Raw genomic sequence first — 115,343 nt, 5'->3', positions numbered from 1 at the left:
TGAGTCGTGCACTTCTCAGGAGACTCATACGTCCCTCCCGCGCAGCCGCAGCACGGCCAGACCGAAGGCGAGCGCAGCGTATCCGCACAGCACGGCGAGGCCGGCCCATGGCGCCAGCGGGTAGTAGCCGGTCGACGGCTCGTACACGCTGAGCACCTGCGCGTACTGCGGCAGGGTCTGCTGGATGGCGAAGCCCGCAGCCGGGGTCACCCGCAGCAGCCACTCCGAGACGCGCGGGGGCAGTACGCCGGAGGTGGCGAGCAGGAAGGGCAGCACGATCGACGCGATGACCAGGGCGACCGCTGTGCCGCTGCGCTGCAGCAGGGCACCGACGCCGAGAGCGAGCACGGCGGCGGCTGCGCAGAGCAGGCCGGTGCCGACCACGACGCGCACTTCGGTCGCCGACGTGACGGGGAAGACACGGAAGCCCCTGCCGCGCGCGCTGCTTTCCCCGATGGGAATGGTGATCGCGGCGGCCACCAGGCCGATGGCGAACGCGAAGCCCCCGGCCACCAGCGCCTTGGCACCAAGCACCCGGCCCCGCAGGGGAGTTGCCGCCATGGTCGTACGCAGCAGACCGCGCCGGTACTCGCCGGTGATGAACACCGTGCCCACGGCGATCACCACGATCAGCCCGGCGAAGGTGCCGACGAGGAAGTTCTCGACGGAGAAGCCGACGCCCATGACGGGCCCGCCGACGACCGGTGCGATGTCACCGGCCCCGGTCACGGTGAACCCGCCGCCGTCGGTCTGGGTGAAGCCGCCCTTGGTGGTGTTCGTGTAGCTGCCGGAGGTGCCCGCGTCACCGCCCATCTGTGTGCCGCTCCACGCGCTCTGGGACCAGCCACCGGTGAGGACGGGGCGGCCGAAGGTGCCCGTGGCCACGGCGGGGCTGAAGCCCGTGCCCGCCGCGGTGTCCTGCTTCCCCTGCGGTGACGTGGCGAAGAGCCCGGCCTGCACGGTGCGCGCAAGCCTCGGCAGCTTCGCATGGCCGACCTCGCTCCAGTGGGAGCCGTCGGTGGAGGAGGAACCGGTGAGGATGTCGCCGAAGCGGACCAGGCGCAGCCACCGCGGGGACTCCTGGGTGACCTTGCCGGAAGGGCCCGCCGTGTCGTGCGTGTAGTCGTACTGCATGCGCACACCGTGGCCGCCGGTGGCCATGACCGCCGCGTACGGGGCTCCCTGGGTGAGGCTTTCCTTCACGATGATCCCAGCCTTCGCCCAGGACTGGGCGCCCTGGGCCGTCTGGCCGGTCCCGGTGTCGGCCACACCAGTCAGCGACCGCAGGGGAACGGTGAGGGTGCCGTCGCCGGTGAGCGTCTTGTGGACGAAGTAGAAACTGTCGTTGACGGCCTCGCCGCCGGGGCCCTTCGGGTACGAGGCGGCGTCGGCGCCGTGACCGCCGGGGGCGGGGGCGGCCGTGCCGAGCAGGCCGACCACGATCGTCACCAGGAGCGCCCCCGCCATGGCGAGGACCCAGCCACGTACCGTACGGAACTTCGTCCACTCGGCGTGCAGCGTCCTGAGGAACCCACTCTGCTCAGCGCGTCTCGTGGCCGAGGGGCGAGGGGTGACGGTGGCCGTCATCGCGTAGCCTCCCCCGCCGGGATGCCCCGGTACTCCACCGCGTCCCGGGTGAGCTCCATGTACGCCTCTTCGAGCGTCGCCCGGTGCGCGGACACCTGGGAGAACGGCACCCCGTTCCGGGCGAGCAGGGCCACGATCTCCTCGTCGGGCAGGCCCGTGACGCCGAGGGTGTCGGGGCCGGTGGCGAGAACGGTGGCGCCCGCACCGTGCAGGACCTGGGCGGCGCGCGGAGGCGCGGAGGTACGGAGGGTGACCCGGCCGCCGGCCGCCTCGGCGAGCAGCTCGGACACGCTGGTGTCCGCGACGACCCGGCCGCGGCCGATCACCACAAGATGGTCCGCGGTGTCTTCGAGTTCGCTCATCAGGTGACTGGAGACCAGGACGGCGCGGCCCTGCCGGGCCAGCGACGACAGGAAGCCGCGCATCCACACGATGCCGTCAGGGTCCAGGCCGTTGAACGGCTCGTCCAGCATGACCACCGGCGGGTCCCCCAGCAGCGCCGCCGCGATCCCCAGGCGCTGGCGCATGCCCAGCGAGAAGCCGCCGGTCTTGCGCCGGGCCGCCGTGCCCAGGCCGGCCTGTTCTATGACCTCGTCCACCCGCCGGGCCGACAAGCCCTGTGAGTGGGCCAGCCACAGCAGGTGGTTACGGGCGGTGCGGCTCGGCTGCAGCGCGGAGGCGTCGAGCAGCGCCCCTAGATGCCGAAGCGGGCAATGCAGAGTGCGGTACGGCACCCCGTCGACCAGGGCCTTTCCCTCCTCCGCCGCGTCAAGGCCCAGGATCACGCGCATGGTGGTGGACTTGCCCGCGCCGTTCGGGCCGACGAAGCCGGTCACCCGTCCGGGCCGCACGGTGAACGTCATACCGTCCAGGGCCAGCTGCGGCCCGAAGCGTTTACGCAGACCAATGACCTCGATCGTCGCCTTCGTACTCTCATCGCTCATGGCCCCCACCCTGTGACGGAGCGAGTTACAGGGGTCGAACGGTCACTGTCATCTCGCTGTTAGGCGCCTCGGCTTAGCCTGGCCTGGTACGTGTCCTGATGCGGTGGCGAGAGGGGAGCATGCGGATGAAATGGGGTCCGCCCCGACGGCTCGCGGGCCTGACTGCCCGGCTCGGCCTGCGCCGTGGCACTGCCCGCACCCGCTTCACCGCCTTGTACGTGACTCTGTTCCTGCTGTCGGGAACGGCGCTGCTCGCCATCGCGGCCGTGGTGGCATCCGGCGGATCGCGCTCCAGCCAGACCGCCCCCGATGGCGGCACCGATCAGCCCGCCACGGCGGCACAGGCCCAGGGCCGCATCGACGAGCTGGAGCAGCAGCTGACCCAGGCGCACGACACCCAGTCCCGGCAGATCCTGATCGGCTCCGCCATCGCCCTCGGCGTCATGGCGGTGATCTCGGTCGGCCTCGGCTGGTTCGTCGCCGGCCGGGTGCTGCGCCCGCTGCGCGTGATGGCAGCGGCCACCCGCCGGATCACCGCCGACAGCCTGCACGAACGCCTGGCCATCGGCGGCCCCGGCGACGAGGTGAAGGACCTCGCCGACACCATCGACGACCTCCTCGGCCGTCTGGAGGGCTCCTTCGACGCCCAGCGACTCTTCGTCGCCAACGCCTCCCACGAGCTGCGCACCCCGCTCACCACGATGCGGGCCTCCCTTGACGTGGCCCTCGCCAAGCCGGGGCCGGTACCCGAGACCACGGCCACGCTGGCCGCCCGGATGCGCGCCGAACTCGACCAGGTGGACCGGCTGCTGGAGAGTTTCCTCGTCCTGGCTCGCACCCAGCACGGCGAGTTCACCGACTCGGTGCGCCTCGCCCTCGGCCAACTCGCGCTGACCGCCCTGACCGGACGGGCAAAGGACATCACGGCCAAGGGCCTGACCGTGCGCGAAAACCGGATCGACGACTCCGCGTGGGTGTGGGGCAGCCAGACGCTGCTGCGCCGCGTGGCCGACAACGTGGTCGACAACGCGATCGCGCACAACGGCCCGGGGGGCTGGATCAGTGTCGCGGTACGGGCCGAAAGAGACGACGCGGGCGCAGTGTCCCTCGTCGTCGAGTCCAGCGGGCCGGTCCTTGACCAGTGGCGAGTGGCGGACCTCGCGCAACCCTTCCGCCGCCTTGGCGCCGACCGGACCGGCACCGGCCAGGGCAGCGGCCTCGGCCTCTCCATCGTCGCGGCCATCACCCAGGCCCACCACGGCACCCTGGACCTGCGCGCCCGCCCCGAGGGCGGCCTGCGCGTGACCATCACCCTCCCCCGTGCGGACGGCAGGGTGACGGCGGAAGCCCCCAACTCAGAGACGGGCGTGGCGCGTTGAGAGTCCTGGTGGTCGAGGACGCCCGCCCTCTCGCCGAAGTCATCGCCGAGGGACTGCGCGACCAGGGCATGGCCGTAGACGTGGCCCACGACGGGCTCGACGCCGCGGCCAAGCTGGACGTCAACGCGTACGGCGTCGTCGTGCTCGACCGCGACCTGCCAGGCATCCACGGCGACACTCTCTGCCAGATGATCACGGAGCGGGACGACCGCGTGATGGTCCTGATGCTGACCGCCGCCGACTCACCCGGCGACCGCGTCAGCGGCCTGACCCTGGGTGCTGACGACTACCTCGCCAAGCCCTTCCACTTTCCCGAACTCGTCCTGCGCATCCGCGCCCTGGACCGCCGTCGCCCCGCCGCCCGGTCCCGCACCCTGAGCGCGGCGGGCATCGAACTCGACCCGATGCGCCGCACCGCCAGCCGCGACGGCCGCCAACTCGACCTCTCTGTCAAGGAATTCGCGGTACTCGAAGCCCTCCTGAACGCGAGCCCCGCCTTCCTCAGCGCGGAAGGCCTCCTCGAACAGGTCTGGGACGAGCACGCCGACCCGTTCACCAACACGGTCACGGTGACCATCAGCCGCCTGCGCCGCAAACTCGGCGACCCTCCGGTCATCGCCACCAAACCCGGCGTGGGATATCGGGTCATCGACCGAGCCGCCCCACCTGACTGAGCAGCCGACAGGGGCCGGCGGCCCACGATCGGAGGCGGTGCTCAGTGCACCTGACTCCAGTCATCTGCGCAGCCGACTTCGGAGACTGACACACGCGGTTACTCTCACAAACGGTCCTTTGCGCGAGCAAGATCAAGAGCGGGCCGCCAAACCTCCGCCGATCCCGGACTCGTTCGCAGAACCCGGTCTCACAGCGCCTAGTGCCGCATCAGGCATAGTTCGCCCGCTGTTCGTCCTCTCATGCCGGGGTGGCTGAGGTCAGTCGGTTGGTGATCTCTTCTGCGCTCAGCACGAGGGCGAAACCCTTGCGCAGGACTGCGAGTTCAGGTTCTTGCCGGGACTCGTCGTCGGTTGCCGTGACATCGGAGCCGAAGACGACCTTGTAGCCACGTTCGTATGCCTGCCGGGCCGTGGTGCCGCAGCAGTAGTTGGTGAGCGTTCCCGTGACGATGACCGTGTCGCGGCCAAGGTTACGCAGCATCGTATCGAGCGGGGTGTCGTAGAACGCCCCGTAGGAGGGCTTGCGGATGACGGCCTCGTCGGGGCGGCGGCCCATCGGGGCCCACACCTCGGCAGGGCCCGGTCGGCGCCAGTCGGTGTCGGCATGCGGGAGGAACCGCAAGGCGTGCGGCCGGTCCAGTCCGAGATGGGTGTCGTCGAAGATGGTCCAGATCACCGGGACGGAGGTCGCCCGGCATTCTTCGACCAGTCGGTGCAACCGGGGCGCCATCCGGGTGGCTGCGGGCACCCAGTAGGGACTCCAGCCGGGCCGGACGAATTCGTCTTGCATGTCGATCACCAGCAGTGCCGCCCGTTCAGGCCGTATGTCGAACGATGCCCGGCCACGCTCGTATGCGTTGCGCGCCCGTGTGATCACCCATTCCTCGGTGTATGTCATCCGGACTCCTGCCTCGATTCGAGGTACCTCGTTTCGATGTGCGAGAGTAGCAGCATGCTCGAACTCGCGATCCTGGGATTCCTGGCCGAGGGATCGCTTCACGGCTATCAACTGCGCCACCGGATAGAGCACTTGTCTGGCCATGCCCGACCGGTCAGCGACGGCAGCCTCTACCCGGCGATCAACCGGCTGGTCAGCGCCGGATTGCTCGACCGGCGGACCGAACCGGGCTCCTCGGCCGCTCAGCGGCACACCCTGAGCCTGACCAATGCCGGCCACTGCGAGCTGCTGCGCCGACTGCGGGATGCCAACGGCCTGGACGTCAGTGACAGCACCCGATACTTCACGGTCCTGGCTTTCCTGTCTCACCTGCCCGACACCGCTGACCAGCACGCGGTACTGCGTCGGCGACTTGATTTCCTGGAACAGCCCGCGAGCTTCTTTCACGACGGTGACCGCCTACTGGGCGCCGACGACACCGACGACCCCTACCGGCGCGGCATGCTCACCATCGCCCGCGCCACCAGCCACGCCGAAAGGGCCTGGCTCCGGGAGATGTTGGCCTGACACCGCACCCGCAGGCACCTCGCCCGTTCTGCACCCGGACGCCTCCTCCTCCCGAAAGACTGTGCCGGTGGCAGAGCCAGTGCGGATCCGCGAGATCGACCGCGATGAGGGACAGCGCCTGCTGCAGATCATCCGCCGGGGCACCGGCTCGGCGCGATGGCCGACGCAATCCTTCCCTTCGCCCTCAACCCCGCCGCATAGGCCGAGGCCGGGCGCTGCGGCGCGACCAACTGCCGGGCATGACCCCGGCCAAGCATCTGACTGAAGCAACTCGCCGGGCGACGGGTTTCGTACACCCGTCGCCGACGCGTCTCGGTCTCAGTCGTGGACGTTTACCTGCGGTCGCCGAGGGCCCTGACAAGAGCTGAATGTGGTGACATCACTGGCACTGGCGGCCGGTGTTGATGCACTGGACCATCTCGTTCATCAGCTGCTCGTCAAAGACGTTGACGAAGTCACCGTGGTCCGTGATCGGTTTGTGCATCTGCTCCGGGAAGCCGTCCACCGCGTAGAACGGGCTGGACTGGCCGTTGTCGTTCAGGCTGGGTGCGTCCACGTCGTAGACCAGACGCTGTACGAGCTGCGGAATGGCCTTGAAGCCACTCGGACAGGCGCCCGTGTTCGGATCGGCGAAGGCGACGTGGGCGCGGTGGTTGGCGCTGTCGACGTTCTGGCCGTCCCAGCAGCTCTGGAACTTGGACGTCCGGACCAAGCTGCTGCCCTGGGGACAGACCGGGTACTTGTCCGTCAGCTGGCGGTCCTCGAAGCCGGTGCAGCTCCACGCCGCGTTGGCGTTCGCGGTGCCATTGGTGAACGCCTTGGCATCACCGGTGATGATCCGCAGGAACTTGGGCATGGCCACGACCTTGCCGCTCGCGTTGCCCACGTACTCCAGGGTCACCTCGGATGCGGTGAGGATCTTGCCGGCATTGCCCTCGGCGCCGCCGCCCTGTTGCTCGGCGTCGAATTCCTCGGTGCCGTCCTGCAGCCGGAGGACCGGCCAGTAGTAGGACGACCTGTCACCCCGGTTCTGGCATGTCGTCTCGCCGCCCGCGAAGTCGTCGTTGTCGGCGAACGCGTCGTTCGCCTGGTTGCCGACGTAGTCATGCGTGTGATGAGCACCGTTGTCCACACCGGGCGCGACGATGACGTTGTCGCTGTTGTACAGCTGGTTCTCGTTCACCCCGCACTGGGTCGTGAAGGTCCCCCGCGAGGCCTCCTGCGACGCTCGGGATGCTGTCACGTTGGGTTGGACCGCGGTGATGTCGACGAAGTCGGCGGCGACAGGCCCGTTGCCTGCCTGTCCGCCACCGGCGGACTGCCCCTGACCGTTGCCCTGTCCTTCTCCCTGACCGTTCTCCTGGCCCTGCCCCTGGCTGCCGTCCTGGTTGTTGCCGACGTCGCTCTGGTTGCCGGAAGCGCGCAGCGTACAGGCGGCCATTGACTCAAGGCCCTGCGGCCTGTTCCCCACCCTGCCGATGGCAATAGAGATTCGGTCGATCGTCGCGACCCGTTTGTCCTTCAGGGGCCCCATGATCGCGTTGTTGGCGAAGTTGCTGTCCTGCTGTATGGCCCGGGTCGAACTCTGCAGCCTCTGATAGGCCTCCGAAATCTGGCTGTCCAGCAAAGCAAGTTGCTTGTCGACCTCCCCCCTGGCCTGGTCCGGCACCTGCTGCAGCCGGCCACCGACGTCGGGGCATTCAATGGTGAACGCCTCCGAGGCCGCGGCTTGGCCGGTCCCACCCTGAGACGACCGTTTGACGGTGTTGCCGCCTGACGTCTCGTGGGCCGAGGCGTACACGTTCACGATCACCAGCCCGCCTGCTCCGAGTGTGACAGCCGTGACGGCGGCAAGGACCTTACCGCCCGTGGTCTTCGATCGTTTGCGCGTGTTGCGCCGCATGGTTTTCCTCCGAACTCTTCTGGGTGGAACACCACTTCACGAGGCGAGTCGCGCCAGAAGGAAGCGATGTCCTGCCTGTCGGCCCCGCCGTGGGGCCTGTTGTCGACGAAGGGCCAGTCGGTCGTCGTGCAAGGCCGGGCGTCCGCGACTCGGGGTGCTCCGCACGCCTCGGCACGGACCGTCGAGGGTGCTTGGTCCCTTCGCTTGCGGCCCCTGCTGCTCTCGACGCATCCGTCGATCCCTTTGTCCAGGAACCAGAGTTGCCCGTGGGACTGCCGCGACGGAGGATTTGTGTCGCCACGTCAGCTTCTCGTAAGAACTCACCGCACCGACCGATGACTTCGGGGGTGCTGTTTGACGGCCCCCCCGGAGCGAGACAGCACCTCACGACGGCGAGCGGCTGCGACAGGGTTCGATCTCACTACGACGCTCACGCCAGGAGGCTCTCGCAGCGACGAACACGGCCAGGACTCAGCCAGGTGCACGACATCCTTGCCGTCGCGGGCGGCCCTGACGCAACCACGGTCACCGGAGAATTCCCGTCTTCCTCTGATCGGACAAGACCAACGGCCCTTTACCCCCGGTCCAGTGCGCGGTGCACACCTGCACGTTCGGCTGGACGTAGCTGAGGCGGGAAGGTCCGGCCCAATTCTTACGAGAGGTTGACACGATGACCATCCAGCTTCACTCGGCCTGTTGAACCGGCGAGCCTGGCCTCTCACCACCAGCCCGGCGTGGCGGTCGCAGGATACGAGGAGTCGGACATGAGTAGGCCCAGCCAACGCGACAACCGCAAGCCCGCGGCACCGAGTCCCCTGAGCATCATCGGCAGCGGGTTCCTGGCGACCACCGGCCTCGGAGCCACGGTGACCGTTGCCCCCGCCGATCAGCCTGACCGTTCCGCCGCCGAGACGGGACACACCGTCTCCGCCCAGGGGGACCACGGCTGACACCGGTCGAGGTTGCAGACGTTCAGCACACGCCGCGTGGCCAGAGGATGTGGCTGTCGACCGAAGGACCAGCCGGCCGCGAGGAACACTGCCGTGCCGGGAAGGTGTCTGGTGCCGCACTTCGGGAGAAGCGTGACCGCCGTGGCCGCGACGGCGCCGATGAGGGCGGAGGCACCGGCCTGCCCTGGCGCCTCACCCGTGTCGTAGTGAGGGCGCTTGATTGGCCCGAGGCTCGCTGTCTCGTCGGCGTGCTCGACCGCGGTTCCGGCCGCGATGTCGGCGACTGCGTCGAGACCGGTGCAGAAGGCCGTGTGCACGAAAGTACCCGCCCGGGCCATCACGGTGGCGAAGTTCGCGAGGCCGAGTCGGGGCCCATGGGCGCAGGAGACCAACCGTGAGCAGCGGAAAGACCGGCAATAGCGGGACGTACAGCTGTGCCCAGTCCACGGCCGTCGATCTGGACAGCCCGTGCGCAATGCCCGCCGCAGCCGGCACGAGTGGGGTGGCGGTGACCAGGGGCGATGCTTCGGATGATCAACACGCCTGCGAGCGCAGAGCGTAAGTGCAAGAGACCGTGTCTGGTGAGGGCCACCGTCCGGGTTGCGAGCAGGGCTGCGCCCTGAGTCGTGGCGGCTCGGACCGATCGGGAGACGACCCCGACAGGATCGAAACATGTCTGCCGCTTCCAGAAGTCACGAGGACCTGATCCGCGTGCTGATCGTCGATGACGAGCCCGGGCTCGTCGAGACGCTGTCTGTGGCCGTCAGCGAGGCGGGCTGGCGGCCCTACTCGGCGGCCGACGGGGAGAGCGCCTGCGCACCGCACGCGCCTGCGCACCGCACGCCGTCGTCCTGGACGGAATGCTGCCCGGCCTGGAGGGCGTGCAGGTGCTCCGGCGTCTGCGCTACGAGAATCCCCACCTGCCCGTTCTCATGCTCACCGCCCGGGACGCACTGGAGCACCGAATCGACGGCCTCTGCGCGGGAGCGGACGACTACGTGACGAAGCCGTTCTCGTTGGAAGAGGTCGTGCTGCGGCTACGCGGCCTACTGCGCCGGGCCGGCGTCGAGGACGCGAAGACCGACAAGTCCGTCCTGACCGTCGGGGATCTGGGCCTGGTAGAGAAAACGCGAGAAGCACACTCCGACGGGACGCCCATCGAACTGACCGCCAAGGAGTTCGACCTGCTGTGGCTGCTGATGAGCCACCCGCGCCAAGTGCTCAGCAGGGCCCAGATCCTCGACCTCGTCTGGAGCAGTTCCTTCGATGCCAGTGGAAACCTCGTGGAGGCGTACATCTCCAACCTGCGCAGGAAGATCGACAAGGGCCGACCTCCGATGATCCGCACGCTGCGCAGGATGGGCTACACCATCAGGCCCGGCCGGCAACGACTACGGAAAGGAGCTCCTACGACAGCACTACCTGACGTCACCGCACCACCAGTGACGTAGCAACCGCATTCCCGTCATCGCGAGGGCCGCACCCACTCCGGGTGCGGCCCTCGCGCTTCGCGCAGAACACCGAGCCTGCGCCGCTCGCCGAGCCTCGTCGCTCCGATCTTGTCGTCCACGAACATCCAGCCACCGTCCAACAGCGTCCAGCTCGCCGACAAATCGTCCGGGAACCACTCCTGTCCACACCCCCGTGTCGTCGGCCCTGGAGTAGTCACTCGGGACCGTGCCCCCGGGAGCCGCATGCGTCGAGATCGGCAGTCTGGTGCCAGGTCATGCGGAATTCCCATGCACCGTGCCACCTGGACTGCCCCCGGTCCGGATGACCAGGATCCGGGGACCATACCCGGGCCAACAGTCCACGACAGGTGCCGACGATCTCCGTTTACACAGCTCAGATGGCGTGCAACCCGTGTGCCACCAGCAGACCAAGAACCTGCTGGGACACCCACGCCCCGCACCCAGTCCCGGCCCCCTGCTCACCCGCCCGGAGACCGAGTCGCATCGACTGGCTTGGCCTTCGTTCGGGCCGCCTGCCGCAGCGCAGCTCTGGGCCCGATCTGACCCTGATGCCCGAGTTCTACGGAGCGTAGTCAGCACCAAGTCAGCACGGGAGAGACGAACACGGGTGATGACGTGGGAATTTAGTCAGCACCAAACCAGCACGGGAGTCAGCACGCCACCGTCAAATCACGCCCAACTACGCTTCCCGGACAGCACTATCTCGCCCCTCTCCAAGCCGCTCAGCTGCCGCGCCGCGAGCGGGCATGGTGGCCCCACGCATAACCACAGCCCGAACTATGTCGCCCCACCACATGTGCGCCTGACCTGCACGTTTCTACGGTGTGCCAACACGTACCCGTCCCCACCGCACACAAGGAAGTGGCGCACATGGCCTCCGGAACCACCGCTCCCCCACCACCCGCGAACCTCCGTCGCATCGTCGCCGCCAGCCTCATAGGCACGACCATCGAGTGGTACGACAACTCATTCAATCGGGGCTAGGACGTGCGGTTTTCTATGATTTCGGCCCTCGAAGCCAGCACGGAACCAGCACGGGTTGGTGGCGTGCTGACTCGGTGCTGGCCGACCTGCTTTGGGACGCGCTCTCCTGAGCCCGATTGCGTCTAGGCACGATTACGCAGTGTCGCCAAAGTCTTCGCTGACGCGACGGTGAACTTCGCGTGGGCCACGGCGTCAGGTGCGTTTACAGATGCGATCCAGAGCTTGGCCGTGGCCCACTGGATGCGGGAGTCGACGTGGGCCGGGCGCTCGATGGCCGGGGAGCAGGCGAAGGTACCGGAGGCGAACACCCAGGCGCCCGAAGGGCCGCGGTAGAGCGAGGTCTCCTGATGACGCGCGACGCCCTCAGGACCGGTGTACGGGGAGTGCGCGAGCAGGACGCGCAACTGATGCTGGGGAAGCCCGGTGCGTGGGAAGAAGCGGTCGACCTCGTCAGCGACGAGCCCTTCGATCTCGTCGCCCTCGTGGGCACCGGTCGCCTCCCACAGCCAGTGATCGGCGTTGCACACGATCAGCGAGTGCGGCTCGGGGACGTAGCCCGCGTACTGGATGCCGATCACCTCCTGCTCGGGGCGGTCGATCTCCCGCCAGAGCACGGGGCGGTCGGGCCCTTGCGTTTGCGGCAGGTGAGCAGGCGGTCGGGGACGCCGTACGGGGACGGCCCTCCACCTGCCACTGCATGGAGTTGGCCGAGAGGTAGGTCCGGCCGCCCGTCACCCCACCGACGGCACATGCGCAGGAGGTCGTGCGCGCTCGCCGACCGCGGGAGACGCCGCCGCGTCATGGACCAATCCGATGTACGTCCGTTCCGGCACCATGCGGAACCAGAGGTTCGTCTTACTTTCGGGTGGCATCAACCGCGTGACGAACGGCACGACTCCCCTGCCGCGGGCGCCCCGCGAGGGGTCCGGCGGATGACAGCAGTAGTGACCAGCATTCCGCAGGGCTTCCGTTCATGACAGCGGCGGCTGTGTGGCCGCTTGCACGGTGAGTCGGCGCCGCTCCAGATACTCGTGGAAGAGCCGGCCGACCAGAGCCCCTCCATACACCACGAAACCCACGCCGACCAGCCAGGACTGCAGAACCAGAACGGTCCCGAACGGGCCGTAGGTCACCGTGTTCGACGCGATCAACGGCGAGAAGATGTGCTGGGAGAAGACCCGCAGCCCGAGGAGCCCCAGGGCCGTCGCGGCAGCCCCGGGCGCGAGCGCCCGCCAACGAATGCGGCCGCAGAGCAGCAGCCGTTGCGACCACCAGAAGAAGACGAACGCACCGACCACATCGACCCCGGCGACCAGCACCGTCTTCAGGGCGGACGACTCATCGGGGGTGGGTGCGGCGAAGAACAGCAGCAGGGAGCCGGTCAGTACGGCCAGCCAGACGACATGGCGCCACATCGTGTGCCAGCGCGCCGTCGGCAGGTCCCACACTCGCTCGTACCCGGTCTGTACGGCCGAGCCGAAGGTCACACCGAACGCGGCCAGCGCGGCGAGGCCGAGCGCCGTGGTGCGCTGCAGCGCCTGCCCCGGCCGGCCGAACATCCGCTCGACCTCCTCCTGCGACACCGCCGACACACCTAGGCCCTGGACCAGCCACCTGGCGAAGCCCTGACCTCTCGCGAGGTCGGCCGCCGCGACGACGACCAACAACGGCAGCAGCGTGAGGAAGCTCAGCGCCGCGAACCCCATGGCACGGTGCATCAGCTCCATCTCGCGCCCCCGGTTCCAGGCGAGCCCGATCCACGAGGTGAGCACCCGCCGATGGAGCCGAGCGAACCAGTGGCCGTGATGCGCGGCGTGGCCGTCAGCCGACGCACCGAATCTAAGGGGCATGTGCCGTCGACTACCCGTCCGCCGGGCGGGACCCCACGTGCTTGCCCCCGAACGGGTGTCCCCCGGCCCCGTCGATGGAGGAAAATACCGAGGTGCCCGCCATCGACCCCCTGTCAGGGCCGCTTCCGTGTCCCGTACGACCATCTTGCACGCCCTCAACGGGCTGGGGAAGGTCGATCTGCGCACCCGGGAGCGGGTGAAGCGGATCGCGGCCGAGCTGGGCTACCGGCCCGACCTCCGCGCGCAGCGGCTGCGCAGGGGGCAGGCCAGGGCGATCGCGCTCGCGTCGTCGATTCCGTTCGCCGTCGCGGGCGGTCCGTCCCAGCTCGACTTCTCCATGGAGGTGGCCGCGACGGTCGTCGAGCGGGCACTCGTGCACGGCTTCGCGCTGGTGCGGGCCCCTCCGGTGAAGTCCGATAAGCGTCGCGAGCGTCGGTCTTGGCCTCACCTCGGTACGCGCCGGCCATGCGGTTGACCGTACGGCCGGACGAGCGCACCGACGTCGGCCCCATGATCACCCAGCAGGCCGCGGCCGCCACCCGGGCCAAAGTCGACACCGCGGTGGCCGACGGCGCGGTACTGCTGTGCGGCAACCACGCCACCGGTTCCCTGTACACGCCGACCGTCCTGGAAGACGTCCCGGCCGCCTGCTCGATCTGGCAGGAAGAGGTGTTCGCCCCCGTCGTCATGCTGCAGCCGTTCACGTCCTTCGAGGACGCCATCGAGCAGGCCAACGCCATCGACTACAGCCTCCACGCCGGCATCTTCACCTCCCGCCTGGACCGCGCCCTGACCGCGGCCCGGCTGCTGGAAGCAGGCGGCGTCATGATCAACGACTCCTCCGACTACCGCTTCGACGCCATGCCGTTCGGCGGATTCAAGTACGGCAGCATGGGCCGCGAGGGCGTGCGCTTCGCCTTCGAGGAGATGACCCAGCCCAAGGTCGTCTGCGTCAACCACATCACTGACGTGGTCCAATGACCGCCTTCCGCACCGAGCGCGAACCCCTGGCACTGAACGGCTAACCGGCGAGTACCTGCCGATGCGCTGCTCACCCCGGCTCCCGTACACCGGGTATCTGGGCGATGTCCTCCCAGATACCCCGTACGCGTTCCAGAGAGGCCGCCTCCAGGCGCACCACGATGTCGAAGTCACCGCTGAGGATCTCGCAAATGACGACCTCGGGGATGCGTGCATGGCCACGGCCGTCAGCAGCGCGGCCCCGGCGGCGAGGCGGCCGAGGCCCGCGCGCCACCGGGACGGACGGGCCTCCGTACCGGCCGACATGACGCTCATCGGCCGCTACTTCAGGTGGGTGTCGACGTCGATCAGGGAGGGCTCGCGCGGGTCCTGTCAAACCTGATGCCGGACCAGCTTTCACTCCTTGGCCACCCCCAGTGACAGATCGACTCGTACTCCCTGGAGCCCGCTGGTCTTCCTCGGCAGTTGTCAGAACGGCGCCCTTTCACCCGACGTCGGGCCGCCGACGCCTGCAGCCCTGGGGGTGTGCACGGACCGGGCGGCCAGGGTCGGCACAGGCAGAGTCGTCACCACGAACAGCCACCCCAGCGCAGCGGGGGAACCTCGTTTCAACATGAAGCGTGGGTTGGTTTGGTGGCCGAGTCAGAAGGCTGGTGCCGATCGCTCTGTAGGTTGGCTCTGGCGACGCGCCCCGAGCACAGCGTCTCGTAGCCGGCCCTGAGCCATGGTCAGGCACGCGTACACCGCTCCTTCTGCCGTCGACAGGCCGATCACCTGCGTCACCGCCTTGATCTCTGGGACCGCCGGAAGGCTCTGGTCCAGTCGCCTGCGCACCTCCGGAAGCACTTCTTCGACAAGCGGGCGCAATCGACCCACGAAATAGACCGATTCAGGGTCCAGCATCACGGCGACGACGCTGACAGCAGCCGCGATTGCCGTGGTGAACGCTTCCAACACCTCGGCGTGCGCCATCTCCTCGTGCGTTTCCAGCCAGAGGTCTTCGATGCGTTCCAGGTCGAGTCCGCGCCCACGAGCAAAGCGAAGAAGACCTCTTGTGCTCAGCAGCTCATCGAGGATCTCATCGTCAACCCCGGAGGAGAGCACACCAATGTCCCCGAAGGTAGGCGTCCGCCCGCGGGCGAGCTCGTGATCTGTGCAGCTGGCGAAGTTCAGGTTGGTGCTGAGGCTGAAGAGCGCGGCGTTCCTGACGGTGGCGTCGTTGGTGAGGATCCCGAGCAAGGACGCATTGGCGTCACTGTCGAGGAGCACGGGAGCATTGATCAGGTCTTCAATGGCTCGCTGAAGATCAGAGCCAGTGAAGATTTTCATCGACTCCGCCGGGCCGAAGATCTCCTTGCCGTTCCGGACCCGGCCTGGCACCGCGGCGACGACCTGGCGCAGTGGTCCCTGTGCGGATTCGCCGGCCTTCGCAATCAAGCCGACCAGCCACTCGGCGCCGGCCCTGACCTCGTCGTGGTCCTCGGTGGGAACCGTCACGTGGTGGACCTCGCGGCCCCTCAGATCGGTCACGAGGACGCAGGTGGTCTGCGCGCCGAAGCTGATACCCACGACGTGCCCGGTCGTGCCGGGCACGTCCAGATAGGTGGACCGGCGGCCGCGGCCGACAACCTCATCCACTCCGCCGTCGATGACGAAGCCATCCGCCCGAAGCTCCTCTACGGCTCGGGACACCGTGGCCTTGCTCAAGCCCGTGAGCTTGATGAGCTCGTTCCGCGTCAAGGGCGCCCGGGTCAGGACTACATCAAGGACCGAGGCCTTGTTGTAGTCGCGCGATGTGGGGTTGCTGGTCACCTCATGACCATAGCGAGCCCGATACACCGAGCGAGCCGGGCCCGGTTTGGACGCGACGATCAACGGTCATGCACACCTAAGGGGGGTCACCAGGGCCTCCAGGACGGAGCCACCGCCTGGGGGCTCAGGCCTGAAGCTGAGGGTCGACGACCAACTGACCATGAGCAGCGAACATCGATCGGACGGTGCACCCCCTTTACGGTCAGCCGCTTGTGGACGACCCCGACGACCTTGACAGCGTTGGACCCACTACGCTCACAGAGCGACTTGACCGCATGTCGCCGAGCTGACGCTCACGGTCAGCGCCTTGACGCCGGCAAGTCGGACCGCCTGAGCCGCAGGAACTCGGGGTGCTTTGCCACGGGCAGGCGCGATGATGTCGCGCCCGTCGTCGAAGCTTCCAGGGGCCGCGGCCAGCGAAGAGACAGGAACGTCTCTCGCCGGTCGTCCTACCCCTGGCCGGTAACCAGGGACCCAGCGTCGCGCCGGTCGGCCGATGGATCAAGGTCTTGGATTGAGGCCCTATAGATCGAATTTCCTGACGAACGCGGCAATGATCCGGTCGAAGGGCGGGACCGGGCGCCGACGAAAAGCCCAACGAACCAGGGGACCGGCGGCACCGTATACGCCGACGAACGATGCCGGCGGCGCACGAGCCTACGGAGCCCGGCCTTACGGGGTTCGAGTGAGGCCATGGGTCGACGTGACCGCGAGGAGACCTCAGGGAGCGCCGCACCGGCTCGCGGAGCACCGTGCAGCTCCCGTCAGTTTCTTGTTTCAGGTTGGAACTGGAACTAAAAATGGGTAGGGTCTCAGCCACAGCAGCGAGCAACTCCGACGGAACCAGGCCGAAAGGTGTGCCCACGATGACTTCGACGCTGAGTCGAGCCCTCGCCCACTACCCCAACCGGTTCGACCCGGGCGGCCTGAGCGAACTCCCCGAGCACCTCCAGGAGACCATCCGACGCCGCAACAAGGTGCTCGGTCCTGGTTACACGCTCATCTACAAGGAGCCGGTCGAGTTCGTCTCCGGTCACGGGGCCCACCTGATCGACCGCGACGGCTACGACTACCTCGACGCGTACAACAACGTTCCGTGCGTCGGGCACGCCCACCCGCACGTGGCCGCGGCCGTCTCCCGCCAGATGACTGCAGTCAACACCAACACCCGCTACGTCCAGGAGTCGCTGGTCGACTATGCGGAGCGGCTCCTCGCGACCTTTCCCGAGGAGTTGTCGAAGCTGAGTCTCGCGTGCAGCGGGTCGGAGGCCAACGACCTCGCGGTGCGGGTGGCGAGGTTCCACACCGGCGGTGAGGGCATCATCGTGACCCGCTGGGCCTACCACGGCCTCACTCGTGAGGTGGCGAGCTTCTCGCCGACTCTGGGCACAGGATCACCACTGGGACCGAACGTCCGGCTCATCGATCCTCCTGACCCGCGCCTCGTCGCGCCCGGATCCACGCTCGCCGAGCACATGCGCAACCAGGTGCGCGGCGCGATCGACGACCTTGAGCGCCACGGTTACCGGCTCGCGGCGCTGATCACCGACTGCGCCTACTCCAGCGATGGAATCTTCACGGACCCGGTCGGTTACATGAGGGCCGTCGTGGAGGAGGTGCACGCGGCCGGCGGTGTCTACATCGCGGACGAGGTGCAGTCGGGATTCGCCCGGCTCGGGGATACGATGTGGGGCTTCACCCGCCACGCTGTGCTGCCGGACATCGTCACCATGGGTAAGCCGATGGGCAACGGATTGCCGATCTCCGGTGTGGTTTTCCGACCCGAGGTCTGCGAGGGGTTCGGACAGAACGTTCGCTACTTCAACACCTTTGCCGGCAGCTCGATCCCTGTGGCCGCCGGCGCCGCAGTCCTGGATGTCTTCGAGAACGAGAACGTGCAGCAGCGCGCTCTCGAGAACGGTACGGCTCTGCGCGCAGGGCTCCAGGAGATCACGAAGGATTCCCCTTACGTAGCTGAGGTGCGCGGCAGCGGTCTCTACGTCGGTGTGGAGCTCGTCAAGGACCGGGAGACGCTCGAGCCCGACCGCTCACGCACCGAAGACGTCATCAACGACATGCGCGACCGTCGGATCCTCATCAGCGGCACGGGCAAAGCGGCGAACGTTCTGAAGATCCGTCCCCCGCTGGCCTTCACCTCCGCCGATGTGACCCGATTCCTGGAGACTTTCTCCGAGATCGCGAAGGACCGTCTGTAGCAGGCTGGCCAAGGAACTGACCATGAACAACTCACCGGCAATGAGAATCGCTCAACGGCTCTTCGAGGAGAGCGGCCTGGCATCGTCTCACGAGCCCATCGACGTCATGCTGGTGAGCGCCCTCCTTGAGAGGCGTTACCACGTCGGCGGACGCCTCGATCGACTGGCGACGGAGAAGGACGACACGTTCAGGCTCAGGACCGACTCGAACGACTACCTCGTGAAGGTTTCACCCCCTGACGAGGCAGAAATGGTTGTCGCTCTACAGACCGCCGTGATGCGTTTCCTCCAAGGCGCCGCTCCGGATTTGCCGGTCCAGCGGGTGAAGCTGACCGTCGGCGGAGACGACCGCGTGGCCATCAAAACGAACGACGGCACGACTCGAGTCCTGCGGGTGTTCGACTTCGTCGAAGGTCCGGTCCTGGCACGAACGAATCCAACCGCGGAACAGCTCGCCCAGGTGGGCGGGATGCTGGGACGAGTCGACGTGGCGCTGAAAGCATTTGAGCACCCTGCGGACCGACGAGGGCTGGTATGGGACATTCGGCATTTCCACCAGCTGACCGGACTTGTCGAGCACACACCGAATACCGAGCACCGTCAGTTGGCTCAGGAGGTCTTCCGGCTTTTCGACAGAGCCATCGTCCCGAGGCTGAATGATCTCGAAACGCAAGTGATCCACGGCGACTACAGCCCTTACAACGTTGTGGTGGATCCGCAAAGCGACGACTTCGTCACCGGCGTCATCGACTTCGGTGACACCGTGCGCAGTGCCGTGATCTTCGACCCTGCTGTCTCCCTGGCGAACCTGCTCGGCCGGGCGCCGGATCATCCCTGGCGGGATGCCTGCGCCTTCGTCGCCGGCTACGAACGGGCACGCCCCATCGCGGACTGGGAACTTCCGCTGCTGCCGATTGCCGCGCTGGCACGACTCACGCTGCGCGCGCTGATCACGAACTGGCGCGCGGAGCGCGTACCAGAACGGCGCGACTACCTCCTCGGCCACGCCAAGGACGACTGGATCAACGTCGGGCGGGCCATGGCCGTACCCCTGGGCGACGTCATTGCGCAACTCCGGGAAGGCCGTCATGACCTCGCCTGAACGAGGAGCGACCCCCGGTCGTGCGCAAGCGACGAGGTGCTGCGCTCCAGCATGGAGTTCCCGAGGCGCTGCGCCACCTCAAGAACCGCTACGAGATCGCCATCTTCTCCAACACCCAGGACCGCCTGATCGGGACGCCGAGAAGTCCCGCGCGTACAGCCCTCCCGGAAACCTTCGAGTACGCGTCCAAGGAGATCGATGCCGCCCCGGCACAGGTCATCCATGTCGCCCAGGGCTGGGAGAACGACGTCATCCCAGGCCACGACTTGGGCCTGAAGCGCCTGATATGGATCAACCGACGGGGCCTGCCGGGGTCCCCCGCCCACGAAGTGAAATCCGGCACCCGTCCTCAGCATGACCGGCGACCGGCCGAAGGGCTGCCGAGCCGCTCCGCACCCCGCGCGCGGCGTCGAGACGGGCCCGGCGCCGTGTACCTACGTTCCGCGGCGCCGCACGCACCCTCGGCGGGAGCCGCTCTCCATCTGCGAGGAGCGGGTCTGGCTGGTCCGCGACGGCGTGGAGGTGGAGGGTTGACCTCACCGGAGCATCAGGGCCGGCGGCGTCGTCGCGGTCTACGAACACCACCGCAATCCCGTCGACGGCACCGCCGAGTCCGGCGATGCCCTCCCGGTGTACGCACAGTCCGGCAGCGAGGTGTATGCGGGCACCCTCATCTCCAACGGCTCCGTGACCATGCGGGCCACCTCCGTCGGCCAGGACACCGTCGTCGGGCGGATCATCACCCGGGCCGAGGAGGCACAGGCCGACCGGGCCCCGATCCAGACCGTCGCCACTGCCTTCACCCGTCGCTTCGTCCCCGTCTCCTTCGCCCTCGCGGGGATCACGTACGTCCTCACTCGAAGACGCCCGACGAGCGATCACCATGCTGCTCATCGCCTGCCCCTGCACCGCGGGCCTGGCCACCCCGACCGCGATCACCGCTGCCATCGGCAACGGCGCCCGCTCAGGCACAGCGGTCGAACGTGGCCTTGGACTTCCCGGTGGGCTTCGTGATCTCGAAGGGACCGGTGCCGGTGCCGACCGGGCTGACGGTGCCGTCCTTGCCGTACGCCTTGGCTGAGGGGATGCCCTGCACGGGGCTGGCCAGGCGCAGCGGGAGCACCGGATCGGCTGCCTTGGTGCTGATGGTGACCGTGTCGGCGTCCTCGGCCTTCGCGGTGAGGGTGACGTCGCTGAGGACGCGGGGCTTGGTCTCGGCGGCGCCCGCCTGGTCGAGCGCGTTGACGACGGACTCGGCGGTGACCGGCGTGCCGTCAGCTTGCTCAGCACGGTGGCATCGTTGCTGTGCGGCGACAGGGCCTGCACCGGCGGCACGGCGAGCGACACCCGCAGTCGGCCCAAGGCGAGCCTTACTTGACCTACCTCGACTGGTGAAACCTCAATCAATGGACGGCTCGTGAAGGGCCGTTCGGCATACCTGCGGCCAGGACCAGCCATCGCCTCGATGTATCCGCCGACGTCCTGTCGCCGCGGTGTAGTGCCAGGTCATGGCGTCCGTGACCGCATGGTCCTACTATGGCGTGACCCGGCTCACCGTCGCCCCGGCTGACCCATGGTCCGGCGTCCGCCCAGGCGACGAGCGTCGGCGGCGTCCTGCGAACAGCCCGCGCCGACGGGCCTCGCACCCGGCTTCGCAGGAGGCATACGGTGATGGACGTCAGGATCGAGCGCAGAGCGTTCCTACGCGGGATCGGCTCCGTCGCGGCAGGCGCCGCCGCCACTGCGTTCACCGCATGTGGAGGCCGTGCCGACCGGAAGACCAACGACGCCGGGAGCAGCAAGACGCTAGTCGTCCGTGACATCGGGGGCGCCTACGGTGAAGCGAACCGCAAGGCGGTCTACGAGCCGTTCAGCAAAGAGACCGGCATCCAGGTCAGCGTGGTCAACATCCCCTTCTACGCGCAGATCCTTGCGCAGATCAAGGAAGGTCGCCCGCAGTTCGACGTCATCGACATCGACATGAGCGCGCTGGCACGCTTCGAGGGGGCCGGAGCCACGCAGGAGCTCGACTACGACCGGCTGAAGGGCACGAGGAACGCCGGCATCGCCGAGTCGCTGCTCACCTCGTACGGCGTCGGCAAGAACTACTGGGCCAGCGTCATGGCGTTCCGCACCGACGCCTTCGGCGGGAAGACGCCCCAGTCCTGGGCGGACTTCTGGGACACCGGTGCGTTCCCGGGCAGCCGTGCCCTGCAGAGCCCGGAGGCGGGCCCACCGGAGCTGGAGTTCGCCCTCCTCGCTGACGGTGTGGCCCGGGACAAGCTCTATCCCCTCGACGTCGACCGCGCCTTCAGAGTCCTCGACGAGATCAAGAGCGCCGTGCGCGAATTCTGGGCCGACGGCGCTACGCCGGGACTGCTACTGCAACGCCGACAGGTCTCGGCCTCCAGTGTCTGGCACGGCCGCCCCAACCAGCTCATCAAGCGGGGCGCACCGCTCGCCTATCAGTGGAACGGCGCCCGTCGGCAGAGCAGCGGCTTCGGCATCCCCATCGGCGCCCGGAATGTCGACGCCGCCTACAGGCTCATCGACTTCGCCCTGCGGCCCGAGGTGCAGGCCGGCTTCGCCGAGGTCTACCCCATGGGCCCGGTCGTGCCCGCTGCCTACAAGTACCTTTCCAGGGCCGCCGCGGACCTGGCCAGCTCCCCGGAGCACCTTTACACCGGCTTCGACCTGGACGTCGACTGGTGGGTGGAGAACAAGGACGCCGTCACCAAGCGCTGGCGGGAATGGGCGCGGTCCTGAGACGACGCGGAAGGGGCCGGGCCTGTCCGGTCCTGTCTCTCCGCCACCGATTCCTGCCGGGCGACGGGAGGGACATCCCGTGAACATGACCAGCATCTTCGGTCGGCACGAGCGGCCCCACGGGCCCCCTGCCCAGCCGCCCGGAACCCGTGTGCGATCCATGCTGAACGTGCGCAGCGTCGCAGGTCAGGTGTTCCTTTGGCAGCTGGTTCTGGTGGTTCTCTTCGCCGCTGCCGCGGGGGTGGCGCTCGTCCTGCAAGCCCGGCACTCGAGCACGCAGGAGGCCCGCCAGCTTTCGTTGGGAGTCGCCCAGACCTTCGCGCGCGCCCCGGGCACGGTGGACGCCATGAAGTCCGCCGATCCGACCGCCGTCCTGCAACCCCGCGCGGAGGAGACGCGCAAGCTGACGGGCGTCGACTTCGTCGTGGCGATCGACCCACGGGGCTACCGCTGGACCCACCCGGACCCGAAGCTGATCGGGGAGCACGTCTTCGCGCTCCGCAAGGAGGCGGCCGCCGGCCGGCCCTTCACCCAGGACTTCGAAGGCAGCCTGGGCCTCGCCGTGGAATCGACGGTCCCCGTCTTCGACTCCGGGGGACAGAAGATCGTCGGCCTGGTGTCGGTCGGGGTCACGGTCAAGAACGTGAACAGCGTGGTGCAGCGCCAGATGCCGCTCCTGCTCGGTTCCGTCGGCGGCGCGTTGGCGCTGGTCATGGGTGGTACGGCACTGGTGTCGGGGCGGTTGCGACGGCAGACCCACGGTCTGGGCCCGGCCGAGATGACCCGGATGTACGAGCACCATGACGCCGTGCTGCACGCGGTGCGGGAGGGGGTACTGATCATCGGCGGTGACGGACGGCTGCTGCTGGCCAACGACGAGGCACGGCGACTGCTGAATCTGCCCGCGGACGCCGAGCAGCGCCACGTCACCGATCTGGGTCTGGAAACGGGCACCGCCGAGCTGCTGCTCTCGGGCCGGACCGCCACCGACGAGGTCCACCTGGCCGACGACCACCTGCTGGCGGTCAACCTCCGGCCCGTCGACCAGCACGGGGGAAAGGGGGGCAGTGTGGCCACGCTGCGCGACACCACGGAGTTGCAGGCATTGACGGGCCGGGCGGCCGTGGCCAGAGAGCGGCTGCGCCTGCTGTACGAGGCGGGTGTGCGGATCGGCACCACGCTGGATGTGGTGCGCACCGCCGAGGAACTGGCCGAGGTGGCTGTCCCCCGATTCGCCGACGTCGCCACGGTCGACCTGCAGGATCCGGTCCTGGAGGGTGACGAGCCGGTCGGGCAAAGCGCCGAACTGCGCCGCGCGGCGGTTCACGGCGTGGGCGGGGCCTGGCCCTTCTTCCCTGTGGGGGAACTCATCCGCTTCGTTCCGAGCAGCCCCGTGGCCGTCGGCGTCGAGCACGGCCACGCCGTCCTCGAGGCCGACCTGACCGCTTCCCACGGCTGGCGGGCCCAGGACCCGGAACGCGCCCGGCGCATCCTGGAGCGCGGCCTCCATTCCCTGATCACCGTGCCGCTCCAGGCTCGCGGCGCCGTACTGGGTGTGGTCAACTTCTGGCGTGCGGAGCAGGACGCCTTCGAGGAAGAGGACCTGGCCTTCGCCGAGGAGCTGGCCGCCCGGGCAGCGGTGGCCATCGACAACGCCCGGCGTTACACCCGCGAGCATGCCCTGGCCGTGACCCTGCAGCGCAGCCTGTTGCCTCGTTCCCTGCCCGACCAGTCCGCCGTCGAGGTCGCCCACCGCTACCTGCCCGCCCGGGCCGGGGTCGGCGGCGACTGGTTCGATGTCATCCCGCTGCCCGGGGCCCGGGTCGCCCTGGTGGTGGGCGACGTGGTCGGCCACGGCCTGCACGCCGCGGCCACCATGGGCCGGCTGCGCACCGCGGTGCGCACCTTGTCGTCCCTCGATCTGTCCCCGGACGAGCTGATCAGGAACCTGGACGAGTTGGTCACGCGGGTCGACAGCGAGGGGGACGACAGCGAGGGAATCACAGGGGCGACGTGCTTGTACGCCATCTACGACCCGGTGGCCGGCCTGTGCTCGCTGGCCAGATCCGGGCATCCAGGGCCGGCCTTGGTGCACCCGGACGGCACGGTTCAGCAGTTGGAGGGGCCCGTCTCGCCGCCGCTGGGGCTGGGCGGCGGGCTGCCCTTCGAGACCGCCGAGTTCACGCTGTCCGAGGGCTCCCGGTTGGTCCTGTACACCGATGGACTGATCGAGGACCGGAACCGGGACATCGACACGGGCCTCAAGATGCTGCACGACGCCCTGACAGGCCCCGGCCGGACCCCGGAAGAAACCTGCCAGGCCGTCCTCGACGCCCTGCTGCCGGCCCGCCCGAGCGACGACATCGCCGTGCTCGTCGCTCGGTCCCGGCTGCTCGATCCCTCCCAGGTCGCCAACTGGGAGGTGCCCGGCGATCCCGTCGCCGTCGCCGGAATCCGCGCCGATGTCGCCCGCCACCTGGAGGAGTGGGGGCTGGAGGAGCTCGCCTTCTCCACCGAGCTGGTGATCAGCGAGTTGGTCACCAATGCCATCCGCTACGGCACCGGCCCGAGACGGCTGCGGATACTGCGCGACGGCACCAGCCTGATCTGTGAGGTCGCCGACGGCAGCAGCACCTCACCGCACCTGCGCCGCGCGGCCGACACCGACGAGGGCGGGCGGGGATTGTTCCTCGTCGCCCAGTTCACGCAACGGTGGGGTACCCGCTACATGCCTCGCGGCAAAGTGATCTGGACCGAGCAGTCGCTCCAGAGCACGACGGCCGAGCCTGACGCAGGCATGACCGAAGCGCTGCTGGACCAATGGAGCGACGCGGACTGGTGAGGGCGGTGCCGCGCTTCGGGTCTGTGCTGGACCGGCGCCCATACCGTGGGGTTCAGAACGCCGTGTAGCCTCCGTCCACGGGAAGCACGGCACCGGTGATGTATGACGACTCCGGGCAGGCGAGGAAGAGAACCGCGTCGGCGACCTCCTCGGGTGTGGCGAGCCGGCGCAGCGGTATGGAGTCCTCTCTCATCCGCCGGTAGGCGTCGGGGTCGGGGCGCCGCTGGAACGAGGCCTCGATGATCGGGGTCGCGGTCAGACCGGGCGCGACCACGTTGACGCGGATGTTGCGGGACGCCCATTCGATGGCAGCACCCCGGGCCAGCGCGATGAGGCCGCCCTTGGCGGCGGAGTACAGGGTCTGGTTCGGCATGCCGACCAAGCCGAGGCGAGAGCTGACGCACACCATCGACGCTCCTGACTCGGGAGCCAGCGGCATCAGGTGCTTCATGACCAGGAAGGCGCTCAGCAGGTTGCTGTGGAGCAGGTCGCGGGCGTCGGCGGCAGTCGTCTCCGCGAGCGGGCTGGACCGCTGGAGTCCGTGGCAGAGGACGACCGCTCCCACGTCCCCCAGGTGATCTGCTGCTCGGGCGGCGAGCTCGGCGACGAAGGTCTCGTCGTTGAGGTCCCCCGCGAGGTACAGATCGTCCGGGTGGCTCTCGGTCAGCTCAGGTCGCCGTCCGGTCAGCAGGAGGTTGGCGCCTTCGCGACGGAAGTGGGCGGCGACCGCCTGACCGATCCCGCTCGATGCTCCGGTGATCACGGCGTTGACGTCCTGCAGTCTCATGTGCGTTCCTCGTCGGTCGTCGGGCCGGGGCTTCCCTGCGAAAAGGGCGGGCGCGTCAGGCCAGTACCTGACCACTGCCGGCCACGACCTCCGGGCGAAGCAGGCTGGTGAGGGTCTCGGCGGGCAACAGGCCCTTCTCCAGGACGAGTTCGGCCACGCCCCGGCCGGTGACGAGGGCCTCCTTGGCGATGTCGGTGGCCGCCGTGTACCCGATGTGCGGGTTGAGGGCGGTGACCAGACCGATGGAGTTCTCCACGGTCCGGCGCAACGCCTCGGTGTTCGCGGTGATGCCGTCGACGCAGCGCTCGGCGAGGGTCAGACAGGCAGCCCGCAGGTGGGTGATCGACTCCGACAGGGAGTGCAGGATGATCGGCTCGAAAGCGTTGAGCTGAAGCTGTCCGGCCTCGGCGGCCATGGTGATGGCCTGTCCGGCCTCGGCGGCCATGGTGATGGCGACGTCGTTGCCGATCACCTCGAAGGCGACCTGGTTGACGACCTCGGGGATCACCGGGTTGACCTTGCCCGGCATGATCGACGAACCCGCCTGCACCGGCGGCAGGTTGATCTCACCCAGCCCTGCACGCGGCCCCGACGACAGCAGACGCAGGTCGTTGCAGCTCTTCGAGAGCTTCACGGCGATGCGCTTGAGCACGCCGGACATCTGCACGAACGCGCCGCAGTCCTGGGTCGCTTCGACCAGGTTGGCGGCCGTGACCAGCGGCAGCCCGGTGATGACGGCCAGGTGGCGGCGGGCCGACTCGGCGTACCCGGCGGGGGCGTTGAGGCCCGTACCGATCGCCGTGGCGCCCAGGTTGATCTCATGGATCAACTCGACGGCCTCGGCAAGACGGGACCGGTCCTCCTCGATCATCACGGCGTACGCGGAGAACTCCTGCCCCAGTGTCATCGGCACGGCGTCCTGCAGCTGGGTCCGGCCCATCTTCAGCACGTCACGGAACTGCACGGCCTTGCCTGCGAAGGCGTCCTGCAGGACGGCCATCGCCTTGAGCAACCCGCGCACCGCGAACACCGTCGCGATCTTCACGGCCGTCGGGTACACGTCATTGGTCGACTGACCCAGGTTGACGTCCTCATTCGGGTGCAGGTACCGGTACTCGCCCTTGGCATGGCCCAGCAGCTCCAACGCCCGGTTCGCGATCACCTCGTTGGCGTTCATGTTCGTCGAGGTGCCCGCGCCGCCCTGGATGACGTCGACGACGAACTGGTCATGCAGCTTGCCGGACCGGATCTCCCGGCACGCGGCGACGATCGCGGCCGCCTTCCTCGCCTCCAGCAGCCCCAGCTCCTCGTTCGCGAGGGCGGCGGCCTCCTTCACGGCGGCCAGGGCGTCGATCAGGTGCGGGTAGGCGGAGATGGGAGTGCCGGTGATCGGGAAGTTCTCGGTGGCACGCAGGGTGTGAACACCCCAATACGCCTCGGCGGGAACCTCCCGGTCGCCGAGAAGATCGTGCTCGCTACGGGTGACGGCGGTCATGGGTGTACGGGCCTTCTCTCTGGGGGCATCGCGGGGGCCTCCCGCACGGCTGCGCGAAAGGCCCCCGCTGTGTCACCGGTGTCGGTACCTGCTCAGAGCAGGCGGTCCTTCGCCTTGTAGTAGGCGCCACCGAACGGCAGGAACCACGGCGTGCCGTTGTAGAAGGGGACGGGGACCTTCGGGAAGCCGAAACCGCGCAGCGGGTTGGCCTCCGGCTTGCCGTCCATCATCTCGGCGACGGCACGGCCCATGTACGTGGCCATCTGGACGCCGTGCCCGCAGTAACCCATGGAGTAGTACAGGCCGTTGACCTCGCCCGCGTGCGGAATGCGGTCCCAGGAGAAACCGACCATGCCGCCCCACACGTAGTCGATGCGCACCCCCGCCAGCTGCGGGAAGATCTCGGTCATCTCCCGCTTGAGGATGTCACCGCTCTTGACGTCGGAGGCCGGGTTGGAGGGGGCGAACCGGGCCCGGCCGCCGAAGGCGAGGCGGTTGTCCGGGGTGAGCCGGACGTAGTGACCGACGTTCTTGTGGGCGACCAGCAGGCGGCCGTTCGGAATGAGCTCCTTGGCGCGCGCCTCCCCCAGCGGCTCGGTGACGATGATGAAGCTGCCGACGTTGATCAGCCGCTTGCGGAACCACGGCATCGACTTGTCGGTGTAGGCGTCCGTCGCCGCCATGACCTGCTTGGCACGGATGGTGCCGTTCATGGTCTCCACCACGAAGCCGCCGCCGGGAAGGCGGGTGAGGCCGGTGGCGGCATTGCGCTCGTGGATCTCGGCGCCGGCCCGCTCGGCGGCGTCCGCCAGACCGCCGACGAACTTGCCCACGTGCAGGCCCGCGCTGAGCGGGTCGAGCAGGGCGCCGTGGTAGTAGTCCGTACCGAGCTCGGCCCGCAACTCGCTCTTGCTCAACACGACCGTCTCGTGGCCGAAGTTGTCGGCCAGGTCGCGCTGCTTGGCGCGCAGCCCATCGAAGTGCCCGGGCTTGCAGACCAGGCCGAGGCGCCCGGAGCGGTTGAAGTCGCAGTCGATCTGTTCTGTCCGCGTGAGGTCCTCGACGACGTCGACGGCCTCGCGGAAGGCGTTGTACAGCTCCAGTGCGCGCTCCTGGCCGTAGCGCTTGCGCGCCTCGGCGGGGCTGATGGTGATGCCCTGCGTGCACATGCTGCCGTTGCGCCCGGAGGCGCCCGAGCCGACCTTGTCCTTCTCGACGAGGACGACCCGGGCACCCTTACGGGCGGTGTGGTAGGCGGTGGACAGGCCGGTGAGGCCGCCGCCGATCACCACCACGTCCGCCTCGTCGGGCAGGTCCTTTCCGGAACGGTCGGGCAGGGCGGGAGCTGTGTCCAGCCAGTAGGGGATCTGCTTCATGGCGTGCGTCCTCTGTGTTTCTCGGTCCTGTGTCGCCGGTGCGCCGTAGGTCAGCAGCCGAGCAGCTTCGGCAGGCCCGACAGGTCGGGCAGCTCGTCGTAGGGCTGGTAGTCGGCGCTGCCCTTGCGGCCGTAGCGGTTGATCCAAACCCGGCGCTTCAGGCCCAGGTCGCGGGTCGGGATGTGGTCGTACTCCCAGCCCTGGGCGACATGGATGACCTGCGACGATTCGACACCCATGGTCCGGAAGGCGTGCTTGAAGGTCTGGCGGTCCGGCTTGTAGGCACCGGCCTGCTGGGCGGTGATGACGTAGTCGAACTCGACGCCGATGTTCTTGACGTTCCGCGCGATCAGGTTGTCGTCGGAGTTGGAGATGATGGCGATCTCGTACTTGGTCTTCAGCTTCCGCAGGGCCTCCGGGACCTCCGGGAAGGGGCCGAAAGTGGGGACGGCGTCCACGAGGGCCTCGCCGTCGGTCTCGCGGTACTCCAGGCCGTGCAGGCGCATGGCGTTGCGCAGGCTGGAGTGCAGGACCTCGTGGTAGGGGCGGTAGGCCTCCAGGACGGCCTGGAAGCGCATGACGCGGAAGTCGTCGAGGAACTCGTCGACATCCAGGTTGTCCAGGTCCAGCCGGTCCTCCAGGACCTTCAGGGTCGTGGGGCCGAGCTCGAAGTTGATCAGGGTTGCATAGGCGTCGAAGGTGACGATCTCTCGCATGGTGTCCAGCCTCAGTTTCGCGGGTTTCCAGAGGGGGTGGGGTTTCAGACGACGCGTTCGCCGGGGGCGACGATCGCGTCGAGCACGGCCAGGTCGGCCGGGCTTGGTATCCAGCCGGCCGCCGCCGCGTTGGCGGTGACCTGGTGGGGTGTCATGGCGCCGCAGATGACGGAGCCGACGGCGGGCAGGGCCGCCAGTGCGCCGACCGCGACCTGGAGGAGGGTCAGGCCGCGTTCGGCGCCGTACTCGGTGAGCGCCTCGGCCTTGTCGAGGGCCGCGTCGGTGAGCCAGCCCTGCCGCCAGGACAGGCGGCTGCCGGGCGGGGGCTGCTCGCCGCGCCGGTACTTTCCGCTGAGCAGGCCGTTGGCCAGCGGGTAGTACGGCAGCAGGCCGAGGCCGTGTTGCCGGCAGGCCGGGATCAGGTCCCGTTCCGCACCGCGGTCGAGCAGGTGGTAGCAGGCCTGGGTGGAGACGAAGGCGTCAGTGAGGTGCTCGGCCGGGAGGTTGGAGCAGCCGATGTACCTGATCTTGCCGTCGTCGACCAGCTCCTGGAGGGCGGCGACCGTTTCCTCCAGCGGCGTGACGCCGTCCGGCTCGTGGTACTGGTACAGGTCGATCCGGTCGGTGCCGAGCCGGGTCAGCGATGCCTCCACCGCGTACCGGATATAGGCGCGGGATCCGCGCGGACCGTACAGGTCGGCGTCCCGGCCCATCTCCATGCCGAACTTGGTGGCCAGCACCACGTGGTCACGGCGGCCTTTGAGCGCGGCCCCGAGGAGCCGTTCGCCGTCGCCGCGCGAGCCACCCCGCTCACCGGACCCGCCGTACATGTCGGCGGTGTCGAACAGGGTGATCCCCGCGTCGAGGGCGGCGTGGACGACGGCCTTCGTGCCGTCCTCGTCGAGACGGCTGCCGAAGTTGTTGCCGCCCACGCCTACCACCGAGACGGTCGGGCCGCGTGCTCCGAGCGAGCGGTATCTCATGACCGGTTCCCGAATCCGATGCAGACGTTCTTGGTCTGCAGGTAGCTGGCCAGGCCTTCGAGGCCCTTCTCGCGGCCCCAGCCGCTGTGCTTGTAGCCGCCGAAGGGCAGTTCGACGCCGGTGCCGACGCCGGTGGCGTTGACATAGACCTGGCCGGCCCGGATGCCCTCGGCCATCCGCATCGCCTTGTCGATGTCGCGGGTCCACACGTACGAGGCGAGGCCGTACGGACTGTCGTTGGCGATCTCCAGCGCCTCGGCCGCGTCCTCGAACTCGATGACCGTGACGACGGGGCCGAAGATCTCCTCGCGGGCGCACCGGGCCTGGTTGTCCAGTCCGGTGAGGACGGTCGGCTGGACGTAGTAGCCGTCGGCCAGTTCGGGGTCGGCCGGGGCGCCTCCGCCGGCCCGTGCCACGGCGCCTTCCTCCCGGGCAAGTTCCAGGTAGCCGAGAACCCGGTCCCGCTGCCGTGCGGCAACGAGGGGGCCGACGTCCGGGTCGCTGAGACCGGGGCCGATGCTGAGGGAGGCGGCGTGCGCGACGAGCTTGTCCAGGAACTCCTCGGCGCCGCGCTGGAGCAGCAGCCGGGTGCCGGCGGAGCAGGTCTGCCCGGCGTTGCCGAACACGGAGGCGGCGACTGCGCCGAGCGCGAGGTCGAAGTCGGCGTCGGCGAAGACGACGACCGGGGACTTGCCGCCCAGTTCCGTGACCGAGGGGACCACGTTGGCGGCGGCGGCCTGGGCGACCTTGATGCCGGTCGGCACCGAGCCGGTGAAGGTGACCTGGTCAATGTCCGGGTGGCCGGCGAGGGCCGCGCCGGTCTCGCCGTCACCGGGGACGACGTTCAGGACGCCCGGCGGAAGACCGCACTCCAGGGCGATCCTGCCGATCTCCAGCGGGGTGAGCGGCGCCTCGGGTGAGGGCTTGAGGACCACCGTGCAGCCCGCGGCCAGCGCCGGGGCGGAGCCCCTCGCGGTGTTCTGGAGGGGGTAGTTGAACGGGATGATGTGGCCGGAGACGCCGATCGGCTCACGGACGGTGTAGTCGAGCAGGCCGGGGCCGAGCGGGATCGTCGAGCCGCCGAGCTTGTCGGCGACGCCTGCGTAGAACTCGAAGTAGCGGGCCGCGGCCTCGACATCGGCCTTCGCCTGGCGCAGCGGCTTGCCGACGTCCTGGCTCTCCAGGCGGGCCAGCCGTTCGCCCTGGTAGCGGATGGCCTCCGCGATCCGGAACAGGATCCGGCCCCGGTCGGCGGCACGCATCCGGGCCCACTCGGGAGCGGTGAAGGCCGTGCGCGCGGCGGCCACCGCCTGGTCCACGTCCGCCTTGCCGGCCAGCGCCACGTGGGCGATGGCCGTGTCGTTCGACGGGTCGAGGACGGTGAAGAAGCGCCCGTCGGCGGCGGGGACGTGCTTGCCGTCGATCAGCAGCTCGGTCAGCTGCAGTTCGTCGCTCATGGCTGGATCTCCCCCAGCACCTCGCCGAAGATGACGACCTCGTCGCCCGGGCGGACCGTGCGGATCCGGCGGACCCAGAGCACGATGCCGTCCTGCGGCGCGGTGACCTCTTCCAGCGTGTTGCCGTAGTGGTCGGTGATGGTGGCGATCAGGTCGCCTTCCTTGCAGGTCTCCCCCGGCTCGGCGCGGGCGACGAAGAAGCCGCCGGCGGCGGAGCGGGCGAACGTGCCGGAGACGGTGGTGTAGGTGTCCCGCAGCTCCGCCTCGCCGTCGATCAAGCCGAGGCTGCGCAGGATGTTGCGGATCGAGTTCATGTGATGCTCGACGTTGGTCTCGCGGTACGTGGCGCCGCCGCACTCGATGGTGATGGCGGGCTTTCCGGCTTCGAGGACGGGGTGGCGGACTGTGCCGCCCCACTTGCCGCCCTTCCAGACCAGCTCGTGCCCGGCGGCGAGGGCCAGGTCCGTCGCAAGGTCCTCGTAGCCGCCCTGGAGAATCACGAGCGGGGCGATCTCGCCGTAGGCGCCGCCGGTGTGCAGGTCGACCACGGCGTCGACGGCGGGGACGACCTTCTCGACGAAGGTGGCGGCCAGGCGCTGCGAGTAGGAGCCCTCCGCGTCGCCCGGGAAGATGCGGTTGAGGTTGAGGTGGTCGATGCCGCTCGCACGGGCCGCCGCCTCGAAGGCCGGGGTGTTCAGGCAGGGGATGCCGACGACGGTGCCGCGCAGGGTGGCCGGGTCGAGGTCGGCGAGGACGCGCCGGATGGCCTCCTGGCCGTCGTACTCGTCGCCGTGTACACCCGCGTCCACACACAGGACCGGGCCGTCCTGGGCGCCGTTGACGACGATCAGCGGGATGCCGAGCTCCACGCCGTAGCTGCTGGTGCCGACCGGGATGAGGCCCTGGGCGCGCTCGCCTGGGGCGACGGTCAGCGGACCGATGGAGTACATGTGGTTCCTTCCCAAAACGTTGATCAGATGCGGATCAAATGCGGGCGGACGCCTCGGCGAGGGTGCCCGCGATGATCGCGGCGATACGGTCGAGGACGGCGCGGTCGCTGATCAGCGGGGGCGCGATCTGGACCAGCGGCGCGGAGCGGTTGTAGACGCGGGCCAGCAGGCCGGCCTCGCGCAGCCGACGCGGGATCAGGTCGACGATCAGCTCGGTTCGGGCCTTGGCACTGAAAGCCCCGTCGTCGAGGTCGCCGACGAGTTCGCAGGAGTAGAAGAACCCGGTGCCGCGGACGTCACCGACGATCGGCAGGTCCCTGAGGGCAACCATGCGCCTGGCCAGGTCGCCCTGGAGACCGCGGACGTTGTCCAGGATGCGGTCCCGCTCCATGATCTCCAGGTTGCGCAGCGCGATGGCCGTGCTCAGCGGGTGCCCGGCGAAGGTGTAGCCGTGGTTGAGGACCTCACCGGGCCGGTTGATGACATCGGTGATCTTGGTGCCGACCAGGGTCGCGCCCAGGGGCGCGTATCCGGCGGTGATGCCCTTGGCGACGGTGACCATGTCCGGGCGGGCTCCGTAGCGGTCCCCGCCGAACCACTCCCCGACCCGGCCGAAGGCCGTGATGACCTCGTCGGCGACGAGCAGGAAGCCGTACCGGTCGGCCAGGGCCCGCAACCCCTGCCAGTAACCCTGGGGCGGGGTGATGCAGCCGCCCCGGTTCTGCACCGGCTCGGCGATGAGCATCGCGACGGTCTCCGGGCCCTCGGTCAGGATCGCGGCCTCCAACTCCGCGAGCAGCCACGCCGTGTACACCTCGTCGTCCGCGAACTCCGGGGCCAGACCGTGGCGGTTGGTGTTCGACACGAACCGGGTGTCGATCGCCGGCGGACCGTAGGGTTCCGTCAGGCCGGGGTCGTCGTTGAACGACAGGGTGCCGATGGTCAGGCCGTGGTAGGCGCCGCGCCGGGCGATCGCCTTGGTGCGGCCCGGTTCGCCGCGCAGGGTGTGGTAGCGGCGGGCTATCTTCCAGGCGGTCTCGACGGCTTCGGCGCCACCGCTCGAGAAGAAGGTGTGCTCGATGTCGACGGGGGCGATCCGGGACAGCCGCTCGGCGAGTTCGATGGCCGAGGGGTGCGCGGAGCCGGTCCACAGCGGGCTATAGCACAGCTCGCGCAGTTGCCGCTCGGCTGCCTCGGCGAACTCGGCGCCGTAGGAGTAGCCGAGCTGGCAGCAGTACAGCCCCGACAGGCCGTCGATGTAGCGTCTGCCGTCCGCGTCGTCGACGTACGGGCCCTCTCCTCGCTGGATGACGAGGAGGTCTTCGCCCTCGTCGCCGAGCGATCCGTTGGCGGTCATGTGCAGGAGCAGGTGCCGCTGAGCGGTGGCCGCAGTCAGCTGAGCGGCGGCGGCGGTGGTCATACGGCCTCGCCTCCGGGGTTGGCGACGCCGACCGTGTTCTCGACCGAGAGCAGGGATTGCTGTCGTCCGGAGCCGATCCAGCGGACCAGGGCCACCAGGCCGAGGGCGAGGATGGCGAAGGCGATGAGGATGGCGCTGACGGCGGTGACGCTGGGGTCGATCTCGAAGGTGAGGGAGTTGTAGACCTGGACGGGGAGGGTGACGGTGTCGACGGAGGAGAGGAACTGGGAGATGTAGAACTCGTCGAAGCTGGTGATGAAGGAGAAGATCGCCGCCGCGATCATGCCGGGGGCGGCGAGCGGGAAGGTGATCTTCCGGGCGATCGTGAGGCGGCCGGCGCCCATGCTGGCTGCGGCGTCCTCCAGGCGTTCGTCGATGCCGCGCAGGGTCGCGATCAGGATCAGTACCGCGATCGGTGAGGCCAGCACGGTGTGCCCGAGGGCGATGGCGATCGGGCTGCCCAGCATCGCGGCCGGTTCGAAGAGCAGGAACAACCCGAGCGCGGTGACGATCTGCGGGATGACCAGCGGCCCGAGGACCAGGGCGAACACCGCGGAGCGCAGCGGGAGTTCACTGCGGACCAGGGCGGTCGCCGCGGTCACCCCGATGATGAGGGAGAAGACGGTACTCAGGGCGGCGACCAGGGCGCTCAGAGAGAGCGCGGCCGGCCACTTGCTGCCGTCGGCGAACAGGGCCTTGTACCAGTTCAGCGTCCACGCCTCGGGCGGGAAGGAGGCGAAGGCGTTGTTGCTGAACGAGGTGACGAGGATGACCACGATCGGCAGCGCCAGGAAGAGGAGGATCACGGTGGCGACTGCCGTCAGGGCGATCCGTCCGGCGAGGCTCTTGCGCAGCTCCATCATGTGGCGCTCCTCTTCTTGCGGCTGGCGCCGAGCGAGGTCACGGCCTTGACCAGGAGCAGTCCGGCCAGGGTGAGGACCAGCAGGATGACGCCCTGGGCTGCGGCGCCGTTCCACTGGTTTTCCTTGGTGACCTGCTGGTTGATGAGGGTGGCGATCATCGTCTGGTTCGGTCCGCCCATCAGGGCCGGGGTGATGTAGTAGCCCAGCGACAGGATGAAGCTGAGCAGTCCGGCACTGGCCAGGCCCGGGGCGACCAGCGGCAGGTAGATGCGGCGGAAGATGGTCACCTTGCCTGCGCCCATGCTGGACGCGGCCGCGAGCAGGCGGCGGTCCACACCGCGCATCACCCCGTACAGCAGCAGCACCGTGTACGGGAGCATCATCGAGGTGGTGCCGATGACCACACCGAGCTCGTTGTAGAGCAGCTGGTAGGGGGCGCCCGGTGCCCAGGCCAGGGTCTCGTTCACCAGGCCCTTGTCACCGAGCATGATGATCCAGCCGTAGGTGCGTACCAGGGCGGAGACGAAGTGCGGCACGACCACGACCAGCATCGCAAGTCCCGCCCACAGGGGCTTGAGCCGGGAGATCGCCTGGGCCAGGACGAACCCGAACACCAGGCTCAGCGCGGCCGTTTCGGCGGAGATCCGCAGTGTGGTGAACAGCACCGACCGGTTCACGCCGGTGAGTGCGTCGGCGTACCAGTGCAGGGTGAAGGAGCCGTCGGCGTCCTTCAGGCTCAGCAGCAGCGTGGAGAAGATCGGGTAGACGAACAACACCAGCAGATAGACCACAACTGGCAGCGCGTACAGGATCCCGACCCGGGTTTTGCGGGAGGCCAGGAGCTTGCGCGGACGGGCGGGGGTGGTGGCGGTGAGGGCGGCCATGGCTCACTCGCCCTGTTCGGTCGGGAAGAGGTTGACGTCGTCCGCATCGACGGTGATCCCGACCCGCTCGCCCGCCACGGGGCCTCGGCCGGCCGGTACCTCCAGACGCAGCAGCGGCGCCTGACCACCATCGATCCGCACCCCCGCGCGGACCAGGGTGCCCACGTACGTGGCGGTCTCCACCGTGCCGGTACAGAACCCGTCGTCGGTGGCGCAGGCCCGCAACCGGCCTGGCTGGACAGCAACTTCACCTGGGCGCCGGAGGGCAGCTGGTGACGGCGGGCCTTGAGCAGGCCGCCACTGGCTTCGAGGCGGACCAGGGTGTGCTCGCCGTCGTGCTGCTCGATGCGGCCGGGCAGGAAGTTGGCCGCGCCGAGAAAGTCCGCCACGAACGGCGTCTTCGGCCGCTCGAACAGCTCCCTCGGAGTGTCGAACTGCTCGATCAGGCCGTTGCGCATCACCGCGATGCGATCCGACATGACCAGCGCCTCTTCCTGATCATGCGTCACATAGATGACCGTCAGGCCCAGTTCCTGCTGGATGCTCTTGATCTCAACCTGGAGCTGATCACGCAGCTTCTTGTCCAGCGCACCCAGCGGCTCGTCCATGAGAATCACCGGCGGCCGGTAGACCAGCGCCCGGCACAACGCCACACGCTGCTGCTGACCACCGGACAGCTCACCCGGCTTACGGCCCCCGAACCCGGACAAACCGGCGATCTCCAGCGTCTCCCCCACCCGGCGGCGGATCTCGTCCTTGCCCACGCCGCGCAGCGTGAGCGGGAAGGCGACGTTCTCGCTCACGGTCATGTGCGGGAAGAGCAGGTACTGCTGGAAGACGAACCCCAGGCCACGCTTCTGCGGGGCGAGGCGGGTGACGTCCCGGTCCCCGACGGTGATGGTGCCGGAGTCGGGTTCGCAGAACCCGGCGATCATCATCAGGGTCGTGGTCTTGCCCGACCCGGAGGCGCCGAGGAAGGTGACGAACTCCCCCGCCGCGATCTCCATCGACGCCTCGTCGACAGCGACGACATCGCCGTAGGTCTTGCGCAGGGCCACCACCGACAGCGCTTTGCCGGTCGCGGTGGCCGGCTTGCCGCCGGCCACCTTCACGGACGGTGCGGCGATACCGAATTCAGCCACGAGCCCACTCCAACCAGCGCTTGGTGACGGCCGATTCGTTCTTCAGCCACCAGTCGACATCGGCGTCGAAACCCTTGTCGTAGTACTTGGGCGCACCCGCGGACGCGTTGCGCTCGTCGTCCGTGAGCTTGGCATAGGCCAGCGGGGACGACGGGTTCGACGGGAAGAACTTGACCAGGTTGGCCTGGCTCTCCGCACGGAGCGAGAAGTCCATCAGCTTGTAGGCGTTGTCCGCGTTGGCGGCGCCCTTGGCGATGGCGTAGCCCTGGAACTGACGGCGCATGCCGTTGAGCTGCCGCTCCACCGGGACGCCCTGCTTCTGCAGGTCGGCGAGCCGGCCGTCCCAGACGGTGGACATCGTGACCTCCTGCCGGCTGAGGAGCACGCCGGGGAGCGGGCCGCTGTCCCAGAACTTCTTGATGTCACCCCGAAGCCGGGTCAGCACCTTGAAAGCACGGTCCACATCCAGCGGATACAGCTTGTCCATCGGCACGCCGTCGGCCAGCAGCGCGAACTCCAACTCCGGCAGGTCACCGTCCGGACTGACCATCGAACGGCCGCCCTGGAACGCCTTGGTGTCCCAGAAATCCGCCCACGACTCCGGCTTCTTACCCCCGAAAGCATCCGTGCGGTACCCAATGCACTGGCCGTAGAAGGCGTGGCCGACGGCAGACTCAGTGATCTGGGCCTCGGGGATCTTCGCGCTCTTGACGCTCTTGATCCGGTCGAGGTCCAGCGCCTCCAGCGCGTCCTGGGCCACGTACTTGGTGTGCGACATCATCGAGTTGTTGATGAGGTCGCACTGCGGCCGACCCTGCTTGATCTGCGCCAGCAGCGGAGCGTCGTCCAGGTTCAGCACCTTCACCTCGATGCCCGTCTCCTGCGTGAACGGCGTGTAGATCGCCTTCTGCAGGGCAGCGCCGTAGGAACCGCCGCTGTCGCGGACGACCACCGTCTTGCCGCCGCCCTTGCTCCCACCGGACGACACACGGCTGGTGCCGGTGCCGCAGGCGGCGAGGGAGGGAAGAGCGGCGAGGGCGGCGAGGCCGCCTGCTCCACGCAGGAGCGCTCTACGGCCGATCTGGGGATCACTCATGGCAATTCTCCTCATATGGGGATGCATGGGACCAGCTGTGCGGGGCTTTACCTCGCAGGTGCGGCGGGGATGGTGCAGGGCGACGAACGCGGACGGAAGCATGACCCGCTTGCGTTGTCGGCCGCCGCTTTGGGCGCGTGTTCGCCGTGGATCGAAGTCCCCGACGACCTGTGTCGGGGCGACGCCGGCTAGAAGACCGGGTGAGTGGCGGTGGGGAAGCCGGAGCCGTCGCAGGCGGTGACCGGCAGGGTGGCGGCGGTTTTCACCAGAGCCGCAGTATGAAGGCCTTCGTGAGGGTGAGGCAGAGCGGGGCCTGCGGTTGAGGGACGTGCCGGGCGGTCCATCTGCCCCGGGTAACGCTGCTCAGCAGGTAGCTTCGCGAGAGATCCCAAACACGATCGGGTCGCGCGGCATCGGCGTCACATCACGGTCACGTAGATCTTGCGCACGGTTTCGATGGTCTTCCAGACGCCGACGTAGCCCGGCTTCATGACGAAGCTGTCGCCGGCCTTGTAGATCACCGGCTCGCCACCTTCGGATGTGAGTTCGACGATGCCGGAGAGGATGTGGCAGAACTCGAAGGTCTCGCCCTTGATCGAGCGCACCTCGCCGGGCGTCGCTTCCCAGACGCCCGTATGGATCGACTCCCCACGGGCGACGTCCTGGGCCCAGGTCTTGAACTCGGGGTTGCCGGAAATCAGGCGTCCCGGGAGCGGGCCGGACTCTCGCGGCGCGAAGGAGGGATGGGTGTCGATGGCCTTCAGGAGCGACATGTCTTTCCTTCTTGAGCTGGAGAGGTTGGTAGCCGCGGCCACGGTCAATGAGCCGTCGCCGAGCGGCGTCTGGCACGCACTCGTGGGCGTGGCCCGTTCGCGGCGTGCGGAGGCCGGCGACGCGTCGCGGCTGGTGCCGGGGTGGCCGGGGGCTCGGATGCTGTTGTCGGCACGGGCGCCTTGTGGGTGGCACCGTTCGAGTGCGGCGAATGGGGGACGCGCTCGACGCGTGCTCGACCGTTCATGCCGCAATCGGCGATCGCCCGAGGCAGAAGGCGAGACGGAGAGCAGGTCGGTCAGCCCATTGCTGGAGATGATGCCCAGCAGGGTGGTCAGAAAGCGGTGTACCCGCCGTCGACGGTCAGGACCGATCCGGTCACGTACGACGACTCCGACGATGCGAAGAAGAGCACCGCGTCGGCGACCTCTTCGGGGGTGGCGAGGCGCTGGAGCGGGATCTGGCTCTCGCGCTCGCGGCGGTAGGCCTCGGGGTCGGGGCTTCGTTGGATCACCGCTTCGATGATCGGGGTGGCGGTCAGACCGGGAGCAACGACGTTGACGCGGATGTTGCGCGCAGCCCATTCGATCGCCGCGCCCTTGGCGAGCATGATGAGGCCTCCCTTGGCGGCGGAGTACAGAACCTCCCCGGGCTTGCCGACCATGCCGAGCCGTGAACCGACGCAGACGAACGAGCCGCCGCCCTCAGGCATCAGCGGCGCGAAGTGCTTCATCACCAGGAACGCGCTGAGCAGGTTGCTCTCGAGCACGTGCTTCGCGTCGTCGTAGGCCATCTCGGTCAGCGGACTGCTGGCCTGCAGGCCGTGGTTGAGGACGACGACATCGACGGTGCCGAAGGACTCGGCGGCCTGCTTGGCCAGGTGCTCGACGAACGCCTCGTCATTGAGGTCTCCAGGGACATACAGGTCGTCGGGCTGAGCGCTGTCGAGCCGCTCCCTGCGGCCGGTGAGCAGCAGCCGCGCGCCCTCGCGCCGGAAGTGGGAACTCACCGCCTCCCCGATGCCACTGCTGGCGCCGGTCACCAGGGCCGCGACGTTGTTGAGTCTCATGTAAGGCGCTCCTTTACGGGGGAGGTAGGTCGGGTTGCGGGCTCGGCCACGAAAATCTCGTCCCGTGCCGGTCAGTTGAGGAATCCGCGGGCGTCGACCGGCCAGCGCTGCAGCGACGTGCCCGTGCTGTCGGTGACGATCAGTTCCTCGAAACCGAGGACGACGGGGCATACGTGGTTGGGCACCACCGGTACGACGGTGCCGACGCTGGGGCGGAACTCGCCGTCCGGCAGCGGAAGGAACCCGTGGTACTCGTTGAGCTTCGCCAGGACCGCCTTCGTGCCGGCGATGCCGCCGTAGCCGATCTCGGGACTGCCTTCGCGGCTGAGGGCTTTGGTGCCCACATCAAGGATGACCTGGTCGGGGACCCAGTCGCTGACCACGGTGCCGACGACGAACAACGCGATCTGGTCGTCCGTACAGGAGCCCAGCCGGGCGTTGTTCAGATCGCCGAAGACGTACTCGCCGGGACGGATCTCGGTGATCACGCTGCTGCTGGTGGAGTACTCGACGGTGGGCGTGGAGCCGGCGCTGACCACCTCTGCGGTGACCCCGACGTCGGCGAGGCTGCGTACCGCGGTGATGAGCGCGGCTTCCTGGTCCTGCGCCGCGCGCCTGCGAGCATCCCGACCGGTGCTGCCGTGACCTGGATAGGTGAAGACGCCCACCGGCACCAGACCGCGCTTGCGGGCGGCGAGCGCGAGATCGCCCGCAGCCTCGGGCGGCGCCCCGGACCGACGGGCGCCACAGTCGACCTCGATCACGACCTGCAGCCGGTCCGGTTCGTCTCCCATCGCGTCGGCGAGGGCCTCGATCGCCGCGACGTTGTCGACGCCGACCCGCAGCCGGACGGACTCGGCGAGCCGGCGGATCCGGGCTCGCTTCGTTCCCGCGGCCCAGATCGGGTAGGCGAGAAAGATGTCGTCGAATCCGGCCGCGGCGAAGACCTCGGCCTCACCGACGTTTCCCGCGGTGATCCCGACCGCGCCGGCCTCGATCTGGCGTCGCCCGATCTCCACGCACTTGTGCGTCTTGACGTGCGGCCTGACCTTGAGGTCGCGCTGGTCGGCGAAGCCTTGTATGCGGTCGATGTTGCCCTGCATGACGTCGACCAGCACGATCGGCGCGGGGGTGTCGATCCGCTCGACCAGAGCGTCGAGTGCTCGTTGCAGCCGGTTCACGCTGCCCTCCTTGTGGTTCTGCCTGGAATGACCGAGGGGCACGGGTGCTGACTCCCCTGGATGCCGAACGTGCGCGGCCCGCGATGTCGCGCGCACTTGCGTACACCGCCGTCGGGCCCGCCCTACACAGCGGTGCAGACCATCTGGATCTCGACCGGACTGTTGAGCGGCAGCCCGGCGACACCGATCGCGGTGCGGGCGTGTCGCCCGTTCTCGCCCAGCACCTCGATGAGCAGGTCACTGGCCGCGCTGGCGACGTTCGACTGCTCACCGAAGTCCGGCGTACTGGCCACGAAGACCAGCATCTGCACGATCCGGACCCGGTCCAGATCGCCCACCGCCTGCACAGCGGCGGCGAGGCAGTTGAGCGCGGCATGGCGCGCGAGCTCCTTGGCCGTCTCCAGCTCGACGTCCCTGCCGACAGTGCCCTGCCCCAGCAGCCAGCCGTCCTGGTAAGGCAGTTGGCCCGAGATATAGATGCTGGAATCCACACTCCGGTGGTGCACGTAGTACGGGTTGTCACGGAGCTCGGGAAGGGCCAGACCCAACGCCTGAAGCCGATCGGAAGCCGAGTCGGTGTTCGCTGCCGAAGTCACGGACTGGCTCATCGAGCCCCCTCCGCGAACAGAGCAGGGCACAAACCCGCACAGTTCCCCATAAGAACCTGCATCATATGAATCTTGATCATCTGTACTCGGCCCTCCTCTCGAGTAACAGTGGCGACAAAGCACCATATGGTGACTTAAAACTGCCACCGTATTGTCGTTTGTCGACCATATGGGTGCCCGTCGGGCACTGTCAATACGGACTTCAGCCCCGAGTGCGACCTCGGAACGCCACGTGCAGCTCCGCCCGGCGCCGCCGTAAGCGGCGGTCGACGTCGCGACCCGGCCCACCGATCTCATCAGGTTCGGCGTGGACGATCATGTCGAGCGGTTGACACGGATGGTCGAGCCGATCCGGATCGGGCAGGCAGGCAGGCAGATCCGACAGGAAGACGACCGTGACGCTGATGCAACTCTCCGACGAACAGCGGAGGTTGACCGCACCGTTCTGGCCGACGGGCGAGTACGGCCCTACCCTGAGCGACTGCCGAATCAGCTCGACGGCGCGATGCGGCGGTTCAGGGCAAGCACGCAGCGGCGTGAGATGGCAGGCGAGTTCGGGACTGGCCGACCGCCTACGAGCGCTGGCAGGCCGGGAGGAACGCCGGTCTCTTCACCGCGCTGCCGGAAGGCCTGATCGCCGAAGTCACCCGCCAGAGCAGGCGGACTTGTGCCTGGTCAGCGTGGACTCCACGACCGCCCCTGCCCCCAGACACGCCGGAATGACCGTCGGTGGGGACATCGTGGAGGCTCTTGGGTGCAACTGCCGACGCGTCCGCCGCCGACGCACTCCGACTGACGCCCCTGCCTCTCAAGGTCCCGCGGTCGGACCGATCACGACAGCACAGGCGCCGGCATTCGGCGGTCCGAGTTGCAGCATGCGACAGCTCGGACCGCCCGGCGGTCAGGGGGTGTCCGCCCGGCAGTCCGGGCACAGATCCTTATCGGGTGGTCGCGGCCTCGTCGATCACGCAGCCCTGGAAGCCCTCCGATCCAAGGGGCGCGCCCGGCCCTCGCTGCAGTTGACGTCCTGGCCACCCGGCGATTGATCCGTCCTCGTTCTGCTCCTGCGACCTCTTGTCGTCCGCGGTTGCGCCTCCAGCGTGACGCAATGACCATGGCCACGACTGAGGCCCGGACGCCGCGCCAGTGATCCGGGACGGCGTCCGGGCAGGCCAAGAACGGGCGCACGGACGGACAGCGCGCATTCGACGACCGATGATGCGGTGCGATAAGCGCACCATGTGGGTCAGTGGGCCGTCTCGGCCATGTCGCAGGTGTGGCATACGACCCTGCGTGCAGGGATGCGGCCGTACGCAGCACCCATGCCGACCTGGCGGGTGATCTGTACCTGACGTACGCGGGCGTGATTCTCGCAGGTGGCCAAGCCGCAACGCGAGCACACTCCGATGCCGGTGGTGTCGCTGCGGGCCTCCTGGAGGCAGTCGTAGCACCTCATGTCCAACTCCGATTTCAGCAGGGGCCAGGTGTGGCGGCCAACCAACGTGAACAAACCCACCCAGGCCACGCACGCCCACTCAAGGAGCTTGAAAAGTATGGTCTAGTTTAGACTTTGTCAAGACTGAGACTCGATCGCGATCGTATGGTCAGTGGGTGATGCAGTGAAGCAGCTTGACCTGACTATCAGTCAGCGTTCGCTGTTCAGAGGTACGGCGGCCCGGTCAGTGTCCCCGCGCCTCGCGACCCGCGCTCCAGGCGGCGTCGCCCGTTGAACGTCGGCACGGTGCGGACGGCGCTGCCGGGGTGCGACTCCAAGGCCCTTCACCCTGCGCCCACCATTGCCTCGCGCCACTTAATGGACCAACGCGTCCCACCACCGGCGATAGTCTGCGGACCCATCCCAGAGAGGCGGGTCCAGTGAGCTTCGACGCAGAACGATCAGCGCGCATCGCAGCCATGCAGGAAACCGCCCGGCCCGTCTGGGAGTCGACCGGCGACACGGACGCACTCCAGCAGTTCCTCAAAGACAACGGCTGCCACGGCGTGGAAGCCACAGTCGTGACCATGGAGCTCTTGAACTGCGATCTTGCCGAAGCTCAGCGAGCATTCTTCAACGCCCCATGCCGCGATGCCGAACGCCGGTTCCACAACCACGCCCTGGCACTGCTCGAAGAGGCCGCCGACACCGACGCCTGACAGCACCGGCGACAGACACACTCCTTTGACACGGCCATTAAGACTCCAGCGGCTTCATCGAGCCTCACCGACGCGTCGCCCGCGGCTTCAGGAGCCGTGCCGACCACCCGTGCAGTGGTCCATGCCGCGCTCGGCGCGGTTCGTCAGCGAGCAGAAGCTCGCCAGCCGTCTGCCGACAGCCCTGCCGGCGCGCATGCCGCTGCCGGCGGACCGGAGCTGTTCCGGATCTCCACCGTGACTCGCAGCCACGGCGACGGGCGTCGACCTGCTGTGGCAGGTCAAGATCGCCGTGGTGCTGCCGGTGCGCTCGGTCCTGGAATACGCCCCTACCTCGCCCGGGCAAGGGCCGCGCCAGGTATCGCCGTGGTGACCCGCAGGCAGGTGACGTCCGAGCGGGTGGCGGAACCGGTGATGACGGTGACCTGGCTGGACGGCACCAGCGCACCGAGCCGTACTGTTTCGCGTCCACCCCGCTGAATGAGGTTGCCTTTGGACACTTCAAGCAGACTGCATGGCCTCATGCATGCCGGTGCGCGTGTCCCCCTTGGTCTCCCGGCTGGGCTCGCAGTCCCATGGGGAAATGGGCGGCCAGTTCCTGACGGAACGCGTCGGTGTCGCCTTCCAGGGCAACGGTGGCCAACCTCTCGTGCTCGACGACCAATTGATGCGGGTTGTCGCTGTAAGTGCGGTGATCGACACTGAGGTAGAGGCGCAGCTTGGTCTCCCAGCCGTTCCAGAGACTCTGCAGGATGCCGTGCCCCGAGAGATCGTAGAAGAGCCTGTGGAAGCGAAGGTGTGCGTCGATACTGGCCGGGATGTCATCCTTCTCCATTGCCCGGCGGAGATCCTCGACGGTTTGCAGCAGCTGAGGCCGCTCAGGACCGCGCAGCGCTTCGGCCGAGAGTTCGGCGGCGTAGGGCTCGACACGTAGCCGGACCGAGTCGATCTCGGCGACCTCGCGAGCGCTCACCTCTACGACGAACGCCCCGCGGTAGGGGATCTTTACAACGAGCCCTTCCTCCTCCAGCTTGGTCAGCGCCTCGCGCAGCGGGGACCGGCTGATCCCGAGATCCGTGGCGATGTGCGCCTCGCGCAGTTGGCCACCGGGAGGTACGGTCCCATCGAGGATGGCGGCACGCAGTGTGCGGTAGACGCCGTCCGGCGTCGTCATCCGCTGCTCCTGCCACTCGAACTTGTGGTCCACCCCGTTGCCCTCCGTCGGCGCCTGTCGACCATTTGGTCGTTTGTCGACTATACCTCCGCTTGGTTTTTGACATCCACGCTCAAGTTGGTCCTCGGGCACGGAGCTTCCTGAATCACAGCCGTGCCGTGCCCCTCCCAGCTCACGGGTCGCGGTGACACGTCGGTGCCTCGATGGTGCCGTTCGGTTGTCAGACCGGTGCCGGTTCCGGCAACGCGGGTGCTTGCGGATCTGCGGCAGGGCGACCTGGGGCAGCCGCCAGGACGCCTGCAGCCGACCGAGGGAGCGCGGCGGTCCGTAGCTCGGCGGTGCACAGGATGTGCGACGCAGCACCTTCGTGCTTCCGGACGCCGAGAGGACAGTGTCGTGGCTCGCCGGCCTCCGGCCCTGGCGCCGCAGCCACGAGCGCAGGGCAAGGCAGCCGCACACCTCCTGACCTACGGACGGCATCACCGCGGCCCTGCTCAGCCACCGCCGAGTCACCAACTGACGCCGACGTCTGGTTACCAGACAAGAAAAAGGAGTCTCATGGCCATGGCGGAGAGGGGCACCGAGGAACAGGGGCGGGACAGCGGTTCGAGGGAGCGCTGACTGGCCATGAGGTCGTCGTTGACATTCGAAACCACCTGGTCGACAATCGACTAATAGATGGTCGACAATCGACCAGAGCTAGTGTCAGGCTGCTCCGCTGAAGTACTAGGAGGACCCAGTGGGATTCGACATCAAGCCCAAGTTCGCGACGTTCGACATGAACGGCACACTGATCAAGTTCAGCATCAACGACACGATGCGCGAGGTCCTGGGCGACCGGCTGCCGGCCGAGCTCGCCGATGACTTCCTGCGGATCTGCAAGGCGTACCGGATCGACGAGTGCACGGGCGCCTACCAGCCGTTCCACCAGGTCGTCGCGCGTTCCATGGAACGCGCTCTGCACAAGGTCGGTCTCGAGTACCGCGAGGACGAAGCGCGTGCGGTGTACGACCGCATCCCCACCTGGGGCCCGTACCCGGGTGTCACCGAGGCGCTGAACCGCCTGGCCGAGGAAGTCCCGCTGGTCATCATCACGAACAGCGACACCGCGCACGCCGTGCGCCTCGCGGAGAACCTCAAGGCCCCGTTCGAAGTCGTCATCAGCGCCGAGGAGATGGGCGTCTACAAGCCGCGACTCGGCGCGTTCGACTACATGCTCGACAAGCTCGGCGTGACACCCGACGAGCTCGTGCACGTCTCCGCGAGCCCGATGTACGACCTGCGCTCCGCGGCCATCATGGGCATCGAGAACAAGGTGTACATGGACCGCGGCTGGGAGCACGACGAGCACTGGCTCGGCTACGAGCGGATCACCGACATCGCCGACCTCCCCGTTCTCTTCGGCCTCCCGCGTCCCTGACACCTGAGCGGAAAACTGAGGACTGGAGCCACCCGTCATCGCCCGCAACACGTACTTCGTGCAGCACCGGGTTGCGGGCTCAGTCATCGATATCTAGGGCCGACTGCCTTCCGGGACAGTGAGCCGTTGAGTGAGGGCGTTGTCGGCCGGGACGTGATCTGGACCGGTCCGGATCGTACAGATGCTGGTCCTGGTGGCCGGCACGCCGGACTTCGGCGAGCAGTCGAACGTCGCCAACGCGGCCAGTGAACTGCTCATCGAGGTGCTGGGCGAGACGGAGGGCACGCTCGCACCGCGATCGGCGTCGCCGAGCTCCACCTCCGCAATCCTGTCGAGACCCAGATGAGCTGCACCGCGGTGTAGCGGCGAACCAAACCTGAGGAATGCATCTGGAAACCGGATCCAACAGGCACCCGACACCCTCGTCGAGCGAATGACACCCCGGCGCCGATCGTGCCGGCCGACGTGACGCAGGACAACATCGACCGTATGCAGGGCTTCGCCGCATCGTCCTCTTCCTCGCATCGTCGGAGTCCCCGTCCATCACCGGGACAACCCTCCTCCGCCGACGGCCGCTACACCGCCTTCCAGTACCGGCCCACGCGGTTCCCAGACACAGAAGAAGGACGCACATGAACGCCCTGGCGGCACCACCCCGAAACGGAGAGCTCGGCTTCTGGGTGGCCCAACTCGCCGACAAGAAGCCCTCGTTCCCCCGTTTCACCGGCCAGGTCACCGTCGACGTGGCCATTGTCGGCGGCGGATACACCGGCCTGTGGGCGGCGTACTTCGCCAAGAAGCTCGAACCGTCTCTCTCGGTCGCGGTCTTCGAGGCCGAGCAGGTGGGCTACGGCGCATCAGGACGCAACGGTGGCTGGCTCTCGGCAATGCCCCCGGGAAACCGTGCCACCTTCGCCCGCGCCGGAGGCGGGTTGGAAGCCAGCCGGGCGCTGCAGCAGGAATTCGTCGCCGGTGTCGACGCCGTCCTGGACATCCTCCAGGCCGAGGGCATCGATGCCGATCAGCACAAGAGTGGCGCGCTCGTCGCCGCCCACACTCGGGCGGGGCTGGGCCGGCTTGTCGCCAGGCGTGATGCCGACCTGAAGTACGGGCTGACCGACGACGAAGTCCACATGCTCGACCGGGACGAGTTCCGCAGCCGTATCAACATCTCCACCGTCCACGGCGGGCTCTTCTACAAGCACTGCGCGCGGCTCCACCCCGCGAAACTCGTCTACGGCCTCGCCGACACCCTGACATCCATGGGGGTCCAGATCTACGAGGGCAGCCGAGTGGACAGTGCCGAGGGCAAGACCCTCGGCCTGGCCAACGGACGCGTCACCGCGGCCAAGACGTTCATCTGCACCGAAGGCTATTCGGGACAGCTGCTGGGCAGCCGGACCCTGATCCCTGTCAATTCCTCGATGATCGTGACCAAGCCCCTGCCGGAGGAGGCATGGCAGGAGATCGGCTGGGACGGGCCCCAGTGCCTCAACGACTCCGCGCACACCTTCATCTACGCCCAGCGGACGGCGGACGGCCGTATCGCCATGGGGGGCCGCGGTGTCCCCTACCGGTTCGGGTCCGGCACGGGAGGAGCCGGTGCGACCGCCCAGTCCACCATTGACCTGATCTCGCAGAAGCTCAGCTCCTTCTTCCCGGGCATTCCCTTCGAGGTGGACCACGCCTGGTCGGGCGTCCTGGGCGTCACGCGTGACTGGAACGGCGGCGTGCACTGGGACCCGGCGTCCGGGATCGGCTCGTCCACCGGCTACGCGGGACACGGTGTCACGTCGGCCTACGTCGGCGGCAGGACTCTCGTGGAACTCGCCTTCGAGAGGGAAACCGAGCGGACCACCCTTCCCTGGGTCGGCTACCGAGCACCGAAGTGGGAACCGGAACCCATCCGCTGGTTGGGCGTGCACGCCATGTACCGGCTCTTCGGCATTGCCGACCGGTGGGAAGAGCGCAGGGGTTCCAGCACCACCTCACTGCTGGCCAGATTCGGCAGCCGACTCGCCGGACTTCACGAGTAGACGAAAAGGAAACTGCTCTCATGGACGCAAAGCTCGCAGTCATCGGCTTGGGCAGCATCGGAAGCATGGCCCTGTGGCAGGCCTCCCGGCTGTCCGACTCGGTAGTGGGCTTCGAGGCCGCCACCCCGGCCCACGGCCGCAGTGCCGTGGGCGGGGACACCCGCCTGTTCCGCATGGTCTACCTCGGGAAGCCCGACTACTACCCCATCATCGAGCGCTCCCGCGGCCTGTGGGCCGACCTCGAAGCGGAAACCGGGCAGGAAATCCTCACGGTTACCGGGGGCCTGTCCATCGGGACGGCGAACGGCAGCTTCATCACCAGCCTCCTCGAAGCAACGCGCATCACCGGAGCCGAGCACTGCGTCCTCAGCCGGGAGGAGATGGCGGACCGCTACCCCCAGCACAACCTCCGCCCCGACGACTGCGCCGTCTATGACCCCCGCGCCGGCGTCCTGCGCACCGACCGTGCCGTCAGTGCCGCCGTCGCGGCGGCCCGGGCGAACGGCGCCACCGTCCTTCAGAACACACCCGTGGACAGCATCACCGAAACCGACCACGGCGTGGTCGTCACCTCGGGCGACAGAACCTGGACGTTCGAAAAGGTCATCGTCGCCTCGGGCGGCTGGTCCCGAAGGCTCATGCCCGACCACCTCAAGGCCGTCACGGAAACCCATCGGATCGTCCTGACCTGGTTCATCGCCCAAGACGGCATGCAGTTCACGCCAGAGAAATTCCCCGTCTTCAGCCGGCTGTACGACGACCGCTCCCTGTACGGCGCACCCGCCGTCGATGGTGTGACGGTCAAGGCATCGGTGGACGGACCGCTGGACGGACGCGGAAGGGAAACCCCCGACCCGGACTCCGTGCCCAGGGAACTCACCCGGGAAGAAGTCGAGAAGGTCACCGATATCGTCACCGAATTCCTTCCCGGTCTGACCCCCACCATCGTGCGCTCCGACGCCTTCCCCGACCTTTTCACCGAGGACAGGCATCCCCTCCTCGGCTGGATTGACGAGAACAGCAGGGTCTACTGTGCCACCGGATTCTCCGGAAAGGGCTTCAAAATGGCTACCGGCTACGGCCACATCGCCGCACACGAGGCGCTCGGCAAACAGACCATCGATGGCCTGGACTTCGTGCGTCCGGACCGCTTCAAGACCAAGTAGCCCACCCACTTCCGGCGCCTCGGCGCAGTAGCCGCGGTATCGCCATCGGGCTGACGGTCGTTGCGAGACTCATCTCTTGATGTCCCGCAACGACCGTCTGTCGTCTGCTGAACTGTCCACCCATAAAGAGACTCAGCTTTACGCTGATACGGAGGACCGGAAACGGGAGTTGAACATCGTGTCAGTTGCCCTTGCGGGCGATGCGATGGCGGATGCCCGCCTGCGGAGCCATCGGCCCATGTTGGCGCCGGAGATGCCCAGCGACAGAGGCAGTCCATTCCGGTCCGTTATACAAGTGGATCTTCGACCCGTTCTTGCCGCGGTCGGTCGCATTCGGTCCGGTCAGAGGCTCCCTCTTGCAGCCCTGAGGCTGACGGAGTCGATGGCGCACCGCGACCGGTCCCGCTCACCGCGAGCGCTGAGCTCGTCCAGGAGGATGCGGTGCAGCCGGGACCCGGTCCTGGTTCCTCCGAGCGCAACGTCGGTAGACCGTCGGCCAATCCGGGGCGTCGTCCATGCCCCGGTATCCTGGGTGAGGGGTGCGGCCAGGACTACGTAGTCCGCTTCCGTCAGGGCGGAGCGCAGGGTCGTCGCACCGTGGACCGTGCCGAAGTCGGGTCGTCCGTGCTCGACGGGGCCGCGACCACTGACGCGATCCTGGACTCACCTGGGTGACGACAGGCGGCCCGTAACGCCTTTCGGGTGCGTCCGAGGCTACCCAGGCCGCTGTCCGCCGCCTTGCGACTACTCCTCGCTCCAGCCAGTCACCGATGTCCCCTGTCCGTCTCTCGGTCAGACAGGGCGGACAACGCACGGTGCCGAATTCCGTCTGGGGTGCTACGACTCCATGATCAGCACTCCGCCGGTGCGGAGTGCGCCGGCCGTCTGCCGAAGGCCCGGAGCACCTGGTCGGGGTCGGCGAGGAGTTCGGGGCCGCCCTCGGCCACGACCGTGCAGTTCATCAGCACCACCCGGTGGCAGGTGCGGGCGGCGCCCGCCAGGTCGTGTGGTTGGTCATCAGCAGTGCCCTGTTTTCCGCGGTCAGTCGGCCGAACAGCTCGAGCCGGCGGCCTGCGCGCGGGCCACCAGGACCGCTGCCGCCGGCCGCCGGAGAGCTCGCCGACGGGGCGTCACCGCAGCGCGCTGAGCCCGGTCAGCTCCAGTGCCTCGTCCACCGCCGCTCGGTCCGTCACGCCCGGCGGCGCAGCCGGCCCATCTGCCGGGTACGGCCGGTGAGGACCGCGCCCGCGATGTCGACGGGGGACCTCAGGCGAACTCGTGCTGTTGGTGCACGTACCCGATGCGCTGACCGGCCCGCCGCCCGGTCCGCCCTCGACGGTCACCTCTCCCCCGGCCAGCCGCACAAGGCGAGGCCGTGGCGCGCCGGCATGGCCGTCGTAGACCCGCGGCCCGGGCCGGGCGGGACGGCCTCGCCGGGGTCGGGTCGGAGGATCAGTGGCCGGCGACGACGCCGGACAGTTCGTTGGTGCTCTTCGGCAGGGTCACGGACGTGATCTTCTTGCCCGATTCGATGTCGATGGCGTGCAGTTGGCGCTTGCCCGGCTCGGAGACGTACGCGGTGTTGTCGCGGACGAAGAGGGTGGGCCGGGGCTGCTGCCAGTCCAGCGGCTCCTGCCAGTCGTCCACGACGGGGATCTTCTTGTCGACCTTGCCGGTCTCCGGGTCGATGACGTGGAGGGTGCCGTTGGTGCCGAGGAGGAGGGCCTCGCCGTGGGGTCCGCGGCCGAGCGAGCGGAAGGAGTAGCTGGTGCCCAGGTCGACCAGGCGCAGTTTCCCGGTCTCGGTGTCGATGAGGGAGATGCGGGTCGGCCGCTCCAGTTCGGCCTCCGGGTCGGTCTTGTAGTCGCCCAGGAGGACGGTGGACGCGTCGCTGCCGCGCTGGTTGCCGATGCGGCCGTAGTCGTCGGGGGCGTCGACCTTGGTGAACTTGCCGTCCTTGTAGATCAGGAGGCCGTCCTCGCAGCCGATGCCGATGACCTCGCCCTTGGCCGCGGCCTCGCCGTGGACGCCGGGGCAGTTCTCGTTGCGCTTGATCTCCTTGTTGTTCTTGTCCAGGACGAGGGCGCCGGTGCGCTTCTCCTCGGTGCCGAGGGTGGTGAGGAGTTCGCCGTTGGTCAGTTCGATGGCGACGCCGTGGTGCGGTTCGGCGGAGGTGTAGTTGCGGCCTTCCGGCTTCTTGCCGCCCTTGAGGTCGGCGGGGTCGAAGACGTTGACCTCGCCGGTGCCGTCGGTGAACAGGACCGTCTTACCGGCGTGCTGAACGACGTGGCCGGGCTTGGCGCCCTTGTACTCGACGCCGGTGAAGGTCTGCTTGGCGGCGCTGAAGACGCGGAATCCGGAGTCGGTGGAGACGATGACGTGGGAGTCGTCGCCGGCGGGGTTGAGGCGGTTGAAGCCGGGCAGCTCGATCGTGTTGGCCAGCTTCAGGCTTTCGCCGTCCAGGACGTACAGGCCGCCGTCGAACGTGGCGACCAGCGGGTCCTTGACCGCCACGGCCTTGGTGCCCGGCGCGTTCTTGGCCTGCGCGTCGGACGAGGAGCTGTCCTCCCCTCCGCAGGCGGTCAGGACCGCGGAGGCTGCCAGGGCGAGGGCCGTGCCCGTGAAGGCTCTGTTGCGTATCGGCTTGTTCACCGGGGTGTTCCTTTCTGTGCCGCGCGGGCGCGGCAGTGGGTGCGGGTGCGCTTGAGCGGCCGGTCGACCGGTGTGCACGTCAGAGGCTCTGGTTCAGGCGCCGGTCAGGCCGTCGGTCATGGCGGTGGTGTTGGCGCGCATCATCTGCAGGTAGGTGCCGGCGCCCTTGCCCTTCTCGGTCAGGGACTCGGAGTAGAGCTCGACGACGCGCACCTGACCGTCCAGTTCGGTGCGCAGGACCTCGGCCAGCCGCTTGGGCTGGGAGGAGTCCGCGAACACGGTGTGTACGCCGGCCTTCCGCATCGCCTGGGTGAGCGAGCGCAGGTCGGAGGAGCTGGGCGAGGCCAGCGTCGTACCGCTCGGAATCACCGCGCCGACCACCCGGAAACCGAAACGTTCGGCGAGGTAGCCGAAGACGTGGTGGTTGGTCACCAACGCCCGCCGCTGTTCGGGTATGCGGTCGAAGGACTTCTCCATCCAGGCGGCCAGGTCGGCGAGTCGGCCGTCGTAGCGGTCGGCATTGGCACGAACCGCCTTCTCGTCCACCCCGTCCACGTGCTCGATCACCTGGTCGGCGATCAGCCCCGCGGCCTTGCGAACGCGGTCGGGGTCGGTCCAGAAGTGCGGATCGGGCTGCCCGGCCTCCTCCTCGGGGCCGCCGTCGTCATGCGTCTGGAAGGTGAGGGGGTCCACCGCCTTGCCGGCCTCGAAGGTGGCCACCCCTGCCTCGCGGGCGGCGTCCACGTGCCGCAGTACGTTCTCCTCCAGACCCAGCCCGTTGAAGACCACCAGGTCGGCGCGCTCCAACTCGGCGGCCTGCACGGCCGACAGACCGAAGGAGTGCGGGTCGGCGTTCGGCTTCATCAGCACGGTCACGTCGGCTTCGTCCCCTACGATCTCCTGGGTGATGTCGCCCAGGATGTTGGTCGTCACCACCACCCGAGTCCGGTCGTCGCGGCTCGTACAGCCAGTGCCGGCACCGGCCAGGGCGAGGGTGAGCAGGACCAGCAGGAGGATCCGCATCCGCCGCGACCCTCGCGTCCGTGTGGTCATCGTCCGGTCTCCACCATCAGGGCCGGCTTGATGTCCAGGTCGAAGGTGCGCGCGATGCGCAGGTTGTCGTTGTAGTCGATCTCGTACACGCGTTTGCCCTTGGAGTCGTTGAGGTAGGCGCGGCTGCGGTCGACCTCGATGACCGGTCCCGCGTCCCCGTCGCTACCGGTCTCGGGGGTGCCCGTCAGAAGCGGCTTCGTCCTGGAGACCTGCTTGCCGGTAGTGATGTCGTAGCCGTGGACTGCTCCGTCGGTCTCCAGGACCATCAGGACGGAGCCCTCACCGGCCGTGTTGGCGGAGACGACGGAACCGGTCCTCACCCGCGTCCACGCGCGCTCGGTGACGTCCAGGACCCACACGGCCCGATCCCCGGCCGGCGCCGTGAGCGTGTCGCTGCCGGGCCGATGCCGGAAAGCCGTGGCCCGCTCCGTTTCGCGTACGTCGCTGCCGTACGCGATTTTCTCGGCCGTGAACCTGCCATCGTCCTCACGGACGAGCAGAGCACCATCGGCGCACCCGAGGACGACTCCACGCCGGGTGACGGCGTCGCCCCGCACCTCCTCGCACTGGGCGTCCGGCGACGCGGCCCGCCGGCCCTCGCGGTCGTACACCGCGACCTTCCCGTCGTCCGTGACGCCGAGCAGGTGCTCCGCGTACGGCACGACAACTCCCGCGTGCGTCCCGGGAAGCGGGCGGGCGGAGCCGACCTTGCCCTTCTCCAGACCGGCCCGGCGGTAGATCCTGGCGCGGCCGTCCTCGTCGGTCACCGCCGTGACGGCGGCATCGCTGCGGACACGGGTGCCCGGGCCTCCGGGCACCCGGCCCACGTCACGTATCGCCGCGCTGTAGTAGTGGACGTGGTCGCCGTGGTCCACCATCCATGCGCCGCTGTCCAGCACGCGCGTGCTGCCCGCGGTGTGGAAGTAGCCGAAGCGGCCGTCGGTGGTGAGTTCGATGGTGCCCGAAGTCCGGGACACCTTGTGCGTCTTCCCGGTGATCAGATCGAGTACCCGTGTGTCGCCGGTGGCCGGGTCGTTCAGCAGCAGCCGCGACTGCTGCTCGGCCTTCTCCTGAGCACCCTCGACGTAACCGTGCGGAGCGGAGGCCGAAGCGGTGGCCTGCGGGGCGGACGCGCTGTCGTCGTGACTCGCGCAACTCGTGGTGAGCAGGGAGATCGCCACGAGTGCGGCGGGCGCCCAAGGTATGACGTTACTTCGGACGAGCAAAGGGATCGCCTCAGGTTCTTTCAGTCGGTCGCTGTGACGTGAGCGCCGAGGAGGCGCGCACGGCGGCGGTGACGAAGAGCGGATGCCAGATGGGAGAGGAAGAACAGGCTCACCGCGAGGGCCGAGACGGTCGCGCCGGCCGCGGTGCTCAGGTGCCAGGACAGCAGCAGGCCACCGAAGGTGGCGGTGACGCCGAGGAGCGCCGCGAGGGCCATGACACCCCGCACACTGCGCGCCCAGGGCAGCGCTGCGGCCGGCGGGGCGATGAGCAGGCCCAGGACCAGCAGCGTTCCCACGATGTGGAAGGAGGCGACGATGGCCAGCGCAAGCAGGCCGAGCAGCACGGCGTGAGCCAGGCGGGGGCGCAACCCGAGCGTCCGGGCCTTGCGCGGATCGAACGCCAGGGCCAGGAAGGCCCGGTGACCGAGGACCGAGACGACCAGCGCGAGCAGCAACGCCACGCCCAGCAGCACCAGGTCCTGCTCACGGACGGCGAGGACGTCACCGAAGAGGAACCCGGTCAGGTCGACCGCGAAGGACTGCGACCGCGACACGATGATGACACCGAGCGACAGCATCCCCACGAACAGCAGGCCGATACCCGTGTCCTGAGACAGCCTCGGAGTGCGGCCGAGGGCTGTGACGCCGGCCGTCATGACGGCCGCGCTCAGCACCGCCCCCAGCAGCAGGTTGCCGCCGAACAGCGCGGCGAGCGCGACTCCCGGCAGCAGCCCGTGCGACATGGCGTCACCGAGAAAGGCCATCCCTCTGAGCACCACCCAGGTGCCGGCCAGGGCACAGATCGCCGACACCAACATCCCGCCCCACAGCGCCCTCTGCACGAAGGTCACCTCGAAGGGACCCGTCAACCACTCCATGTAAGCAGACTATAATGAAAACCATGTTCAAAACGCAGGGGCCCCCTCCCGCCCTCACCGAGGCCAGGACGCTCCGGGTCCGCTTCACGGAGCTCTCCGCCGGATACCCCGGCCGCCCCGTCCTGCATCAACTCGACGCGGAAATACCGGCGTTGGCGGTCACCGCACTCGTCGGCCCCAACGGAAGCGGGAAGTCGACCCTGCTCGGCGTAATTGCCGGAGTGATCCAACCCACATCAGGCCGACTCCACCACGTCGGCAACCGGCCGTCGGCGTTCGTCCCGCAGCGCAGCGCCGTCGCTGACGTACTGCCGCTGACAGTCAGGCAGACGGTGGAGATGGGGCGCTGGGGCGACCGCGGACCGTGGCGCCGACTGACCCGACAGGATCGCGCCACCGTGGACCAGTCCATGGAGAGGCTCGGCATCACCGACCTCGCCACCCGTCAACTCGGAGAACTGTCCGGCGGACAGCGGCAGCGCGCCCTGATCGCCCAAGGACTCGCCCAGGAGTCAGATCTGCTCCTCCTGGACGAACCGACCACGGGACTCGACCTCGATGCGAAAGATCGAATCACCGCGTTGCTGACGGAGCTGGTCGCCGATGGGGTGACCGTCGTCCACGCCACCCATGACCTCGAAGCCGCACGCTCGGCGGACGCCTGCCTCCTGCTCCGCGACGGCCACCTGGCAGGACAGGGGCACCCCGAACAACTCCTCACCGCCTCGGCACTCGCTCAGATCTGGCAACCGGCCTGACACGACTGCCCCGTCATGTCTCGTGGCGACGGTGCCTCACGTGCCGCCGTTGCATGTAACCGCGCGGTGCCGGTGGAAGCCCGAGCTGTCGCAGCGCCTGCGTCACCGCACCGTCGGGCTTTCTCGGCGTCAGCAGCGATGCTCGACAACTTCACAGCCGCCGACGTGGAGAACGGCTGACATAGGTCCGACCCGGATCACGTCTCGGCGTCGCTCGAATCCTGGCTCTGGATCACTTTCAGTGCCAGGGCCCGGAGGGTCACCGAAACCGCGATCATGAACGGCCGTGGGTGATGTGCTCCTCCAGGACCTGTGGTTCCACCGGGTCGAGGGTGTAGAGGTCGAAAACGCCGTGTGATGGCGAGTTGGTGACTGTGCGGGCTCGGACGGGTGCTGAGCAGGCTGCGTGTCCGGCGTGCGGGACACTGTCGTCCCGGGTTCACAGCCGGTACGTACGTCGGCTCGCCGACAGCGCGGTCGGCGGTCGTCCGGTGTTGATTATGTTACAGGTGCTCGGTTCCGCTGCCGTGAACGCGCTTGTCGCCAGGCGATCTTCGCCGAGCAGGTCGACGGGCTCGCCTTCCGGCACGGGCGGCGAAGTACCGGTCTGCAGACAGTCCTCGAACGCCTGGCGGTGATGCTGGCCGGTCGGGCTGGCGCCCGCTTGTCGCAAACCCTGACGGCTGGGGTGAGCAGGTCGACGCTGCTGCGGCTGATTCGCCGCCTGCCGGAGCCCGACGACGACGCCGCGTGTCCTTGGGGTGGACGAGTTCGCGCTGCGCAAGGTGCACAACTACGGCACGATCCTGATCGACATTGAGACCCGTCGACCCGTCGACCTGCCGCCGGACCGCACGATATCGACGGTGGCCCGGTGGCTCGCCGATCACCCTGGAGTCGAAGTGATCTGCCGAGACCGCTCCGCCGCCCATGCCGAGGCCGCGCGAATCGGTGCCCCGGAGGCAGTCCATGTCGCGGATCGGTGGCACATCTGGTCGAACCTCGCCGAGGCCGTCGAGAAGACCGTCGTCCAGCATCGCGCCCTGCTCCGCGAACCGCACGACTCCGCCGCGGTCCAGGTCTCTGCGGCCATGGAGACGCTGGAGTTCGAACCGATCTCCGCAGCGGGACCGCGGACAGCCGGTAGGCTTTCCGACCGGATCCGAGAACAGCACTCCGCCGTCCATGCCCTTCTCGACAAGGGAGTTGGGTTGAGAGCGATCGGCCGTGAGCTGGGGCTGGCCCGCAACACCGTCAGGTCCGTCTTGAGGCGTCTGGCGCCGAAATTCGAGGGGTCACCGTGCAGCGGGCCCGCATCACAAGCGCCACGAGTACACGCCCGCTCGGGTGATGGCAGATCCGAGCGCGCCGGGAGGCGCCGGTCCCTACAAAAGGCTTCATGAGCCGGAAGTAGTCGAAGCGTCCCCCCGGCACCCACGGATCCACCGCACCCGAGCGAGGGCAGCAGCCACAGATCACCGAGAGGTGCCCGTCCATGCTTGGGCTTCGCTGAGCCGGAAGGATACAAAGCATCCACCGAAGTCCCGCAGCCACTGCGCTCGATCGAACAGCCGGCCTTCCGCGAAGACCCCTTCAGAGCCTCCGGTTCGGGCTGACACCCCGTATTGGAAGGATACGGAACCAACAGAGCCCCTCGGCCGCCGGTGTGATGAGTGAGATCACCACGCCAACGACGAGGGGCTCTGCCACGTCACCACCCCTGTTGACCAGCCCATTTCACCCCTGCAGCACAGGATGAAAGAGGCTCACTGATCGCCGTCGTCCAGAGAAAAACGCCTCCGCAGCCAAGTCGCCACCCCTCAACCTGACACAACAACATCTACGCCGGGCACATGAGCAAACAAAGAGAGCCGTTCGATCGCTGGCACAAGACATATCCGAAACCAGAACGCGGTGACGCGCCGTGCAAATGCGGCACGCCGCAGCAGCCTCGGTATCCGTCTGCGGACCACGGTCGAGGCCATCGCTGGCAGGCCCGGTACGCCGACTGCTCGGGGAAAGAGAAACGACCGGCCTTTCCCACCTGGCAGGAAGCCCGCGATTGCCTGGACAGGGTACTCACGGAAATCGACAGGCAGACGGCGCGAAACAACACTCCGGGCAGCCTGCAGCCAGCACCGCCGACGGGGCCACCGCCAACGGCACCAAGGTGCAGCTCTGGACCTGCCACGGCGGTGCCAACCAGGTCTGGCAGCCCTACAACGGCGGATACCGCAACCCCACCTCCGGCCGCTGCCTCGATGCTCCGGGCTCCTCCACGGCCGACGGCACACAGCTCGTGCTGTGGGACTGCAACGGCGGCTCCAACCAGAAGTGGACCACTCTGACCACCGGATGAACCCCGAGCCCGGGATCTGAGCCCTCTCCGGGCTCAGATCCCGGGAGAACATCGCGGACAGGTCAGGCCCAGGGGCTGACCACCGTGAAGGAGCTGTCGGCGCGGAACGTGTCGGTGTTCTGGTAGGGGTCCACGCGCAGGGAGTAGTTGTAGTGGCGGATGTAGCGGCCGGGGTAGTTGTAAGACTCCAGGCGGACGGAGCCGGAGGCGCTGCCCGGGCGGGCGCAGTAGGTGGCGTCCTTCTTGAAGGTGTCGGTGCCATTACTGCTGTCGAAGCGGACCCGGAAGTCCCAGTGGCGGAGATAGCGGCCGGAGGAGTCGCGGAAGGAGTAACAGTTGGCGTCGGCGAGGCCGGGTACGACGGTGAAGGTGGCGCTCTGCTTGACGGCGGCGCTGCTGGAGGTGCTCACCGGGTCGATGTAGCCGAGGCTGTCGGAGCGTGCCACGGCGTACCGGTCGGGGTAGTTGACCGACCGCAGCGACCTGGTGGCGTTGGTGGGCAGGGTGACACCGCCGGGGACTGTCTCCTTCAGCACGGTGGCGTGGCGGATGAAGCCGGACAGCCCGGGCACCTCGGTGGGCGCGGACCAGGTGGCGAAGTTGTCGTAGCTGTCGCTGTACCAGTACTTCCCGGCGCGGTAGCCGTCGTAGTGGATGCGCCAGCCGCCGTTGTCGAGCTGGACCAGGGCCGGACCCTCGACCCAGTCGCCGAAGCCGGCCCAGTCGCCCGTCTTACGCAGGGTGTAGGGGCCGGTGAGGCTGGAGGCGGTGGCGTACTCGATGTACTTCGTCGTCTCGTTCTTGGTGAACGCGTGGTAGGTGGAGCCGACCTTGACGATGAAGGTGTCGATGTAGTTCGGGCCGATACCGGACAGCTGGGTGGGCGCGGACCAGGTGGTCAGCGCTGCGTTGGTCGCCGTGATCTTGTAGGCGGTGAAGTGGGTGGCGGTGCTCGCCGCCGTCAGGGACACGATGACGTTGACGCTGCCGTCGGTGTCGATGAACCACTCAGGCGCCCAGGTGCGGGTCAGCCCGCTGATCGGGATCGTGTAGTTGTACAGGAACGTCCAGTTCACCCGGTCGGTGCTCCGGGCGAAACCGATCGTGTTCCCCGTCCAGTTGGTGGTGTAAGTGAGGTAGTAGTAGCCGTCGGTGTGCTTGAAGATGCTGGGGTCCCGGATCAGCCCGGACGGCGGGGTGTAGGCGGGGCCTTTCTGCAGGGCGAATCCGGTGGCGTCCGGCGAGTCGTACACATACAGGTTCGACTCACTGCTGTTGGTGAACGCGGTCATCGTGTACCGCGTGGCCTGCCCGGCCGGCGGGGCGGCGGCGGAGGCGGTGCCCTCAAAGACGGCGCCGCCCAGCAGGACCAGCAGCAGCGGGCCCAGCAGGGCGAGCAGCTTTCTTACGGTTCTGTTCAACTCTTCCTCCGGGCTCGGCCAGTCCGCTGGGCCGATCGCCGTGACGAGGGATGCGATTGTTCGAAATAACGACCAGCGTGCGGAACTTCGAGCAGAAGATAGGTTTGGGCCGCGGTTCCGTCAATGTTTCCGACGAGTACCGTTCGGTGCATTTCGCGCCGCCCGGATATCGAAGAAGCCGCACTGTCACACACGTTGACTTCCGTACGGGACACCCTTTACGTTCGGCGCCGGCCCCGTCCGGCAATTCGACCCACGTTCGGAATATCGGTCATTCGCGGTGCGAGAGCGGTCCCGCCTCCGGAAGGAACCCACCCCCCATGCCCCGAACCGCGCGCTTTCCAGGCGCGAGCCCTTCCCCAACCCCACCGCCTGGACACCGGACTTCGACGCCCTCGAGGTCCAGGCGGCGTTTCGCGTGGGAAAACCGCCCGTCCACGCGATGACTTCTGACAAAGGACGGTTCTTGGACATCACCAGACGACAGCTCGGCCGGCTCGCCGCGGTCGGCGCCGGGGCGCTCGTGCTGCCGGGCCTGCTACCCCCGAGCAGGGCGGCGGCGGCCGTACCTCCGGCCGGCACGTGGGGCGACCAGGGCGACGGCACCTACGTCAATCCCATCCTCCCGGGCGACTTCAGCGACTGGGACTGCATCCGGGTCGGCTCCGACTACTACGGCATCACCAGCACGTTCGGGTACTCGCCCGGCATGGCCGTCCTGCACTCGAAGGACCTGGTCAACTGGCGCACGCTCGGCGGCGCGGTCGACGATGTCACCCGGATCGGACCGGAGTTGAACTGGGACCGGATGAACCGCTACGGCCGTGGCGTGTGGGCCGGCGCCCTCCGCTTCCACGCGGGGCGGTACTGGCTGTACTTCAACACGCCCGACGAGGGCTTCTTCATGACGTCGGCCTCGTCGCCGGCCGGGCCGTGGGAGCCGTTGCACTCACTGTGGCGGATCTCCGGCTGGAACGACGTGTGCCCGTTCTGGGACGACGACGGTCAGGGCTACCTGGTCACCACGCACTACGCGGACAGCTACAAGGTGCACCTGTTCAAGCTGTCCGAGGACGGCAAGTCGCTGGTCGGCCCGTCCACGGTCATCCACCAGTCGCGGGGCAGCGAGGCCAACAAGCTGTACAAGATCAGCGGTGTCTACTACCACCTGTTCAGCGAGGTGGAGTCCGAGGGCCGGGTGGTCATGATGAACCGCGGCTCCAGTCTCTACGGCCCGTTCGAGACCCGGCAGTTGCAGCACGTCTCCCCCTCGGTGGACCGCGAGCCCAACCAGGGCGGGCTGGTGCAGGCTCCGGACGGCGCCTGGTACTGGATCACCCATCACGGCACCGGACGCTGGGAGGGGCGCGTGCTCTCCCTGCTGCCGGTGACCTGGGTGGACGGCTGGCCGATCCTGGGCGAGGTGGGCGCGGACGGCATCGGCACCATGGTGTGGACCGGCCGGGTGCCCGTCGGCGGCACGCCCGGTATACCGGTCGACGCGCTGCCCCCCCGTGGTGACCAGCGACCTGTTCACCGACACCCGTCTGGGGCCGCAGTGGGAGTGGAACTACCAGCCGCGCGCGGACCGGTGGTCGTTGACCGAACGCCTCGGCTACCTTCGCTTGAAGGCGTTCGCCCCGCTGGTGGCCGACAACCTGACCAAGGTGGGGAACACCCTCACCCAGCGGGTGCTGCGCACGGCGGGCGGCGCGACGGTGACCGTCCGCCTGGAACTGGCCGGGCTCGCCGACGGCCAGCACGCCGGGCTGTGCCACTACGCCGCCACCTACGCCGGGTTGGGCGTCCGGCGCTCCGGGACCACCACCACGATCGCGCACAACGCCGACGGCACTCTGACCTACGGTCCGGCGATCACGCAGAACGCCGTGTGGCTGCGCACCACCTGGGACGTCAACGGAGTCAGCCGGTTCTCCTACAGCCTCGACGGAAACGTCTTTTCCTCGTTCAGCGGCACCTACCAGCTCACCTGGGGCGGATACCGCGGTGACCGGGTCGGCCTCTACACCTACAACCCGAACAGCACCGGCTACGTCGACGTCGACTCGGTGCAGTACACCATCGCGCCCACCAAGGTCTACACGTGCGTCAGCGTGCGCAGCGGCAAGGTCGCCGAACTCTACCGTGCGTCGAACGCGGACGGCGCCGCCGTCATCCAGTGGCCCGACACCGGCGCGTCGAACCAGCAGTGGGCCTTCCAGTCCTCGGGGGACGGCTACCACACCATCGCCTGTGTCCGCAGCGGCAAGGTGCTCGACGTGGCGGGGTCCTCGACGACGGACGGCGCGGCGGTCGTGCAGATGACCGCCGACGGCCGGACGAGCCAGCAGTGGCAGCTGCGCCCGCAGACCGGGGGCGAGTTCGTCCTGGTCAACCGCAACAGCGGCAAGGTGCTCGACGTCAAGGGAGGCAGTACGGCCGACGGTGTCGCGCTGATCCAATACCGCGACGTCGGCAGTTCCAACCAGCGATGGACCTTCCATCGCGTCACCGGCTAGGGACCCTGAGGAGTGGAGGCGGAAGTCTCGCCGGGTGTCAACGACCAAGCAATCGCTCTCTCGTCATCGAAAGGAGCAAGATGTCTTCCTTCGTCAGCAGACGGCGTCTGCTGCAAGTAGCCGGGGCCACGGTCGCCGCATCTGCCACGGGATCCTTCATGGGCGCATCTCCCGCCCACGCGGCGGCCGTTCCTCCCGCAAGGGCCGACATCGGGGTCTTGGCGCACCCCTTCGAACTCGGCCAGGTCCGGCTCACCGCAAGTCGGTGGCTGGACAACCAGAACCGCACACAGAACTACCTGCGATTCGTCGATGTCGACCGGCTGCTGTACAACTTCCGCGCCAACCACCGTCTGTCCACCAACGGCGCGGCTGCCAACGGCGGCTGGGACGCGCCGACGTTCCCCTTCCGCACCCACGTCCAAGGGCACTTCCTCACGGCATGGGCACAGCTGTACACCGTGACCGGGGACACCACCTGCCGGGACAAGGCAACCCACATGGTCGCGGAGCTGGCCAAATGCCAGGCCAACAACAGCGCCGCCGGTTTCAACGCCGGGTACCTCTCCGGCTACCCCGAGTCCGACTTCACCGCTCTCGAGCAGCGGAACCTGACCAACGGCAACGTGCCGTACTACACCATCCACAAGACACTCGTCGGCCTGCTGGACGTATGGCGCCACATCGGCAGCACACAAGCCCGTGACGTGCTGCTTGCCCTGGCCGGATGGGTCGACTTGCGCACCGGCCGGCTGAGCGGTCAGCAGATGCAGGCCATGCTGCAGACCGAATTCGGCGGCATGAACACCGTGCTGACCGACCTCTACCAGCAGACAGGCGACGCGCGGTGGCTCACCGTTGCCCGGCGGTTCGACCACGCCGCGGTGTTCGACCCGCTGGCGTCCAACCAGGACCAGCTCAACGGACTGCACGCCAACACCCAGGTACCCAAGTGGATCGGGGCCGCCCGGGAGTACAAGGCCACCGGCACGACCCACTACCGGGACATCGCCACCAACGCCTGGAACATCACCGTCAACTCGCACACCTATGCCATCGGCGGCAACAGCCAGGCGGAGCATTTCCGCGCCCCGAACGCCATCGCCGGCTTCCTGAACCAGGACACGTGCGAAAGCTGCAACACCTTCAACATGCTCACCCTCACCCGGGAACTGTTCGCCCTGGACCCGAACCGGGTGGCGCTGTTCGACTACTACGAGCGGGCATGGCTGAACCAGATGATCGGGCAGCAGAACCCTGCCGACGACCACGGCCACGTCACCTATTTCACCCCGCTCAACCCAGGAGGCCGACGCGGTGTGGGCCCGGCGTGGGGCGGCGGCACCTGGAGCACCGACTACGGCACCTTCTGGTGCTGCCAGGGCACGGGCCTGGAGATGCACACCAGGCTGATGGACTCCATCTACTTCCGCAGTGACAACACCCTGATCGTGAACATGTTCGTGCCCTCGGTGCTCAACTGGTCGGAGCGCGGAATCACGGTCACCCAGACCACGTCGTACCCGAACAGCGACACCACGACCCTGCAGGTCACCGGCAACGTCAGCGGAACCTGGGCGATGCGCATCCGCATCCCGAGCTGGACCACCGGGGCCACCATCAGCGTCAACGGCACGGCGCAGAACATCACCACCACGCCCGGCAGTTACGCCACCCTGAGCCGCTCCTGGACCTCCGGCGACACGGTGACTGTCCGCCTGCCCATGCGGGTCGTCATGCGAGCGGCCAACGACAACGCGAACGTCGCCGCGATCACCTACGGCCCGGTGGTCCTGTCCGGCAACTACGGTGACTCCTCGCTCAGTTCCCTGCCGTCGCTGAACACGTCCTCGATCACACGGACCAGCAGCAGTTCGCTCGCCTTCACCGCCACCGCCAACGGCTCCACCGTCAACCTGGGCCCGTTCCACAACGCGCACGGCCACAACTACACCGTCTACTGGAACACCACCGGCAGCGTCCGTCTCGTCAACGCGGGCAGCGGCCTCCTCCTGGGCATCCAGAACATGTCCACGGCAGACGGTGGCCGCGCGCTGCAGTGGTCCGACAACGGCACCGCCGACCACGACTGGTACATGATCACCGACGGAAACGGATTCCGCTTCCGCAATGTCCACAGCGGCAAGGTGCTCGGCGTCCAGGACATGTCCACGGCAGACGACGCGACCGTCCTGCAGTGGTCGGACAACGGCACCGCCGACCACCGATGGACGCTACTCGACCAGGGAGACGGGACTTACAAGATCCGCAACGCGAACAGCGGCAAGCTGCTCGCCATCGCGAACAACTCCACCGCTGTCGGCGCGTTCGCAGTCCAGGACTCGGACGACGGCACTGCCGACAACCGGTGGCGCATCGTGAGGAACTAGGCCGCCGCGGAAGCACATCCTGGTCGGTCTCCATCCTCCACCACGCTCGACCTTTCGACCTTCGTTCGATATCGAGAACAAAAGAGGTTGAGGCGCAGCACATCGACAGTCCGGACAGCCTCTGACGGGGCCGAACCGGAAACGCTCACTCAACGAATGAGGCCCGCATTGCGCAGACTACGTTTCAGCCGCAGACATCTGTCCCTGGTGCTCGCGGCCCTGGTCGCGTCGGCGGCGACGCTCGTCGCCAACCCTGCTCAGGCGGCCACCACCGGCGCCGTGCGCGGTGTCGGTTCCAACCGGTGTCTTGACGTACCGGGTGCCGCACAGACTGACGGCACGAACCTGCAGATCTGGGACTGCCACGGCGGGACCAACCAGCAGTGGACGCTGACGGACAACAACCAGCTGACCGTGTACGGCAACAAGTGCCTGGATGTACCGGGCCACGCCACCACGGCCGGGACCCGGCCGGTGATCTGGGCCTGCAACGGCGGTACGAACCAGCAGTGGCGGGTGAACTCCGACGGCACGATCGTCGCCGTGGAGTCCGGGCTGTGCCTGGACGTCAGCGGCGGCGCTACGGCCAACGGCACAGAGGTGCAGCTCTGGAACTGCAACGGCAGCAGCAACCAGAGGTGGACCGGCCTGTCCGGGACGTCCAACTCGTGCTCTCTTCCGTCGACGTACCGGTGGAGCTCGACCGGTCCGCTGGCGCAGCCGGGGAACGGGTGGCTCTCGCTGAAGGACTTCACCACCGCGACGATCAACGGCAAGCACCTGGTCTACGCGACGTACTCCGACGGCAATTGGCACTCGATGGGCTTCAGCCCCTTCACGAACTGGTCGGACATGGCGACAGCCACCCAGACCGGTATGAGCCAGTCGGCGGTGGCGCCCAAACTGTTCTACTTCGCGCCCAAGAACATCTGGGTGCTGGCCTCAAATGGGTGGGGTACCCAATGGCCCTTCGTCTACCGCACGTCGAGCGACCCCACCAACCCCAACGGCTGGTCCGCGCCGCAGCCGCTGTTCACCGGCAGCCTCCCCACCGGCGGCCCGATCGACCCGACCCTGATCGGTGACGGCCAGAACATGTACCTGTTCTTCGCCAATGACAAGGGCGGCATCTTCAGGTCGACCATGCCGATCGGGAGCTTCCCGAGCAGCTTCGGCTCGTCGTACACGACGGTCATGACCGACACGGAGAAGAACCTGTTCGAGGCGCCGGAGGTCTACAAGGTCCAGGGCCAGAACCAGTACCTCATGATCGTCGAGGCTCGCGGTGTGAATGAGGACCGCTTCTTCCGCTCGTTCACGGCCTCCAGCCTGAACGGTCCGTGGACCCCGCAGGCCGCCACCGAGAGCAACCCCTTCGCGGGCAAGGCCAACAGCGGTGCCACCTGGACCAACAGCATCAGCCACGGTGACCTGGTCCGCAACAACCCCGACCAGACCATGACCATCGACCCCTGCAACCTGCAGTTCCTCTACCAGGGCCTGTCCCCCAACACACCGTCGAACACCCCCTACGTGCAACTGCCGTACCGGCCGGGCCTGCTCACCCTGCAGCGCTGACCCGCGGGCACACGACCAGAAGCTTGTGACCGTGCCTGTCAGGCACGGTCACAAACTGCTTCCGCCTTGTCTCCCAGGAAGGAACCCCCCATGGTCCCCATACACAGACGACTGCTGCGTCTCCTCACAGCCACCGCACTGACGCTCACCGCCACCGTCACCGCCTCCGTCGGCGCGACCGCCGAGGCCGCACCGGGCAGCCCCGCGCTCACCCCTCCGCTGGGCTGGAACAGCTGGAACAGCTTCGGGTGCGGGATCACCGAGGCGCAGGTCCGCGGGGCCGCCGACGCGATGGTGTCCTCGGGTATGCGGGACGCCGGATACCGGTACGTGGTGGTCGACGACTGCTGGTTCGACCCGCAGCGTGACGCGGCCGGCAACCTGCGGGCCAACCCCACCAAGTTCCCCAGCGGCATGAAGGCGCTCGGGGACTACATCCACAGCAAGGGCCTGAAGTTCGGCATCTACCAGGCCCCCAACGAGAAAACGTGCGCCCAGGGCGTGGGCACCTACCCCGGCTCCACGGGCAGCAAGGGCCACGAGGCCCAGGACGCCACCACGTTCGCCTCCTGGGGCGTGGACTACCTCAAGTACGACTGGTGCTCCGGCAGCGGCACCCTCAGCGAGCAGATCGCACAGTTCACCATCATGCGGGACGCCCTGCGCGCCACCGGCCGTCCGATCGTCTACAGCATCAACCCCAACAGCTTCCACTCCCCCACCGGCGACAAGTACAACTGGGGCGAGGTCGCCGACCTGTGGCGGACGACCGAGGACCTGCTCGACATCTGGCAGAACAACAACACCAACAGCTACCCGATGGGCGTCGGCAACGTCCTCGACGTCACCGCCCCGCTCGCCGCGCAGTCGGGTCCCGGACACTGGAACGACCCCGACATGCTGGTCGTCGGCCGCCCCGGCCTGTCCCTGACCGAGTCCCGCTCCCACTTCGCCCTGTGGGCACTCATGAGTGCCCCGCTCATGGCCGGCAACGACATCCGCACCATGTCCGCCGACGTGAGCGCCATCCTGCGCAACCCGCGCCTGCTCGCGGTCAACCAGGACTCGCTGGGCGCGGGCGGACGCCGAGTCCGCGACGACGGCGACACCGAGGTGTTCGCCAAGCCCCTGTCCGACGGCTCCGTCGCGGTCGGCCTGTTCAACCGAGGCAGCAACACCGCGACCGTCACCACCACGGCCGCACAAGTCGGCCTGTCCGGCGGCTCGTTCACTCTCACCGACCTGTGGACCGGCGGCACGTCGACTACCTCCGGGCAGATCTCGGCCAGCGTCCCCGCGCACGGTGTCGCCGTGTTCAAGGTGACCGGCGGCAGCCCCCTGGCCTCCACCACCGCACGCCTGCGCGGTACCGGGTCCGGCCGCTGCCTGGACGTGGACGGTGCCGCCACGGCGGCCGGGACCAAGACGCTGATCTGGGACTGCCACACGGCCGCCAACCAGCTGTGGACCACCTGGGCCGGCGGCGAGATCCGCGTCTACGGCGACAAGTGCCTGGACGCCTCCAACCAGGGCACCACCAACGGCACGCCGGTCATCATCTGGTCCTGCAACGGCCAGAACAACCAGAAGTGGACCGTCGGTTCCGACGGGTCGATCCGCAACGTCCATGCCGGGCTGTGCCTCGACGTCAACGGGGCCGGGACCGCCAACGGGACCCCGGGCATCCTGTGGACCTGCAACGGCCAGAACAACCAGAAGTGGACCACGCTCCCGTAACAGGCAGACGTCCGGTCGGAAGAGGGCAGTCCCACGACAGCGGACCAAGCTGCGGGGACTGCCCCTCCTGCACCGGGACCGGGACTTCGAGCGCGAACGGCAGACCGTGGAGGCAGCGGGCATCTCCACGGTCTGTACTGCGACCTCCAGCAGCTTGCCGCTGCCCACACCCTTGATCTTGTAGTAGCCATCGCCGGTGTTGGTGACGGTCGGTAGACGGTGCCGTCGCCGGGCAGCGTGGTGGAGACCAGGGCCGGCTTGGCCGTCCGGCCGCCGATCCTGACGCCGCCCATGTTGGCGTACCCGCCGGTGGCCGCGTTGGCCCGGATCCGTACGAACCCCACGCTACGGGCGGGCCATTCGGCCACCCTGGTGGCGCCGTCACCACCGGGTGGGCGGCCGGCCGACGTGAACTTCATCGAGCGGGGCTTCGGTGGCCGGGGCACGCTGGGCGTCAGCCAGGCCTGCTCCGATGGAACGCCATGCTGACCGACTGCGACACCTTTTCAGGTCCCACGGGCTACTGCTGCCGGAGGTATTGACGCATCCCGCTCCTCGCACTTAGCGTCTGCCCGACTTTACGAACGCCGTTCGATTTATCGGACAACTCACCTCGGCGGACAGGGAGTCGGATACGGAGGCTCCACCTCCCCGGCAGTGGAGACCGAGACCCCGCTCGCATCGACAACCGCTCGGTCGGCCCCCGCACCCGACCGCCCCACTCGGGTGACAAGCGTGCCGTCACCACGGCGAAGCACACCGCACACGGGAGACATGCGGCACCCGGAATCAGTCGGCCCCTTCCGCGCGCCCGGTGGTGGCCTTTGCAGAACGACAGGAGACATACATGTCCGCGCTTCGCGCCCGGCTGTCGGCGATACTGCTCGCCGCGTGCCTGCTCTTCACAGGCCAAGCCTTGATCACACCGGACCGGGCGGCCGCCGCCGACCCGGGCTACCTGATGACGCACTTCATCGGGGAGGGGGCGAACGGTCAGCAGATCTACTTCTCGTACAGCACGGACGGCCTGAACTGGACCGATCCCAACGGCGGCGGAATTGCCCTTCGCTCCACGGTCGGCACGAAGGGGGTGCGCGACCCCGCACTGGTGAGATCCCCGGACGGTGACAAGTACTGGATCATCGCGACCGACCTGTGCATCAGCTGCGGGCAGAACTGGGAGGCCGCCGTGTACAACGGCAGCCGCAACCTCGTGGTGTGGGAGTCGACGGACCTGATCAACTGGTCGGAGCCGTGGCTGCTCAACGTCGCCGGCGCGATCCCCGACGGACGCAACGCCTGGGCGCCGGAAGCGATCTGGGACCCGGCCTCCAACGACTACGTCCTGTACTGGGCGACGAACAAGCCGGTCGACGGCGTAAAGAAGCACCGCATCTACTACGCCCACACCAGCGACTTCCGCACCATCACCACCCCGCAGCTCTACATCGACCGCCCCGGCATGCAGGAGATCATCGACACCCAGATCGTCGAGATGCCGGCCGGCGTCGGCAACCACCGCTATGTGCGGGCCTCCGGCGACGGGCAGATCACCCTCGAAGGCAGCAACTCGATCCTCGGAACCTGGACCAATCTCGGCAACCTCTCCGGCATCGGCCTCACCGGCTCCCAGGTCGAGGGCCCGATGTGGATGAAGTTCCGCGACCGCAACGAGTGGGCGCTCTACCTCGACCAGTACTCCTCCGGACGCGGGTACATGCCGGTCACGACGACCAACCCCTCCGCCCCCGGCACCTACCGGATTCCGGCGTCGGGAACCTACTCCATGGGCGTCACGAAGAAGCGCCACGGCTCGATCCTGAACCTCACGACCGCCGAGGAGTCCCGCGTGCTCGCACGCTGGAGCGACATCCCCGCCCAGCGCCTCCAGTCGTACAACTTCCAGGACCGGTACGTGCGGCACGCCAACCTCGACGTGCGCATCGACCAGAACATCACCGGCCCGGACGCCCAGTTCCGGCTGCGGCCCGGCCTGGCGGGCTCCGGCACCGTCTCCTTCGAATCGGTGAACTACCGCGGGTACTTCCTGCGACACTCCGGATACGACTTCCAGCTGGTCCGCAACGACGGCACCGCCCAGTTCGCCGCGGACGCCACCTTCCGGCAGGTCGCGGGGCTCGCCGACGCGAGCTGGTCGTCCTTCCAGTCGTACAACCACCCCGACCGATACATCCGCCACTACGCCTACCAACTCCGCCTCGACCCGATCACCACCGCGACAGGACGCAGCGACGCCACCTTCCGCGTGACGAACTGACCCGGGGTGTGTCAACTTAACGGCTGATCTTGGTTGTTAAGTGGTCAGTTGTTGCTCGGGGTGAGGCGTCCCTCGAAGGCGATCTGGAAGGCGTTGAGTGGAGCCTTCCAGCGCATGGTCCACCGTTTGCGACCCTTCCCGGTCGGGTCCAGGCTCATCAGGGCCATGTAGACGCACTTCAACGCGGCGGCCTCATTGGGGAAATGTCCGCGGGCGCGGACGGCCTTGCGGATGCGAGGTCACCGAGCCTGGTCCAGGTGCCGAGGATCGAGTTGCTGCCTTCGAGGGTGATCTGCCCGTCGCCGGAGGCCCGCACGTAGCGGTAGTTGCCGACGCCGGAGGGCATCTCGATGATCTGGGTGTCGATGATCTCCTGGGTGCCGGGGCGGTCGATGTAGAGCTGCGGGGTGGTGATGGTGCGGAAGTCGCTGGTGCGGGCGTAGAAGGTGCGGTGCTTCGTCGCGCCGTTGAAGGGCACGTTCGTCGCCCAGTACAGGACGTAGTCGTTGGTCTCGGGGTCCCAGATCGCCTCGGGCGCCCATGCGTTGCGTCCGTCGGGGATCGCGCCGGCGACGTTGAGCAGCCACGGCTCCCACCAGGTGACCAGGTCTGTCGACTCCCACACCACGATGCTGCGGCTGCCGTTGTTGATGGAGCCGTCCACGGTCGACCCGCAGCCCCAGCACGGGTCGGTGGCGATGATCCAGTACTTGCTGCCGTCGGAGATCTCACGAATGCGGGGTCGCGCACCCCCTTCGTACCGACCGTGGAGCGCAGGACCATGCCGCCGCCATTGAGGTCGTTCCAGTGCAGACCGTCCGTGCTGTGGGACAGGTACATCTGCTGGTTGGTCGCCCCCTCCCCGGTGAAGTGCACCATCAGGTAGCCGGGATCGGCGGCGGCCGCCCGGTCCGGTGTGGTCAGGACTTGGCCTGTGAAGAGCAGGCTGGCGGCGACCAGTATCGCCGCCAGCCGGGAGAGAAGCGTGCGCATGTACATCTCCTGTCGTTCTGCAGATGCCACACCGGGCGAAAGACGGTCCCGTACGTGATATCGAACAGCGTTCGCAGAAGTGGGCAGACACTAAGGGGGCAAACAGGTCGCGTCAACACATCCGACCCGGAGCAGCGCGAGCCTCACTTCTCGACGGCGGGAAGACGCTCCGGATACTTGCGTGACGAGTGTTGACGGAGAGAGGTGCAGAACTTATCTTCCGGCCGAGCTTACGAACGGTGTTCGATATATCGGCCATGTGTGAAGAGGCGTCCGCCGCACCACCAGCACCAGTACCAGCACCAGAGGGAGTACTCCGTGAGACCTGCACTCACCCGTCGAACGGTCCTCGGCATGATCGCCGGCTCGGCCGCCGCCACCGTCACCGGTGTCTCGGCCGGTACCGCCCACGCCGCCGTGCCCGCCTCCCCCGGTGTGACGTACACGAACACCATCGCCGAGCAGCGGGCCGACCCGCACATCTTCAAGCACACGGACGGTCTCTACTACTTCACCGCCACGGTCCCGGCGTACGACCGGATCGTGCTGCGCCGGGCCACCACGATCCAGGGGCTCATGTCTGCCGCCGAGACGACCATCTGGACGAAGCACTCCACCGGTGAGATGGGCGCCCATATCTGGGCTCCGGAGATCCACTTCATCGACGGCAAGTGGTACATCTACTTCGCCGCCGGCGCCGCCAACGACATCTGGCGGATCCGGCCGTACGTCCTGGAGTGCACGGCCGCGAACCCGATCACCGGCACTTGGACGGAGAAGGGCCGTATCGCCCTGCCGCTGGACACTTTCTCCCTGGACGCGACGACCTTCGCCGTCAACGGCACCCGCTACCTCTCCTGGGCGCAGAACGACCCGGCCGTCGGCCGCGGCACCAACATCTACGTGGCGCGGATGTCCAGCCCGTGGACCATCACCGGCACACCGGTCATGATCAGCCGGCCGACCGCCTCGTGGGAGACCGCCGGAGGGGAGACGGTCAACGAGGGCCCGGCCGTGATCCAGCGGGGCGGCAAGGTCTTCATAACCTTCTCGGCCAGTGCCACCGACGCCAACTACTGCATGGGCATGCTGACCGCATCCGCCTCGGCCGACCTGCTGAGCGCCTCGTCGTGGGCCAAGAGCACCGGCCCGGTCTTCGCCAGCTTCGCCGCCACCAGCCAGTACGGCCCCGGGCACAACCAGTTCACGGTCTCCGAGGACGGCAAGTCGGACATCCTCGTCTACCACGACCGCAGCTACAAGGACATCAGCGGTTCCCCGCTCAACGACCCCAACCGCCGCACCCGCGTGCAGAAGATCTACTGGAAGGCCGACGGCACGCCCGACTTCGGCATCCCGGTCGCCGACGGCCTCACCCCGGTCCGGCTCTCCTCGTACAACTTCCCCGACCGGTTCATCCGGCACTGGGAGTACCGCGCCAAGATCGAGCCGAACGTCTCCCCGCTCGCCGACTCGCAGTTCCGCGTCGTCGCCGGTCTCGCCGACACGGGCACCGTCTCCCTGGAGTCGGCGAACTTCCCCGGCTACTTCCTGCGCCACAAGAACAACGAGGTGTGGGTAGAGAAGAACGACGGGACGTCGCTGTTCGCCGCTGACGCCTCCTTCACGGCCCGGGCCGGCCTCTCCGACTCCGCCGGGGTCTCGTACGAGTCGTACAACTTCCCGGGCCGCTACATCCGCCACTACAACTACCTGCTGTACGTCCAGGCTCTCAATACGACGACCGACCGGGCGGACGCCACCTTCTACACCCAGTGAGCCGGCGCCGCCCGCCCGTCACTTCCGCTCTGTCGTCCGGACGGGGAAGGACTCGGCCGAGCGCAGGTGTTCCCTCAGCCACTGCTCGGTGTTGCTCACGTGCAGCAGTGCGGCGGCCTGGCTGAGGGCGGCATCCCGGGTGGACAGCGCGTTGAAGATCGCCTCGTGCTCGGCCAGGGTGCGGCCGGCGGCCTTGTCGTCGACCAGACCGCGCCAGATGCGGGCGCGCAGAGTGCGGCCGGAGATCCCTTCCAGGAGAGTGAGGAGGGTCTCGTTGCCCGTGGCCGAGACGACGGCGCGGTGGAAGGCGGCGTCATGGGCGTTGAGCTGCTCCACGTCGTCGTGGGCCTCACGCATGGCGTCCAGGTGCCGTTTCACTTCGGCCAGCTGGGCGTCGGAGATCCGGGTGGCGGCAAGGGCCGCAGCCATCGGTTCGAGGAGCCGCCGTACTTCCATGAGGTCCTGCAGGGCGACCGAGTCACCTTGGAGCAGCTCCACCGCACCCCCGAGTCCCTCCAGGAGCAGGCTCGGCTGCAGGCTGGTCACATAGGTGCCGTCGCCCCGCCGGACATCCAGGACCCGCGCGACGGCCAACGCCTTGACCGCTTCCCGGGCGAGGTTGCGGGACAGTCCCAGCTGGGCGGCCAGGTCCGGCTCCGGCGGGAGCCTCGAGCCGGGCGGCAGCGCACCGGTCCGGATCAGCTCACGGATCTGCTCGATGGCCTTGTCCGTCAGAGACACCGCGCATCCCTCCCCCCACCGTGCCCCGCGAGCACGTCCGACCGGATCAACCCCTGAGCGCGAAGATCGTCCCAGAGGCCGTGAGGGACGCGCTGATCATGGAGTTGCACGTTTCGTCCGACCTGTTCCGCAGTCCGCATGCCGAGGGTGACGTTGATGATACTGGGGTGCGTGTACGGGAAGGCGATCGCGGCGGCGGGCAGGGTGGTCCCGTGCGCCTCGCAGACCTCGGCGATCGCCCGAGCGCGGTCGACCAGGGCTGGCGGTGCGTCGCGGTAGTCGTACTTCATGCCCTCGGCGGGCCGGTCCCGGGAGAGCAGTCCCGAGTTGAAGACCCCCACCGCCACCACGCTCTTGCCCAGTTCTCGTGCGGCGGGCAGGACGTCGTCCAGCGCCGACTGGTCCAGGAGTGTGCAGCGCCGGCCGGCATCGCCACGTCGGCGGCCGTCTCGCGCAGGAAGCGGGCGAGCATCGCCGACTGGTTCATGCCGGCTCCGATCGCGCCGATCACACCCTGGTCCGACAGCTCGGCGAGGTGGGCATGGCCTCCTCGGCGGCCTGCCGGCCAGTGGTCGTCCGGATCGTGCAGGTAGACGACGTCGAGGCGGTCCAGGCCGGTGCGCTCCAGCGTGTCCTCGATGGAGCGGAGCACGCCGTCCCGGCTGAAGTCCCACTGCCGGCGCAGGTCGTCCCGTACGACGAAGCCCTCGGTGTCGACGCCGCGCGGCTCCTCGTTGGGCACGAGCAGCCTGCCCACCTGGGAGGAGATCACGTACTCGTCGCGCGGGCGGCCTCGCAGGGCGGCACCCAGACGGCGTTCGGAGAGGCCGAGGCCGCAGTGCGGTGCGGTGTCGAAGTACCGCAGGCCGGCTTCCCAGGCCGCGTCCACGGCGGCTGCTGCGTCGTCGACCGGGGTGACGCGGTAGAGGTTGCCGATCCGGCCTTGCGGACGGCGGCGTGGCCGAGGATGTCGTCGGGTGAGGTGGGCTCCAGCCCACAGCCAGTCCGGGACCAATACCGAACACCGCGAAGGCGCGAGATTCATCCCATCAATCATCGCCGATGGACGGTCCCAATCGGCCACGAGACCTCGACAGACATGCCATGTTTCGATGGTCTCAATTCCACCAGAAAATGTGCAAGTGGAGTCAATTACCAGGCCACAGAAGGCTTTTCATCCCTGTACGCCAGTTGACATCCCACGGAGACATGGCGGACCTTCATGCGTAACAAGCGGCGCCCTGCATTCCCCTGTCCCCTCCTGCATCAGGGATGTCTCCATGTCGAGTTCGATCAACAGACGCCACTTCCTGGCCGGCGCAACCTGCGTTGCCGCGGCCGCCGTTGCCGGAGGTCTCTTCGGCGCGAACGTCGCCCAGGCGGCGCCCAGCACGTACACACCGGACTGGGACTCGGTCGACCAGCACCCGCCGGCCCCGGAGTGGTTCCAGGACGCGAAGTTCGGCATCTACTTCCACTGGGGCGTCTTCAGCGTTCCCGCCTTCGGCAACGAGTGGTACCCGCGCAACATGTACCGGGCCGGAGACGGCGCCAACCAGCACCACATCGCGACCTACGGCCAGCCGTCGGCGTGGCCGTACCACAGCTTCATCAACGGTGCTCAGGACCTGGCGGGTAACTTCGTGATGTTCGCGCCGAAGCTGAAGTCGGCCGGCGGGAAGTTCGACCCCGACGAGTGGGTGCAGCTGTTCGTCGACGCCGGCGCCAGGTTCGCCGGCCCGGTCGCCGAGCACCACGACGGCTTCTCGATGTGGGACAGCCAGGTCAACGAGTGGAACTCGGTGAAGAAGGGCCCGGGGCTGGACCTGCTGAAGCTCTTCTCCACGGCCATCCGTGCGAAGGGCCTCAAGCTGCTGGTGGCCATGCATCACGCGTACAACTTCACCGGCTTCTACGAGTACGTCCCCGCCCAGACGGACCCGAGCCTCAAGAAGCTCTACGGGCAGCTGGGTTCGACCGCGGAGAACCAGCTCTGGTTCGACAAGCTCAAGGAGGTCGTCGACCGCGCCCAGCCGGACATCCTGTGGCAGGACTTCAACCTGAGCGCCGTCGACGAGCAACAGCGCCTCAACTTCCTGGCGTACTACTACAACCAGGCGAACAGCTGGGGCCGCGAGGTCGTCACCACGTACAAGGACGGCATGCACGGCAAGGGCGAGGTCTTCGACTTCGAGCGGGGCGGGCCGGCCGACATCACCACCCCGTACTGGCTGACCGACGACAGCATCTCCAGCAGCAGTTGGTGCTACACCCAGGGCATCGGCTACTACACGATCCAGCAGATGCTGCACTCGTTCATCGACCGGGTCAGCAAGAACGGCAACGTGCTGCTGAACATCGCGCCGATGGCCGACGGCACCATCCCGCAGGCGCAGAAGGACATCCTGCTGGGCATCGGGGACCACCTGAAGCGCTTCGGCGAGTCGTTGTACGCGACCCGCGCCTGGACGGCGTACGGCGAGGGCCCGACGAAGATGGGCGGCGGCTCCTTCACCACCCCGCATGCCGGCACGGCACAGGACATCCGCTTCACCCGCAACAAGGCCGACAATGTCCTGTACGCCACCATCCTGGGCTGGCCGGGCAGCTCACTGACGATCAAGACCCTCGGCTCGGACCGGATCAACCTCTCGTCGCTGACCTCGATCAAGCTCCTCGGCTCCACCGCCGGCACCTACATCGATCTGCCCGCGCCGGCCCAGAACTCCTCCGGCCTCACGGTCACCCTGCCGTCCTCGGCGCCCTACAGCGCGAACGCCTACGTCCTGAAGCTCTCGTTCTCCGGCACGATCCCGGGCCTGCGGCCGCTCGCCGGCGCCATCGGCTTCAAGGACGTCAACTACACCGGCGACTACGCCCTGCTCCCCCTCGGCGACCACACCGCGGCCGACCTGACCGCGCTCGGACTGGGCGCGGCCACCCTCTCCTCCCTCCGGCCGGCCCCCGGCTGCCAGGTGATCGGCTGCTCCGGAGACAACTTCACCGGAACCGCGTGGACCTTCACCGCCGACAACCCCGACCTCAGGGTCACCGGCAACAACGACCGGATCACCTCGCTGAGGGTCCAGTTCAACCCGGCGACGTACTTCCGGATCAGCAACGTCACCAACGGCCTCGCCCTGGACAGCGGCGGCAACGTCGCCTCCGGGTCCAACCTCAAGCAGTGGACCTGGGACGGCAGCAACAACCTGCAGTGGCACGTGGAGCCGGTCTCAGGCGGCTACTACCGGCTGGTCAACCGCACGAACGGCATGGTCGCCGACGGCTGGGGCGCCACCGACAACGGCTCTCCGGCCCGACAGGCCGCCTGGAACGGCGGCACCAACCAGCAGTGGAAGATCACCCACCGCGGCGGCGACAGCTACTCGATCGCCAACCGCACCACCGACCTGGTCCTCGACGGCGGCGGCAACGTCTCCTCGGGCTCCATCACCAAGCAGTGGGCCGACGGCAGCAGCACCAACCTGATGTGGACCTTCACGGCCCTCTGATCCTCGGGACATGCGAGCGCTGCGGCCGCGTGATCTCCTACGCCTCCGCAGCACCGCCCCGCCCATCGGCGGTGCGCAGCGCCAAGTCGTGATCACGTGTCAGCTGGGGCCGCAGCGACAGCCCGCCGCCGGGGCCCACGCTCCGGACGACGGGGAACACCCTCACGTCCTGACGGTCGGCGAGGTCCCCGGTCACCATCGCCAGGCGGATCTCCGGCCCGCCGTACGCGCTCAGGCGCAGGTCCCACAGCTCCTCCGGGGTGGAGGTCCGCCACCACGTCGACCGGCAGAGTGACGTGGAAATCGCCGTACGGATCGACAGGGCAAGGGGCGTCGATGAGGTGCCCGCCGTCCGCCCGGAGGCGGGCCACGAAGCGATAGCGGTGCGCCCATGCCCTCCTTCCATGGAGCGAGCCCCTCAACCGGATCGCCTCGTCGCCGACTTCGACGGACGTGACCTCCGCATGCGCGGGCCGGAGCCAGGCGCGCGCAGCGAGACGCCCGTCCTCGGTGGCGTACGGGATCCATGTCCGCGCTCCCTCGTCCGCCGGCCGGAGGGCTGCGGGATCCAGGAGGCGCGCGGTCTCGATGAGCCCTGCCCGGACCGGTCGTCACCGGCTGCCGCCGGCGCGTTGGAGGAGTACGTCGAAGTCGCCCTCGGCGAGTTCCCGGTGACGTGTGTCGAGGACGGCACGCACGCGGCCGTCGCCGCCCGTGTCGGGTTGTTCAAGCGGCAGTTGGGGAGTCGCGGCGAAGGTATCGGTACGGGGGTGCAGGACCAGCTTCCAGCCGGCGGGCGCCGGTCGCCCCTCGGGCAGCTGGAAGGCGAGCGAGCCTCCCGGAAGCACCCTGCAGCCGACCGTGACCGGCTGACCGACTCGGGCAACTGTCAGGCCCAGCAGCCGACTTCGCAGCCGTGGACCGGCCGTGGGCTTCGACGTCGACCGGCTGCCGCGCCCGGGCCGAAGGGCGGGTGAACAGGGCCTCGTACTGCGCGGCGATGTGCTCAGGCCGGAAGCGCTCGGCGCTCCGCCGGGCCGCCGCGGCCATCCGCCTGCGCTCGGCGTCGTTCTCGATCAGACGGCACAGCGCGTCGGCGAGCGCGTCCTCGACCGGGCCGTCGTCCGGGACCATGAGACCGTCCTGGCCATGCGTGATGATCTCGCGGGGCGCGTGGTCGCAGTCGGCGCTCACGACCGGGAGCCCGCAGCTCATGGCCCCCACGACGGACATGCCGGATGGTTCACTGCTGCTGGACACCACGGCGAGGGCGCCCTTGGCCCACTCGGGGTGCATGGGAGTGCGAACGCCCATGAGGAAGACGTTGTTGTACAGGCCGAGTTCCTCGATGCCGTGACGCAGCCGGTGCCGCTCCCGGCCGCGTCCGTAGATCCGCCGACTCCAGTCCGGGTGGACGGCCGCCACCTTGGCGAATGGGACAGCCGGCGGCCGTCCGGCGTCCTGGTCTTGCAACGCCGGTGCGTGTCACCGAGGTTGGGCAGGAAGATCGCACCTCGCCCGCTGTTCCACGCCGCCTTGCCCGCGACATCGGAATCCCCGGTGACGTCGACCGCCCCGTCCCGGTTCACATCGGCGCGGATGTCCGCCCGTACGCCCCGGGTGTCGGCGGCCACGGCGGCAGGCACCGTGCCGGAGACTACTGCCAGGGCTCTCGCCAACGCAGGTCCCGTCTTGGGCCCGACTGTACTCATTCTCCCGCTCCTCTCGGCCTTGACCTGCACATCCATCCCATCGCGGCGCCCGAAGCCGCTCACTCCCCCGACCAGCGGGACTACCCCCGCCGACAGGCCGGACTCCGACCATCCGAAAGTGGGACGCGTTGCACCGACGGCGGCACCGTTGCCCGGAAAACTGCACCAAATGCTCCGTCAGAGAGGCAGGCCGCTCGCATCAGTCAGCACACCCGGCGTCGTGAGTGATCTCGACGCCGACCATCCGCGCTCCGCCGCGCCCTATGCGCCGGCGAAGGAGCCGCTCCTTGCGGCGTGACCGCCGATCGCGGCTCCGACCAGCCGGCTCTCGAAGGACCGCAGTATCTGTTCGAGATCCCTCGCGTCGAACGACGTCGCATCCGTCCCGAGACTGATTCCGGCCGTCTCGGACATGCCCCACACATCGAAGGAGAGGTTTCCGGAGTACGCGTCGACGGGTTTGGGGAATCGTCGGTAACGGCTGGATGCCATGGCTCGGTCGAGGTCCTGCGGTGCCCTGTCCGCGCGAGCCCGGATCAGCGTGCGGGGCGCTATGGGGCGGATGTTGACCACGTACGGGTTGTGTGCGGAGCGGCCCAGTTCGGCGGAGACCTCGTCCAGGGATCTGGCGTAGCGGTCGGGCTCTCGCAGGCTGACGGAGGAGGATCTGACGAGTGCCGCGTCGACGGCTCGGCACAGCGCCGGGAACCGGTCGCTGCCCAGGGACGTGTCGACCGGGACGAGGGCCCTGCCGGCGATATGGGCCACCGCCTCGCGGGCGAAGGTGGTTTGCCGGTTGGGCATCACGGTGTTGAACACGCAGGTGCCGATGCCGAGTTGCTCGGCGAGCGTGCACGCGTATGCGGCTTGCAGGACGGCGGCCGCGGATGTCCGGTACTGCTTCGCAAGACCGGCTGCCGCGAGGGCGACCGCCGCGGAGTCGAGGCATACGAAGTTGTAGACGGCGGCCCTGTGGCCCGGGGGCGCCTGGAGTTCGGGCATGGCGGACCGACGGAGCATGGCCCGGTCATGGGTGTCGACACGATGGGCGTGCCGCCGCCCCGAGGGACTGGCTTCGAAGCTCGCGATCTGCCGCGGCTGCCACCCCGAGCCGAGGTCGGCGCCCGGATCGGCGGCCAGTCGGGCTATGTGTTCGGCCGCGATCCGGGCGCTCGTCGTGTCCGCCGAGAAGTGGTGCAAGGACAGCGCGATGTGGAGGGGTCTGCCGTCCACGGTGATGACGGCGGCCCGCAACGGCAGGTCGTCCGGGGCGAATCCGGGCTCGGCCAGGCGGAGCGTGAAGGCGCTCAGCTCGTCGTAGGTCGGCGGGGCGTCGGAGGCGTACTCGTCGATCTGGAGCACGCCGGAAGCCACGACGACCGCGCGCGGGTGCCCGTCCGCGTCACGTGGATAGAGCGTGCGCAGCGCCTCGAAGTGAGCCATGACCGCGGCGAAGGCATGCAGCACCGCGGACATGTCGGGCCGGCCGTCCAGTGCCCGCCCCATCCGTACGTTCCTGTTGCGGGGTCCGTGGAGATGGGGGTGACATCCTTCGCGTTCATGGGCCTGCTGCGACCAGGTCAGTTCATGCTCTCCGGCGGTGCCGGCGACGAAGACGACGTCATGGCGTGCGGTCTGTCGCATACCCGCCCCGGCCCTCCTCCGGTACGGAACCCGATCCTCCACACCGTCCGGCGGTACGACGCCGCGGCCGGAGCCCGGGTGCCCCCTGTTCAGGCAGAGGATAGATCCGCGCGGGCCGCGTGCGTCAATGGTCGGAGAGTGTGGAAAGCGGCGGCGGACCGTCTTCTTGCCGCGTCCCACGGCTCCTTACCGCGTCCCGCCGTTCCTCATCACGTCCCGCCGACGATCGCGGCCAGATGGACACCGCCCCGCAGAACGAGACGCAGATCGTGCACCCCGGTCACCTCCGCCGGCATCGGTGCGCTGACCGTGCGCCAGTCGTACCGGCCGTCGGTGCCGGCGGGGACATGGAGGGCGGCGAGCAAGGTGCCGGCACCGGGGGCGCCGTCGGCGTAGATCTCGACGGTCGCGTCCTCCTCCGTCGCGCACGTCACCTCGGCCGTGATGACCCGCGGCCCGTCTGCCGGGCTGCCCAGGTCGACTGAGCGGTAGTGCAGTGCGCAGTGGATGTCACCGGTCGCCGGGGTGACCGCCTCCCCCTTCTCCCGGCTGGCGTCGACGAGCGTGCCGCCCTCGCACTCGTCGAAGTCGACGGCCTCCAGCCGGCCGCCGAGGAGAGTGCGGGCAGGGAGCGCCGGCCCCGTCACGGTGAGGGGCGCTGTCAGGGCGATGGCTTCGGCCGAGTGCCCGATCAGGATCTCGTACGGCCCCGGGTCCACGGCGAAGGCGCCGGTCGAGACGGACCAGTAAGCCAGGGCCGCGACCGGCAGGTCGAACTCCAGCCGCCGCCGTTCACCGGGGGTGAGGGAGACCTTGCGGAAGTCCGTCAGTCTGCGCCTGGGCGCGCGGTGGCGGGCGGCGAGCGCGCGGGTGTAGAGCTGCACGGTCTCGGTGCCCGTGCGCGTCCCGGTGTTGGTGAGCTCGACACTCACGACCAGGGTGTCGTCCTGCGCCGCTTCCCGGGCGGACAGCCGCAGGCCGGAGTAGGCGAAGCTGGTGTAGGACAGGCCGTGCCCGAAGGGGTACAGCGGTGCGGCCTCGTGGTACTGGTACGTCCAGCCGGCGCTGATGATGTCGTAGTCGAGGCGGCCGGGCAGCGGGTCGTCGCCGCGGTACCAGGTCTGCGGGAGCCGTCCGGAGGGTTCGGCCTCGCCGAGCAGGATCGCGGCGAGTGCCCGGCCCGTCTCCTGCCCACCGTGGGAGGTCCACACCACGGCGGGCAGGTGCTCGTCCGCCCAGTCGACGGCGTACGGGTAGCTGCTCATCATGACCAGTACCGACTCGGGACGCTCGGTGGCGACGGCGCACAGCAGGGCCTCCTGCGCGGGCGGCAGTGAGATGCCCGCACGGTCCTCGGTCTCGCGGCCGTTGATGTGTGGGTCGTTTCCGAGGACGACCACGGCGACGTCCGCCGAGGCGGCGGCCGCGACGGCTTCGGCGATTCCGTCCCTGACGACGGTTCGGGTCCAGCGTTCCGCCTGCTCGGGGGCTTGGGCAGAGAGGGTGACGCGGCCGGTGGCGGGGTCCACGGCGGCGTAGCGGCCGTTGCTGATGTTGCGCAGCAGTTCCGTGCCGTCCGGCTGGGGTTCCAGCCGGAAGGTCTCGTGGACGAACCAGCCGTTCGGCTGCGTCTGGTCGGCGGCGAGAGTGAGGTCGCCGTCCTTGAGGGTGACGTAGCGTTCCGTGCAGGCGTTGCGGAGGGTCAGCGCACCTTCACCCCAGTCGAACAGGTCGTGGCAGGCGCTGTCGCCCGCTTCCTGCTCGTCCGGGTGAGCACCGGCCACCATGGGCCCGCCGGGGTCGAGCGCCGGCACGCGCAGGAGGCCTCCGGTGGAGGCGGCGCGCAGCGTGATCCGGTCGACCCCCTCCGCGCGGACCGCTTCGACGCCGCGCTCCTTGAGGGCCGCCTCCAGGCCGGTGGCAATGGTGATCCGGTACGGCATGGTGCCGCTGTACCAGTCCTCGAAGAGGGCGTCCGCCAACGGACCGACGAGCGCGACGCGCCTGCCGGGGGCCGGTGACAGCGGCAGTGCGCCGTCGTTCTTCAGCAGCACCACCGACTCCGTGGCGGCGCGCAAGGCGAGCGCCCGGTGGGCGGGGCTGTCCACGACGTCGTCGCGGATGCCGGCGTAGGGGTCGAGGTCCGGATCGAACTCGCCGAGGCGGAAGCGTATCGACAGGTGGCGTCGCGCGGCGCGGTCGATGTCGTCCTCGGTGAGCAGCCCGCGGTCGACCGCCGTGCGGAGCCGGTCGAGGGTGACGCTGCCGTCCTCGTCCAGTTCGGTGATGCTGTCGACGCCGGCGCGTACCGCCGCCGCGTGGGAGGTGGGGTGGTCGTCGAAGTAGTGCTCCGATTCGGCGAGGTTGGTCACCGCTCCGGCGTCACTGCAGACGAACAGCTCGTGGCCGGTGGGCTCGGCCCAGCGCCGTACCTCGGTCTCGAGCAGTGGACTGACATGGCAGGGGCGGCCGTTGATGAGGTTGTAGGCCGGCATGACGCCGGTGGCGGCGCCGGACGCGATCGCCGGGCGGAAGGCGGCGAGGTCGTATTCGTGCAGCACCCTGGGCGGTACCACGGAGGAGGAGATGTCGCGCTCGTCCTCGTTGTTGTAGGCGAGGAAGTGCTTCAGGAGCGGTGCGGTGCGCAGATAGACCGGGTGGTCCCCGGCCAGCCCGCGGCAGAAGCTGACGGAGAGCCGGCCGGTGAGCAGCGGATCCTCCGCGTACCCCTCCTCGTTGCGGCCCCAGCGGGGGTCGCGCAGCAGGTTCACCACGGGGGCCCAGACCTGGAGGCTGTGCCGGTGGCCGTCGGCGACGGGGCGCTGGTGGAAGGCGCGGGCCTCGGTGCCGACGGCCGTGGCGACCTCGTGCAGCAGCTCCTCGTCCCAGGTCGCTCCCAGGCCTACCGCCTGCGGGAACACGGTGGCCGGTCCCAGCCAGGACACGCCGTGCAGGCCTTCGGTACCGGTCTTGAAGGGGGCCAGTCCGAGGCGCGGGACTCCTGATGAGTACTGGTAGAGCAGCTCGATGCGCTCGTCGAGCGTCAGCCGGGAGATCAGGTCGTCGACTCGCCGGGCGAGGGGTAGCGCGGGGTCACGGAACGGCAGGTCGGTGGTGGGCGGCTCGGGGGATGTGACGGCGGTACTCACCTGAGAAGTCCCTTGCAGGAGGTCGACGGAGAAGGCGCGGGAAGCGTTGGCGACTGCGGAGCCGGGCGGCGTACGGCTTTTGTCGATCGCACTGTCGCAGAAGGAGTCGAAGCGCTTCGACGTTGACATGACGCTGAGTCGTGTGTCAATCACAGGTCGCCCAGCCGTCGCGAGCCGTTCTTCCGGCGTCGGCGTTCCTTTTTGAGAGTTCACCTAGAAGGCCAGCTCACATGGGACAAAGCCGCATGGAGGGCGGTGCGTGCCCTCACACCCGACCGTGCCTGTTATCGAAAAGTGACCTTGACGGGCCGTTGTCGCCCCCGGAAACACGGCCTTAGTCTCACCGAAACGTCGAAGCGCATCGACTCGGTTGGCTGCCGCCCTCCGGACATGAGACCACCGGACGACGCAGCGTCTGCCCGCCCGCCGGTCGGATCGACGCAAACGAAGGGCCGCAACGACATGAGCAGTGAGATGAACCGCCGAGTCGTCCTGCGAACAGCCGCCGGCGTGGCGGGCGCCGCCTCCCTCTCACCGCTGCCCGCCGCCAACGAGGACTACCAGACCGTGTCCCGGGCGCTGGGCACCACGATCAACATGCAGCCCGCCGGCGGGAACACCTACGGCACGTCCGGCACCCTCGGCGCGCCGGACGAGGCCTACGGAATCTCCTACTGGAGCCGGCCGGCCGGACCGCGGCTTGTGCGCAGGCCCCGTACGGACCCGCACCCGAAAGGCAAGGACCCGTCATGACCCATGCCCCGCGCCTCTCCCGCCGAGGCCTGCTGGCCACCGGGGCGGCCACGGCCGCACTCCCCCTGCTCGCCCCCTCCGGTGCCTCCGCCGCACCCGTCACATCCGCCACATCCGCCCGCGTGGCCGGGAAGGTCCGGCACACGCCCTACACCTTCCGCAACGCCGAGATAGTCGGCGGCGGCTTCGTCACCGGCATCGTCTTCAACCAGCGTGAGCCCGGACTGGTGTACGCGCGCACCGACATCGGCGGCGCCTACCGCCTCGACACGGCGTCCCGGCGGTGGATCCCCCTCACCGACTGGATCGGCTGGGACGAGTACGGACACACCGGCATCATCAGCATCGCCACCGACGAGGTCGACCCCGACCGCGTCTACCTGGCGGCGGGCACCTACACCCTCCCCGAGTGGGACCCGAGCATGGCGGCGATCCTGCGCTCGACCGACCGCGGCCGCACCTGGAAGGCCACTCCCCTGCCGTTCCGGCTGGGCGGCAACATGCCCGGCCGGGGCATCGGCGAGCGGCTGGTGATCGACCCCAACCGCAACAGGATCCTCTACCTGGGAGTGCGCGGGGGCCACGGGCTGTGGCGCAGCACCGACCACGGCAAGACCTTTGCGAAGGTGGCCGACTTCCCCAACGTCGGCAACTTCGTCATCGACCCCACCGACCCCGACGGATACAACGGCGACAACCTGGGCGTGCTGCAAGTCGTCTTCGACAAGCGCACCGGCAGAGCGGGGAAGGCCACCCGGACCCTCTACGTCACCGTGGCCGACAAGGAGAACATCCTGTACCGGTCGACCGACGCGGGAGCGACCTGGGAACGCGTCCCCGGGCAGCCCACCGGCTTCATCCCGCACCACGCGGTCTTCGACCACGTCGGCGGCTACCTGTACCTGGCGACCAGCGACACCGCCGGCCCCTACGACGGCTCCAAGGGCGACGTCTGGAAGCTGGACACCGCTACCGGCACCTGGACCCGCATCAGCCCGGTCCCCTCCACCAGCGACGACAACCAGTACGGTTACAGCGGCCTGACCATCGACCGGCAGAACCCGGACACCCTGATGGTGTCCACCCAGGTCAAGTGGTCCCCCGACTGCCTCCTCTTCCGCTCCACCGACGGCGGCGCGAGCTGGACCCCCGCGTGGGAACTGGGCACGGATTCCGAGCGCACCCTGCGCTACGACATCGACATCTCCGTCGCCCCCTGGCTGACCTGGAACGCCTCGCCGTCGCTGCCCGAGATGACCCCCAAGCTGGGCTGGATGATGGAGTCCGTCCAGATCGACCCCTTCGACTCCGACCACTTCATGTACGGCACCGGAGCGACGATCTACGGCGCCGACAACCTGACGGACTGGGACAGCGGCGGCACGGTGCACATCTCCGTGCGGGCCCAGGGGCTGGAGGAAACCGCTGTCATGTGTGTGATCAGCCCGCCCGCCGGTCGCGCACACCTCTTCTCCGGCGTGGGCGATGTCGGCGGCTTTCGGCACACGGACTTCCGCAAGGCCCCGAAGATGTACGACAGCCCGACCTTCGGCGGGACCCCTGCCCTGGACTATGCGGAGCTGGCGCCTCACACCCTCGTGCGGGTCGGCCATCCCACCAGCGGCTGGACCCAGCACTTCGCCATCTCCACCGACAGCGGCGACACCTGGAAGCCGTCGGGCAGTGAGCCGTCCGGCGTCACCGGGCCCGGAGTCGAAGACCAGGCCGTCGCCATCAGCGCCGACGGCAAGCGGATCGTCTGGTCACCGGCCGGTGCGCCGGTCAGCTGGTCCGACGACCACGGAGCGACCTGGACGGCTTCGAAGGGGCTGCCGGCCGGGGTTTCGGTGCGCTCGGACCGGGTGAACCCGGCGAAGTTCTACGCCTACGACTCAGGTGTCTTCTACCTCAGCACGGACGCCGGAAAGAGTTTCACGGCCACGGCGGCAACCGGTCTGCCCACGGCCGGGAACGTCCGGTTCAAGCCGGTTCCCGGCCACGAGGGCGACATCTGGCTGGCCGGCGGCACCAACAAGCCCGCCACCCCCACACCGTACGGGCTGTGGCGGTCGACCGGCTCCGGAGCGTCGTTCACCAGGTTCGAGGCCGTGGACGAGGGCGACGTCGTCGGATTCGGCAAGGCCGCACCCGGCGCCCCGTACCCCGCCGTCTACACCAGCTCCAAGATCCACGGCGTGCGCGGCATCTTCCGGTCCGACGACGCGGGCCGGCGCTGGGTCCGCATCAACGACGACCGGCACCAGTACGCCTGGACCGGCAACACCATGACCGGAGACCCCCGGATCTACGGTCGCGTCTACTTCGGGACGAACGGACGCGGAGTCATCTACGGCGATCCGAAGTGAGGTTCGGCTCCCGGCCGCCCCGCTCCGCACCCGCCGTCCCGAAGGGGAGACCGACGTAGCCCTGCCGCCAGGGCAGGACGACCGACTTCTCCTCTCCTGTGTGATCCCCCCACTCAGCACACATTCCGGAGGGCTGATGAAATTCCGTACCGGCTGGGCCGCGCTTCTCGCGGCTCTGGCTCTCGTCTTCACCCTGCCGAACTCGGCAGTGGCAGCGTCACAGACGTACTGGTTCAAGCACTACGCGACCGGCGGCAACGCCTCGACGTGGTACGGCAACGACAACTCCTGGGGTGTGAACTCCTCGACCGGCACCGGCTTCGTCGCCATGGTCAACGGCAAGGACTGGGGCTGGTCGTCCCCGGTGACCACACTCCCCAAGAAGATCGGAGCCGTAAACCCCAACAACAACTCGTGGTTCAGCCAGTCGGCGTGGCCGAAGTCCGGCTCGCGCTACAACGCCACGTACGACATCTTCATCGACCCCTACCCCGAGCCGAACAACCGCAACTCCAAGACCGAGCTGATGATCTGGCTCAACTGGTCCAACACCCAGCCGCTGGCCGACCGCTACGACGGGAACGGCAACGCGATCCCGACCGTGACCAACGTCAGCCTGGGCGGCCGCAGCTGGGACATCTACGACTACAACTGGCCGAACGGCGACCACACCCTCAGCTTCCTGGACAGGAGCAGGTCCGGCTGGTGGTCCGGCAGCCTCACCCCGTTCTTCGACTACGGCAAGAACAAGGGCCTCTACACCAACGACCACTACCTCAACAGCGTCATGGCCGGCTGGGAGTTCGGGCCGGGCGACTACACGGCTCACTCCTGGGGCGCCGTGGGCTTCTGACGCCGCGCTGCCCTTGTGCATCACCGCGCCGCACACCACCGTGCTCGCCGTCGAGTTCGACGGCGAGCACGGCCTGTACCGAGACACCGGCCCACGGCCCGGCCATTGACCTGGAAAGGACACCATGGAGAACGAACAGCGGAGCTTCCGCTGGGGTCACGACGCCCTGCATCTCGAGTTCGTCCTCGGCGACGACGGCAGCGCCCGTCTGACGCATCTCGGACTGCCCGGCGAAGCGGGCGGGGACCCCGGTGCGTCCCTGCCGCTGGTGGAGGTGACGGCCGCAGGGCAGGGCCGCGGCTGGTCGGGCAGCCGTCTGATCGGGACCGCTCTCGGCGGGCGGCTGCGCCACCGGGCCCACCGCGCGGCCCGCGACGGCGACTGGCACACGCTGACCGTGTATCTCCACGACCCGGAAACCGGGTTGGCCGCGGAGGTGGTCTACCGGTCGCCTGACGGCATCGCCGTGCTCCGCAGCGAAGTGACCCTGCGCAACGAAGGGCGGACCACACTGCACCTGGAGTCGGTCAGCTCGCTCACGGTGGGCTGCCTCACTCCGCAGGATCCGGCGGCCGTCGACGCCGCGGACCTGCTGTGGGCGGAGAACGACTGGCTCGCCGAGTGCCGCTGGCAGCGGCAGCCGATGCGCCGGACCACACCCGGCGTCAGCGGACACGTGAAGTACGGGCACGGCAAGGCCGGCTTCGCCCTGAACGGCCAGGGCACCTGGTCCAGTTGCGGACACCTGCCCATGGGCGGCCTCACGGACCGGCGTACCGGCCGCAGTTGGGTGTGGCAGATCGAGCACAACGGCGGCGGCTGGCGCTGGGAGTGCCAAGAGCACGACCGGGCCGCCTACGTGGCACTGTTCGGGCCCACCGACGCCCACCACGGCTGGCGCCACCCCCTGGAACCCGGCGCCGCCTTCCGCACCGTACCCGCCGCCCTGTCCTTCAGCGCCGACGGCGGCCCCGACGCCGCGTTCGCCGCGCTGACCCGCTACCGACGCGCCCACCGCCGCCCGCACGCCGACCACCGGCGTCTGCCCGTCATCTTCAACGACTACATGAACTGCCTGATGGGCGACCCCACCACCGACAAGCTACTGCCGCTGATCGACGCGGCGGCCGAGGCCGGCGCTGAGTACTTCGTCATCGACGCGGGCTGGTACGACGGCGACAACGGCGGCTGGTGGACCACCGTCGGCGCCTGGGAACCGGCCGCCTCCCGCTTCCCCGGCGAGAAGGGGATCCACGAGGTGCTGGACCGCATCCGGGAGCGCGGCATGGTCCCCGGCCGGTGGCTGGAGCCGGAAGTCATCGGCGTGCACAGCCCCATGGCCAAGTCCCTGCCCGACGAGGCGTTCTTCCGCCGCGACGGCGTCCGCCTCACGGAGACCGGCCGGCACCACCTGGACCTGCGCCACCCCGCCGCCCGTGCCCACCTGGACCAGGTCGTGGACCGCCTGGTGGGCGAGTGGGGCGTCGGCTATCTCAAGCTCGACCACAACATCGACCCCGGCTCGGGCACCAGCGCCCACCCCGGCGAGGCCCCGGGCGCCGGTCTGCTCGGCCACAACCGGGCGCACCTCGACTGGCTCGACGGCATCCTGGACCGCCATCCGCAGCTGGTGGTGGAGAACTGCGCCTCGGGTGGCATGCGCTGGGACCACGCCCTGCTGTCGCGGCTGCAACTGCAGTCCACCAGCGACCAGCAGAACCTGCAGCTCTACGCGCCCATCGCGGCTTCCGCGCCCACCGCCGTCACCCCCGAGCAGGGCGCCGTGTGGGCCTATCCGCAGCCGGAGGACTCCCTCGACGAGGTCGCCTTCACCATGGTGAGCGCCCTCCTCGGCCGCATCCACCTCTCCGGCCACTTGCCCGAACTGGGGCCCGAGGCCCGCGCCCTGGTCCACGAGGCGGTCGCCGCATACAAGACCATCCGCGCCGACCTGGCGGAGGCCGTGCCGTCCTGGCCGCTCGGCCTTCCCGGCTGGGACGACCCCTGGATCGCCCTGGCCCTGCACACCCCCGCCACCACCTACCTCACTGTCTGGCGCCGCCCAGGCGGTGCGGCCACCACCACCCTTCGGCTGCCCGAACAGGCGGGCGGCGCGGCCCGTGCCGAGGTGCTGTACCCCGCCGCGGGTCAGACCGTTGCCGTCTGGAACCGGGACACCGCCGACCTCACCGTGACCCTGCCCACCGCGCCCTCCGCGGCGCTGCTCCGCATCTCCCGCACGGAGCCGGACGCTCGCTGAGTGCCGCCCCCGCTGCCCACCCGACGAAAGGACGACCAAGGGTGCCCGCCCAGAACCAGCCCGCCCGCGCCACCAACCCCGTGCTCCCCGGGTTCCACCCCGATCCGAGCATCTGCCGGGTCAGGGACGACTACTACCTCGCCTGCTCCAGCTTCGAGTACTTCCCCGGCGTACCCCTCTTCCACAGCCGCGACCTCGTGCACTGGCGGCAGATCGGCAACGCCCTGGACCGGCCGGAGCAGTTGCGTCTGCCGGCCTCCATGCCGTCCTCGGGCGGCATCTACGCCCCCACCCTGCGCCACCACGACGGCCGCTTCTGGCTGATCGTCACCAACTGCAGCGAGGGCGGCGGCAACCTGATCGTCACCGCCACCGACCCGGCCGGACCATGGTCGGATCCGATCCGGGCGCCGGGCGTACCGGGCATCGATCCCGACCTGGCCTGGGACAAGGACGGCACCTGCTGGTGCACCGTCGCCGGGGTCGCACAGGTCCGCCTCGACCCGTCCACCGGGCAGACGTACGGCACACCGCAGGGGCTCTGGTCCGGCGGCCCCGGCGCCAAGGCCCCGGAGGCACCGCACCTCTACCGGATCGGCGACTACTGGTACCTGCTCATCGCCGAGGGCGGCACCGAACGCGGCCACGGCGTGTCCATCGCCCGCGGCCCAGCGCCGACCGGCCCCTTCGAGCCGTGCCCGGCCAACCCCGTTCTCACCCACCGCGGCACCGACCACCCCATCCAGAACACCGGCCACGCCGACCTGGTCCAGGGCCCCGACGGCTCGTGGTGGATGGTCTTCCTCGGCGTACGGCCGCGCGGCGGCACCCCCGGCTGGCACGTGCTCGGCCGCGAGACCTTCCTGGCACCCGTGACCTGGGAGGACGACTGGCCCGTCGTCGGCGAGGTCGGCACGGACCTCTCCACGCTCCCGTGGCCGCTCTCCCCCGTCCCCGTCGAGGAAGGGCGCGACGACTTCGAGCTCAGCGAACTCGGGCCGGCCTGGATCTCCGTGCGGGACCGCCCCGCCGAGCTGTGCACCACCAAACAGCGCCCCGGATGGCTGACGCTCCACGCCCGGGGTGCCTCCCTGGACGAGCCCGACGTCGTCTTCACCGGCCGCCGCCAGCAGCACCTCACCTGCCGGGCCCGCACCCTGATCGACCCGGCAGCGGGTCGCGGCGGCCTCGCCGTCCGACTCGACGAGCGGCACCACTACGCGATCGAGGCGTCCGGGACGGAGGTACGGGTGATCGCGCGCGTCGGCTCCCTGCGCACGGTCGTGGCCCAACAAGCCGTACCCGCAGGGCCACTGGTCCTCGCCCTCACCATCTCGGACCCACCGCCTCCGCACGGACCGCGCACCGGACCCGACATCGTCTCCCTCGGCATCGAGCAACCCGACGGCACGTTCACCGAACTCGCGGCCCTCGACGGCCGTTACCTGTCGACCGAGGTCGCCGGCGGCTTCACCGGCCGCGTCATCGGCATGTACGCGGCTGCAGGCACCGTCCACTTCGACTGGTTCGACTACGAGCCCCTCGAAGGCTGAACCGACCGAAGGGCACGACCAACCGAAAGGGCCCACACATGCGGGACCTACGGCAACCCGCGCACCACCGCAGCCGCGGCACCAGCCGCCTGGCCCCCCTGTTCCCGGTCCTCGCCGTCATGCTGGGACTGGCCGGCGGCACCTCGACCGCCGCGACCGACCACGCGGCGGAGCCGACACGGTCCACCGTCAGAGTTCCGGCCCGCGCCATGGACGCCGTCGCCGCGATGCAGCCCAGCTGGAACCTGGGCAACACCCTGGACGCCATTCCCCACGAGGAGAACTGGGGCAACCCGAAGGTCACCCGGGACCTGTTCACCACCATCCGCGGGGAGGGTATCCGCAGCGTCCGGATCCCGGTGACCTGGTCCGACCACCAGTCCGCCACCGCCCCCTAAGCCGTCGACGCCGCGTACATGAGCCGCGTCAAGGAGGTCGTCGACTGGGCGCTCGACCCATCCCCACCCAGTACAGGGGTGACGGGGCGGCAACCATGGAGGCCAGGTACGGCGACGGCAGCAACGCCGGCCAGACCGACTGGACTCCGTACCAGGAGTTCAACAAGTCCTTCAAGCCTGACTACCCGAACGACACGATCGTCCTGACCCCCGAATTCCTGGACGCGCTGCGCGACGGCGAACTGGTGACACTGACCTTCCACTTCTACAGCGGCGAAAAGCTCATGTATCACGTCAAGGAGTCCGGAGACTCGGCCACCGGCACTCGTGTCACACCCGCCTCCTGACCGACCGCCCCGCCCTCACCCTGGTTGCCCGTCCCCGGCAACCAGGGCAGGTGAAGCGGGCCCCATCGCGGCACTCCCGTGCAACTCGCCCGCATATCCAGCGCGCCGAGCGGCATCTCCCCCGGCGGCCGCCGGACGTTCGGATTCCAGGGCACCCGCAGCGGCGCCTTCGCCGCGCCGGGCGGGTTGGCCGAGCAGCTGGCGACTCTCCCGGATCCGCTGTCTCCGGCCGAACCACCTGGTCACTTGGGTGCGCTTCCCGTGGCGGTGCAGGCAGTGCCGTTGAGGGTGTAGGAGCTCGGGGGCGCCAAATTGCCGTTGTGGGCTGCCTGGAATCCGATGTCGACCGAAGCGCCGGGAGCGATGGTGGCGTTGTGTGAAGCGTTCCTGGCCGTCACCCGGCCGGAGGCGGGAGAATAGTCCGCGTTCCAGCCGGAGGTGACGGTCTGACCGTCGGGCAGGGTGAAGACAAGGGACCAGCCGTCGATCGCGGTGGTGCCGGTGTTGGCGATGGTCGACGTCAGGCCCGTGTTCCAGGCACTGACGGCGCTGGTGACCCGACAGGTCGCCGTCTCCGGCGGTGGGTTGGAGGTCTGGAACTGCGTGAAGAACTTCCAGACCTCTTGCGGCACCCAGGTCCGGGAACCGCTGTCACCCGGGGGCCCCGTCCTGCGGAGCGGCGATGTGTCCTTCGTCGAACGCGGCCCAGGCGACCGGATATCCGGCCGAGCACCCCGAGTAGGTGGTGACCCGGTGCGTCAGGCTGCCCTGCGCCGGCTCCGGCGGGTTCTGAGGGGTGCAGCCGTTGGTCCTGACGAACCTGTCCCGCATCGCCCGTCCGCCGGAGATACCGAGGACGCTGTCCTGAGGCCGTGCACTCCGAGGTAGGCGATCGGCTGGGTGCCGCCGCCGCATCCGCTGAGCTGCCCGCCGCCCAGGACCGCGACCGCGCGGAAGACCGTCGCCCGGGAACACGCGAGCGCGTACGAAATCGGGTCCGAAATTTCGCATGTCATTCGGAAACTTCCAGTGCCAGGGATGGTAGAGGTGCTTCAGAACATGTCAACACCACGCGCATTCCTCTCGTATGTGCCATTGACCTGCAGCGACCCCTTCTGCCGGGCACCGAATGTTTCGACGCTTCAACCGAATAATGCGAGAGGTATTGACGGCGCTCAAGGGCTCCCTATCATCCTGGATGCCCGGAGAATCGATCTGCGTTCGAAATACCGAACCAGGAGCAGTCGCTCCACGCGGGCGAAGCAAGGCACTTCCAGGTAGCGCCACCACGCAACGGCCGAGCCACACAGGGAGAACGCCACCATGGATCTGTCATGCCCTAATCAAGCGTTGTCCCGTCGCCGCGCCCTGACGGCCGCCACCGGCCTGGCCGCCGGTGCCCTGCTTCCTCCGGCCGCGGTCCCCGGAATCGCTTCCGCCGCTGCCCAGAGGGCGGACCTCGCGACCGCGGCGGCCTACACGAACCCGGTGATCTGGCAGGACTTCGCGGACATCGACGTCATCCGCGTCGGTGACACCTTCTATGCCTCGGCCTCGACGATGCACTACTCGCCGGGCGCGCCCGTCCTTCGCTCGTACGACTTGGTGAACTGGGAGGTCGCCGGTCACTCGGTGCCCGTTCTGGACTTCGGCGCCAAGTACGACCTGAACGGCGCCCGTGGCTACGTCAGAGGGATCTGGGCGTCGTCACTGGCCTACCGGCCGAGCAACCGGACCTTCTACTGGCTCGGCCAGATCGACTTCGCCCGGACGTACGTCTACACCGCCACCGCCGCCGAGGGGCCATGGAACAGGCTGACGACGATCAGCACGCCGTACTACGACGCGGGACTGCTCGTCGACAGTGACGACACCCTCTACGTGGCGTACGGCAACACGACCATCAGCGTGGCCCAGCTCTCGCCCGACGGCCGCACCCAGGTCCGCACCCAGCAGGTGTTCACGACACCGTCGAGCGTCGGCACCCTCGAAGGCTCCCGCTTCTACAAGATCAACGGGCAGTACTACATCTTCCTGACCCGCCCCGCGAACGGCCAGTACATCCTGAAGTCCTCGCGCGGCCCCTTCGGCCCGTACACGATGCGGCAGGTCCTCCTCGACCTGCGCGGACCGATCCCCGGCGGTGGTGTCCCGCACCAGGGCGGGCTGGTACAGACGCAGAACGGCGCCTGGTACTACATGGCCTTCGTCGACGCCTACCCCGGTGGCCGGATGCCCGCCCTGGCGCCCGTGACGTGGACCTCGGACGGCTGGCCGGTCGTGCAGCTCGTCGACGGCTCATGGGGCACCTCGTATCCCAGCCCGGCCGTGCCCCCTCCGCCTCGCCCGGTGACCCCCATGACCGGCGTCGACACCTTCGACGGCTCGACCCTGAAGCCGCGATGGGAGTGGAACCACAACCCGGACAACACCAAGTGGTCGGTCGGCAACGGGTTGACCCTGCGCACAGCGACCGTCACCAACGACCTCTACTGGGCCCGCAACACTCTGACGCACCGCATCCAGGGCCCCGTCTCCACCGCCACGGTCCAGCTCGACCACTCCGCGATGCGCGACGGCGACCGGGCCGGACTGGCGCTGCTGCGTGACTCCTCCGCCTGGATCGGCATCAGCCGTGACGGCGGCGCGGCGCAGGTGGTGATGGTCAACGGGCTGACCATGGACGGCAGTTGGAACACGACCGGCATCGGCACGGAGGTCGCGGGCGCGGCCGTGTCGGGCAGCCGTGTCTGGTTGCGCGCGAGCGCGGACATCCGCCCCGGCACGGCTCGCCACGCCACCTTCTCCTACAGCACGGACGGCGCCACCTTCACCCGCCTCGGCCCCGCCTTTCCCCTGGGCAACGACTGGCGGTTCTTCATGGGCTACCGATTCGCCCTCTTCAACCACGCCACGCAGGCACTCGGCGGCGCGGTCCGCGTCACGCGGTTCGAGCTGTCCACGCCCTGAAGTGGCCCACCGACCGCACCACGCAACCCCCCACCACCCCACGAGGAGAACCATGAACCCACTGAAACGGCTCGGCTGTCGCCGAGCCTCGGTCCTCACACTGCTGGCCGCGACCGTCCTGGCCACCCCCGGGACCGCGACCGGCGCGCCCGACGCCGTGAAGGCCTCCACCCTGGGCGCCCAGGCGGCCCAGTCCGGACGGTACTTCGGGACCGCCGTGGCCACCGGAAGGCTCGGCGACGGCACGTACACCGGCATCCTGGACCGTGAGTTCAACTCGGTCACGGCCGAGAACGAGATGAAGTGGGACACGACCGAGCCGTCCCGCGGCTCGTTCAACTTCGGCCCCGCCGACCAGATCGCGAACCGTGCGCAGGCCCGCGGTCAGCGCCTGCGTGGCCACACCCTGGTCTGGCACTCCCAACTTCCCGGCTGGGTCAGCTCGATCAGGGACGCGAATGTACTGCGCGGCGTGATGAACAACCACATCACCACCGTGATGAACCGCTACAAGGGCCGGATCCACTCCTGGGACGTGGTCAACGAGGCCTTCGCCGACGGGCCCAGCGGTCAGCTCCGCAGCTCGGTCTTCCGGGACGTGCTGGGCAACGGCTTCATCGAGCAGGCGTTCCGCACGGCAAGGGCGGCCGATCCGGCGGCCAAGCTCTGCTACAACGACTACAACATCGAGAACTGGAGCGACGCCAAGACCCAGGGCGTCTACCGCTTGGTCCGCGACTTCAAGGCGCGCGGCGTTCCCATCGACTGCGTCGGCCTCCAGGCCCACTTCGGCGCCGGCGGCCCGCCCGCCAGTTTCCAGACCACGCTGTCGAACTTCGCCGCCCTCGGCGTGGATGTCCAGATCACCGAACTGGACATAGCACAGGCGTCGCCGGCCGCGTACGCGAACACGGTCAGGGCCTGTATGAACGTCGCGCGCTGCACCGGCATCACAGTCTGGGGGATCCGCGACAGCGACTCCTGGCGGGCGACGGAGAACCCGCTGCTGTTCGACCGGGGCGGCAACAAGAAGCCCGCGTACAACGCGGTGCTGACGACGCTGGGCGGTACGCCCACCGCTACCCGCAGCACGCCTGCCGCCACCCGCAGCATCACCGCCGGCACGTCTGCCACCCCGCGCGGTGCCATCAACGCCGCTGCTCTGCCCAGCCGCTACTCGTGGAGCTCCAGCGGCCCGCTGATCGCGCCGAAGCCGGACTCGACGCACAACGTCGCCGGGATCAAGGACCCGACGGTCGTCCAGTACAACGGCAAGTACCACGTGTTCGCGAGCGTAGCCAGTTCCTCCGGATACAACCTGGTGTACCTGAACTTCAGCGACTGGTCCCAGGCCGGCTCGGCCACGCACCACTACCTGGACCGCAGCGCCATCGGCCGCGGATACCGGGCCGCACCGCAGGTCTTCTACTACGCGCCGCAACGCCTGTGGTACCTCGTGTACCAGACCGGCAACGCCTCGTACTCCACCAACCCCGACATCAGCAACCCGAACGGGTGGAGCGCGCCGCGCCACTTCTACTCGTCGATGCCCGACATCATCAAGCAGAACATCGGCAACGGCCACTGGGTCGACATGTGGGTGATCTGCGACAGCGCCAACTGCTACCTGTTCTCCTCCGACGACAACGGACACCTGTACCGCTCGCAGACGACCGTCGGCCAGTTTCCGAACGGGTTCAGCAACACCGTCATCGCGGCCCAGGACTCCAAATACGCCTTGTTCGAAGCGAGCAACGTCTACAAAGTGCAGGGCAGTAGCCAGTACCTGCTGCTCGTCGAGGCCATCGGATCGGACGGCCGACGCTACTTCCGCTCCTGGACCTCAGGCAGCCTCGCCGGCTCCTGGACTCCCCTGGCCGCGTCCGAGAGCAACCCGTTCGCTCGGGCCAACAACGTCACCTTCCCCTCGGGCGCCTGGACCCGGGACATCAGTCATGGCGAGATGATCCGTGCCGGCCACGACCAGACACTGACCATTCCCGCCTGCCGGCTCCAGTACGTCTACCAGGGCATGAACCCCAACGCGGGCGGTGACTACAACCTCCTCCCGTGGCGGCTCGGCCTCCTGACCCAGACCAACTCGACCTGCTGACCGACTGTGCGATGGGGAGCGCTTCCGGTGGGAGCGCTCCCCATCCTCACCGCCAACCTTCGGACGCACCCCTGCCGGAAAGCCGAGGTACCCGTCATGCGCCGCAAACTCCTCGCCCTGGTGGCAGCGCTCTCCTCGCTGCCGCTGACGCTCGCCGCCGCGCCGTCCGCCCACGCGGCCGACCCGACGACCATGACCAACGGGTTCTACGTGGACCCCGACTCCAGCGCGAAGCGATGGGTCGCCGCCAACCCTGGTGACGGCCGGGCACAAGCGATCAACGCCTCCATCGCCAACACACCGACGGCCCGCTGGTTCGGCTCCTGGAGCGGCACCATCGGCACCGCCACCGGCGCGTACGTGGGCGCCGCGGACGCCCGGGACAAGCTGCCCGTCCTCGTCGCCTACAACATCTACAACCGCGACTACTGCGGCGGGCACTCCGCGGGAGGAGCCTCCTCGCCGTCCGCCTACGCGAACTGGATCGCCCAGTTCGCGGGCGGGATCGCAGGCCGCCCGGCCGTCGTCGTCCTCGAACCGGACTCCCTCGGAGACTACGGCTGCATGACCCAGGCGCAGATCGACGAACGCGAGAGCATGCTGACCGGAGCGCTCGCCGAGTTCAACCGTCAGGCTCCCAACACCTGGGTCTACCTCGACGCAGGCAACCCGGCCTGGGCGAGCGCGGCGGTTATGGCCCAGCGCCTTCACGAAGCCGGCCTCCGGCAGGCCCACGGTTTCTCGCTCAACGTCTCCAACTACCTGACCACGGCCGAGAACACCGCGTACGGCAACGCCGTCAACAGGGAACTCGGCGCCCGGTACGGCTACATCAAGCCGTTCGTCGTGGACACCAGCCGCAACGGCAACGGCTCCAACGGCCAGTGGTGCAACCCTTCAGGCCGCCGTATCGGCACCCCCAGCCAGCTGGGCGGAGGCGCCGAGATGCTCCTGTGGATCAAGGTTCCGGGCGAGTCCGACGGCAACTGCGGCGCGGGAGCCGGCTCCTCGGCCGGCCAGTTCCTCCCGGAGGTCGCCTACAAGATGATCTACGGCTACTGATCCGGGGCCGCTCGGGTGCGGTTCCGGCACCGGATCAGGGGCGAGAGCCTTCCTCCAGCCGGCTGATCAGAAGGAGGCGGCGTGGGCCAAGAGGAGCACACCGCCAACTCCCGGAACAGCGTCACCCAGACGCCGATCAGCGCCTACCGCGCCACGAGGTGATCTGAAAAAGTTCCCGGCTCGCGGCAACCTGTGCGGAACCTGTGACGACAAGGAAGCGGATCCGGCCAGTTCCGGGGCCGGGATCCTGCTTTCCACTGTTGAACAGTATGCAAGGAGAACGCCTCCCCATGAACAACCCCACGCACGACCGGCGCCGCGGGCGTCATCGCCGTCGCTGGACTGCCACCGGTCTGCTGCTCGGCGTGCCCGCCGTCCTCGTGCCGTATCTCCTGTACGCGCAGGAGGACTCGCAGGCCGCGACGGTCGACGGCACTGCCTACTACCGGCTGGTTTCCGTGCGCAGTGGCAAGGTGTTGGACGTCAACGGCTTCTCCACCGCCGACGGCACCCGTATCCAGCAGTGGACCGACCAGCACACCGCCAACCAGCAGTGGAGGCTGAAGCCCGCCGGGGACGGCTACTACGAGCTGGTGAACCGCAACAGCGGCAAAGTGCTGGGCATAGCGGGCAGTTCGACTGCCCAGGGGGCCGCCGCAGAGCAGCAGACCGACACCTCCTCCACCTCCCAGGAGTGGAAGATCAGCGAGGTGAGCGGTTCCGACGCCGTCACCTTCACCTCCCGCAGGAGCGGCCAGGTCCTGGATGTCTCCGGAGGCTCCACGGCCCAGGGTGCGGCGCTCATCCAGTATCCGAGCCGGGGCAGCACCAACCAGCAGTGGAAGCTGGTGAAGATGGCCCAGACCCCGGCGGCCGGGACCGGCGGGGCGCAGACCGCGGCCGCGTCCGGACCGTACAGGTGGAAGAACGCCCAGGTGGTGGGCGGCGGTTATGTCACCGGGCTGGTGTTCAACCCGCGGGAGAAGGGTCTGCTGTATGCGCGTACCGACATGGGCGGCGCCTACCGCTGGGACACCGCGGCCGAGCAGTGGATCCCGCTGACCGACTGGATCGGCGAGAAGGACTGGAACCTGCTGGGCATCGATGCGGTGGCCACCGACCCCGTCGACCCCAAGCGGCTCTACCTCTCGGCGGGCACCTACACCAACGACTGGGCGGGCAACGGCGCGATCCTGCGCTCCACCGACCGGGGCCGCACCTTCCAGCGCACCGATCTGCCGTTCAAGGTGGGCGGCAACGAGGACGGCCGCGGGGCGGGCGAACGGCTCGCGATCAACCCGGCCGACAGCGGCACTCTGCTGCTGGGCACCCGCAAGAACGGCCTGTGGCGCAGCACCGACCACGGCGTGACATGGCGTCAGGTCTCCTCGTTCCCCGTCAAGGACGGGGCGAGCAGCGGCGCGGGCATCTCCTTCGTGACGTACGGCCCGGCCGGCAGCAAGACGATCTACGTCGGCGTCGCCGACAGGTCCACCTCCCTGTACCGCTCCACCGACGGCGGCAGTACCTGGCAGGCCGTCTCCGGGCAGCCCACCGGCCAGCTGCCGCAGCACGGCGTGCTCTCCGGTGACGGATCGCTGTACCTGACATACACCAACAACCTCGGACCCAACGGAGTGACGGCCGGTTCGGTGTGGAAGTACACGCCGGCCGGCGGGGCCTGGAAGAACGTCTCCCCGTCCCAGGGTTCCTACGGGTTCTCCGGTCTGGCCGTCGACCCGCGCAAGCCCTCCACGGTGATGGTCACCACCCTCGGCCGCTGGTGGCCCGAGGACGAGATCTACCGGACCACCGACGGCGGCACCACCTGGAAGGCACTGGCCGACAAGTCGGTGCGCAGCGCCTCCGCCGCCCCTTACGTCGGCACCCACACCGGGCACTGGATGACCGCCCTGGCCATCGATCCCTTCAACTCCGATCACGTGCTGTACGGCACCGGCAACGGCATCCTGCGCAGCAAGGACGCGGGCGCCTCGGACAGCGGCGGCACCAGCCACTGGACCATGGGCGCCCGAGGGCTGGAAGAGACCGCGCTGATCGACGCGATTGCCCCGCCCGGCGGCGCCACCGTCATCACCGCCATGGGCGACCAGGGCGGCTTCCGGCACGACAACCTGACCAAGGTGCCCTCCGGGCGGCTGAAGAACCCGATGATGACCAACAGCACCGACATCGACTTCGCCCAGTCCAAGCCCCCACTGATGGTCCGCGTCGGCCGGGGCGGCGCGCAGGACGGCGCCTACTCCACCGACGGCGGCCGCAGCTGGAACGGCTTCAAGGCAGAGCCGGTGGCCGCTGCCCAGGACGGTCACATCGCGCTCGCGGCGGACGGCTCCACCATCGTCTGGACCCAGGCCGGTCAGACCCCGTACCGCTCGACCGACAACGGGGCGAGCTGGTCGAGGGTCGGCGGCCTGGGCGCCGACGCCGTGGTCGTCGCCGACCGCTCCTCGGCCGGCACCTTCTACTCCCTGTCCGGCGGCACCCTCTACGCCAGCACCGACGGCGGCGCGACCTTCACCGCCCGCGCCGGCAACCTGCCCTCCGGCCAGCTCACCGCCGTCCCCAGCATCGCCGGAGACCTGTGGATCGCCGGCGGCGGCAAGGGGCTGCTGCACTCCACCGACGGCGGCCGCACCTTCACCACGCTCAGCACGGTGAAGTCCGCCTCCGCCCTCGGCTTCGGCAAGGCCAAGCCGGGCACCGGCTACCAGGCCCTGTACCTGATCGGCACCGTCAAGAACGTCACCGGAGTCTTCCGCTCCACCGACAAGGGCGCCACCTGGCTCCGCGTCAACGACAAGGCCCACCAGTGGGGCGCCATCGGCGGCACCGGCGTCATCACCGGCGACCCCGACACCTACGGCCGCGTCTACGTCGGCACCAACGGACGCGGCCTCCAGTACGGCGACCCGTCCTGACCCACACACCCGAACGGGGCCGCAGCCACAACGGCCCGCGGCCCCGCCAAGGCTGAGGGACCTGGCGGTGACACATCCGCAGGCTCGGAAGAGCCGCCGCTCCCCGTAAACCCCCAGGCCAGGAACCCGCCCCTGAGCGACGAGAACCGCGCCGGCCTGGGCGATCCTGCGAGCATGGAGGCGTCGGGGCCTGGGAGTACGCAAGCCGCCCACACCACTGGAACGCCGATCTCGTACGACGGGTCGGCGAGGCCGTCTCCCCGGAGACCCGGCGCGATGCCGAGGGCCCGAAGCTCGCCTCGGCCATCCAGTCCCCGTCGCTGGGGCACCCCCGAACGCACCCGTCGGAGCGCCGTGGAGCAGGGGCCGATCTAGGCTGGAAACAGCCGCTGGAAACCAGCCCTGACGGTCACCGCTGTCCGGACGGAGGCATGGCGCGTGGAGATGGCCGGCAAGCAGGATGCCCCCACTGCCGTGGCCGTGGTGGACCCGGACGGCATGATGAGCGGCTGGAGCGAGGGGGGCCTGCTGCTGGGTTGGACGGCGAAGGACATTGTCGGCCGCCCCGTGACCGACCTGCTGGTCGATCCCCCGCCACCCGGCTTCCCCGAGGGCTACGGCGCCGGCCCCGATCCCACGGGCTTCATCCTCCTGCGCCACCGGGACGGTTCCACGGTGGAGGCCATGGTGACGGCTCACCCGCTGTCCGGCCCCGATGGGCGGGCGCTGGGCCATGTGGTGACCGTCCAGCGCTGGGGACGCCGCCCGGTGATCGCCGACCGGGCCTTCGAGCAGAGCCCCTTCGCTCTGGGCGTCTACGACCCTGAGCTGCGGTTCCTGTGGATCAACGCCTCCTCGGCCCGGGTGATCGCGCACTCCGAGAAGCAAGTGCTCGGCAAGAAGTACCGCGAGGTGCTTCCCGAATTCGACCGCACACTGTTTCCCGAAAGGGACGACAAGCCCTACACCGACGCGCTCGCCCAAGTGGCGAGGACGGGCGAGCCCACGCGTCTGATCACCGTCTTCCGCCCGCGCGGCAGCGATTACGCCAACGCCTGGGCCACCAGCATCTGGCCCGTCCGGGATGCCGAGGGCAGGGTCCGCGCGATCGCCAACTGGGGATTCGACATGAGCGCCGAGTACTGGGCTCGGCAACGCCTGCTCATCCTCAACAGGGCCAGCGGCGGCATCGGCCGCGCCCTCGACGTGATCGGCACCGCCCAGGAACTGGCCGGCACCCCGGTGCCGGGATTCACCGACCTCGTCACCGTGGATCTCTTCGACGAGGTGCTGCGCGGAGAGGAGCCGCCCTCCGTGTCCGCGCTCGCCCCCGGCGAGACCATCGCGCTCAGCCGTGCCGCCCGGCACAGCGCGAAGGAGGGCACCGACCCGGCTCCCGGGCCCACGACACCGGTCAGTCACGCTCCCGGTTCCGTCGCCGCCCGCTGCATGGTCACCGGCAGGTCCACGGTCGAGCTCGCCGCTGAGCCCGGCCAGGGCGGCGAGTGGGCCTTCGGACCCGGGCTCGCCGCCGACCCGGCCCACTGGCCGCCGGGCAACCCGGTGATCGACGAGTCCCTTGCCGCGGACGGGCTGACCGGCCGGATCACCGTGCCGCTCCGGGCGCGCGGCGCGCTGCTCGGGGTCGTCACCTTCTCCCGCCTCGACCGGCCCGAGGCCTTCACCGCCGACGACCTGATCCTCGCCGAAGAGCTCACCGCCAAGGCAGCCGTCGCCATCGACAACGCCCGCCGGTACTCGCGCGAGCGCTCGACCGCGCTGACCCTGCAACGCAGCCTGCTACCGCAGGGACTGCCGAACCAGGACGCGGTCGAGGTGGCATCCCGCTACCTGCCCGGCGGGACCGGCGCCGAAGTGGGTGGTGACTGGTTCGACGTCATTCCGCTGTCCGGCGCCCGGGTCGCCCTGGTCGTCGGCGATGTCGTCGGCCACGGCCTGCACGCCTCGGCCAGCATGGGCCGGCTGCGTACGGCGGTCCGCACCCTCGCCGACGTCGACCTTCCGCCGGACGAGCTGCTGACCCACCTGGACGACCTGGTCCTCCATCTCGCCGGCGACCTCCAGCCCGCCGGCGACTTCCAGCAGACCGGCGAGTCCGGGGCCACCTGCCTGTACACCGTCTACGACCCTGTCTCCCGCCGCTTCACGCTGGCGAGCGCCGGCCATCCCCTGCCGCTGATCATCTCCCCGGACGGCACCAGGACCCCGGTACCCGCCCACCCGGGACCGCCGCTCGGCATCGGTGGGCTGCCGTTCGAGGCCACCGAGCTCGAGCTGCCCGAGGGCAGCCTGCTCGCCCTCTACACCGACGGACTGCTGGAAAGCCGCGAGCGCGACGTCGATGAAGGGATCGCCGAACTGCAGCGGGTCCTGAACCACACAGCCCCCTCGCTGGAGGCCCTGTGCGACACGGTGATCGACGCCATGCTCCCCGATCGCCGCACCGACGACGCAGCCCTGCTGCTCGCCCGCACGCACGCGCTGGATCCCCACCACGTCGCCGACTGGGACGTCGAGCCCGACCACGCGCAGGTGCCGCGCGCCAGGAAGTTCGCCCTCGACCAGGTGGGCGCCTGGGGCCTTGAGGAGGCGTCGTTCGTCACCGAACTGGTCGTCAGCGAGCTGGTCACCAACGCCATCAGATACGGCGAGCCGCCGATCAGGCTGCGGCTGATTCGCGACACCTCCCTGATCTGCGAGGTCTCCGACGCCAGCAACACCGCTCCGCACCTGCGCCGGGCCCGCGCCTTCGACGAGGGCGGCCGGGGCCTGCTGCTCGTCGCCCAGCTCACCCAGGGATGGGGCACCCGGCACACCACCAACGGCAAGACCATCTGGTGCGCGCAGACACTCCCTGAGACTGGGCCGCGCTGAGATCCGAGTCGGATGCTCCTGGTGGGGTGCTCCTGGCCGGTCGGTGCAGTCACCAACCTGTCGGCAGACCGTCGAGGAACGAGGTAAGCCGGTCGGCGATGAGTCGGTCGTCGCGGGCCGAGTAGTGCCAGTCGCAGCCGAGGAAGTCCAGGCCCGAGTCGTCGAGGAACCAGTAGCGGACCCGGTTGTCGCCTGCCTCGTTGCGCGCCTTCACCACCTGCTGGACATGTCCGGCGTACTGGCCGGCGCCCACCGCCACGATGGTCGTGTCGGCCCCGTAGCGCGTCCGCAGCTTCTGGATGAAGTCGCCGTAGGCGGTGCGGTAACCGGCCGCGAGGCTGTCGGACGTCCACGGCTCACCGGGGTTGATGGCGGTCGAGAAGTCGTTGGTGCCGAGGTTGACCACGACGACCTGGGGACGCCAGGTGCCCGGGTTCTGCCAGACGTCGCCGGACACGTTCAGCAGGGCACGGTCGTAGAAGGTCCGGTACGTGACGTCCGGCGAGCCTCCGTTGTAGTTGCGCACCATGCCGAGGCCCGAGTAGCCGTTGATCTGGTAGTCGGCGTTCAGTCGCCGGGCGGTGAGGGCGCCGTAGCTCACGTCGGTGTTGGTGGTCCGCTTGACCTGGTCCCCGGGGCAGGTGCGGGAGGTCGAGAGGTTGCCGTAGCCCACCGTGAGGGAGTCCCCGATGAACTCGATCTGACGGCTGCGGGCGGCCGGTTTGCTCAGTACGGCACCACCGGGCGCGGCGACGAAGCCTCCGAACGTGCTGGTGTCCCACGGGGTGTCGTTGCGCTTGACGAGCCGGACGGTGTGCGTGCTGTTGGACAGGCCGTTGATCCAATGCGTGGTGCCGCCGGGCGTGACGAGCGTGGCAACGGTGGATCCATCGATCTGGACGTCGTAGTCGGCAGCCGGGTCGTTGAGCACGATGCCCACGCCGGTGCCGCTGACGCGGCCCTCGAAGTACACGCCTGGCCAGCTGTACTGCACCGTGTTCCCGGAGTCCTTGACCCGTCCCGCGGTGTGCACCTGCGCCGGCACTCCCGTCGAGCCGACCCGGACCAGTTGCCACCGCTGGTTGGCCCCGTCCCCGTCGCTGTACTGCACGACCTTGGCGCCGTCCGCGGTGGAGGCGTTCTGCACCTCCACCGCCTTGCCGCTGTTGCGGTTGATCAGACGGACGTAACCGTCCGACGAATCGGCCAGCCGGAACTGCTGGTTGACGCTGTTGGCGTCGCTCCACTGCACGACGTCCGCGTGGTCGGACATGGAGTAGTTCGAGACGTCCAGCACCTTGCCCGAGTGCTGCGCCTTCAGCCGGTAGTAGCCGCCGCCCGAGTCCACGAACTGGAACCGCTGGTTGGCCCCGTCGTGGCGGGCCCACTGATGGACGGCCACCCCGTCGGCGGTGCTCGCACCGGACACGTCGAGCGCCTTGCCGCTGCCCCGGTTGACCAGCACATACGACGCGTTCGTATCCACGGTGGCCGCCTGCGCCGTACCAGCGGCGCCCAACCCGGTCAGAAGCGCCACCAGCAGGGCGGTCGCCGTGGTGAGCAGCGCCGTACAACTCCCGTATCTCCGCCACGAAACCCTGAATGTCATATACATGCCCTTCATTCGTCGCACCATATTGTCGAAGCGCTTCGAACGTAACCGGGCTGTAGCAATCTCTTTCTCGAAACGGTCTACACGAGGGTGAGACAGATAAACGCAGGGAGTTCTGTCGAAGCGTTGACCTGCGTCAAAGGCGAAGGCCGTCCTCCACCTTCTCGAAGAAGAACTCGTGCTTCAGGAAGGAGACGTCGTACTCGTGACCGGGCTGCGGGGGCAGCAGTTGGGAGGCCTGGAACAGACGCCACCCGTCCAGCAACGCACCAAGCCCGGTGGAATAGGGCGGCTCGTCGCTGTCACCGGTCGTCGGACGGGTCCGGCCCGTCCCGTCGTAGCGGGACCAGCCGACAACGGGGGAGTCCAGCGCCGACGTCGCGAGATAGAGGACCAGAACCTGCTGCCTCATGCGTGACTCCTCAGGGCCGGCCGGTTACTGACGCGCGTGACCCAGTAGTCGACGTCGAACGAGTCGTACAGGGGAGCGGCCCTGATCCATGGGCCGGCTGCCATGTGCATGTGGGGTCGCTCGGGAGCTGACCTGCGGTGGAGCCGTCGGTGCCTGGCGTGCGGTCGACTGGGTCCCGGTGTTACCCCGTGGTTCCCGCAGGATCTGGCACGGGGCCGCCCTCGAAGCTCGCCGCGCCAAGGCTTGCAGCGCCGACGCCGACTTTGCGATTCCGAGGCACCTGCCGGCGGCTGCCATCTTGTGTTCGATTCATTCGACTCCTAATGTCGTCATCGCTCCTGCGGATGCGCTCTGATCTGCGGCGTTGCCGACGCAAGCGCTTCGACGACCGTGTGCCGACCCGGACCCGTCGACTATGCGCACGTCCCCGCTGTTCCCTCCCGATGGTTTCTGAAGGCTGGAGATGTCATGCAATTGTCACGCCGTGGCGTCCTGATCCTGGGCGCAGCCGGCGCGGCCCTCGCCGGAGGCCTTCCCACGGGCTCGGCCCGGGCCGCCGAGGCCGAGATGGCCGACGGAACGGACGCTTCCACGCGCACCGAGCGCCTGTATCTGTCCGGAGAGGACGCCGACCACCCGGTCGACTGGGACTTCCTGTGCACCAGCGGGCGGCGCAGCGGCAGTTGGGGCAGCATCCCGGTTCCGTCCAACTGGGAGTTCCACGGATACGGCACGTACAACTACGGGTGGAATCTGGTCCCGGAGGAGGAGGGCCGCTACCGGCACACCTTCACGCCCCCCGCCCAATGGCGTGACAGACGCGTCTTCCTCGTGTTCGAGGGGTCGATGACCGAGACCGAGGCGTGGATCAACGGCGAGTCGGCCGGGCCCGTCCACCGCGGCGGCTTCTACCGGTTCCGTCACGAGGTGACCGGCAAGCTGCGTCCGGGCCAGGACAACCTCCTGGAGGTGACGGTCAGCAAGGAGTCCACCGACGACTCCGTCAACCGGGCCGAACGCCTCGGGGACTACTGGAACTTCGGCGGCATCTACCGCCCCGTCCATCTCGAGGCGTTCCCGCTCCAGCACATCGAACGCATCGCCGTCGACGCCCGCGCCGACGGCACGCTGCGGATCGACGCCCATCTGTCGGGTACCGGCTCCGCCGACCGTCTCACCGCCCAAGTCACCGACCTCTCCGGGCGCCCGGTCGGCGCCCCGTTCACCGCGGCCGTCGCTCCCGGCGACACGACGGTGACACTCAGGACCGCCGTCGACTCCCCCCGGCAGTGGACGGCGGAGACCCCGCACCTCTACCGCGTCGAGGTCGCGCTCCGCGCCGGCGACGACCGCACCGTCCACCGCGTCGACGAGAGATTCGGCTTCCGCACCGTCGACGTGCGCCCCGGCGACGGCGTGTACGTCAACGGCGTAAAGATCCTCCTCAAAGGAGCCAACCGGCACACCATCTGGCCCACGTCCGGCCGGGCGACCAGCGCGCGCATCAGCCGCAAGGACATCCTCCTGATGCAGGAGATGAACATGAACGCGGTCCGGATGTCCCACTACCCGCCGGACACGCACTTCCTCGACCTCGCCGACGAACTCGGGCTGTACGTGCTCGACGAACTGGCCGGCTGGCAGAAGTCCTACGACGAAGCGGCAGGCAGGCCCCTCGTCACCTCGATGGTCACCCGCGATGTCAACCACCCGTCGATCCTGTTCTGGTGCAACGGCAACGAAGGCGGCTGGAACACCGCCCTCGACGACGACTACGCCCGCCACGACCCCCAGCGGCGCACCGTTCTCCACCCCTGGGCGAACTTCGGCGGCATCAACACCGACCACTACGAGACGTACGACAGCACGCGCCGCATCCTCCAGGAACGGGGGGACGTCTTCATGCCCACCGAGTTCCTCCACGGCCTCTACGACGGCGGCGCCGGCGCGGGGCTCGACGACTACTGGAAGCTGATGGGCCGTGAACGGCTTTCCGCCGGCGGCTTCCTGTGGTCACTGATCGACGAGGGCATCGTGCGGGACGACCTCGGCGGCGCCATCGACGTGGCGGGCAACGCCGCACCCGACGGCATCCTCGGCCCCTTCCGCGAGAAGGAGGCCAGCTTCCACACGATCAAGGACATCTGGTCTCCCGTACAACTAGCCGAGCCGGAGCGGTTCACCTCCGGCCTGCCGGACGACTTCGACGGGCAGATCAGCCTCACCAACCACTACGCCTTCACCAACACCCGTACCTGCCGGTTCACTTGGCGGCTCCTGGACTTCCGCACCCCGTCGCAGCGGCGGGACGGCCACACGGTGCGCGCTCAGGGCACCGCCTCCGCGCCGGACATCGAGCCCGGCGCGCAAGGAGTGCTGCGCCTGCCCCTGCCGTACGGCTGGCGACGCGCCGACGCCATGGCGCTCACCGTCACGGACGCCGACGGTCGCGAGATCCGCAGCTGGACCTGGACCATCACATCCGCCGCCGACCAGGCCCGACGGCTGGTACGGACGGGCCCGGGCCCCGCAGTACGCGGCACCCTCACGGACAACAGGCTCACCCTCACATCCCGCCACACCACGGTCACGCTCGACGCCACGACGGGCATGCTGGCCGGCGTCACCCACCGAGGGAGGGACTTCGCGCTGTCTCGCGGCCCGCTGCCCACCACCGGAACGGCCGACCTCAACCGGCTGACGCACGGGCCCGACGGCAACGGCTACACGGTGGAGGCCGAGTACTCCGGCGTCCTGCGCCACGTCCGGTGGCGCCTGCACCCCAGCGGCTGGCTGCAGTTGGACTACCGCTACCACCTCACCGGCGAGCACGACCTCTTCGGCGTCGGCTTCGACCATCCCGAATCGCAGGTGACCGGCGTGACATGGCTCGGCCACGGACCGCACAGGGTGTGGAAGAACCGGCTGCGCGGCGTCGCGACGGACGTCTGGACGAAGCAGTACAACGACACCGCGACCGGTGCCGACGGCTGGGTGTACCCGGAGTTCAAGGGCTACCACGCGGACGTCCGCTGGGCGTCCCTGCGCACCACCGCCGGACGCATCACCATGGTCTCCGAGGACGAGAACCTCTACCTTCGCCTCTTCACCCCCCGGTTCGGACCCGACCCCCGCCATACCGCGCCGCCCTTCCCGAAGGGAGACCTGTCGTTCCTCGACGCCATCCCGGCCATCGGCACCAAGTTCGACGCACCGTCCGCGCTCGGCCCCAGCGGCAGCCCCACCACGGCGACGGGCGACTACGGCCGAACCCTGTACTTCTCGTTCTCCCAGTAGCGCCTCCACCCCCCTCTCCGACGCCGCACCATGCGGCCGGACCCCTGCCGACCGGCGCTGCACACAGGTGCTCGACCTCACTTTCCCGAGGCGTGCGCCTGCTCCCACGACCGTGACGGCCAGTGCCGATATGCGCCTGGTCCGCCGAGGAGGAGCCCGGCGCACTGGTCTTCCTCTGCGAGAGGGTGCCCTTTCGGCGCACCTCCTTCGCCCTCCCGGACGGCTTCCGCTTCTACGAACTTCGTCACACCGGACCCACCCTGACGACCCGCTCGCGCGCGCCCTCAGTGACACGATGGTCCGCGTAGGCCGGTCCTACGAGCAGGCATCCCTCAGCACTCCGACACCCACAGGCCGCAAGCAGCGGCCCCATGGCCCGTTGTGGTGCGCGCCCTCCCCCCGGGTCTAGACAATAGACAACCCCCGGGACCATGACCCGGGGGTTCGTGTTGGAGCGGGTGACGAGAATCGAACTCGCGCTCTCAGCTTGGGAAGCGAGGGACCTTGTGCACCCATGCGGCTTCTGACCTGGATGTCTCCAGCCCGAAACCCCACCATCTCCTCGAAACGCCGTCGTTCGCGACGGACGCGGCGACCCAGGACGAACGCCAGTCGGTCCATGGCGAGTTGGTGGACGCCGACCAGGCAGAGTTCGACCAGGTTGTTGTAGGCCGCCCTGGGCCGCGAGGACGGTGGGCCCGAAGCGGAACGACACTCATGGCGAGCCGTCGGGGAGCAACTCGGATGGGCCCCGCGTCGCGAACGGCCCGGAGACCTTCCGCTCAACACCGCCTTGACCGTCGAGGTCCCCGGGCCGACTGCGCCGGGAAGAGAGTCGACGCCTACCTGGTCAAGCGCGCCGATATCGACTCTGCGCACAGTCGTACGATGCTTGTCCTCGCTGTCCTGCCATGTATGAGCCGACCGCAGCCGGTGCCGTCCCCAGCGGGATCCGGCACCGGTGTTCTCCCGGGATCTGAGCCCGGAGAGGGCTCAGATCCCGGGAGCGGGGGTCATCCGGCGGTCAGAGTGGTCCACTTCTGGTTGGAGCCGCCGTTGCAGTCCCACAGCACGAGCTGTGTGCCGTCGGCCGTGGAGGAGCCCGGAACATCGAGGCAGCGGCCGGAGGCGGGGTTGCGGTATCCGCCGTTGTAGGGCTGCCAGACCTGGTTGGCACCGCCGTGGCAGGTCCAGAGCTGCACCTTGGTGCCGTTGGCGGTGGCCCCGCCGGCGGCGTCGAGGCATTTACCCAGGGAGCGCAGGGTGCCGTCGGTGTAGGCGGACCAGTACTGGTTGGCGCCGTCGCCGCAGCTCCACGTCTGGACGGCGGTCCCGTCGGCGGTGCCGGCACCGTTGACGTCCATGCACTTGCCGGCGATGCCGGACTGCACGCGGGCGGGCGCGGGAGCGGGGTTCTTCAGCCACCCGGCGCTGTCCGCGGACTGGACACCACGGTGGAAGGCGTCGGCCATCTTCTGGTAGCCCGAGTCGTTGGGGTGCAGGGGGTCGGCCAGGTCGGCCGTGGTCAGACTGCTCATGTCGACGAACGCGACGCGTCTGCCCGCGGCCTGCGCGTCGCTGACGATTTGCCGGGTGGCCTGGTTGTACGTGCCCCGCCACCGCTCCTCCGAGCTGCTGGTGGACACGACCAGGGAGGCGACGAGGACGGTGGCGTCGGGGACGTCGGCGGTGATCTGGTTGACCAGCGACCTCAGCCGGGCGATGGCGCTGTCGACCTCGGAGGCTCCTTGGAGGTCGTTGGTACCGATGTGCAGCGTCACCACGTTGGGCCGGTAGCGGGTCAGTGAGGCGTCGGCGAGCGCGGCGATCTGGTCGATGCGGTACCCGGAGTGGCCTTCGTTGTCCGGATCGGACATCGAACCGTTCCGCACCGTGCCCACGAAGTCCAGGGGATGGCCGTCCGCTGCGAGCCGGTTCCACAACGGCGCGCGGTAGCCGTTGCCCGTACTGCTTCCCACGCCCCAGGTTATCGAGTCGCCCAACGGCATGACCCGCAAAGGCGTGTCGGAGGCGGCGGAGGCAGGGGCCACACCTGCCGCTGTCACCCCGAGCGCGGTGGCGACAAGCGTGATCAGGGGGAGAATCCAAGACTTTCTCATGCAGTTTCCTCTGTTCTGCGAGTGATTGCTCCATCAGCGGGGCTGATCGCCGCCCGGCCGTACCAGGGTGTGATGCGTGACGACGCCCCTCTCGGCATCCGGCTCTCCGAACACGTGCAGCCGGCCCATCCAGGGCGGGGCGATTGAGGTGGGGGGCGAGGACCACGCCGATGCCGCCTGCCTGCATCAGCTCCGGGAGCCTGCCCAGCCAGCCGAACTCCCGTACGCCTGGGGGAGGTTCGAGCTTCGCCCAGGTCGGGTATCAGGCGGGCTCCCCGTACTGCACTCCGCGTCCGTTGGTGGAGACGTAGACCCGGCCGTACACGCGCGGGTCACCGGTGATGGCGGCTCCGGTCCAGCCCCACTGGTGCTGGTCGTCGTTGATCCGCGTCCAGGTCTTCGCCTCGTCGTCGGAGCGGTAGACGGCGTTGAAGCTCTCGATGGCGCCGACCATGTAGATCGCCGGGTAGGAAGCACCCCTGGCGGCCTTGCCGAAGCCCAGGGTGTGTGCGGCGTGGCAGCTGCTGACCTTGGCGAAGGTCGCGCCTGCGTCGGTCGAGCGGTAGAGGCCGTTCCCCTTGAGGCTGAGCCACAGGTCGCCGGTGCGGCCCGGAGCAGCCGTCAGCTGGAACTCGCTGTCGCCCGTGCTCAGGCCGGTGGCCCGCGCGGTGAAGGTCCGGCCGCTGTCGGTGCTGGCGAACACCGTGCCGGTCGTGGTGTCGAAGGCGTAGAAGCGGGTCGGGTCGACGGGGTCCGCGATCGGGGCGGCGCCCTTGGGGAAGGAGGCGACCACGGACCAGGTGGCGCCGTTGTCGGCCGAGCGGTATCCGGGATTCGCCGTGCCGAAGGACCACAGCAGCACGCTGCCGTCGGCGTTGGTGGCGATCGGCCCCGGCGCGTCCTTGGCGATGGCGGGCTGCGTCTCGAAGGGGGCCCAGATCCTGCCGCCGTCGTTCGAGTAGGCGCCGTTGCCGTCGTTGCCCCAGCCCGCCCGGACCACGTACGACGGCTTGGCCGGGGCCAGCGACAGGCCGGTGCAGGTGCCGAAGACAGGGTTCGACGCCATGCCGCGCGACGGCGACGCCGTGAGGCGCTCGTGGTACATCACCCCGATGTCCCCGTTGCCGCTGATCAGGTGTGCCTCGCCGGTCGGCGGCGAGACCAGCTGGCGGATGGACGCCTCCTCCACGCCGCGGATCTGCGGCGCCCAGTGCCTGAGGTCGCGGGTGCCGTAGAGGGTCGCTCCGGTGCCGTACACGACGTGCTGCGAGTCGTACGGGTCGAGAGCGAGGGCCTGGATCCACCAGCCGAACTTGGGCTTGTCCCCGCCCCACTTGAGGTAAGGGGTCTCGGAGACGTCGAGTACGGCCCGGTCCTTCAGGGACGTCCAGGTGCGGCCGCCGTTCGTGGAGCGGAAGACGGTGTCGATCTCGGCCCAGCGGTTGTTCGTGGAGACGACGAGCGTGCCGGGGCGGCGGGCGTCGACGGCGACACCGCCGTAGCCGAAGGAGTCGGTGGACCCGTCCGTCGCGGTTCCGCCCGGCTTCACCGGGGTGACCTCGGTCCACTTGCCGTTGGTGCTGCGCAGCTTGTGCACGCTGCCGTCGGACTGGCCGTTGGGGCCGGGCGCGTTGGCGTACGTCACGTACAGCTCGCGGGTGTGGCGGTCGTACGCGGCGCGGATCGGCACCTTGGCCGCGGTGCCGGTGGGCTGCCCGGGGACCGCCTCCCAGGTCGTGCCGTCGGAGGTGCGGTACAGGTTGGGCTTGCCGGCGCTGCCGTCGGAGTCGCCCCAGCCGGCGTAGACCGTACGGCCCGCGGCGACGAGGAGCGTGACGCCCTGGCCGGTGGCGCCGGGCGCGGCCGGGAAGCTCACGGCCTGCCAACTGGCGCCCCGGTCGGTCGACTTGAGCAGCCCGTCGTGCCGGGTGCCCAGCCACAGCGTGTCGCTGTCCCGCGGATCGACGAGCAGCCGCTCCCCCGCACCCCGCCCGTCCTCGTTGCCGCCCAGCTTCACGGTGAGGTCGGTGCGCTTCCAGGTGGCACCGCGGTCCTCGGACCGCAGCACGGCCCCGTTGCCGGCCCACGACTGCGTGTACGCGCCGAGGGCGAGGTACAGCCGGTTCGGGTGGGCCGGGTCGACGGCCACGGCCTCGACGCCGAGCAGGTTCCAGTCGTCCCAGCCGAGGTGATCGGTGAGCGGGATCCACCGGCCGGTCCGGTCGTCCCAGCGGTAGGCGCCGCCGATGTCGGTGCGGGCGTAGGCGAGGCCGCGGCAGGAAGGGTGGAAGAGGACGCCGGTGACGAATCCGGTACCGCCCTGGACCGCGTTGCGCCAGCGGTAGGCGGGAGCGGCGGTCTCGGTGCCGCTGTCGGCGGCCTGCGCACGTCCCTGGAGGACCGGCAGGGTGGCGACCGCGGCGGTGGCAGCTGTTCCGGCGAGCACTGCTCTTCTGCTGAGGTGGAACGTGTGCATGACATACCTCTTCGCGTGCGGGAACAAGGGGAGGTGAAACGCTCTCAGGGGCGCTCTCGTCTGCGCGGAGCGGTATCGCTGTGTGACTCCGCCGCATGGGCGCGAGCCACCACAGCGAAGTCGCGGACCCACGACCGAGGGCTCTGCGGCGCGGGCCGGGTCAAGGGCGTCAGCCCTTGATCGCCCCCGTGAGCATGCCCTTCTTGAAGTGGCGCTGGACGAACGGGGAGGCGACCGCGACGGGGATCAGCGCGAGGACCATGACGGCCATCTGCAGTCCCAGCGCGGACAGTTGCCCGGTACGGACCGCTTGCTGGAGGCCGGTGGGTGCCTCGGTGTTCTTCTGGACCAGTTGGATGAGCACGTTCTGCAACGGCATCATCTGCTGGTCGGTGAGGTAGATGGAGGCGTTGAACCAGGCACTCCAGTAACCGACGGCGTAGAACAGCGAGATGACGGCCAGCACGGCGCGGGACAGCGGCATGATGATGGTCAGGAGGATGCGCAGGTCACCGGCCCCGTCGATGCGGGCCGACTCGGTGAGTTCGGGCGAGATCCCCATGAAGAAGGCCCGCAGCACCAGGATGTTGAAGACGCTGACCGCGCTCGGCAGGATCAGGGACAGATAGGTGTCGGTGAGGCCCAGCGACTGCACCAGCAGGTACGTCGGAATGAGCCCGGCGCCGAAGAACATGGTCGCCATCATGGTCATCAGGAAGAACCGGTGCCCCAGACTCCCCGGCCGGGACAGGCCGTAGGCCGCGAGCACCGACACCGCCATGGAGAACAGCGTGCCGACGAGCGTGACCCCGACCGAGACCATGATCGCCCGGCTGACCTGACCGCCGCTGAGCAGTTCCGTG

Annotated in this window: 81 protein-coding genes and 12 pseudogenes (1 of these 93 running past the window's edge); 42 read left to right on the top strand and 51 right to left on the bottom strand. The window is 68.7% G+C overall.

The window, feature by feature from the left end; genetic code table 11:
- The 3 genes in view from ADK36_RS23390 to ADK36_RS23380 are tightly spaced (each overlapping or abutting the next) and all read right to left on the bottom strand, a layout consistent with a single transcriptional unit that may run on beyond the window.
- Positions 1-28, bottom strand: the start of a protein-coding gene (locus tag ADK36_RS23390) for an ABC transporter permease subunit (protein ID WP_107086905.1). It extends 809 nt beyond the left edge of the window; 28 of the gene's 837 nt are visible here — the first part of the coding sequence; its start codon is at positions 26-28; its stop codon lies off the left edge, out of view.
- A complete protein-coding gene (locus tag ADK36_RS23385) occupies positions 25-1,587 on the bottom strand; it encodes an ABC transporter permease subunit (protein ID WP_053198876.1) in 1,563 nt (520 codons plus the stop codon). The genes ADK36_RS23390 and ADK36_RS23385 overlap by 4 nt, the downstream gene beginning before the upstream one ends.
- Positions 1,584-2,531 carry an ATP-binding cassette domain-containing protein gene (locus ADK36_RS23380; RefSeq protein WP_053198874.1) on the bottom strand — a complete coding sequence of 316 codons (948 nt, stop codon included), beginning with the start codon at positions 2,529-2,531 and terminating at the stop codon, positions 1,584-1,586. The genes ADK36_RS23385 and ADK36_RS23380 overlap by 4 nt, the downstream gene beginning before the upstream one ends.
- A gap of 125 nt (positions 2,532-2,656) precedes the next feature.
- Here ADK36_RS23380 and ADK36_RS23375 point away from each other — a divergent pair, with 125 nt between their 5' ends.
- Both ADK36_RS23375 and ADK36_RS23370 read left to right on the top strand, forming a co-directional pair.
- Positions 2,657-3,910: a sensor histidine kinase gene (locus tag ADK36_RS23375; RefSeq protein ID WP_234329840.1), complete on the top strand. Its 1,254-nt coding sequence runs from the start codon at positions 2,657-2,659 to the stop codon at positions 3,908-3,910.
- A complete protein-coding gene (locus tag ADK36_RS23370) occupies positions 3,907-4,584 on the top strand; it encodes a response regulator transcription factor (RefSeq protein WP_199830231.1) in 678 nt (225 codons plus the stop codon). The genes ADK36_RS23375 and ADK36_RS23370 overlap by 4 nt, the downstream gene beginning before the upstream one ends.
- Positions 4,585-4,822: 238 nt before the next feature.
- Here the strand turns inward: ADK36_RS23370 and ADK36_RS23365 are convergent, their stop codons facing one another.
- Complete coding sequence (locus ADK36_RS23365) at positions 4,823-5,482, bottom strand: cysteine hydrolase family protein (RefSeq protein ID WP_048585917.1); 660 nt, start codon at positions 5,480-5,482, stop codon at positions 4,823-4,825.
- 54 nt (positions 5,483-5,536) lie between these two features.
- Between ADK36_RS23365 and ADK36_RS23360 the strand changes: the two genes are divergently transcribed.
- The gene (locus ADK36_RS23360) at positions 5,537-6,049 is read left to right on the top strand and encodes a PadR family transcriptional regulator (protein WP_048585918.1); all 513 of its coding nucleotides are present in this window, start codon (positions 5,537-5,539) and stop codon (positions 6,047-6,049) included.
- A 379-nt stretch (positions 6,050-6,428) separates the two neighbouring features.
- Here ADK36_RS23360 and ADK36_RS23355 read toward each other — a convergent pair whose 3' ends face one another.
- Complete coding sequence (locus ADK36_RS23355) at positions 6,429-7,952, bottom strand: DUF1996 domain-containing protein (RefSeq protein WP_048585919.1); 1,524 nt, start codon at positions 7,950-7,952, stop codon at positions 6,429-6,431.
- Positions 7,953-8,716: 764 nt separating this feature from the next.
- On the opposite strand from ADK36_RS23355, the gene ADK36_RS48935 reads away from it, so the two are divergent.
- Positions 8,717-8,902 carry a hypothetical protein gene (locus ADK36_RS48935; protein WP_159029304.1) on the top strand — a complete coding sequence of 62 codons (186 nt, stop codon included), beginning with the start codon at positions 8,717-8,719 and terminating at the stop codon, positions 8,900-8,902.
- Between the two features lie 672 nt (positions 8,903-9,574).
- Positions 9,575-10,353 (top strand): annotated as a pseudogene (locus tag ADK36_RS23345) (response regulator transcription factor).
- Positions 10,354-11,550: 1,197 nt separating this feature from the next.
- Here ADK36_RS23345 and ADK36_RS23340 read toward each other — a convergent pair.
- Positions 11,551-12,075 (bottom strand): annotated as a pseudogene (locus tag ADK36_RS23340) (N,N-dimethylformamidase beta subunit family domain-containing protein); the annotation flags it as partial.
- Positions 12,076-12,329: 254 nt separating this feature from the next.
- Positions 12,330-13,208, bottom strand: coding sequence for a YhjD/YihY/BrkB family envelope integrity protein (locus ADK36_RS23335; RefSeq protein ID WP_053198870.1), 879 nt, complete (start codon positions 13,206-13,208; stop codon positions 12,330-12,332).
- On the opposite strand from ADK36_RS23335, the pseudogene ADK36_RS23330 reads away from it, so the two are divergent.
- Positions 13,207-13,623 (top strand): annotated as a pseudogene (locus ADK36_RS23330) (LacI family DNA-binding transcriptional regulator); the annotation flags it as partial. The gene ADK36_RS23335 and the pseudogene ADK36_RS23330 sit on opposite strands and share 2 nt — an antisense overlap.
- Positions 13,624-13,673: 50 nt before the next feature.
- Positions 13,674-14,189, top strand: a complete 516-nt coding sequence (locus ADK36_RS23325) for an aldehyde dehydrogenase family protein (RefSeq protein ID WP_048585922.1) — start codon at positions 13,674-13,676, stop codon at positions 14,187-14,189.
- A 70-nt stretch (positions 14,190-14,259) separates the two neighbouring features.
- Here the strand turns inward: ADK36_RS23325 and ADK36_RS48095 are convergent, their stop codons facing one another.
- Positions 14,260-14,463, bottom strand: coding sequence for an Lrp/AsnC ligand binding domain-containing protein (locus ADK36_RS48095; protein ID WP_234329839.1), 204 nt, complete (start codon positions 14,461-14,463; stop codon positions 14,260-14,262).
- A 368-nt stretch (positions 14,464-14,831) separates the two neighbouring features.
- Positions 14,832-16,001: an ROK family transcriptional regulator gene (locus tag ADK36_RS23315; protein ID WP_053198866.1), complete on the bottom strand. Its 1,170-nt coding sequence runs from the start codon at positions 15,999-16,001 to the stop codon at positions 14,832-14,834.
- 866 nt (positions 16,002-16,867) lie between these two features.
- Here ADK36_RS23315 and ADK36_RS23310 point away from each other — a divergent pair.
- The 3 genes from ADK36_RS23310 to ADK36_RS50340 all read left to right on the top strand — a co-directional run bounded on the left by ADK36_RS23310 (position 16,868) and on the right by ADK36_RS50340 (position 20,333).
- Positions 16,868-18,217 (top strand): aspartate aminotransferase family protein, encoded by a 1,350-nt coding sequence (locus ADK36_RS23310; protein ID WP_053198863.1) that lies wholly within the window; start codon positions 16,868-16,870, stop codon positions 18,215-18,217.
- Between the two features lie 22 nt (positions 18,218-18,239).
- Positions 18,240-19,319: a phosphotransferase gene (locus ADK36_RS23305; protein ID WP_234329838.1), complete on the top strand. Its 1,080-nt coding sequence runs from the start codon at positions 18,240-18,242 to the stop codon at positions 19,317-19,319.
- A gap of 630 nt (positions 19,320-19,949) precedes the next feature.
- Positions 19,950-20,333, top strand: a complete 384-nt coding sequence (locus ADK36_RS50340) for a hypothetical protein (RefSeq protein ID WP_338060789.1) — start codon at positions 19,950-19,952, stop codon at positions 20,331-20,333.
- Here ADK36_RS50340 and ADK36_RS50335 read toward each other — a convergent pair.
- Positions 20,284-20,535 (bottom strand): annotated as a pseudogene (locus ADK36_RS50335) (ABC transporter substrate-binding protein); the annotation flags it as partial. The gene ADK36_RS50340 and the pseudogene ADK36_RS50335 overlap by 50 nt on opposite strands.
- A 452-nt stretch (positions 20,536-20,987) precedes the next feature.
- On the opposite strand from ADK36_RS50335, the gene ADK36_RS23285 reads away from it, so the two are divergent.
- Together ADK36_RS23285 and ADK36_RS23280 are read left to right on the top strand one after the other, a co-directional pair.
- Positions 20,988-22,085 (top strand): ABC transporter substrate-binding protein, encoded by a 1,098-nt coding sequence (locus tag ADK36_RS23285; protein ID WP_048585929.1) that lies wholly within the window; start codon positions 20,988-20,990, stop codon positions 22,083-22,085.
- A 160-nt stretch (positions 22,086-22,245) separates the two neighbouring features.
- On the top strand, positions 22,246-24,927 hold the full coding sequence (locus tag ADK36_RS23280) for a SpoIIE family protein phosphatase (RefSeq protein WP_053198856.1): 2,682 nt from the start codon (positions 22,246-22,248) through the stop codon (positions 24,925-24,927).
- A 52-nt stretch (positions 24,928-24,979) separates the two neighbouring features.
- On the opposite strand, the gene ADK36_RS23275 is transcribed toward ADK36_RS23280, so the two are convergent.
- The 17 genes and pseudogenes from ADK36_RS23275 to ADK36_RS51505 form a co-directional block, all read right to left on the bottom strand.
- Positions 24,980-25,714 carry an SDR family NAD(P)-dependent oxidoreductase gene (locus ADK36_RS23275; protein WP_053198854.1) on the bottom strand — a complete coding sequence of 245 codons (735 nt, stop codon included), beginning with the start codon at positions 25,712-25,714 and terminating at the stop codon, positions 24,980-24,982.
- 55 nt (positions 25,715-25,769) lie between these two features.
- Positions 25,770-27,209, bottom strand: coding sequence for an aspartate ammonia-lyase (gene aspA / locus ADK36_RS23270; protein WP_053198852.1), 1,440 nt, complete (start codon positions 27,207-27,209; stop codon positions 25,770-25,772).
- Positions 27,210-27,301: 92 nt separating this feature from the next.
- Entirely contained in the window at positions 27,302-28,585 is a 1,284-nt protein-coding gene (locus tag ADK36_RS23265; protein ID WP_053198850.1) for an NAD(P)/FAD-dependent oxidoreductase, read from the bottom strand.
- A gap of 50 nt (positions 28,586-28,635) precedes the next feature.
- Positions 28,636-29,301: a haloacid dehalogenase type II gene (locus tag ADK36_RS23260; RefSeq protein ID WP_048585933.1), complete on the bottom strand. Its 666-nt coding sequence runs from the start codon at positions 29,299-29,301 to the stop codon at positions 28,636-28,638.
- Between the two features lie 44 nt (positions 29,302-29,345).
- Positions 29,346-30,284 carry an aldo/keto reductase gene (locus tag ADK36_RS23255; RefSeq protein ID WP_048585934.1) on the bottom strand — a complete coding sequence of 313 codons (939 nt, stop codon included), beginning with the start codon at positions 30,282-30,284 and terminating at the stop codon, positions 29,346-29,348.
- Complete coding sequence (locus ADK36_RS23250; protein WP_053084760.1) at positions 30,281-31,741, bottom strand: aldehyde dehydrogenase family protein; 1,461 nt, start codon at positions 31,739-31,741, stop codon at positions 30,281-30,283. Before ADK36_RS23250 ends, ADK36_RS23255 begins: the two co-directional genes overlap by 4 nt.
- Positions 31,738-32,691 (bottom strand): succinylglutamate desuccinylase/aspartoacylase family protein, encoded by a 954-nt coding sequence (locus ADK36_RS23245; protein WP_048585935.1) that lies wholly within the window; start codon positions 32,689-32,691, stop codon positions 31,738-31,740. The genes ADK36_RS23250 and ADK36_RS23245 overlap by 4 nt, the downstream gene beginning before the upstream one ends.
- Before the next feature lie 34 nt (positions 32,692-32,725).
- Positions 32,726-34,111, bottom strand: a complete 1,386-nt coding sequence (locus ADK36_RS23240; protein ID WP_048585936.1) for an aminotransferase class III-fold pyridoxal phosphate-dependent enzyme — start codon at positions 34,109-34,111, stop codon at positions 32,726-32,728.
- Positions 34,108-34,974 (bottom strand): ABC transporter permease, encoded by an 867-nt coding sequence (locus ADK36_RS23235; RefSeq protein ID WP_053198848.1) that lies wholly within the window; start codon positions 34,972-34,974, stop codon positions 34,108-34,110. The genes ADK36_RS23240 and ADK36_RS23235 overlap by 4 nt, the downstream gene beginning before the upstream one ends.
- Positions 34,971-35,765 carry an ABC transporter permease gene (locus ADK36_RS23230; RefSeq protein WP_234329844.1) on the bottom strand — a complete coding sequence of 265 codons (795 nt, stop codon included), beginning with the start codon at positions 35,763-35,765 and terminating at the stop codon, positions 34,971-34,973. Before ADK36_RS23230 ends, ADK36_RS23235 begins: the two co-directional genes overlap by 4 nt.
- 96 nt (positions 35,766-35,861) lie before the next feature.
- A pseudogene (locus tag ADK36_RS23225) lies at positions 35,862-37,000 on the bottom strand (ABC transporter ATP-binding protein).
- The gene (locus ADK36_RS23220) at positions 36,993-38,096 is read right to left on the bottom strand and encodes an ABC transporter substrate-binding protein (protein ID WP_053198842.1); all 1,104 of its coding nucleotides are present in this window, start codon (positions 38,094-38,096) and stop codon (positions 36,993-36,995) included. The pseudogene ADK36_RS23225 and the gene ADK36_RS23220 overlap by 8 nt, the downstream one beginning before the upstream one ends.
- Before the next feature lie 419 nt (positions 38,097-38,515).
- Positions 38,516-38,869, bottom strand: a complete 354-nt coding sequence (locus tag ADK36_RS23215; RefSeq protein WP_048584582.1) for a cupin domain-containing protein — start codon at positions 38,867-38,869, stop codon at positions 38,516-38,518.
- A gap of 332 nt (positions 38,870-39,201) precedes the next feature.
- Positions 39,202-39,936, bottom strand: a complete 735-nt coding sequence (locus ADK36_RS23210) for an SDR family NAD(P)-dependent oxidoreductase (protein WP_048584583.1) — start codon at positions 39,934-39,936, stop codon at positions 39,202-39,204.
- A gap of 71 nt (positions 39,937-40,007) precedes the next feature.
- A complete protein-coding gene (locus tag ADK36_RS23205; protein WP_048584584.1) occupies positions 40,008-41,117 on the bottom strand; it encodes an alanine racemase in 1,110 nt (369 codons plus the stop codon).
- A gap of 122 nt (positions 41,118-41,239) precedes the next feature.
- Positions 41,240-41,713, bottom strand: a complete 474-nt coding sequence (locus ADK36_RS23200; RefSeq protein ID WP_229911613.1) for a RidA family protein — start codon at positions 41,711-41,713, stop codon at positions 41,240-41,242.
- A gap of 1,258 nt (positions 41,714-42,971) precedes the next feature.
- Positions 42,972-43,181 carry a DUF2180 family protein gene (locus ADK36_RS51505; protein WP_063776924.1) on the bottom strand — a complete coding sequence of 70 codons (210 nt, stop codon included), beginning with the start codon at positions 43,179-43,181 and terminating at the stop codon, positions 42,972-42,974.
- A gap of 419 nt (positions 43,182-43,600) precedes the next feature.
- Between ADK36_RS51505 and ADK36_RS23190 the strand changes: the two genes are divergently transcribed.
- A complete protein-coding gene (locus ADK36_RS23190) occupies positions 43,601-43,879 on the top strand; it encodes a hypothetical protein (RefSeq protein ID WP_159029251.1) in 279 nt (92 codons plus the stop codon).
- Positions 43,880-44,205: 326 nt separating this feature from the next.
- On the opposite strand, the gene ADK36_RS48925 is transcribed toward ADK36_RS23190, so the two are convergent.
- Together ADK36_RS48925 and ADK36_RS23185 are read right to left on the bottom strand one after the other, a co-directional pair.
- Complete coding sequence (locus ADK36_RS48925; protein ID WP_159391185.1) at positions 44,206-44,376, bottom strand: hypothetical protein; 171 nt, start codon at positions 44,374-44,376, stop codon at positions 44,206-44,208.
- Between the two features lie 20 nt (positions 44,377-44,396).
- Complete coding sequence (locus ADK36_RS23185; protein WP_053198840.1) at positions 44,397-45,083, bottom strand: GntR family transcriptional regulator; 687 nt, start codon at positions 45,081-45,083, stop codon at positions 44,397-44,399.
- A 706-nt stretch (positions 45,084-45,789) separates the two neighbouring features.
- Between ADK36_RS23185 and ADK36_RS23180 the strand changes: the two genes are divergently transcribed.
- The 4 genes from ADK36_RS23180 to solA all read left to right on the top strand — a co-directional run bounded on the left by ADK36_RS23180 (position 45,790) and on the right by solA (position 49,672).
- Positions 45,790-46,470: a haloacid dehalogenase type II gene (locus tag ADK36_RS23180; RefSeq protein WP_048584589.1), complete on the top strand. Its 681-nt coding sequence runs from the start codon at positions 45,790-45,792 to the stop codon at positions 46,468-46,470.
- A gap of 181 nt (positions 46,471-46,651) precedes the next feature.
- Complete coding sequence (locus tag ADK36_RS46515) at positions 46,652-46,816, top strand: hypothetical protein (protein WP_234329837.1); 165 nt, start codon at positions 46,652-46,654, stop codon at positions 46,814-46,816.
- 286 nt (positions 46,817-47,102) lie between these two features.
- The gene (locus tag ADK36_RS23170) at positions 47,103-48,506 is read left to right on the top strand and encodes an NAD(P)/FAD-dependent oxidoreductase (protein ID WP_063784526.1); all 1,404 of its coding nucleotides are present in this window, start codon (positions 47,103-47,105) and stop codon (positions 48,504-48,506) included.
- A 20-nt stretch (positions 48,507-48,526) separates the two neighbouring features.
- Positions 48,527-49,672, top strand: coding sequence for an N-methyl-L-tryptophan oxidase (gene solA, locus ADK36_RS23165; protein WP_048584590.1), 1,146 nt, complete (start codon positions 48,527-48,529; stop codon positions 49,670-49,672).
- Positions 49,673-49,909: 237 nt separating this feature from the next.
- Here the strand turns inward: solA and ADK36_RS49585 are convergent.
- From ADK36_RS49585 to aztB, 5 genes and pseudogenes are all read right to left on the bottom strand, one after another.
- Positions 49,910-50,134 (bottom strand): annotated as a pseudogene (locus ADK36_RS49585) (IS5/IS1182 family transposase); the annotation flags it as partial.
- 990 nt (positions 50,135-51,124) lie between these two features.
- Positions 51,125-52,324 carry a zinc metallochaperone AztD gene (gene aztD, locus ADK36_RS23160; protein ID WP_053198837.1) on the bottom strand — a complete coding sequence of 400 codons (1,200 nt, stop codon included), beginning with the start codon at positions 52,322-52,324 and terminating at the stop codon, positions 51,125-51,127.
- A gap of 93 nt (positions 52,325-52,417) precedes the next feature.
- On the bottom strand, positions 52,418-53,377 hold the full coding sequence (gene aztC / locus ADK36_RS23155) for a zinc ABC transporter substrate-binding protein AztC (protein WP_048584592.1): 960 nt from the start codon (positions 53,375-53,377) through the stop codon (positions 52,418-52,420).
- Entirely contained in the window at positions 53,374-54,603 is a 1,230-nt protein-coding gene (locus ADK36_RS23150; protein WP_048584593.1) for a hypothetical protein, read from the bottom strand. The genes aztC and ADK36_RS23150 overlap by 4 nt, the downstream gene beginning before the upstream one ends.
- Positions 54,604-54,623: 20 nt before the next feature.
- Positions 54,624-55,481, bottom strand: a complete 858-nt coding sequence (gene aztB / locus ADK36_RS23145; protein WP_048584594.1) for a zinc ABC transporter permease AztB — start codon at positions 55,479-55,481, stop codon at positions 54,624-54,626.
- Between the two features lie 14 nt (positions 55,482-55,495).
- On the opposite strand from aztB, the gene aztA reads away from it, so the two are divergent.
- The 4 genes and pseudogenes from aztA to ADK36_RS23130 all read left to right on the top strand — a co-directional run.
- Positions 55,496-56,239, top strand: a complete 744-nt coding sequence (gene aztA / locus ADK36_RS23140) for a zinc ABC transporter ATP-binding protein AztA (protein ID WP_048584595.1) — start codon at positions 55,496-55,498, stop codon at positions 56,237-56,239.
- A gap of 368 nt (positions 56,240-56,607) precedes the next feature.
- Positions 56,608-56,877, top strand: coding sequence for a transposase family protein (locus ADK36_RS51500; protein ID WP_425315475.1), 270 nt, complete (start codon positions 56,608-56,610; stop codon positions 56,875-56,877).
- 123 nt (positions 56,878-57,000) lie between these two features.
- Entirely contained in the window at positions 57,001-57,642 is a 642-nt protein-coding gene (locus ADK36_RS23135; protein WP_053084730.1) for a transposase, read from the top strand.
- A 743-nt stretch (positions 57,643-58,385) separates the two neighbouring features.
- A pseudogene (locus tag ADK36_RS23130) lies at positions 58,386-58,598 on the top strand (ricin-type beta-trefoil lectin domain protein); the annotation flags it as partial.
- A gap of 62 nt (positions 58,599-58,660) precedes the next feature.
- Here ADK36_RS23130 and ADK36_RS23125 read toward each other — a convergent pair.
- Complete coding sequence (locus tag ADK36_RS23125; RefSeq protein WP_048584596.1) at positions 58,661-60,019, bottom strand: glycoside hydrolase family 43 protein; 1,359 nt, start codon at positions 60,017-60,019, stop codon at positions 58,661-58,663.
- A gap of 442 nt (positions 60,020-60,461) precedes the next feature.
- Here ADK36_RS23125 and ADK36_RS50325 point away from each other — a divergent pair.
- From ADK36_RS50325 to ADK36_RS23105, 5 genes and pseudogenes are all read left to right on the top strand, one after another.
- Positions 60,462-61,370 (top strand): annotated as a pseudogene (locus ADK36_RS50325) (glycoside hydrolase 43 family protein); the annotation flags it as partial.
- A gap of 166 nt (positions 61,371-61,536) precedes the next feature.
- Entirely contained in the window at positions 61,537-62,538 is a 1,002-nt protein-coding gene (locus ADK36_RS50320; protein WP_234329836.1) for an RICIN domain-containing protein, read from the top strand.
- Positions 62,539-62,618: 80 nt separating this feature from the next.
- A complete protein-coding gene (locus ADK36_RS23115; RefSeq protein WP_053198834.1) occupies positions 62,619-64,928 on the top strand; it encodes a beta-L-arabinofuranosidase domain-containing protein in 2,310 nt (769 codons plus the stop codon).
- Between the two features lie 156 nt (positions 64,929-65,084).
- Entirely contained in the window at positions 65,085-66,506 is a 1,422-nt protein-coding gene (locus tag ADK36_RS23110; RefSeq protein WP_048584598.1) for a non-reducing end alpha-L-arabinofuranosidase family hydrolase, read from the top strand.
- Positions 66,507-66,596: 90 nt separating this feature from the next.
- Complete coding sequence (locus tag ADK36_RS23105; protein ID WP_048584599.1) at positions 66,597-68,243, top strand: glycoside hydrolase family 27 protein; 1,647 nt, start codon at positions 66,597-66,599, stop codon at positions 68,241-68,243.
- 138 nt (positions 68,244-68,381) lie between these two features.
- Here the strand turns inward: ADK36_RS23105 and ADK36_RS50315 are convergent.
- A pseudogene (locus ADK36_RS50315) lies at positions 68,382-68,629 on the bottom strand (alpha-L-fucosidase); the annotation flags it as partial.
- Positions 68,630-69,090: 461 nt separating this feature from the next.
- Between ADK36_RS50315 and ADK36_RS23100 the strand changes: the two are divergent.
- Positions 69,091-70,521: a glycoside hydrolase family 43 protein gene (locus ADK36_RS23100; RefSeq protein ID WP_053198832.1), complete on the top strand. Its 1,431-nt coding sequence runs from the start codon at positions 69,091-69,093 to the stop codon at positions 70,519-70,521.
- A 44-nt stretch (positions 70,522-70,565) separates the two neighbouring features.
- On the opposite strand, the pseudogene ADK36_RS46500 reads toward ADK36_RS23100, so the two are convergent.
- Together ADK36_RS46500 and ADK36_RS48080 are read right to left on the bottom strand one after the other, a co-directional pair.
- Positions 70,566-70,757: pseudogene (locus ADK36_RS46500) on the bottom strand (IS256 family transposase); the annotation flags it as partial.
- Positions 70,754-71,514, bottom strand: a pseudogene (locus ADK36_RS48080) (glycoside hydrolase family 43 protein); the annotation flags it as partial. The pseudogenes ADK36_RS46500 and ADK36_RS48080, both read right to left, overlap by 4 nt.
- A 354-nt stretch (positions 71,515-71,868) precedes the next feature.
- On the opposite strand from ADK36_RS48080, the gene ADK36_RS23090 reads away from it, so the two are divergent.
- Positions 71,869-73,293 (top strand): family 43 glycosylhydrolase, encoded by a 1,425-nt coding sequence (locus ADK36_RS23090; protein WP_053198830.1) that lies wholly within the window; start codon positions 71,869-71,871, stop codon positions 73,291-73,293.
- A gap of 18 nt (positions 73,294-73,311) precedes the next feature.
- Here the strand turns inward: ADK36_RS23090 and ADK36_RS23085 are convergent, their stop codons facing one another.
- Genes ADK36_RS23085 through ADK36_RS51490 form a run of 3 tightly spaced genes read right to left on the bottom strand, consistent with a single transcriptional unit; the run spans position 73,312 to position 75,079 of the window.
- A complete protein-coding gene (locus ADK36_RS23085; protein ID WP_053198828.1) occupies positions 73,312-74,034 on the bottom strand; it encodes a FadR/GntR family transcriptional regulator in 723 nt (240 codons plus the stop codon).
- The gene (locus ADK36_RS51495; RefSeq protein ID WP_425315474.1) at positions 74,025-74,375 is read right to left on the bottom strand and encodes a hypothetical protein; all 351 of its coding nucleotides are present in this window, start codon (positions 74,373-74,375) and stop codon (positions 74,025-74,027) included. The genes ADK36_RS23085 and ADK36_RS51495 overlap by 10 nt, the downstream gene beginning before the upstream one ends.
- Positions 74,321-75,079 (bottom strand): aldo/keto reductase, encoded by a 759-nt coding sequence (locus ADK36_RS51490; protein ID WP_425315473.1) that lies wholly within the window; start codon positions 75,077-75,079, stop codon positions 74,321-74,323. The genes ADK36_RS51495 and ADK36_RS51490 overlap by 55 nt, the downstream gene beginning before the upstream one ends.
- A gap of 235 nt (positions 75,080-75,314) precedes the next feature.
- On the opposite strand from ADK36_RS51490, the gene ADK36_RS23075 reads away from it, so the two are divergent.
- Entirely contained in the window at positions 75,315-77,546 is a 2,232-nt protein-coding gene (locus tag ADK36_RS23075) for an alpha-L-fucosidase (RefSeq protein WP_053198827.1), read from the top strand.
- 37 nt (positions 77,547-77,583) lie between these two features.
- On the opposite strand, the gene ADK36_RS23070 is transcribed toward ADK36_RS23075, so the two are convergent.
- The 4 genes from ADK36_RS23070 to ADK36_RS23055 form a co-directional block, all read right to left on the bottom strand.
- Complete coding sequence (locus tag ADK36_RS23070; RefSeq protein WP_053198824.1) at positions 77,584-77,952, bottom strand: hypothetical protein; 369 nt, start codon at positions 77,950-77,952, stop codon at positions 77,584-77,586.
- A 320-nt stretch (positions 77,953-78,272) separates the two neighbouring features.
- Entirely contained in the window at positions 78,273-78,971 is a 699-nt protein-coding gene (locus tag ADK36_RS23065; protein ID WP_053198823.1) for a glycosyltransferase, read from the bottom strand.
- Positions 78,972-79,519: 548 nt separating this feature from the next.
- The gene (locus ADK36_RS23060) at positions 79,520-80,902 is read right to left on the bottom strand and encodes a condensation domain-containing protein (RefSeq protein WP_053198821.1); all 1,383 of its coding nucleotides are present in this window, start codon (positions 80,900-80,902) and stop codon (positions 79,520-79,522) included.
- Positions 80,903-81,111: 209 nt separating this feature from the next.
- A complete protein-coding gene (locus ADK36_RS23055) occupies positions 81,112-84,051 on the bottom strand; it encodes a glycoside hydrolase family 3 protein (RefSeq protein ID WP_053198901.1) in 2,940 nt (979 codons plus the stop codon).
- A gap of 462 nt (positions 84,052-84,513) precedes the next feature.
- Here ADK36_RS23055 and ADK36_RS23050 point away from each other — a divergent pair, with 462 nt between their 5' ends.
- From ADK36_RS23050 to ADK36_RS50305, 7 genes are all read left to right on the top strand, one after another.
- Positions 84,514-84,804, top strand: a complete 291-nt coding sequence (locus ADK36_RS23050; protein ID WP_159391184.1) for a hypothetical protein — start codon at positions 84,514-84,516, stop codon at positions 84,802-84,804.
- Entirely contained in the window at positions 84,801-87,170 is a 2,370-nt protein-coding gene (locus ADK36_RS23045) for a sialidase family protein (RefSeq protein ID WP_053198817.1), read from the top strand. The genes ADK36_RS23050 and ADK36_RS23045 overlap by 4 nt, the downstream gene beginning before the upstream one ends.
- 136 nt (positions 87,171-87,306) lie before the next feature.
- Positions 87,307-88,023: a GH12 family glycosyl hydrolase domain-containing protein gene (locus ADK36_RS23040; RefSeq protein ID WP_053198815.1), complete on the top strand. Its 717-nt coding sequence runs from the start codon at positions 87,307-87,309 to the stop codon at positions 88,021-88,023.
- A gap of 124 nt (positions 88,024-88,147) precedes the next feature.
- Positions 88,148-90,283, top strand: coding sequence for an alpha-galactosidase (locus ADK36_RS23035; protein WP_053198814.1), 2,136 nt, complete (start codon positions 88,148-88,150; stop codon positions 90,281-90,283).
- 41 nt (positions 90,284-90,324) lie between these two features.
- Complete coding sequence (locus ADK36_RS23030; protein WP_053198812.1) at positions 90,325-91,836, top strand: glycoside hydrolase family 43 protein; 1,512 nt, start codon at positions 90,325-90,327, stop codon at positions 91,834-91,836.
- A 38-nt stretch (positions 91,837-91,874) separates the two neighbouring features.
- A complete protein-coding gene (locus ADK36_RS50310; RefSeq protein WP_048584610.1) occupies positions 91,875-92,234 on the top strand; it encodes a hypothetical protein in 360 nt (119 codons plus the stop codon).
- 95 nt (positions 92,235-92,329) lie between these two features.
- The gene (locus tag ADK36_RS50305) at positions 92,330-92,581 is read left to right on the top strand and encodes a hypothetical protein (protein ID WP_053198810.1); all 252 of its coding nucleotides are present in this window, start codon (positions 92,330-92,332) and stop codon (positions 92,579-92,581) included.
- A 242-nt stretch (positions 92,582-92,823) separates the two neighbouring features.
- Here the strand turns inward: ADK36_RS50305 and ADK36_RS23015 are convergent.
- Positions 92,824-93,573, bottom strand: a pseudogene (locus tag ADK36_RS23015) (cellulose binding domain-containing protein); the annotation flags it as partial.
- A gap of 331 nt (positions 93,574-93,904) precedes the next feature.
- Between ADK36_RS23015 and ADK36_RS23010 the strand changes: the two are divergent.
- The 5 genes from ADK36_RS23010 to ADK36_RS22990 all read left to right on the top strand — a co-directional run bounded on the left by ADK36_RS23010 (position 93,905) and on the right by ADK36_RS22990 (position 104,563).
- Entirely contained in the window at positions 93,905-95,551 is a 1,647-nt protein-coding gene (locus ADK36_RS23010; RefSeq protein WP_053198808.1) for a glycoside hydrolase family 43 protein, read from the top strand.
- Positions 95,552-95,603: 52 nt separating this feature from the next.
- A complete protein-coding gene (locus ADK36_RS23005; RefSeq protein ID WP_053198806.1) occupies positions 95,604-97,664 on the top strand; it encodes a non-reducing end alpha-L-arabinofuranosidase family hydrolase in 2,061 nt (686 codons plus the stop codon).
- 96 nt (positions 97,665-97,760) lie between these two features.
- Positions 97,761-98,726, top strand: a complete 966-nt coding sequence (locus ADK36_RS23000; RefSeq protein ID WP_053198804.1) for a glycoside hydrolase family 6 protein — start codon at positions 97,761-97,763, stop codon at positions 98,724-98,726.
- 290 nt (positions 98,727-99,016) lie between these two features.
- Positions 99,017-101,668: an RICIN domain-containing protein gene (locus tag ADK36_RS22995; RefSeq protein ID WP_053198802.1), complete on the top strand. Its 2,652-nt coding sequence runs from the start codon at positions 99,017-99,019 to the stop codon at positions 101,666-101,668.
- A gap of 444 nt (positions 101,669-102,112) precedes the next feature.
- Positions 102,113-104,563: a SpoIIE family protein phosphatase gene (locus ADK36_RS22990; RefSeq protein ID WP_053198899.1), complete on the top strand. Its 2,451-nt coding sequence runs from the start codon at positions 102,113-102,115 to the stop codon at positions 104,561-104,563.
- A 49-nt stretch (positions 104,564-104,612) separates the two neighbouring features.
- On the opposite strand, the gene ADK36_RS22985 is transcribed toward ADK36_RS22990, so the two are convergent.
- Together ADK36_RS22985 and ADK36_RS22980 are read right to left on the bottom strand one after the other, a co-directional pair.
- A complete protein-coding gene (locus ADK36_RS22985) occupies positions 104,613-106,172 on the bottom strand; it encodes an RICIN domain-containing protein (RefSeq protein ID WP_107086903.1) in 1,560 nt (519 codons plus the stop codon).
- Between the two features lie 139 nt (positions 106,173-106,311).
- Entirely contained in the window at positions 106,312-106,587 is a 276-nt protein-coding gene (locus ADK36_RS22980; protein WP_048584614.1) for a hypothetical protein, read from the bottom strand.
- 468 nt (positions 106,588-107,055) lie between these two features.
- Between ADK36_RS22980 and ADK36_RS22975 the strand changes: the two genes are divergently transcribed.
- Positions 107,056-109,884, top strand: coding sequence for a glycoside hydrolase family 2 (locus ADK36_RS22975; RefSeq protein WP_053198800.1), 2,829 nt, complete (start codon positions 107,056-107,058; stop codon positions 109,882-109,884).
- 1,013 nt (positions 109,885-110,897) lie between these two features.
- Here the strand turns inward: ADK36_RS22975 and ADK36_RS22970 are convergent.
- The 3 genes from ADK36_RS22970 to ADK36_RS22960 all read right to left on the bottom strand — a co-directional run.
- Positions 110,898-112,004 carry an SGNH/GDSL hydrolase family protein gene (locus tag ADK36_RS22970; protein ID WP_053198798.1) on the bottom strand — a complete coding sequence of 369 codons (1,107 nt, stop codon included), beginning with the start codon at positions 112,002-112,004 and terminating at the stop codon, positions 110,898-110,900.
- Between the two features lie 262 nt (positions 112,005-112,266).
- Positions 112,267-114,480 (bottom strand): WD40/YVTN/BNR-like repeat-containing protein, encoded by a 2,214-nt coding sequence (locus tag ADK36_RS22965; protein WP_053198796.1) that lies wholly within the window; start codon positions 114,478-114,480, stop codon positions 112,267-112,269.
- 169 nt (positions 114,481-114,649) lie between these two features.
- A partial coding sequence (locus ADK36_RS22960; RefSeq protein WP_048584617.1) for a carbohydrate ABC transporter permease occupies positions 114,650-115,343 on the bottom strand: 694 nt, incomplete at its 5' end.

The sequence above is a fragment of the Streptomyces viridochromogenes genome, from assembly GCF_001270495.1.
Taxonomy (GTDB): domain Bacteria; phylum Actinomycetota; class Actinomycetes; order Streptomycetales; family Streptomycetaceae; genus Streptomyces; species Streptomyces viridochromogenes_A.
Note: the sequence above shows the minus strand (reverse complement) of the source record. Positions and strands in the feature narration are given on the sequence as shown.

Excerpts from the sequence above, each read along its gene's own strand:
- ADK36_RS23385 (WP_053198876.1), bottom strand. The coding sequence starts at position 1,587 with ATGACGGCCACCGTCACCCCTCGCCCCTCGGCCACGAGACGCGCTGAG.
- ADK36_RS23380 (WP_053198874.1), bottom strand. The coding sequence starts at position 2,531 with ATGAGCGATGAGAGTACGAAGGCGACGATCGAGGTCATTGGTCTGCGT.
- ADK36_RS23375 (WP_234329840.1), top strand. The coding sequence starts at position 2,657 with ATGAAATGGGGTCCGCCCCGACGGCTCGCGGGCCTGACTGCCCGGCTC.
- ADK36_RS23365 (WP_048585917.1), bottom strand. The coding sequence starts at position 5,482 with ATGACATACACCGAGGAATGGGTGATCACACGGGCGCGCAACGCATAC.
- ADK36_RS23360 (WP_048585918.1), top strand. The coding sequence starts at position 5,537 with ATGCTCGAACTCGCGATCCTGGGATTCCTGGCCGAGGGATCGCTTCAC.
- ADK36_RS23355 (WP_048585919.1), bottom strand. The coding sequence starts at position 7,952 with ATGCGGCGCAACACGCGCAAACGATCGAAGACCACGGGCGGTAAGGTC.
- ADK36_RS48935 (WP_159029304.1), top strand. The coding sequence starts at position 8,717 with ATGAGTAGGCCCAGCCAACGCGACAACCGCAAGCCCGCGGCACCGAGT.
- ADK36_RS23335 (WP_053198870.1), bottom strand. The coding sequence starts at position 13,208 with ATGCCCCTTAGATTCGGTGCGTCGGCTGACGGCCACGCCGCGCATCAC.
- ADK36_RS23325 (WP_048585922.1), top strand. The coding sequence starts at position 13,674 with ATGCGGTTGACCGTACGGCCGGACGAGCGCACCGACGTCGGCCCCATG.
- ADK36_RS23310 (WP_053198863.1), top strand. The coding sequence starts at position 16,868 with ATGACTTCGACGCTGAGTCGAGCCCTCGCCCACTACCCCAACCGGTTC.
- ADK36_RS23305 (WP_234329838.1), top strand. The coding sequence starts at position 18,240 with ATGAACAACTCACCGGCAATGAGAATCGCTCAACGGCTCTTCGAGGAG.
- ADK36_RS23280 (WP_053198856.1), top strand. The coding sequence starts at position 22,246 with ATGCTGAACGTGCGCAGCGTCGCAGGTCAGGTGTTCCTTTGGCAGCTG.
- ADK36_RS23275 (WP_053198854.1), bottom strand. The coding sequence starts at position 25,714 with ATGAGACTGCAGGACGTCAACGCCGTGATCACCGGAGCATCGAGCGGG.
- aspA (WP_053198852.1), bottom strand. The coding sequence starts at position 27,209 with ATGACCGCCGTCACCCGTAGCGAGCACGATCTTCTCGGCGACCGGGAG.
- ADK36_RS23265 (WP_053198850.1), bottom strand. The coding sequence starts at position 28,585 with ATGAAGCAGATCCCCTACTGGCTGGACACAGCTCCCGCCCTGCCCGAC.
- ADK36_RS23260 (WP_048585933.1), bottom strand. The coding sequence starts at position 29,301 with ATGCGAGAGATCGTCACCTTCGACGCCTATGCAACCCTGATCAACTTC.
- ADK36_RS23255 (WP_048585934.1), bottom strand. The coding sequence starts at position 30,284 with ATGAGATACCGCTCGCTCGGAGCACGCGGCCCGACCGTCTCGGTGGTA.
- ADK36_RS23250 (WP_053084760.1), bottom strand. The coding sequence starts at position 31,741 with ATGAGCGACGAACTGCAGCTGACCGAGCTGCTGATCGACGGCAAGCAC.
- ADK36_RS23245 (WP_048585935.1), bottom strand. The coding sequence starts at position 32,691 with ATGTACTCCATCGGTCCGCTGACCGTCGCCCCAGGCGAGCGCGCCCAG.
- ADK36_RS23240 (WP_048585936.1), bottom strand. The coding sequence starts at position 34,111 with ATGACCACCGCCGCCGCCGCTCAGCTGACTGCGGCCACCGCTCAGCGG.
- ADK36_RS23235 (WP_053198848.1), bottom strand. The coding sequence starts at position 34,974 with ATGATGGAGCTGCGCAAGAGCCTCGCCGGACGGATCGCCCTGACGGCA.
- ADK36_RS23220 (WP_053198842.1), bottom strand. The coding sequence starts at position 38,096 with ATGAGTGATCCCCAGATCGGCCGTAGAGCGCTCCTGCGTGGAGCAGGC.
- ADK36_RS23215 (WP_048584582.1), bottom strand. The coding sequence starts at position 38,869 with ATGTCGCTCCTGAAGGCCATCGACACCCATCCCTCCTTCGCGCCGCGA.
- ADK36_RS23210 (WP_048584583.1), bottom strand. The coding sequence starts at position 39,936 with ATGAGACTCAACAACGTCGCGGCCCTGGTGACCGGCGCCAGCAGTGGC.
- ADK36_RS51505 (WP_063776924.1), bottom strand. The coding sequence starts at position 43,181 with ATGAGGTGCTACGACTGCCTCCAGGAGGCCCGCAGCGACACCACCGGC.
- ADK36_RS46515 (WP_234329837.1), top strand. The coding sequence starts at position 46,652 with ATGCTGGTCCTGGTGGCCGGCACGCCGGACTTCGGCGAGCAGTCGAAC.
- ADK36_RS23170 (WP_063784526.1), top strand. The coding sequence starts at position 47,103 with ATGAACGCCCTGGCGGCACCACCCCGAAACGGAGAGCTCGGCTTCTGG.
- solA (WP_048584590.1), top strand. The coding sequence starts at position 48,527 with ATGGACGCAAAGCTCGCAGTCATCGGCTTGGGCAGCATCGGAAGCATG.
- aztC (WP_048584592.1), bottom strand. The coding sequence starts at position 53,377 with ATGACCACACGGACGCGAGGGTCGCGGCGGATGCGGATCCTCCTGCTG.
- aztB (WP_048584594.1), bottom strand. The coding sequence starts at position 55,481 with ATGGAGTGGTTGACGGGTCCCTTCGAGGTGACCTTCGTGCAGAGGGCG.
- aztA (WP_048584595.1), top strand. The coding sequence starts at position 55,496 with ATGAAAACCATGTTCAAAACGCAGGGGCCCCCTCCCGCCCTCACCGAG.
- ADK36_RS23115 (WP_053198834.1), top strand. The coding sequence starts at position 62,619 with ATGTCTTCCTTCGTCAGCAGACGGCGTCTGCTGCAAGTAGCCGGGGCC.
- ADK36_RS23110 (WP_048584598.1), top strand. The coding sequence starts at position 65,085 with ATGAGGCCCGCATTGCGCAGACTACGTTTCAGCCGCAGACATCTGTCC.
- ADK36_RS23105 (WP_048584599.1), top strand. The coding sequence starts at position 66,597 with ATGGTCCCCATACACAGACGACTGCTGCGTCTCCTCACAGCCACCGCA.
- ADK36_RS23100 (WP_053198832.1), top strand. The coding sequence starts at position 69,091 with ATGTCCGCGCTTCGCGCCCGGCTGTCGGCGATACTGCTCGCCGCGTGC.
- ADK36_RS23090 (WP_053198830.1), top strand. The coding sequence starts at position 71,869 with ATGATCGCCGGCTCGGCCGCCGCCACCGTCACCGGTGTCTCGGCCGGT.
- ADK36_RS51490 (WP_425315473.1), bottom strand. The coding sequence starts at position 75,079 with ATGAATCTCGCGCCTTCGCGGTGTTCGGTATTGGTCCCGGACTGGCTG.
- ADK36_RS23075 (WP_053198827.1), top strand. The coding sequence starts at position 75,315 with ATGTCGAGTTCGATCAACAGACGCCACTTCCTGGCCGGCGCAACCTGC.
- ADK36_RS23070 (WP_053198824.1), bottom strand. The coding sequence starts at position 77,952 with ATGGAAGGAGGGCATGGGCGCACCGCTATCGCTTCGTGGCCCGCCTCC.
- ADK36_RS23060 (WP_053198821.1), bottom strand. The coding sequence starts at position 80,902 with ATGCGACAGACCGCACGCCATGACGTCGTCTTCGTCGCCGGCACCGCC.
- ADK36_RS23050 (WP_159391184.1), top strand. The coding sequence starts at position 84,514 with ATGAGCAGTGAGATGAACCGCCGAGTCGTCCTGCGAACAGCCGCCGGC.
- ADK36_RS23045 (WP_053198817.1), top strand. The coding sequence starts at position 84,801 with ATGACCCATGCCCCGCGCCTCTCCCGCCGAGGCCTGCTGGCCACCGGG.
- ADK36_RS23040 (WP_053198815.1), top strand. The coding sequence starts at position 87,307 with ATGAAATTCCGTACCGGCTGGGCCGCGCTTCTCGCGGCTCTGGCTCTC.
- ADK36_RS23035 (WP_053198814.1), top strand. The coding sequence starts at position 88,148 with ATGGAGAACGAACAGCGGAGCTTCCGCTGGGGTCACGACGCCCTGCAT.
- ADK36_RS50310 (WP_048584610.1), top strand. The coding sequence starts at position 91,875 with ATGCGGGACCTACGGCAACCCGCGCACCACCGCAGCCGCGGCACCAGC.
- ADK36_RS50305 (WP_053198810.1), top strand. The coding sequence starts at position 92,330 with ATGGAGGCCAGGTACGGCGACGGCAGCAACGCCGGCCAGACCGACTGG.
- ADK36_RS23010 (WP_053198808.1), top strand. The coding sequence starts at position 93,905 with ATGGATCTGTCATGCCCTAATCAAGCGTTGTCCCGTCGCCGCGCCCTG.
- ADK36_RS23005 (WP_053198806.1), top strand. The coding sequence starts at position 95,604 with ATGAACCCACTGAAACGGCTCGGCTGTCGCCGAGCCTCGGTCCTCACA.
- ADK36_RS23000 (WP_053198804.1), top strand. The coding sequence starts at position 97,761 with ATGCGCCGCAAACTCCTCGCCCTGGTGGCAGCGCTCTCCTCGCTGCCG.
- ADK36_RS22995 (WP_053198802.1), top strand. The coding sequence starts at position 99,017 with ATGAACAACCCCACGCACGACCGGCGCCGCGGGCGTCATCGCCGTCGC.
- ADK36_RS22990 (WP_053198899.1), top strand. The coding sequence starts at position 102,113 with ATGGCCGGCAAGCAGGATGCCCCCACTGCCGTGGCCGTGGTGGACCCG.
- ADK36_RS22985 (WP_107086903.1), bottom strand. The coding sequence starts at position 106,172 with ATGACATTCAGGGTTTCGTGGCGGAGATACGGGAGTTGTACGGCGCTG.
- ADK36_RS22980 (WP_048584614.1), bottom strand. The coding sequence starts at position 106,587 with ATGAGGCAGCAGGTTCTGGTCCTCTATCTCGCGACGTCGGCGCTGGAC.
- ADK36_RS22975 (WP_053198800.1), top strand. The coding sequence starts at position 107,056 with ATGCAATTGTCACGCCGTGGCGTCCTGATCCTGGGCGCAGCCGGCGCG.
- ADK36_RS22970 (WP_053198798.1), bottom strand. The coding sequence starts at position 112,004 with ATGAGAAAGTCTTGGATTCTCCCCCTGATCACGCTTGTCGCCACCGCG.
- ADK36_RS22965 (WP_053198796.1), bottom strand. The coding sequence starts at position 114,480 with ATGCACACGTTCCACCTCAGCAGAAGAGCAGTGCTCGCCGGAACAGCT.